Consider the following 113,009-nt stretch of genomic DNA (forward strand, 5'->3'; position numbering starts at 1 on the left):
GCGTCACGGTGTTCGGGCTCGGCCCCATCGGCCAGATGTGCTGCCGCATCGCCGCGCACCGCGGCGCCGGCACCGTGATCGGCGTCGACCTCGTGCCCGAGCGGCTGGCGCTGGCCGAACGCCACGGGGTCACCACCATCGACGCCCGCGCGGAGAAGGACGTGCCGGGCGCGGTGCGGGAGATGACCGCGGGCCGCGGCTCCGACTCGGTGATCGACGCGGTCGGCATGGAGGCCCACGGCGCACCGCTGGGCAAACTCGCCCACCAGATGGTCGGGCTGCTGCCGGACCAGGTCGCCGGGCCGCTGATGGAGAAGGGCGGCGTGGACCGGCTCGCGGTGCTGCACCAGGCCATCGCCACCGTGCGCCGCGGCGGCACGATCTCACTGTCCGGCGTGTACGGCGGCATGCTCGACCCGCTGCCCATGATGGACCTGTTCGACAAGCAGATCCAGCTGCGGATGGGCCAGGCCAACGTGCGGCGGTGGATGGACGACGTGCTGCCGCTGGTGTCCGGCGACGGTGACCCGCTCGGTGTGGAGGGCCTCGCGACGCACCGGCTGCCCCTGGCGGACGCGCCCCGCGCCTACCGCATGTTCCAGCAGAAGCAGGACGGCGCGATCAAGATCCTCCTGCAGCCGTCCGCATGATCGGCCGGCCACCTGTCCCGGTTCTGGCGCGATCGGCGCTACCGGTGGACGTGTAAGCGGCCGGCCCCGAGGTACCCGGACAACGATCGGGTGAAAGGAGAAATGCCGAAATGAGCACGATCACCGAATCCGTCGACGTGGACGTCGACGTGCACACCGCGTACAACCAGTGGACCCAGTTCGAGTCCTTCCCGGAGTTCATGGAGGGCGTGGAGGAGATCCGGCAGGTCGACGACACCCACACGCACTGGGTGACCAAGATCGGTGGGGTGACCCGCGAATTCGACGCGACCATCACCGAGCAGCACCCCGACGAGCGGGTGGCGTGGCGGGCCGACTCCGGTCCCAGCCACGCCGGGGTCATCACCTTCCACCGGCTGGGGGACAACCAGACCCGCGTCACGGCGCAAATGGACATCGACCCGGACGGGTTCGTCGAGAAGGCGGCCGACAAGCTGGGCATCCTGGACCGCCGGGTGCACGGGGACATGGAGCGGTTCAAGGCGTTCATCGAAAAGCGTGGCGGTCAGGAGACCGGCGCGTGGCGGGGTGACGTGGACCGCCCGGGCAGCTGATGGCCACCAGTACCCGACGCGACGCCGCCGAGTTCGTGCCGGACAGCCGCTCGCTGGACCGGCTCCGCTCGGCGGCGCTGCGCTGCCAGGGGTGCGACCTCCACCGGGACGCGACGCAGACGGTGTTCGGGGACGGCCCGGCGCCGGCGAAGGTCCTGATGCTCGGGGAACAGCCGGGGGACAAGGAGGACGTCGCGGGGGAGCCCTTCGTCGGGCCCGCGGGCCGGCTGCTGGACCGGGCGCTCGACGAAGCCGGCGTCGACCGCTCGCAGGTGTATGTGACCAACGCGGTGAAGCACTTCAAGTTCGTCCGCGGTGAGCGGGGCAAGCAGCGGATCCACAAGAAGCCGTCGCGCGGGGAGATCGTCGCGTGCCGGCCGTGGCTGGTGGCCGAGCTCGAGGCCGTGCAGCCGTCGGTGGTGGTTCTGCTCGGGGCCACCGCCGCGTCGTCGCTGATGGGGCCGTCGTTCCGGGTGACCGCTCACCGGGGTGAGCTGCTGCCCGCGCCGGAGGAGTTCGCCGGGCGGCCGGAGCGGGTCCTGGCCACCGTGCACCCGTCCTCGGTGCTGCGGGCACCGGACCGCGACGAGGCCTACGCCGCGCTGGTGGCCGACCTGCGCTCGGTACCCGAGATGATGTGACCCCGACCGCCCAACACCCCACCCGGAGCAGCAAACACGCCGCCCGGACCGGCAAACACGCCGCCCGGACCGGCAAACACGCGGCGTGTTTGCCCTAGCGGGCCGCGTGTTTGCCGCTGGGCGCCGCGTGTTTGCGCTAGCGGGCGGTGTGTTGGCTGGTGCGCGCGGTGTGTTGGCTGATGGCCGCCGGGCGGTGGGCCGTGGCCGCCGGGGGTGGGGCCGGAAACCGCTCGCGGGAATGGCGGAGCCCCTCGCCGGGAGGGCGAGGGGCTCCGCAACGGCGAGGGGTTCCGGCAGGTTCAGGTGTTGCGCTTGGAGAGCCGGTCGCGGATCTTGTCGATCAGGCCGGCGCCCGGGTCGAGGATCAGGTTCAGCGGCGGGCGGTCCGGGGCGCTGGGGTGCGGGCGCGTCGGGGCCATCTTCTTGGCCCGCTCCACCTTGTCGCCCAGGTCCTGCAGTTCCTCGGCCGAGCAGGCCGCCTGCAGCTTGGGCAGCAGGTCCTGCTCCTCGTCCTCGATGTGGTGCCGGATGTCCTGCATGAGCTGCCGCATCAGCTCGTCGAAGCGCGGGTCGGTCGCCGGCACGTCCTCGAGCTGCTTCATGACCTCCTCGGCCTCGGCGTGCTCCTCCAGTTCGTGGTCGGCGAGCTGGTCGCCGTTCTCCAGGTACTTGCGGGCCGCCGGGTACATGAACTGCTCCTCGGCGACCGAGTGCCGCACCAGCTCGGCGATCACGTGGTCGGCGAGGTCGCGGCGGTGCTCGGGGGTGCCGGTGCCCGCCTCCAGCTCGGTGAAGACGCGCTCGACGTGCCGGTGGTCGGAGATGATCACCGAGATCAGGTCCGGTTTGTCCGTGGCGGTCATCGTGGCTCCGTTTCGGTCCGTTCGAAGATTCCACCCGACCGGTACCCACCCGATCCGGGCCTAACCTCACGGGTGAGCCGTCAGGCGCAACGAAAAGTTGTCGAACGTGGCCGGCAGCGGACGGCCCGGCGCGGGTTTCGGTGCGGAGTCCACTGTGTAGTCCCGGTCCTTGATCATCGTCGCGAGCACGGCCGATGTCGTGAACAGCACCAGGTTCTTCGCCGGGCACTCGCCCGGGCCGGCGCTGAACGGCACCAGTGACGGTTCCCGCTGCGCCCGCCCGTCCAGCCAGATCTCCGGCGTGAAACTGTGCGCGTAGGGCAACCGGGACTCGTCGCGGTGGAACAGCGGCGCGAAAATCAGCAGACCGGTGCCCGCGGGCACCCGGTGCCCGTCCCAGTCCAGCTCCTCGGTCGTGTCCCGCAGGATCGCCGGCGTGGTCGGCCACAGCCGCACCGTGTCCAGCACGCACGCTCGCAGGTAACCCCGCGCGGCTCCGGAGGCGAGGTCCTGGCGGGCCTGCTGCCGCTGCGCGGGATGCGTGGCCAGCAGGGCCAGCGTCCGGAACGTGACCATCCCGGCCGCGTCGAACGCGAACAGCCAGTGCGCGACCTGGCTCGCCGCCTCGTCGTCGGCAGCCGCCGACGCCCCGGCCAGGCTGTCCCCGTCGGCGTGGGCCAGCAGCGCGCGCACCCGGCCGAGGAACTCGTCCCGCAGCCGGCGCCGCCGCGGCAGCAGGTACGACCAGTTCGCTGCCAGGCGCAACCGTCCCAGCAGGTCGGTCGTCACCTGGTCGTCGCGTGCGTGGTCGCCGAACACGATCCGGCGCACCAGCCGCCACCACACCGGGGCGAACGTGTCCCAGTCCAGTGGTCCCGGTCCCAGCGCGCCGAACTCGCCGGCGACCTTCGCCTCCACCGACGGCGCCAGGTGGTGCACCGGCCGGCCGGTCTCCAGGGCGCGTTCGTTCCACTCCCGGCGGCGTGCGCGGTCCGGCCCGCCGGAGATCAGCACGCCGTGCGGCTGGAACTGCGACAGCGCCGCGCGTTTCTCCAGGTTCGCCGGGGTGAACGGCTCGGGCGACCGGGCCAGCACGCGCCCCACATCGTCGGCGGACAGCACCAGCGCGAACGACCGGCCGGGCACCGCCAGGCGCACCAGCCCGGGGCCGTGTCGCGCCCGCAGCTTCCGCAGGGTGCGCACGGCGGAGGCGTCGGCCTGGATCTTCTCCAGAGCCGTGATCACGCGGGGGCGGCGTTTGATCACCCCGCCGGCGAGCGGCGGGCCGAGGACGGTGGCGAGCACCTGCACCGTCTCGGGCACCGAGGCCGCCGGCAGCCCGCTCACCGCGTCACCAGCTCCGCGATCCGGTCCAGGGCGTGTTTCGCTTCCGGGATGTTCGCGATCATCCACGCGTGGAACATCCCGCTGTACTCCCAGTACTCCAGTGGCACGCCCTGGGCGGCCGCCTTGTGGTACAGGTTGCGCGCGTCGGCGAGCAGCACGTCCCGCGTCCCGATGAAGCAGCTCAGCGCGCCCAGCCCGCGCAGATCGCCGTGCAGGGGGCTGACGAGTTCGTCGGCCGGGTCCAGCGCGCCGGCGTAGAGGCGGCCGGCCTCCCGCAGCCCGGTGATGCCCAGGTACGGGTCGTGCCGGTCGTACCCGGGCTGCGCCGGGTCGGTCATCGTGATGTCCAGCCACGGTGAGAGCAGCACGATCTCCTTCGGCTGCGGCCGGCCCTCGTCGCGCAGTGCCCGGGCGAGCGTCAGGGACAGGCCACCGCCGGCCGAGTCGCCCATCAGGATCTGCTCCCCGGGCGCCACACCGCCCAGCACTTCCTTGTAGGTGGCCTGGATCATCGACAGCGTTTCGTCGTAGTGGCTGCCGGGTGCCAGCGGGTACAGCGGCGCGGTGACGGTGCAGCCGGTTCGCCCGATCAGCCGGGCGAAGAACTTCCAGTGGTCGCCCTGGATCTGGTGCACGTACGCCCCGCCGTGGAAGTACACGACGTGCCGCGGGGCGGCGTTCGCCCTGGGCCGCAGCGTGTACACCGGATGCCCGTGCACCTCGGTGCGGTCGATGTCGACCTGGGCGCGCACCGCGGGCGGGGGCACCGCGTTCTCCCGTTGCTGCCGTGGTCCCATGCTCTTGTGCAGGGCGTCCACATCGGTGAACGTGCGCTTGCGCGCGGTGAGCAGCATCTGGGCGATCAGCAGTTTCGCGTGCAGGCTGGTCTTCCCGATCACCGGCGGCGGTTACCCCTGCTCCGCGGCGGCGAAACTCAGACCAGGTCGCGCGGGAACCGCCGCTGCCAGTTGCGGGAGAACACCCGTTGCGCCCCCTCGTACCCGTCGAGCGTCGCGTGCAGCACGAACTCGGTGGGCGTGCAGGCCAGCACCGTGTGCGTCTCCGTGCGGGCTTCCCAGTCCCCGCGCGCGAACGTCATACTCCACTTCGTCTCGCCGCGTACCGAGGCGAAATCGTCGGCGACCGAGCTGTAGCGCTCGTAGGCGCGGCGGGACACCTCGAGGTCGATGTCGTCCAGCCGCACGGTGCCCGAGTCCTTGACGATCTCCAGCGCGGACCGGTAGTCGACCAGGTCGCGCGACACCGTCCACCGCTGTTCCCCGGGGCGCAGCACGGTCGAGGTCATCGGTGGCGAGCCCTCCGGCTCGCCGAACACCGGCCCGGTCACCTCGTCGGACTCCCGGATCGGCCGGACCGGCAGCGTCAGGCTGCTGCCCTTCGGGTGAACGGTCAGCCGGGCCGGTTCCGGCGCCGGCCACGCCAGCGGCCAGTACGAAGTGGACAGCGACAGGCGGATCCGGTGGCCGGGCGGGAAAGCCTGCGCAACGCCGTTGAGCTCGAGCTCGACCTGGTAGCGCTTGCCGGGTTCCAGCGGCTGGGGGTCGTGGTGGCTGTCCCGGTGGGTGAGGTTGAGCATCCCGTAGGTGACGCGCGTGGCGCGCCCGTCGGGGTGCACATCGGACAGCCGGGCCGCGACCATCGCCACGGGTTTGTCCACCGACAGCTCCAGCCGGACCTTCGGCGCGCCGAGGATCTCACACGTCTCGGTCAGCTCGTCGCCGTCGAACACGAGCGACCCGCCGTCCTCCTCGCGCTGGTCGTAGGGCAGGTCCGGCGGTGCGTTGTAGGAGGCCCACTTGCCCGCGAACTGGCCGACCGACAACGGGGACTCCACCGGCAGCGGGGTGTCCGCCACCTCCTCGTCCCGGCGCGCGATGCGGTGCGGCGCCAGGGGGTAGGTGCGCCAGTCGATGTGCGGCGAGGGCCACTGCGGCTCACCGACCCACCGGCCGGGACGCTCCTGGTAGGACGTGGAGGGCGGCACGCTGTCCTGCATCCAGGTCAGCAGCATCGGCCCGTCCATCACGCCGTTGTCGCGGTCCTTGAGCCAGTGGTCCCACCAGCGCACGACCTCCTGCAGGTACCCGATCGCCGGGCCGGGCTCGCCCAGGTGCGGGTACTTGTGCGACCACGGGCCGATCAGGCCCTTGCGCGGCACGGACAGGTTCGCCAGCAGCCGGGTGACCGCGTTGGAGTAGCCGTCGGCCCAGCCGCTGGAGGCCAGCACCGGCACCTGGACGTCGCTGTAGCTCTCGCACACCGAGGCGTGGCACCAGTACTCGTCGCGGCGCTGGTGCTCCAGCCACGTGTCCACCCACGGCCCGACGCCCTCGATCCGCTCGCGCCACATGTCGCGCCAGCGCTCGCCGACCAGGGCCGGGTCCGGCGGCAGCGTGCTGTAGGCGAACATGGTGCCGGCCTCGCCGAGGTTGTCCGACAGCATGCAGCCGCCCATGTAGTGGAAGTCGTCGGAGTAGCGGTCGTCGGTGAACGACGAGATGACGATCGCCCGCAGGGTCGGCGGTTTCCGCGCCGCGACCTGCAACGCGGCGAACGCGCCCCAGGAGATGCCCATCATGCCGGTGCGGCCGTCGCACCACGGCTGCGCCGCGATCCAGGCCAGCACGTCCTCGGCGTCGCGCTGCTCCTGCTCGACGTACTCGTCGGTCAGGACACCCTCCGACTCGCCGGTGCCCCGCAGATCCACCCGGACGCACGCGTAGCCGTGCCCGGCCAGGTACGGGTGGTGCACCGAGTCCCGGACCGCGGTCAGGTCCCGCTTGCGGTACGGGATGTACTCGCAGATCCCGGGCACGGGTTCGTGGTCGGCGGACACCGGCCGCCAGATCTTCGCGGCCAGCCGCGTGCCGTCCGACACCGGTATCCAGACGTGTTCTTCCACAGTGATCTCGTACGGCAGGGAGCGGACCTCCCGCATGGCCGATCAGACCTCCTCGAACTCGAAGTGCAGCGAGTCGATGGTGCGCTGGTACTTGTCCTTCAGCTCGTCCTCGCTGTCCGCGCCGACGTAGACGAAGGCCAGCTCGTAGCTGTAGCTGTCCTGGGCGTCCATATCGGACAGACGTTGTCCCTCCGCCGGCACGATGTCCACCTCGACGCCGGGGATCTCGGCCCGCAGCCGCTCCAGTTCGGCGGCGGTGGGGATGCGCTTGACGATGCCGTCTTCGAACCGGCGGTGGTACCACTTCGCCGCGATCCGGTACTCGCCGCGGTCGCGCGGCATCCGCGGGCGCCGGCCCAGGCCGAGCTCGATCATGTTGTAGTGGTCGGGCACACCGTCGACGTTCTCGAACATCTCCGCGTGCGACTGCGAGTGCCGCGGGTTGATCTCCAGCAGCTTCACCTCACCGGTCTCCGGCCGGCAGAAGAACTCGATGGAGAACGTGGAGTTGTTCAGGCCGATCTGCTCGATGACCTTCGTGGACACGTCGCGCATCTTCTGCACGACCGGCGCGGGCAGCTGCGACGGGTACTGGTGGCGCAGGAACGACGAGCTGTCCGGGTAGTTCAGCGAGTCCAGCGCACCGTAGACGACGACTTCGCCGTCGTACACGAAACCCTCGGTGGCCGCCTGCTGACCGGTCATCTCCTCCTCGGCCAGCGCGGCGAGCGCGCCCGCCTCGGCCACCTCGGGCGGGATGTCCACATCGGTCACCTGGTCCAGGATGTACTGGAACGGCTTGCCGACGCGGCCGATCCCGGCGCGGATCTCCCGCACGGCCTGGGCGAAGTCCTGTTCGTCCTTGACGTGGAAGGCCAGTTCGGACGAGAACGACTTGACCGGCTTGAGCCACATCGGGAACGACAGGTCCGCCGGCGGCTCCGGGTCGCCGTCGAGGTCGACGAGCGCGAACTTCGGGTGCGCGTCGGTGACCTTCTGCTGTTCCAGGCGGCTCCAGTACTTGTGCTCGCACTTGAGCACGCCTTCCAGGTTCGGCGTCGGCAGTCCGTAGCGGCGGCCGAGGATGGGCACCATGGTGGTCACCGGGAAGTCCCAGTAGCCGACGACGGCGCCGATCTTCCCGTCGAAGGCGTCCAGTTCCGCCACGGCCCGGTCGATCAGGCCGGCGATGTCGATGTCGCCTTCCTGCACGTCCGCCTGCGACAGCAGCCCGTGGTAGCGGTAGTTCTCCGCTCCCGGTATGCGTCGCAGGGTGCGCATGTTCGCGTCGTCGAGTCCCAGCACGAAAATGTCGGTTTCACTCACCCCGAGTTGATCCCCGTTGTCGCTCAACGGTAAACACCGGCGGGTGACGGGTACCGTCGCCCACGTGCCCGATCTCGGCGAGTACCGGCGGAAACGCGATCCGGAGCGGACAGCGGAACCGATGCCGGGGTGAGCGGGCGCCGGTCCGGGAGGAGGGCCGCGGCCGGGAACGCGGCGCCGGCCGGCACGCGGTCCGGAAGTGACGGGCCCGTGACCGGGTGCGCGGCGTTTCGATCCCGCCCCGCCAGGGCAATCTGGGCCGTGACCGTCAAGCTGCCCGCCCCGCGTTCGCTCTGGGTGGAGACCGCTCCGGCGCCGGACCGGGCCGGGCGGGAGCTGCCCGCCGAGGCCGACGTGGTGGTCATCGGCGCCGGGATCGCCGGCCTGACCACCGCCTTCGGCCTGGCGCGCGCCGGGAAGTCGGTGCTGGTGCTCGAGGCAGCGGAGGTGGCCTCCGGTGTCTCCGGTCACACCACGGCCAAGCTGTCCGCCCAGCACGCGCTCAAGTACGCCGCGCTGGTCTCCCGCAAGGGCGCGGACGCCGCCGCCCAGTACGGGCGCACCCAGCTGGACGCGGTCGAGTGGGTGGCGGCCACCGCGAGCGAACTGGGCATCGAGTGCGGGTTCACCCGCCGGGACAGCTTCGTCTACTCGACCGACGCCGCCCAGCTCGGCCGGTTGCAGGAGGAGGCCGACGCCGCGGCCGAGGCCGGCCTGCCCGCGGACTTCGTCGAGCACGTCGACCTGCCGATCGCCACGGTCGGTGCGGTGCGGTTCATCGATCAGGCCCAGTTCCACCCGCGACGCTGGCTGCTCGGCCTGGCCGAGCACGTCGAGCGGCTCGGCGGGCGGATCGTCGAGCGTGTGCGGGCGCGCCAGCTCGACGAGCGGCCCTCGCCGGTCGTGCACACCGACCGCGGCCGGGTCAAGGCCCGCGACGTCGTGGTGACCACCCACTACCCGGTCTTCGACCGGGGCCTGTACTGGGCGCGCCTGGACATCACCCGTGACCTCGTCGTCGCCGGGTACGGGCAGGCGCCGCCGGGGATGTACCTCGACGCGGTCACGCACCGGTCGATCCGCGGGCACACCGAGGGCGACCGCCACTACGTGATCGTCGGCGGCGAGCACTACCGCACGGGCGAACCGGTCGACGTCGAGGCCCGTTACCAGCGGCTCGCCGGGGCCGCCGCGACCTTCGGCGTCACCGGGGTCACGCACCGCTGGTCGGCGCACGACATGAGCACGCTGGACGACGTGCCCTACGTCGGCCGCTACCACCCGGCCACCGCGCACGTGTGGGTCGCCACCGGCTTCGGCCAGTGGGGCATGTCCGGTGGCACCGCCGCCGGGCTCCTGCTCACGGACCTGATCAGCGGCGCCGGTCACCCCGCCGCCGGCTTGTTCGACCCCAACCGCTTCGACCTGCGGTCCTCGATCACCCTCGCCGAGGACGGTGTCAAGGTCGGCAGGCACTACGTGACCGGATACACCCGTGCGCTCACCGCCACAGTGGACGAGCTCGCTCCGGGCACCGCGCAGGTGGCGCGCCGGGGCACCGATCTCGTCGCGTCCTACCGGGGCGAGGACGGGCGGCTGCGGGAGGTCAGCGCCCGCTGCACGCACCTGGGGTGCGTGGTCGCGTTCAACAACGCCGAGAAGACCTGGGACTGCGCATGCCACGGATCGCGATTCGGCACGGATGGCTCGGTGATCCAGGGCCCGGCGACCCGGCCCCTGCCGCCGGCCTGACCATCGGGGTCGAGGAGGAGTTCCTGCTGCTCGACCCGGCCACCGGGGCGACCCTCCCGCGCGCCGCGGCGATCCTCGCCGCCGACCCGCCGCTGCCGCCCGGCGCCCGGTTGCACCGGGAACTGCGGCCCACCCAGGTGGAGGCTTCGACGGGGGTGTGCACCTCGGCGCGGCAGGTGCGCGAGCAGCTCGTCGGCAACCGCGCGGCGCTCGCCGGCGTGGCCCGGGTGCACGGTGCGGTCATCGCCTCGTGCGGCACGCCGGTCCTGTCCGGACCGTCCACATCGGACGGTCAGGACGGCCGGTTCGGCGACATCGACCGGATCTACCGGGGGGTGGTCGGTGACTACGAGGCGTGCGGGTGCCACGTGCACGTCGGCGTGCCGGATCCGGGGACGGCGGTCGGGGTGATGAACCACCTGCGCCCGTGGTTGCCGTCCCTGCTGGCCCTATCGGTGAACTCGCCGTTCGACCGCGGCCGGGACACCGGCTACGGCAGCTGGCGGATGGTGCAGCAGTCACGGTTCCCCGGTGCCGGGATCCCGCCGTACTTCCCGGACCTCGAGTCCTACCAGGCCGAGGTCGGGCGGCTGGTGGCGTGCGGTGCGCTGGTGGACGAGTCGATGTCGTTCTGGCTCGTCCGGCCCTCGGCGGCGTTCCCCACCGTGGAGTTCCGCGTCGCCGACGCGGTGTCTACTGTGGACGAGGCGGTGCTGCAGGCGGTGCTGTCCCGGGCGCTGGTGCGCCGTGCCCTGCACGACGTGGCCGACGGGGCCGCGCCGCCGGAGTTCTCCGGCCAGGTGGGTGCGGCCGCGCTGTGGGCCGCCGCGCGGGACGGGATCGACGGCGAGGGCGTGCACCCGCTGGAGGCGCGCCGGGTACCGGCCTGGCAGCTCGTCGGCGAGCTGGTCCGGCACGTCGCACCCGCTCTGGACGAGACCGGGGACCGCGACCTGGTGGCGGCGGTGCTGGAGCGGCTGCGGCACGAGGGCAGCGGCGCGCGCCGGCAGCGCAAGGCGGCCGCGGCCGGCCTGCCCGCGCTCCTCGCCACGATCACCCACCAGGGTTGACGCCCGACCGCCGCGGGTATCCGCCGCCCGTGACGACCGCCATGACGCTTTCGGCTGCCCTCCCGGCGGCCCGGGGACCGCTGTCCGAAGCCGTGATCGAGGCGCTGGGCCGCGACGAGCGCGGGGAGTTCCCGGAGCTGCCGGTGACCGCGGCCGCCGACCCGTTCGGCGAGGACCTGCAGCTGGCCCTGCACGTCTGCTACGAGCTGCACTACCAGGGCTTCACCGGGGTCGACCCGGACTGGGAGTGGGACCCCGACCTGCTGCGGCTGCGTGCCGCGATGGAGCGCGTCTTCCTGGCCGAGCTGCGGGCCCACACCGCCGGCGGGGACGACGTCGAGGAGGCACTGGCGCCCCTGCTGGTGGAACCGGTGCACGGCACCGGCCTGTCCCACTTCCTGGCGGCGGAGGGCACCTGGGACCAGATCCGGGAGTATTTCGCGTTGCGCTCGGTCTACCACCACAAGGAGGCCGACCCGCACGCGTGGGTCATCCCGCGGTTGCGCGGCAAACCGAAGGCGGCCCTGGTGGCCGTGGAGTTCGACGAGTACGGCGGCGGCCACCCCAGCCAGGTGCACGCCCAGCTCTACGCCGATCTGCTCGACGGCGCCGGGATGAACTCGGACTACCTGCACTACCTCGACCACGCCCCGGCCTGCATGCTCGCGGTGGTCAACATGATGTCCTTGTTCGGCCTGCACCGCCGCTTCCGCGCGGCGCTGGCCGGGCACTTCGCCGCCGCCGAGATCACCACCGCGCCCAGCGCGCAGCGCCTGGACAAGGCGTTGCGGCGGCTGGGCGCCGACGACCGGTGCCGCTACTTCTACACCGAGCACATCGAGGCGGACGCGGTGCACGAGCAGGTCATGCGCCGGGACGTGCTCGGCGGGCTGCTGGAGACCGAGCCGGACCTCGCTGGTGACATCGTGTTCGGCATCCAGGCCACCGACCTGGTGGAACAGCGCTTCGCCGACCACGTGCTGGGCGCGTGGCGCGCGGGCCGCAGCGCGTTGCGCAAACCGCTGTAGCGGCCACCGCGCGCAGGCGCGGGCCCGAGGACTGCGCCGTCCAAACCACCCGGGCGGGTCTTTGCGGGTGACGTGGGACATTAATCAACAGTATGCTTTGGTTGTCCGATGTTCACCTGAGGGAACGGATGTGTGCCAGATGCGCAGAATCAAGCAGCGGGCGGGGCTTGCCCTTGCCGTTGGGGGCCTGCTCGCCGGGTCGGTCGCCGTGAGCGTCCCGGCGGAGGCGGCATCACCGGCGGTGGCGTCACCGGCCGAGGCGTGCGGCAACAACTACCACGAGATCGATCACCACGACCTGGGCAGCATTGCGACGGTTCACCTGCTGTACAACGGGACCACGAACTGTGTCGTGACGACCAAGAAGGTCGACCGCGGAAAGCCCACCCATGTGCTCGCCGCGATCGCCAAAGTGCGACCCGATGGCTCGTACGGGTACATCGACGATCACGGCAAGCGCGCCTACTACGCCGGTCCGGTGCGGGTGGATGCCGCGCGCACGTGCATCAGCTGGGGAGGCGCGGCAGACCCGGGCTGGATCATGTGGTACTCCGAGCCCTCGCACTGCAAGTGATGCCGCCGAGGTGAGCTGATCGAGGAGGCGGCTCCGTGATCACCTCGGTGTTCACGGAGCCGTCGGGCCTCACTCGTTCCGCACCCGCTTGCGGTGGCTGGTGTCGCAGAAGGGGTACCGCTTGCTGTACTTCTGCACCGATCACATCGAGGCCGACGCGGTGCACGAACAGGTCATGCGCCGGGACGTGCTCGGCGGGCTGCTGGGCACCGAACGCGTTGCGCGAACCGCTGTAGCTCGTGCAGGCGCGTCCCAGGACCGTGCCCTCCACGACCCGGGCGGCGTTCTTGAAGGTCACGTGGGACATTAACCAGCAGTATGCTTCCGTTGTCTAATGTTCACCTGAGGCAGAATCAAGCAGCGGGCGGGGCTTGCCCTTGCCGTTGGGGGCCTGCTCGCCGGGTCGGTCGCCGTGAGCGTCCCGGCGGAGGCGGCATCACCGGCGGTGGCGTCACCGGCCGAGGCGTGCGGCAACAACTACCACGAGATCGATCACCACGACCTGGGCAGCATTGCGACGGTTCACCTGCTGTACAACGGGACCACGAACTGTGTCGTGACGACCAAGAAGGTCGACCGCGGAAAGCCCACCCAGGTGCTCGCCTGGCTCAACAGCATCAGCCCCGATGGTGTCGGGAAAACAGTAGGAGATATCAGCGACTACGCCTACTACGCCGGTCCGGTGAGGATGACGGCCGCGCACACGTGCATCAGCTGGGGAGGTGGCGCAAATCCTGGCTGGGTCTCCTGGTACTCCAAGCCCTCGCACTGCAAGTGATGCCGCCGAGAGCTGATCGAGGCCGCCGTCAGGGGGCTGGTCGATCACGGGGTCGACCAGCCTCAGGCTCCGCCACCCGCAGTGCCACTTCCCGTCTGGTTCTCGTTCCGCACCCGCTTGCGGTGGCTGGTGTCGCAGAAGGGGTACCGCTTGCTGCGGCGGCACGCGCACAGCGCCACCAGGAACCGGTCCGAGCGGGCCACCGTGCCGTCCGGCAGCTCCAGCTCGACCGGGCCCTCCACCAGCACGGGCCCGCCCTCGACGAGCGTCACCTTGCGGGGTTCAGCGTTCCGTCCGGTCGGCACGGATCACCACCAGTTCCTCGTGTCGTTGTCCGGGCGCGATGAGGCCGGAGCGTTCCAGGAAGCCGATGCGGCTGCGCAGCACCGGGCCGAACGGCTCGATCGCCCGGGCGACCACCGACGTCTTCAGGCCGTTGTCCCGCAGCATCTCCACCGTCTGCCGGATGCCGCACAGTGACGAGTGGACCACCAGCATCGTCCCGCCGGGGGTGAGCAGGTCGTGGGCCTTGTCGCACAGGCAGTCCAGGTGCTTGCGCCCGTCCGCACCGGCGTCCCAGGCCAGCGCCGCCCCGTCCGGGTCCCCGGCCGACTCGCACGGCACGTACGGCGGGTTGGCCAGGACCACGTCGAACGGTGCGCCTTCGATGCTCCCGGACAGGTCGCCGTGCCGGACCTCCACGGGAAGCCCGCGCACGCGGGTGTTGAACCGGGCGCTCAGCACCGCGGGCAGGTACCGGTCCACGGCGGTCACGCTCGCCGCGCCGTGGCGGACCGCGGCGATCGCCAGCGCGCCGGTGCCGGTGCACACCTCGAGCACCCGCGCACCGGCCGGGATGCGGGCCTCCCGCATCGCGCGCATCAGCAGCCAGGTGTCCGCCTGCGGGCGGTACACCCCGGGGAGTCTCAGCAGTTTCACCTGTTGCAGGTACCACCGGGAACGCCGGTCAAACGCCGCCGAGCAGCCGGACGACGGCGCGCTCGAGCACCTCCCGGTCCGCGTCGCTGCGAACGCCGCCCGCGCCGATGCGCCGCAGCGCGTTCTGGATCGTCCTGCCCTTGCTGTGCGCCTCCACGATCCGCGGGTCCACATAGGACTTGCGGCAGACCGCCGGCGTGTTGCCGAGCTCCTCGGACACCTGGCGCATCACCGCGGCCTGGGTGCGTTTGAGCCCGCGCTGCGAGCTGACCGGTTCGGCGGCGGCGAACGCGGCGGCGGCGAGCACGGTCGCGTTCCACGTCCGCAGGTCCTTCACGGTGAACTCGTCACCGACCATTTCCTTGAAGTGCTCGTTGATCTCGTCGGCGTGCACCTGGTGCCAGCCGTTGGGTGTGCGGTAGACGAACAGCCGGTCGCTGCCCGACCGCGTCCGGCGCAGCGCCTTGACGGTGGCCGCGAGGTCCGGGTCGGTCAGCGTGATGTTGCGTTCGATCCCGCCCTTGGCGGGGTAGCAGAACGTGAGTTCGTCCCGTTTGACCGTCACGTGCTCGCGCAGCAGGGTGGCTGCGCCGTAGGTGCCGTTGTTCTCGGCGTACTCCTCGCTGCCGACGCGGAACACGCCGCGGTCGATCATCCGCAGCGCGGCCGCCAGCACGCGTTCGCATCCCAGGCCCGGCTGCACGAGGTCCTCGGCGATCCGCAGGCGCCACTTCGGCAGGCGGCGGGCCAGTTCCACCACGCGCTCGTGCTTCTCCTCGTCCCGTTCCTGCCGCCAGCGGTCGTGGTAGCGGTACTGCCGGCGCCCGGCGTCGTCGGTGCCGACGGCCTGGATGTGGCCGTTGGGGTAGGGGCAGATCCACACGTCGCGCCACGCGGGTGGCACGGCCAGGCTCTTGATCCGCTGCAGGGTCTCCTCGTCGCGCAGCGGCTCGCCCTCCGGGGTGAAGTACCGGAATCCGCGTCCGCTGCGCTGCCGCCTGATACCGGGCTGGCCGAGTTTGCTCTTGCGCAGCCGCTGGGTCGTCGCGGTCGTCACCGTCGTCACCGTCGTCCCACTCGTCAGGTGATTTCGGAGCAGGCACTGGTCACGGCGTCGAGGTCGGGGTAGGTGGAGTCCGGGATCGCGCCCAGGTGTCCCAGGACGCTGTCGTCGGCACCGTTGGCCGTGGCCCGGCGGATCAGCTCCGCCCTGCCGCACGGGAAGTCCACATCGGACAGCAATGCGTGCAGCCGGTCGGGATCCGGGATGGTCATGCCGGCCGGATACCCCGCGTCCACCCGGGCAAACGGGTGGCGTGGCCGGGGCGAGCCGGCCCGGCGCCGGGAGGACCGGAAATAAGACCGAACCCGCGGCCGTTGTGACCGGCATGACAACAGAGGGTCGTGGCCGGGTCCGGACCGAGCCGGGCACCAAGCGCGTACGGGCGGTCTTCGGCGGGCAGGTCGTCGCCGACACGCTCCGCCCGCTCCTGGTGTGGGAGGTGCCCTACTACCCGGCCTACTACGTCCCGCGCGAGGACGTGCGGGACGACTACCTGGTCGCCACCGGCGAGACGGCGCATTCGCCGAGCCGGGGCGACGCCGACGTGTTCACCGTGCGGGTGGGTGATCGCGAGGCCCCCGCCGCCGCGCTGGACTACACCGACTCGCCGCTGGACGGGCTGGCGGGGCACGTGCGGCTCGACTTCGCCGTGATGGACTCGTGGTTCGAGGAGGACGAGGAGATCTTCGTCCACCCGCGCGACCCGCACACCCGGGTCGACATCCTCGCCAGTTCCCGGCACGTGCGGATCGAGATCGACGGGGTGACCGTCGCCGAATCGCGCAGCCCCCGGTTGCTGTTCGAGACCGGTCTGCCGACCCGTTACTACCTGCCCAAGACCGACGTGCGGCTGGATCTGCTCGAGCCCAGCGACACCATCACCCGCTGCCCCTACAAGGGCGAGGCCGGGTACTACTCGGTGCGCGTGGGGGACACGCTGCACGAGGACGTGGTCTGGTACTACCGCGCGCCGCTGCCGGAGAGCCAGAAGGTGCAGGGGCTCGTCGCGTTCTACGACGAGAAGGTCGACGTCTACCTCGACGGTGTCCGGCAGGAGCGGCCCCGCACGATGTTCGCCTGACCGCTTGCCCAGGTAACCTCCGCGCAGACAGTCTCTGCGGAGACTAAATCGCGGAGGGCGACGTGTGGCAGTACGAGCAGACGGCCGAGACGACGGCGAGCCGGGACGCGGTGTGGCAGTGCTGGTCGGACGTGCGGGCGTGGCCGGAGTGGAACCCGGGCCTCGCGAGCATCGCGATCGACGGACCGTTCCAGCCCGGCACGGCGTTCACCATGACCGCACTGGACGGGGACGACGTGCGGTTGCGGCTGGTGGACGTGGTGCCCGGCGAGCTGTTCGTCGACGAGCACCGGGTGCAGCCGCTGGCCGGCGGCCGCACCCGGGTGCGCTACCGCACCGAGATCACCGGGCCGGCCGCCGACGCGGCCGGCCCTGAGCTGGGGCCGGCGATCACCGGCGACTTCCCCGCGGTGCTCGCCGCGCTCGTCCGGCGCGCGGAGGGCTGAGCGGTGCCGCTCGACCCCGGCGCGAGTCCCGGTTTCCTGCTCTGGCACGTCACGCTGCGGTGGCAGCGGGAGATCACCGCCGCGCTGGCGCCGCTCGGTCTCACGCACGTGCAGTTCGTCCTGCTCGCCACCACGTGGTGGATGAACACCCACGGCGAGGCGCCCAACCAGCTCACCCTGGCCGGCCGGGCGGGTACCGACGTGAAGATGGCCTCGCAGGTCCTGCGCAAACTCGAGGACAAGGACCTGATCCGGCGCGAGGTGGACCGCGCCGACACACGGGCCAAGCGGCTGCGCACCACCGCACGCGGCGCCGAGCTGGCCCGCGAAGCGATCGAGCGGGTGGAGGGGGTGGACGCGGCGTTCTTCCGGTCCGTGCCCGACCGCGGTGCCCTGATCGGGATGCTGCGCACCCTCGCCACCCCCGGGCCCGGCTAGTCTTCGGGCATGTCCGACGAGCGCCTGTACTTCCGCCAGCTGCTGTCCGGCCGCGACTTCGCGGTGGGCAATCCGGTGGCCAGGCAGATGGCCAACTTCGCCTACCTGATCGGCGACCGGGAGACGCGGGAGGCCGTGATCGTCGACCCGGCCTACGCCGTGGGCGACCTGCTGGACGTGCTCGCCGCCGACGACATGCGGCTGGCCGGGGTGCTGGCCACCCACCACCACCCCGACCACGTCGGCGGCACCATGATGGGCTTCACCCTGGCCGGCCTGCCGGAGCTGCTGGCGCGCGAGAGCGTGCCGGTGCACGTCAACCGCAACGAGACGGACTGGGTCCAGCGGGTCACCGGCGTGTCCGCCACCGACCTGACCGGGCACGACCACGACGACGTGGTCGAGGTGGGCGCCATCGGCATCCGGCTGCTGCACACCCCCGGCCACACCCCGGGCAGCCAGTGCTTCCTGGTCGGCGACCGGCTCGTCGCGGGGGACACGTTGTTCCTCGAGGGGTGCGGCCGGACGGACTTCCCCGGCGGCGACGCCGAGGCGATGTACCACAGCCTGCGCTGGCTGGCCGGCCTGCCGGGCGACCCGGTGGTCTACCCCGGGCACCAGTACTCGCCCGCCCCGTCGGCGCCGCTGTCGACGGTCAAGGAGAACAACTTCGTCTACCGGCCGCGCAACCTCGACGAGTGGAAGACGATGTTCGGTGGTTAGAGGAACTCCCGGGCGACCCGCTCGCCGAGCTGCGTCAGCAGGGGAGCGGGTTCGCTGAGGCAGCGCCGCAGGTCCGGCTCGATGTCGGTCAGCGCGTACGCCGCGGTGAAACCCGCTGCAGTCAGCGCGTCCGGTGCCAGCGTGGTGCGCCCGGCCAGCGCCACCACCGGGATGCCGCGCTCGGCCGCGGCCGCGGCGATGCCGGCCGGGCCCTTGCCGCGCAGGGTCTGCTCGTCCAGCGAACCCTCGCCGGTGATCACCAGGTCCGCGCCCGGCAGCTTCTCCGCCAGTCCGGTCAGTTCCAGCACCACGTCGATGCCCGGGCGGAAGGACGCGCCGAGCAGCGCCAGCGCGAACCCGGTGCCGCCGGCCGCCCCGGCACCCGGCACGTTCGCCACGTCGGCGCCGTGAGCCCGCACGACCTCCGCCAGGCGGTGCAGCGCGGACTCCAGCAGCTCGACGTCCTCCGGGGCAGCACCCTTCTGCGGCCCGTACACCGCCGCCGCGCCGTGCTCGCCCAGCAGCGGGTTGTCCACGTCGCTCGCGACCAGCAGCTCCACGTCCCGCACCCGCGCGTCCAGACCGTCCAGGTCGACGCGCGCCAGCCGCCGCAGCGCGGCCCCGCCCAGGGGCAGCTCGTCGCCGTTCTCGTCCAGCAGGCGCGCGCCCAGCGCCCGCAGCAGCCCGGTACCGCCGTCGGTGCTCGAACTGCCACCCAGCCCCAGGACCAGCCGGGTCGCGCCGGCGTCCAGGGCGGCGCGCATCAGCTCGCCGACGCCGAGCGTGGTCGCGGTCAGCGGGGCCGGCTCGTCCAGCAGCGCCAGCCCGGACACCGCCGCCAGCTCGATCACCGCGGTCCCGCCCCGGCGCGCGTAGCCGGTCCCGACCGGCTCGCCGACCGGTCCGCTCGCCCGCGCCGGCACGAACTCGAACCCGGCGGCCACGGCGGCGGCCACCGTGCCGTCGCCGCCGTCGGCGATCGGGCACTCCACCACGTCGGCGTCGCCGCGGCCGCGCCGGAGCCCGGCCGCGATCGCGGCCGCCACCTGGTCGGCCGGCAGGGTGCCCTTGAACTTGTCCGGAGCCACGATCACCCGGGGACCGCTCACACCTGCGCCCCGTCGCCGTCCGTCGGACCCTGCTTGACCCGCAGCAGCAGCAGTGCGATCGCGACCGCCAGCGCCAGGATGCCCAGTGGTGTCGCGACGGTGGTGCTCACACCCACCACGCCGGGCGCGATCAGCAGCAACAGCCCGGCCAGGAAGAACAGCAGCACGACGAACGCGCCCTTGCCCGGCCGTGGCAGCGGCGGCGGCTCCGGCGGCACGTAGTGCTCCTCGTCGATGGAGCCGGCCGGGTCGTCGCCCAGCACGGTGTCCTCCCACGCGGTGCCGCCGGTGCGCCAGTTGGCCTCGGCGGCCGGCTTCTCCGGCTCCGCGGGCTTGTCCGGCTTGTCCGGCTCCGAACGCGCGGGGGCGCGCTCGGTCTCGATGTCGTCGACCAGGCCGACCCCTTCGGCCCGCAGGTCCGCGACGATCGCGGCGAACGTGGCGTCGACGTCGTCCGGGTCGGGTACGCGTGAGTTCATCGGGCCCCCACCTGTCCCGGATCGCGGACCGCTTCCACGAAATCGACACTACGCCGGAAGACCAGTGGCGCGTCGTGATCCAGAGTCGCCACGTGAAAACTCTTCTCCAGCACCACTTCCGTCACGTCGCGGCTGCGGACGCCGTCGAGCACGATCCGCGCGTTCTCGGGCTCCACCACGTGGTCGACGAGCGAGTGCAGCAGCAGAAGCGGTTGCGTCACCTTCGGCAGATCGGCCCGCACGAGCTTCCACAGCCGCGCCAGGCTCGCCGCCGCCCGCACCGGCACCCGGTCGTAGGCCAGCTCGGTGACGCCCGGCTTGGCGATGTCGTTCGCGACGCCGCGCGACCAGGGCACCACCCGCGACAGCACCGGCAGCAGCTTGGTGTCCCAGCTCAGCCGGGTGACCGACGGGTTGACCAGCACCAGGCCGGCGACCGCGTCCCCGTGCTGCTGGGCGATCCGCAGCGCGAGGGTGCCCCCCATCGACTGGCCGAACACGAACACCGACGCGCACCGCTCGCGCAGCTCCAGGAACTCGCGCTCGACCGTCCCGTACCACTCGGGCCAGCCGGTCTTGTTCATCTCCTGCCAGGTCGTGCCGTGCCCGGGCAGGCGGGGCAGCCGCACCGTGAAGTCGTGTGCGGCCAGGTGCTCGGCCCAGCCGCGCAGGCTCTGCGGGGTGCCGGTGAAGCCGTGGCACAGCAGCACGCCGACCTCGGCCGAACCGGTGTGCGCGAACGGTTCCGCACCGGCGAGCACAGGCATGGCATCCGCCCCTTCCCTCGAACGCGGCCCCATCGTCGCACGCCCGGGCCCGCTCGGGGAGCCGCCCGTGCCCGCCGTCCTCCTGCTGTGACCTCCCGCCCAGTGCGGAGGGGGCCGTTGTGCGGTTGGACGGTGTTTCCTACCCTGGACCCGGCAGGGAGTCGGGGCAGGTAGGAGGGCGTGCCGAGTGGTGTACCGGTTGCTGAAGTACGTGCTGCTCGGGCCGTTGCTCAAGCTCCTGTGGCCCACCAAGGTGACCGGGGCGGAGAACGTCCCCGACACCGGCGGCGCCATCCTGGCCAGCAACCACCTCGCCGTCGCCGACTCGTTCTTCATGCCGCTGCGGGTCAAGCGCCGCGTCACCTTCCCGGCGAAGCAGGAGTACTTCACCGAGAAGGGGATCAAGGGCACCCTCAAGAAGTGGTTCTTCACCGGCGCCGGCCAGATCCCGATCGACCGGTCCGGCGGCTCGGCCGCGCAGGCCGCGCTCGACACCGCGATCCGCCTGCTGCGCGAGGGCAACCTGCTGGGCATCTACCCGGAGGGCACCCGCTCGCCCGACGGCCGCCTCTACAAGGGCAAGACCGGCGTCGCCCGCGTCGCGCTGGAGGCCGGTGTCCCGGTCGTCCCGGTCGCGATGATCGGCACCGACAAGGTCAACCCGATCGGGTCGAAGATGTGGCGTCCCCGCCGCCTGGAGATCCGGTTCGGCAAGCCGCTCGACTTCTCCCGGTACGCGGGGCTGTCCGGGGACCGGTTCGTCGAGCGGTCCATCACCGACGAGATCATGTACGCCCTGATGGAGCTCTCCGGCCAGGAGTACGTCGACATCTACGCCGCCAAGGCCAAGGAACTGATGGCCGCCGAGGCCGCCGGGGTGCGTCCCGTGGTGCCCGCGCAGACCGGCGCGCCGGAGGCCGACCGGGTACCGGAGACCAAAGCCGGTTGAGCGTCTGACTAAGGTGCTCCGGTGCGGTTCTTCTACGACACCGAGTTCATCGAGGACGGCGTGACGATCGATCTGGTCTCGATCGGTGTCGTGGACGAACGGGGACGCGAGTTCTACGCGGTGTCCACCGACTTCGACCCCGCCAAGGCCGGCCCGTGGGTGCGCGAGAACGTCCTGCCGAAGCTGCCCTCCCCGGGCGACAAGGCGTGGCGCAGCCGGGCGCAGATCCGGGCCGACCTGCTGGAGTTCTTCGGGCGGCCGCACGGCGGGATCGAGCTGTGGGCCTGGTACGCCGCCTACGACCACGTCGCGCTGGCCCAGCTGTGGGGCACGATGCCCGAGCTGCCCCGCCAGCTGCCCCGCTTCACCCGGGATCTGCGGCAGCGGTGGGAGGACGTCGGCAAACCGAAACTGCCCCTGCCGCCGGCGAACGCGCACGACGCGCTGGCCGACGCCCGGTTCAACCTGGAGCGGTGGCGGATCATCGACGAGGTGCGGCGGCGCAAGGGCTTCCCGCTCTGAGTCCGCACGCACCTCGCCGGGGAGCCCGCGGTCAGCGCCGCGCGGCCACCGCCGCCGCGAGCCGGTCCAGCAGCCCGGCCGTGCTCGGCCAGTCCAGGCAGGCGTCGGTGATGGACTGCCCGTAGGTCAGGTCCCCGGCGCGCCCCAGCACCAGGTCCTGCCGCCCGGCTTCCAGGAAGCTCTCCAGCATGATCCCGGCGATCCCGCGTTCCCCGGCGGCGATGCGGTCCGCGATCTCCCCGGCCACCACGCCCTGCCGCACGTGGTCCTTGCCGCTGTTGCCGTGGCTCGCGTCGATGATCACCCGTTCCGGCAGCCCGGCCTTCGCCTGCCGGGCCAGGGTGTCGGCGACCGTCGCCGCGTCGTAGTTCGGTCCGGCCGATCCGCCACGCAGGATCACGTGGCAGTCCGGGTTGCCGGCGGTGGTGAACAGCGCGGCCAGGCCGTCGTCGTTGATCCCGGCGAACACGTGGCTCGCCGCGGCGGCCCGCGTCGCGTCGACCGCCACCTGCACGTCGCCCTCGGTGGAGTTCTTGATGCCGACCGGCATGGACAGCGCGCTGCACAGCTGCCGGTGCACCTGGCTCGCCGCGGTCCGGGCGCCGATCGAGCCCCAGCTCACCGTGTCGGCGATGAACTGCGGCGTGATCGGGTCGAGGAACTCGCACCCGACCGGCAGGCCCAGCGCGGAGATGTCGAGCAGCAGCTTGCGCGCGAGGCGCAGGCCCTTGTTGACCGAGTAGGTGCCGTCCAGGTCCGGGTCGTTGATCAGGCCCTTCCAGCCCAGCGTGGTGCGCGGCTTCTCGAAGTACACACGCATGATCACGTGCAGTTCGTCGCGCAGCTCCGCGGTGTGCGCGGCGAGCCGGTGCGCGTAGTCGAGCGCGGCCGCCGGGTCGTGCACCGAGCACGGCCCGACGACGACGATCAGCCGGTCGTCGGCGCCGTCGAGGATGCCGGTGGTGGCGGCCCGGCCCTGCGCGACCGTTTTGGCGACCGCCGCGTCCACCGGCAGCTCCTGCCGGAGCAGGGCGGGGGAGATCAGCGGGCTGACGCCGAGCGTGCGCTGGTTGTCGAGGGCCGCGCTGGTGTCCGCGGGGCCTGCGCTGAGTGTCGTGGCGCGGGAGGTCGTGGCGCGGGGTGTCATTGCGGGGGGTGTCCTTTCGGTGCCCGGCCCGCGGGAGTCCCTGACGAGCCGGTCGGTCATCCGGCTCCAGGGTGGAAGGTCAGCGCGCAGCGAGGCCGCCGGCTGGCCCACCCAGGGCCGGCCCGCTAAACCAGAAATACCGCTGCACGCCGGCCACCTTAGCAGCTGCCCCGACCCCTTTACCGATCAAGGGTGGTGGCCGCTACGCTGGCGGAGGTCAGGTGTGACCAGCACTACTTTTCGGAGGTCTGATCAGATGCGTGTCGGCGTGCTGACCGGTGGCGGCGACTGCCCGGGGCTCAACGCGGTGATCCGCGCGGTCGTCCGCAAGGGCATCGAGACGCACGGCTGGGAGATCGTGGGCTTCCGCTCCGGCTGGCGCGGCCCGCTGACCGGGGACAGCCGCCCGCTCGGTCTGGCCGACGTCGAGGAGATCCTCAGCCGCGGCGGCACCATCCTCGGGTCCTCGCGCACGAACCCGTACCGCGAGGAGGGCGGCGTCGAGCGGATCAAATCCGTGCTGGCCGAGCAGGGCGTGGACGCGCTCGTCGCGATCGGCGGCGAGGACACGCTGGGGGTGGCGAAGAAGCTGACCGACGACGGCATCGGTGTGGTGGGCGTGCCCAAGACCATCGACAACGACCTCGCCGCCACCGACTACACGTTCGGCTTCGACACCGCGGTGCACATCGCCACCGAGGCCATCGACCGGCTGCGCACCACCGCCGAGTCGCACTACCGCGCGATGGTCGTCGAGGTCATGGGGCGGCACGCGGGCTGGATCGCGCTGCACGCCGGCCTCGCCGGCGGCGCCAACGTGATCCTCGTACCGGAGCGGCCGTTCTCCGTCGAGCAGGTCGTCGAGTGGGTCGAGCGGCGCTTCGAGAAGATGTACGCGCCGATCATCGTGGTCGCCGAGGGCGCGGTGCCGGAGGGTGGCGCCGAGGTGCTCAAGACCGGGGCGACGGACGCGTTCGGGCACGTCCAGCTCGGCGGGGTGGGCACCTGGCTCGCGGACGAGATCGCGGCCCGCACCGGCAAGGAGTCGCGTGCGGTGGTGCTCGGCCACACGCAGCGGGGCGGCACCCCGACGGCCTACGACCGGGTGCTCGCCACCCGGTTCGGCCTGCACGCCGTGGACGCGGTCGCCGACGGCGACTTCGGCACGATGGTCGCGTTGCGCGGCACCGACATCGTGCGGGTCAAGCTCGCCGAGGCGACCGCGGAGCTGAAGACCGTGCCGCCGGAGCGGTACCAGGAGGCCGAGGTCTTCTTCGGCTGATCCGGTGGATCGTCCCGGGGGCGCGACGGCTTCGGCCGTCGCGCCCCCGGTTCTTCGCCGCCCCGCCCGCGCTTATCGTGGCGCGGTGACGAAGTTCGCCGGATTCGGAGAGCACGCCGTCGAGTTCTACGACGGCCTGACCGCGGACAACTCGAAGGCGTACTGGACCGACCACGTCGAGGTCTACCGGTCGGACGTGCGGGGCCCGATGGAGGCGCTGATCGCCGAGCTGACGCCCGAGTTCGGTCCCGGCTTCGGCGAGGGCAAGGTGTTCCGCCCCTACCGCGACGTGCGGTTCGCCCGGGACAAGACCCCGTACAAGACCCACTGCGGCGGCGTGGTCGAGCCGGGCCGTGGCGGCGGTGCGTACTACGTGGAGGTGTCCTCGGCCGGGTTGCGGGTCGGCGGCGGGTGCTTCCACCTCCAGTCCGACCAGCTGGCCCGCTTCCGGCAGGCGGTCGGCACCGAGATCCACGGAGCCGAGCTCGCCGGCATCCTCGCCGGCCTGCGCCGCGCCGGCTGGACCATCACCGGGGACGTGCTGAAGACGAAACCCCGCGGCTACCCCGACGACCATCCGCGCCTGGACCTGCTCAAGCACCGCTCGCTGTACGCCGTCCGCTCCTGGGAACCGGACGACACCCTGCACGAACGCGCCTGCCTGGAGCGGGTACGCAAGGCGTGGCGGCAGCTGCGGCCGTTCAACGAGTGGGCCCGCGACCACGTCGGGGTGAGCGCGAAGCCGCGTCGCTGACCGCGTCCCCCGAACGAGTTAAATCCGGTCCGGCGCCCGTCGCCCGGCCCCTGAGCAGCCGTGATGCCGCTCACTGGTGAACGTTTGCTGAACCGTTCGAGAGATCGGTACAGACGTGCGGCGGGTAAGGGACTACGCTATGGGAACGTGAGCCGACGCGCGAAGATCGTATGCACGATGGGACCCGCCACCGCGACCGCGGAGAAGGTGCGTGCCCTAGTCGACGCCGGAATGGACGTGGCACGCCTGAACTTCAGCCACGGCAGCCACGGCGACCACAAGCAGGTGTACGACCTGATCCGGGAGGCGGCGGCCGAGACCGGGCGCGCGGTCGGCGTCCTCGCCGACCTGCAGGGCCCGAAGATCCGGCTCGGCACCTTCGCCGGTGGCCCCGTGGAGTGGCGCACCGGGGACGTCGTGCGCATCACCGTGGAGGACGTCGCCGGTACCCACGACCGGGTCTCCACCACCTACAAGGGCCTGGCCAGGGACGCCAAGCCGGGTGACCGCCTGCTGGTCGACGACGGCAAGGTGGGCCTGGTCGTCCGGGGCGTCGAGGGGCCGGACGTGGTGTGCGAGGTCACCGAGGGCGGCCCGGTCAGCAACAACAAGGGCGTGTCGCTGCCCGGCATGGACGTCTCGGTGCCGGCGCTGTCCGACAAGGACGTCGAGGACCTGGAGTTCGCGCTCGAGCTGGGCGCCGACTTCATCGCGTTGTCCTTCGTCCGCTCGCCCGCCGACATCGACCTGGTGCACCAGGTGATGGACCGCGTGGGCAAGGGGCGCCGCCCGGTCATCGCGAAGCTGGAGAAGCCCGAGGCGGTCTACAACCTCGAGGCCATCGTGCTCGCCTTCGACGGCGTCATGGTCGCCCGCGGCGACCTGGGCGTGGAGCTCCCGCTGGAGCAGGTGCCGCTGGTGCAGAAGCGGGCCATCCAGATCGCCCGGGAGAACGCCAAGCCGGTCATCGTGGCGACCCAGATGCTCGACTCGATGATCAACAACTCGCGGCCGACCCGCGCCGAGGCCTCCGACGTGGCCAACGCGGTGCTCGACGGCGCGGACGCGGTCATGCTGTCCGGCGAGACCAGCGTGGGCCGCTACCCGATCGAGACGGTGCAGACCATGTCCCGGATCGTGGAGGCGGTCGAGGCCGACACCCCGGCCGTGCCGCCGCTGTCGCACGTGCCGCGCACCAAGCGGGGCGTGATCTCCTACGCGGCCAAGGACATCGGCGAGCGGCTCAATGCGAAGGCACTGGTCGCGTTCACCCAGTCCGGTGACACGGTCCGCCGGCTGGCCCGGCTGCACACGCGGCTGCCGCTGCTGGCGTTCACACCCGAGGAGAGCGTGCGCAGCCAGCTGTCACTGACCTGGGGCACCTACACCGAGCTGGTGCCGTCGGTGGACTCGACCGACCGGATGATCAAGCAGGTGGACCGCGCGATGCTGGAGACCGGCCGCTACCAGCCGGGCGACCTGGTCGTCATCGTGGCCGGCTCCCCGCCGGGAACCGTCGGTTCGACCAACCTGATCCGGGTGCACAAGCTGGGTGAGGACGACCACGCCTGACACGTCGGTCCCGGCCGCGCCCCGTAGGCTTTCGGCATGACTGAGCTGGCGCGGGACGCGGCCGCCGGACTGGACGCCCAGGAGGGCGCCGGCGGGCAGGCGGTGCTCGACAACCTCGTCGCGCTGCTGGACCTCGAGCGCATCGAGGAGGACATCTTCCGCGGGGTCAGCCCGCCGCATTCACCGGTGCGCGTCTTCGGCGGCCAGGTCGCCGGGCAGGCCCTGGTCGCCGCCGGGCGCACGGTGCCGCCGGAGCGGAAGGTGCACTCGCTGCACGCGTACTTCATCCGCGGCGGGGACCCGCGGGTGCCGATCGTCTACGAGGTCGACCGCATCCGGGACGGCCGGTCGTTCACCACCCGCCGGGTGGTGGCGGTCCAGCACGGCAAGGCGATCTTCGCGTTGTCCGCGTCGTTCCAGAAGTCCGAGCCGGGCCTGGAGCACGCGGCCGCGATGCCGGACGTGCCGGACCCGGAGTCCCTGCCGACCTACGCCGAGCGGGTCCGCGCGGTCCCGCAGGCGCTGCCGGACTTCCGCGAGCGCCCCCGGCCGATCGACATCCGCTACGTCAACGACCCGCCGTGGGTGACGCGGCAGACCGGGGAGCGGCCGGACCGCAACCAGGTGTGGATGCGGGCGGACGGGGTGCTCCCGGACGATCCGCTGCTGCACGTGTGCGTGCTGACCTACGCCTCGGACATGACTCTGCTCGACTCGCCGCTGGCCCGGCACGGCGTGTACTGGGACCTGGACCGGGTGCTCGGCGCGAGCCTGGACCACGCGCTGTGGTTCCACCGGCCGTTCCGCGCGGACGAATGGTTCCTGTACGACACCGAGTCGCCCTCGGCGTCCGGCGGGCGCGGGCTGGCGACCGGCCGGTTCTTCAGCCGCGACGGGCAGTTGCTGGCGACCGTGGTGCAGGAGGGGCTGCTGCGCGTGCTGCCACCGGACGGACAGCCGGGCTGACGGGTCAGGCCAGCGGGCTCAGCGACCTCGGCGACCTCGGCGACCTCGAGGGTGCTGTGCGGTGCCGGTGCTTGGTCCGCGGCCGCACCACGTCCTCGATCGCCGGCCCCAGGCTGAGCTGCGCCGCCAGGTAGGCCCGGCACGGTGTGCGCCCGCGGCGCCGGAAGAACAGCCGCGACACGCGGCCGCGGCACACCGGGCAGTGACCGCGTGCGTCGGGGGCGTGCGTGGCGAGGGTGGCGCGCAGCGCCTCCACCAGGCGGGGGATCTCCCGGGCGGCGAGCTCGGCTGCCCCGTCGCGGTCGGCGAGGCCGGCCGACCGGCGGAGATCGTCCAGCTTGCGGTGCACGGACGTCTGGAGTGGACCGGCGATGGTGTCGCGGTCGAGCACGCCGCCTCCTGGAAGTTGGTTACGCGGAGGCGAGGTTACCGGGGCGTTCTGCAAGTTGCAGCGCGCTGTTCGCGGAACATACCCCGCGGGGGTGAGGAAGGCGGACGGACTTTCCCCATTCGGCTGGTTAGATGGAACGCGTTGTCCACGAGCCAGCAGGAACGCGCGCGGGCCGGAGTGGAGGAGCGCACATGAGCCGGGGTCAGGGTCCCACGATCCGCAGACGACGGCTGGCGAGCGAACTGCGCCGGTTGCGGGAGACCGCGGACTTCACCATCGACGAGGTCGCGGAGAAACTCGAATGCTCCGCGTCGAAGATCAGCCGCATCGAGACCGGGCACGTCGGGGTGACGCCCCGTGACGCGCGCGACATGCTGGAGCTGTACGGCATTGTCGGCGACGAGCGGGAAGCGCTCGTCCAGCTCGCCCGCGAGGCCCGCAAACCGGGCTGGTGGCAGGCGTACAAGGAGGTCTTCACCGGCACCTTCGTCGGGCTGGAGGCCGACGCCAGCTCGCTGCGGGCGTTCCAGGCGCTGCTCGTGCCCGGGCTGCTGCAGACCGAGGCGTACGCGCGCACCGTCATCCGCGCCATGCGCCCGGACGCCGACGAGTCCGACATCCAGCGCCGCGTCGCCGCGCGCACCGCGCGCCAGCAGCTGCTGACCGACGAGAACCCGCCGGAGTACTGGGCGGTCATCGACGAGGCGGTGCTGCACCGCGTGGTCGGGGGCCCCGAGGTGATGGCGCACCAGGCCCACCGGCTGCTGGCCGTCGCGCAGTTGCCGCACGTCACCATCCAGGTGGTCCCGTTCGGCGCCGGCGCGCACCCGGGCATGGAGGGACCGTTCCTCATCCTCGGCTTCCCGGAGCAGGCCGACCCCGACGTGGTGTACCTGGACAGCACCTCCGGTGGCTTCTTCCTCGAACTACCCCCCGATGTTCGCCGATACATCCTCATGTTCGATCATCTTCGTGCGGCGGCACTCAAACCGGACGACTCGACCGAGGTGATCGCCGCGGCGGTCGAACGCTTTTCCGGATGACCGCGGCCGGGGAGTCGCCCGGGCGTTGCCCGGGAAGTGAGGAGCGGGGAAAGAAATGTCCCATGTGGATCGGAGCGCCCCGGTGTGGCGCAAGAGCAGCCACAGCGGCGGCGGGAACGACTGCGTCGAGGTCGCGATGATCGCCGGGGGCGTCGGCGTGCGTGACTCCAAGAACCCGGACGCCGGCGAGCTGCACGTGTCCGCCGAGAGCTGGCGCGGCCTGCTCCGCGCGGTGGGTGCGCTCGACCGCGCCCGGGTGAACTGACCGGACGACCCCTTACCCCGCCGTACGGAGGACACGGCTGGGGTAAGGGGTCGTTTCGCGTCCAGGACGAGGTGATCGTCCGATGCCGGGGGGCCGCCCTCAGGACGACTCTGAGGTTCGCCAGGGGAATCGACGAACCGGAAGAGGGACTCCCGATGCGCACCGAGTTGATGTTCGACGCCGTGATGGCCGAGGTCGCCTACCGTCGCGAGCAGCTGGAGAAGGCGGGCCGGCCGGGCCGGCCGTGGTTCCGGCGCGCCCGGACCCGGGTGCAGGTACCCGAGCAGCGCCGCCCGAGCGCGCTCGAGCTCGTCCGGGCCCGGTAAGGCCCACCGGGGTGAATCGCCCGGCGGGCCGAAAAGGATACCGGTTCTGTCGGTGGGGTGCGTCAGAATGATGGTCGTGCCCCGCCTAGGTTCCGGAATCCCGCTGGTCGCCCGTGCTGACGAGATGCGACGGCTGCGTGCTGCCTTCGCCGCCGCCGACCGGGGTGAGGGCGGCGCGGTGCTCGTGTCCGGTGACGCCGGGGTGGGCAAGACGCGCCTGCTGACCGAGCTGTCCGAGCACGCCGCCTCCCGCGGCGCGCTCGTGCTCACCGGGCGGTGCCTGGACGTGCGGGAGGGCGGTCTGCCGTACCTGCCCTTCGCCGAGGCGCTGTCCCCGCTGAGCACGGACGAGGATCCGGTGGTGGCCGAGGCGGTGCGGCTCCGGCCGGCGCTGGCGCGGCTGCTGCCCCAGGGGGCGATGCCGCCGGCGCCGGGCGGTGAGTACCTGGTGCCGGACACGTCGGGGGAGCGGGACGTGCCGTACCGGGTCCGGCAGGAGCAGGACCTCGGACAGCTCCAGCTGTTCGACGCCGTGTTCGGGGTGCTGACCCGGATCGCCGAGCACCGGCCCGTCGTGCTGGTGCTGGAGGACCTGCACTGGGCCGACTCGTCCAGCCGGAACCTGCTGTCGTTCCTGCTCAACCGCCTGCGTGGGCATCGGTTGCTGGTCGTCGGCAGCTACCGGGAGGAGGACGTGCACCGGCGGCACCCGTTGCGGGCGCTGCTGGTCGAGCTGGTCCGCCTGCCCGTGGTGTCGCGGATCGACCTGCGGCCGTTCGGCGCCGCGGAGGCGCGGGTGTTCGTCGAGGCCCTGGCCGACGGGCCGGTGTCGCCGGAGGTGCTGACGGACATCGCCGAGCGGTCGGAGGGCAACCCGTTCTTCGCCGAGGAGCTGATGGCCGCCGGCCTGGACTGCGAGGACCTGCCGGCCGGGCTCGCGGAGGTGCTGCTGTCGCGTCTGGAACGGCTGTCGCCGCAGGCGCGGCGCGTGGTGCGCACCGTCTCGGCGGCGGGTGACTCGGTCGCGCACGCCGCGCTGGCCGAGGTCAGCGGGCTGGACGAGCTCGAGCTGGACGAGGCGCTGCGCGAGGCGGTGCAGCACCACGTGCTGGTCATCGAGCGCGGCGCCTACACGTTCCGGCACGCGTTGCTGCAGGAGGCGGTGTACGCGGACCTGTTGCCGGGGGAGCGGGTGCGCCTGCACGCGGCGTACGCCGGGCGCATCCGCCGCACCCCGCAGGGCCGTGGCCACGACGCGAAGCTCGCGTACCACAGCCTCCGCAGCAGGGACCTGACCGCGGCGCTGCCGGCGCTGGCGCGCGCGGCGGAGGAGGCCGAGCGGCTGGGCGCGCCGGGTGCGGCGCTGCGGCAGATCGAACAGGCGCTGGAGATCTGGGACGCGGTTCCGGAGGCCGACCGGCCCGCCGACATCACCGAGCTGGACCTGCTGCAGGAGGCGTCCTACTTCGCCGGCACGTCCGGTGAGCCGGAGCGGGCCATCGCCTACGCCCGCTCCTCGGTGCAGGCGCTGGGGCCGGACGTGCCGCCGGAGACGGCGGCCAAGACGTGGCGGCGCCTCGCCGAGGCGCTGCTCAACGCCGAGGGCACCCTGGACGAGGCGCTCGGCGCCATCAACCGTGCGTGGGAGCTGGTCGCCGAGCGCGAGCCGAGCAAGACCCGCGCGTGGGTGCTGGCCACCCGCGCCTCGATCCTGCGCAGTGCGGGTGAGTTCGAGGCGGCCAGCTGGAACGCGCACACGGCGGCCGCCGACGCGCAGGCCGTCGGCACGGCCGGCGGGGAGGCCGCCGCCCTGGTCACGCTGGGCGCGCTGGCGGACTGGGCGGGTGAACCGGTGGAGGCACGCAAGCGGCTGCGCGAGGCCGAGCGCAAAGCCGTCGAATCCGATTCGCTGAACGTCGAGCTGCGGGCGATCTGCTACCAGGCGTTCAGCCACGAGGACCTGGGCGAGTACGCCGAGGCGATGGAGATCTACCGGCGCGGTATCGCGCGGGCCGAGCAGACCGGACTGACGTGGAGCATCTTCGGGCTGGAGATGCGCGCCCGGTACGTGACGCTGCGCTACCTCACCGGGGACTGGCCGGAGATGCCGGGCACGAACGCGCCCGCCCGGGGCGTGTCGAGCGTGCTGGCGGCGCGGATGACCTCGTCGTGGCTGCCGTTCGAGGTCGCGCGCGGCCGGGTGGCGACGGCCGAGAAGCTCCTGGAGGAGTTGCGGCCGCACTGGCGTGCCGAACCCGCGACCGCGATCGTGAGCGGGGCGACCGGGGCCGAACTCGCCTACTGGCAGGGTGACTACGAGCAGGCGGTGGAGCGGGCGCGGAAGGTCATCGACTTCCTCCTGGCGTCCGACGAGAACTACCTGCTCGCCACCGTCCGCCTGGGCGCGCTCGCGGTCGAGGCAGCCGCGGCGTGGGCGGGGAGCGCCCGCCCGCACGGCGATCAGGAGCGGGCCGAGCATGCGGCCGCGGTGGGCCGGGAGACGATCGAGCACGTGCGGTACGCGGTGGCAAACGGCCGGCCGCGGGCCCAGCAGGTCGGTCCGGAGGCGCGGGCCTGGCTGGCGCGGGCCGAGGCGTCGGCGAGCGGCCTGGAGGGCCCGGCCGATCCGTCGCTGTGGGCCGCGGCGGTCGCCGCGTTCGACTACGGCGCGGTCTACGAGCAGGCGATCTGCCGCTGGCACCACGCCGAAGCGCTCCTGGCCGGACCGGGCGACGCCGGTCCGGCGGCGAAGGAGCTGCTGGCCGCGCACGAGGTCGCCGACCGCCTGGGAGCAGGCCCGCTGCGCACCGCGATCCGCGAACTGGCCCGCCGGGCGCGCATCGAGATCCCCGGGACGGAGCCGAAAGCCGCCCCCCGCACCACGATCGACCCGCTGACCGGACGCGAACGCGCCGTGCTCGAACGGGTGGCACTCGGCCGGACGAACAAGCAGGTGGGCGAGGAGCTGTACATCAGCGAGAAGACGGTGAGCGTGCACCTGTCCCGGGTGATGGCGAAACTCGGCGCGAGCCGGCGCGCGGAGGCGGTGGCGATCGCCTACGACCGGGGCCTGCTGACCTGACCGGGCCTCCTGCCGGTGCGCGTCCGGCGGGACGTTTCGGGTGTCAGTGGCGTCCGGGCGGGACAGAACGCCCTCGACCCCGGCGGCTGGACGGCGGGGGCGCAGCCTGCGGATTCGCCGGACGGCGTGCCGGCGCCGCCGGTCCGGGCGCTCACCGGCCCGGGAGTTTGCCCAGCAGCCGCAACCCGGCGGTCATCCCCTTGGCCCAGGCGCTGCCCGGCACGAGCCGCGGCGGCCGTAGCCGCACGCCGCGCTGGACGGCGATCGACTGGACCTCGGTGTACTTCAGCAAACCGTCCCGGCCGTTGCGCCGTCCCACACCGCTGGCCTTCATGCCACCCATGGGCAGCCCGACGCTGCCGAAAGTCGCCGCGTAACCCTCGTTCACGTTGACCGTTCCCGCCCGCAACCGGGACGCCACCGCCCAGCCCGCCGCGCCGCTGCCGGACCACACGCTCGCGTTGAGCCCGTACTCGGTGTCGTTCGCCCGCTCGATCGCGTCGTCCAGATCCGTGTAACCGTAGATCGCCACGACCGGGCCGAACGTCTCCTCGCGGAACAGGGCCACGTCCTCGGTCACGTCCGTCACGATCGTGGGCTCGTAGAACAGCGGGCCGAGATCCGGGCGGGCCCGGCCGCCGGTCAGGATCGCCGCGCCCTTGGCCCGCGCGTCCTCGACGTGCGCGCTCACCGCCGCCAGCTGGGCCGTGCTGGTCAGCGACCCCATGTCGGCGCCGAACCCGAGCTCGGCGCCCAGCCGCAGCGCCTGCGTCTTCGTCACGAACGCCCGGGTGAACTCCTCGCGGACGTTCTCGTGCACGTAGATCCGCTCGACCGACACGCACAGCTGCCCCGCTGACGAGAAGCACGCGGTGACGGCGCCCGCCGCGGCCTTGGCGACGTTCGCGTCCGGCAGGACGATCATCGGGTTCTTGCCGCCCAGCTCCAGCGAGTACCCGGTCAGCCGCTTCGCGATCTTCTCCGCCAGCACCTTGCCCGTCGGCGTCGACCCGGTGAAGCACAGGTAGTCCGACTCCTCGGCGATCGCGTCGCCGATCCGGGAGCCCCGGCCGAGCACGATGCGCCACACCCCCGCGGGCAGCCCGGCCTCCTCGGCCAGCTCGTGCAGCCACAGCGCGGACAGCGCCGTCTGGTTGTCGGGTTTCTGCACGACCGCGTTGCCGGCGGCGAGCGCGGGCAGCACGTCCATGGCGGTCAGCGCGAGGGGGTAGTTCCACGGCGAGATCACCGCGACGACGCCCTTCGGGTGACGGATCTCGCCCGCCTTCGTCGCCACCGGGATGACCCCCGCCGCCCGGCGCGCACCGAGGAACTTCGCGCTGTGCCTGCCGTAGTAGCCCGCCACCAGAGCGGTGGCGCTGACCTCGTCGAACGCGTCGATGCGGGCCTTGCCGGCCTCGACCTGCACCAGGTTCAGGATCTCTTCCTGGCGGCCGAGGATGAGTTCGCCCAGCCGCCGGAGCACCCGCTGCCGTTCGGTCACCGGGCGCGCCGACCACGCCCGCTGCGCGGCACGCGCGCGGGCGAACACCGCGCGGACGTCGGGATCGGTGGCCTGCGGCAACGTCACTGTTGGCAGCCCGGTGAACGGCGCGGTCACCTCGACCGGGGCGGAGTCCTGCCCGCCTTCGGCGCGGCGGGCGAGCTGCGCGGCCCGGGCGGCGGTGGGTGCGCCGGCGATCCCGCCGACCGTGGCCGGCCCTGTCGAAGCCTCGCCCGTGCTCGCCGTGGTGCTGGTCATCGGCCCTCCTGACGCTGGTCGGCAACGTTACCGGCGAGTACAGCATACCGGCGGTATGGCCGTCTGCCATTCCCGTTCGCAAACGTCATGGCCGGTAGCTGCCCCCGTCTCCCTGGAGAGTGGCCGGCCCGGGCGAGGGCCGGACCGGCCACTCGGCCCCCCGCACCCGACCACCGACCTCACCGCCCGGACCAGCCAACTCACCGCCCCAACCAGCGAACACGCCGCCCGGACCGGCGAACACGCCGCCCGGACCGGCCAACACGCCGGACGCTGGCGTGTTGGCCGCTCGGCGCGCCGTGTTTGCTGTTGTGGGCGGCGTGTATGCCGCTCGTGGTGGCGTGTTTGCCGCTTGAGGTGGTGTGTTGGCCGGTCGGGTGCGGGAGGGGGCGCTCCCGCGGGGCGGTGAGGGGTTGCGTCCGCTCACGCGCCCCGGTAGGCGGCCAGCGCCAGCCGCTTCCACTCCTCGAGCAGCTGCTTGCGCCGCGCGGGTGCGCCGCCCAGTTCGGCGTCCAGCGCCAGCCCGCGGGTGAAGTTCACCGTCAGCCAGAACAGCGTCTCCAGCCGTTCGCGGGGCAGCTCCGGCGCGAGCGTGCGGATCTGCGTGAGCGTCTCCCGCCCCAGCGCCCGGTCGACGGGGCGGATGGCGGCGCGCAGTGCGGGGTCGGTGCGGGCGGCGATCCACAGCTCCGTCGCCGCCGTCGCCAGCGTTCCGGAGTATCCCGCCCACAACAGGTCGATCGCCGTGGGGATGGCCGCCTCACCCCGCGGCAGATCCGCGAACGACGCCGACAGCGCCGCCATCCGCCGTGTCGTCAGGTGGGCCACGGCGGAGGCCATCAGGTCGGCCTTGTCGGCGAAGTGGTGCTGCGCCGCGCCCTTCGACACTCCGGCCCTGGCGCAGATCTCCTGCACCGACGTGCGCGCGTAGCCCAGTTCGACCAGGCACTCGATGGTCGCGTCGAGCAGGGCCGTCCGGGTCTGCTCCCGGCGCTCGGCCTGGGTGCGGTGCCGCCGCGCAGTCACGTTGCCTCCCTTTACCGGCGAACCCGCCGGATGTACATTCCAGTGATAACTTACATTCCGAACGTCATGTTTTTCGGCTGGAGGTCACCGATGCCGCTGCCCGCACCGAGGAGTTCCTGGGCGCAGGACCTGGGCGAGTTCCGCGAGCTGGCTCGCGCGTTCTGCCAGAAGGAGCTCGCGCCGAACCAGGAGCGGTGGGCCGAGGACAAGCACGTCGACCGCGAGCTGTGGACCAAGGCCGGTGAGGTCGGCCTGCTCGCGATCTCCATCCCCGAGGAGTACGGCGGCGGTGGCGGCACCTTCGCCCACGAGGCGGTCCTCTACGAGGAGCAGGCCCGCAGTGGCGACGGCGCTTGGGGCGTGTCCGTGCACAACGGGATTGTGGCGCACTACCTGCTCAACTACGCCACCGAGGAGAAGAAGAAGGAGTGGCTGCCCAAGCTCGCCAGCGGCGAGTGGGTCGGCGCGATCGGCATGACCGAGCCGGGCACCGGCTCCGACCTCCAGGGCATCAAGACCCGCGCGGTGCGCGAGGGCGACGAGTACGTCATCAACGGCGCCAAGACGTTCATCAGCAACGGCGGCATGGCCGACCTCGTCGTGCTGGCCTGCAAGACCGATCCGGACGCGGGCGCGGCCGGTGTGTCGCTGATCGTCGTGGAGACGCACCGCGCGGGCTTCCGCCGCGGCCGGGTGCTGGACAAGGTCGGCCTCAAGGGCCAGGACACCGCCGAGCTGTTCTTCGACGACGTCCGCGTGCCCGCGGCGAACCTGCTCGGCGAGGAGGGGCAGGGCTTCATCCAGATGATGGAGCAGCTCCCGCAGGAGCGGCTGATCATCGCCGTCACCGCGGTCGCCGGGATGGAGGCCGCGATCGACCTGACCATCGAGTACACCAAGGGCCGCACTGCGTTCGGCCGCCCGGTCTACAACTTCCAGAACAGCAAGTTCAAGCTCGCGGATGCGGCCACCGAGGCGGTCGTCGCCCGCGCCTTCCTCGACCAGTGCATCGAACGGCACCTCAAGGGCGAGCTGGACGTGCAGGGCGCGGCCATGGTCAAGCTGTGGGCCACCGAGCGCGCGAACAAGGTGGTGGACGACTGCGTCCAGCTGCACGGCGGCTACGGCTACATGACCGAGTACCCGATCGCCCGGGCGTGGACGGATCTGCGCGTCTCCCGCATCTTCGGCGGGACCAGCGAGATCATGCGCGAAGTCATTTCCCGGACGCTGTGATGGCGGGACCACTCGCCGGACTGGCGGTCGTCGAGCTCGCCGGGCTGGCTCCGGCGCCGTTCGCCGGCACGCTGCTGGCCGACCTCGGTGCCGAGGTGGTGCGCGTCGACCGGGCCAGGCCGGGCGCTGATGTGCTGGGCGTGCCGAACGACCCGCTGACGCGTGGGCGCCGGACCATCGGGGTGGACACCAAGACCGCCGAGGGCGTCGAGGTGGTGCTGCGGCTCGCCGAGCGGTCCGACGTGTTCATCGAGGGTTTCCGGCCGGGCGTGGCCGAGCGCATGGGGCTCGGCCCGGAGCAGGTCCAGGCTCGCAATCCGCGCATCGTCTACGGCCGGGTGACCGGCTGGGGCCAGGACGGGCCGCTCGCCTCCGCGGCCGGGCACGACATCAACTACCTCAGCCTCGCCGGTGCGCTCGAACCGGTCGGGCGCGCGGGGGAGCGGCCGGTGCCGCCGCTCAACCTGGTCGGCGACTTCGCCGGCGGCGGCATGCTGCTGGCGCTGGGTGTCCTGGCTGCGCTGCATGAGCGCACCACTTCCGGGCGCGGGCAGGTCGTGGACGCGGCGATGGTCGACGGCGCGGCGCTGCTGATGACCCAGCTGTTCGGGATGCGCGCGGCCGGGTTGTGGCCGAACGAGCGGGGCGGCAACCTCCTCGACGGCGGCGCACCGTTCTATGACACGTACGAGACCGCGGACGGCAAGTACGTGGCCGTCGGCGCGATCGAGATGCGCTTCTGGGGTGATCTGGTGCGGGTGCTCGAGCTGGATCCGGCCGAGCTGCCCGCGCACCTGGACGGGAACCAGTGGCCGCGGCTGCGGGAAATCCTGGCGGCGGCGATCGCCAGGTACACCCGGGACGAGCTGGTGGCCCGGGCCGAGGGCACGGACGCCTGCCTGACCCCGGTGCTCAGTCCGTGGGAGGCGGCCGGGCACCCGCACAACGCGGCACGCGGCACGTTCGTCGAGATCGGCGGGGTCGTGCAGCCGGCGCCGGCGCCGCGGTTCGACCGCACCCCGCCCGGCACCCCGGAACCGCCGCACGAGAAAGGTGCCGACACCGCGGATGTCCTGGCCGAACTCGGGTATGACTCCGACGCCCTCGCGGCGCTGCGCGCGGCGGGGGTGATCGCCTCCTGACGCGGAGCGGACGGATCGTTTAGAGTGGTCATCGGCCCGGGCTGGGCACGCAGGGTCACCACGTTCCGCCGTTCGTGTGAAGGGGTGTCGAAAACGTCCCGGTGACGGCAGGATTGCCGGTGATCCGGGGGCGCACGAGCCTGCGGCACGACGCGGGCGCAGCGGAGCGAGGGGAAGGCGTAAGCCATGTCGGCGAACACCAAGAAGATCGTCATCGTGGCCGTCGTCGCGCTCGTGCTCTTCTTCCTGATCTCGCGTCCGACGCAGTCCGCCGAGGTCGTGCGCAGCGCACTGGGCTGGCTGCGCGACGGCGCGGAAGCGATCGTGACGTTCGTCCGCAGCCTCTTCTCCTGACCCCATCCGGCCACGGCCGGCACCGTCGTGTGCGGTGCCGGCCGTGGCTGTGCGCGCGTTCGCGAGCGCTACCGAGAGTCACGAAGATTGGCATCAGAGGGCATTGTTCGACCATCCGGGTGGATTGGTGTGATTAACGTGCTGGTCGCTGAATTCCTTGCCCCGAACCTCTGGCGCGGCAGGCCGGATTCGCCCTACGGTGCTCACATTGCGTGACCAGCCGGTTCTTCCCGGCGAAACGGTCAATCGCTTCGATCATCGCCGTTCGACGGTGGCTTTCAGTGGGGCACGAGGAGGCAGGGATGACCGGAGATCCCGGAGTGGATGCGGTGATTGCGCAGTGGGCGGCCGAGCTCGAGCGCACGCCCGAGGAGATGGAGGCCGACCGGATCGCCTCCGCCTGGCTCGCCGAACTGCCCCAGCAACCACCAGGGATCCCCGGCCAGCGCGCTCGCACCGGCACGCGCACCTGGAAGCCGGTCGAGTCGGCCGACCCGGACTACCTCGACGCCATGCGGGAGCGCCTGCCCGGGGTGCCGCTGGACCTGCTGGTCGCCGCCGCGGGGTGGTGGCAGATGGTCGGTGACATCGCGGAGGCGAAGGCGTGGTGGGACGCCGGCATCAGCCCGCTGGACCAGCGCGCGCTCGACTACCGGTCCGCCGGGCTCACCCCCTCCGACCTGTCCCGCCGCCTGGGCCCGATGACGGTCCTGCAGCACCTGCGCCGCGGCAGCGCCCCGGCCTGGTGCGTGGCGCGGCTCGCCCGGCAGCAGCGCGCCGGCTGACCGTCGCGTAACGTCGGCGACCGCCGCCTCGTTGGTCAGGCAGGGCTTCGCGCCCGCTTGACACCGGCGCACCTATCGTCGGCGCGGCGGGGCGGGCGCACGTCGCTGGGAGGCAAGGTTCTTGGACACGGGGCAGATCGAGCACGACCCTGCGGACGTGTCCACCGAGGACGACGGCATCGCGGGGGACACGCGGCCCGCCCGGCGGCGGGCCGTCCCGCCGGTGCTCGGCCGGGTCGCGGTCGTGGTGGTGGTGCTGGCCGCGGCGGTCGGCGGGATCTGGGCGACCAGCACGGTCACCCGCCCCGGCCACACGCCGACCACCACCGAGATCCCGGACCTGGACAACCTCGCGGCCTCGGTCGAACCCGGCACGGCGGTCCCGGTCAACGCGACCGTCGAGGGCACGCCGGTGGCGGAGACACGGCCGCCCCAGCAGGCGCAGCAGCAACAGCACAGCGCCGGCGGGCCGGACCTGCTGTCGCGGTGGGCGGACAAGGTCGCCGACGTCACCGGTGTCCCGGCCCGCGCGCTCGTCGCGTACGGCAACGCCGAACTGGAGATGCGGGCCACCCAGCCGAAATGCCGGCTGTCCTGGGCCACGCTCGCCGGGATCGGCCGGATCGAGTCCAACCACGGCCAGTACGGCGGTGCCGTCTTGCAGGCCAGTGGGCTGCCGTCGAAGCCGATCGTCGGCGTGCCGCTGGACGGCTCGCCGGGTGTCCGGGCCATCGGCGACACCGACGGCGGCCGGTTCGACGGCGACCCGGTCTACGACCGGGCGGTCGGGCCGATGCAGTTCCTGCCCGGCACGTGGGCGCGCTACGGCGGCGGGTACAACCCGCAGCAGATCGACGCGGCCGCGCTCGCCGCCGCGAAGTACCTGTGCGCCGGCGGCCGGGACATGGCCACCGCGAGCGGCTGGTGGTCGGGAATCCTGTCCTACAACAACTCCGTGGACTACGGGCAGAAGGTGTTCGCCCTGGCCGACGCCTACGCCAAGGCCGCCCAGGTCGTCAAGGTCTCCTGACCCGCGGGTGCTAGCGTCGTGGTGTGCCCACGAAGCTGTTCACGCCCCGGCGGATCGCGATCGGCGCGCTGTGCGTCGCCGCGTTCGCGGTGTGCTGTGGACTGGCGTGGTGGCAGTGGAACCGGTTCGAGTCGGCGAGCGGTACCTTCCAGAACCTGGGTTACGTGTTGCAGTGGCCGCTGTTCGGGGTGTTCCCGGCGTTCATGGTGTGGCGGATCATGCGGCTGCGCCGCGAGGCCGCCGAGCAGGACGCGGCGCAGCCGGAGCAGGCCCGCGCCGAGCGGGGTCCCGCGGCCGCGGTGCCGGCGGCTCGGGTGCCCGTGATGCGGCAGGCCGTGCCCGACGAGCCCGACGACGAGCTCGCCGCCTACAACCGGTACCTGGCCGAGCTGCACGCTCGGGACCAGCGCGAGAGTTAGGAAGGCAGACTGCGATGGTGGACACGGACGAACGCGCCGGCGCCCCGGCCGCGAAGGCCGGCCCGGCGCTGCGGGGGCCGCTGCTGCGGTACCGCGTGCTGGCCTACGCCACCGGCGTGGCGCTGCTGCTGCTGACGGCGGCGTTCATCCTCAAGTACGGGTTCGACTCGGCCGGCATGATGAGCTGGGCCGGCGTCACCCACGGCGTGTTCTACATGGTCTACCTGGTGCTGGCGGTCGACCTGGCGCTCAAGGCGCGGTGGTCGATCAAGGGGACGGTCCTCGTGCTGCTGGCGGGCACCATCCCGTTCCTGTCCTTCGTCGCCGAGCGCGCCGTCACGCACCGCGTGCAGGCGGGCCGCAAGCTCTGACGCCGAGCGGCCAGCCCACCGCCCGGAGCGGCCGACACGCTACCCGGAGCGGCCGACACGCTGCCGGGAGCGGTGAACACGCCGCCGGGAGTGGCCAACACGCCGGCCGCTCAGCGGCGGGCGCGGAGGCTGAACGGCACCACCGTCGAGCCGCGCAGGGTCTCCGCGTCCAAGGTGGCGGGAGTGAACCCGCCCAGCCGGGAGATCATCGCCCCCACCGGGTCGGCCACCTGGTCCACCCGGCCGGACAGGAACGCCCATTCGTGCTCGTCCGAGCCGAAGTACACCGGGGTCGCGAACACCTCGGTGAACCGGGCCCACGCGGTGCGCAGCGTGTCGTTGCGCCACAGCGTCGGGCAGCCGCCCTGGCAGCTCACCACGCCGCCGGGCGCGAGCAGCGCCGCGCACCGGCGCAGGAAATCCGCCCCGTACAACCGGTTGTGCTGGGCACCGGCGTCGGTGTTTTCGTCCGGCAGGTCGATCACCACCACGTCGTAGCCCCCCTCGGATGCGTCGACGAACGAGAAACCGTCCGCGTAGTGCATCCGCACCGGCCCCTCCCCGCGCTCGGCCGCCTCCAGTTCCTCGACCGTGTAGCCGTAGGGGAGCAGCTCCGCGCACGCGCGCACCACCACCCGGTCGAGGTCCACGTGGTCCACCAGCGACGCACCGAACTCGACTGCCAGCCGGCTCGCCACCCCCTCGCTCGAGCCGATGATCAGCACCCGCCGCACCGCGTCCGCGAGCAGCATCGCCGGCACCATCAGCGCCTCGTGGTAGACGAGCTGGCTCGCCTCCGTGCTCTGCCGCTCGTCGTCGCAGAACAGCGACACGCCCTGCGCGGTGCGGCCGATCAGCACCTGCTGGTACCCGGTGTGCTCGTCGAACAGCACCTCCGAGACGTCCCACACCCGGGACAGACCCGGACCGAGGGACTCAACGAGCTGCCGCGACATCCTTCTCTCCACGGTCGACAACCGACATGTGCACCGCGGTGGTACCCAGTGCCGCGGCGAGCAGCCGGACCGCCAGCACCGGGTCGGCCTGGTGCCCGCAGGTGAACACATCCGCGAACAGGGCCCCGACCTCCGGGTAGGTGTGCACCGAGGCGTGCGACTCCGACAGCAGCGCCAGCACGGTCACGCCCTGGGGCTCGAACCGGTGGTCGACGACCTCGCGCACCGACGCGCCGGCCTCGGTCACCGCCACCCGCAGCGCCGCGCGCAGGAACGCCGGATCGTCCAGCAGCGCGGGATCGATGCTCCTCAGCTCGGCCAGGACGTGCCGCCCGGCGAACGCGCCGATCTCAGATGTCATGGGTGGTCGTGTCTCCTTCAAGGCAGTAGGTGGGCAGTGGCGGGATTCCGTTGAACGCCACCGACGAGTAGCTCGCCGTGTAGGCGCCGGCGTCGAGGATGTCCAGCCGGTCGCCGGCGCGCAGCGACAACGGCAGTTCGTACGGCGTGCGCTGGTACACCACGTCGTCCCCGTCGCAGGTCGGTCCGGCGATCACGACGGGCCCGCGCGGACCGTACCGGTCCGGTGGATCCAGCCGGTAGGGGATGGCCTCGTTCTCGGTCTCGGCCAGCCCGTTGTAGCGCCCGACGTCGAGGTAGACCCAGCGCCGGCCGAACCTGGTGGACACCAGCACCACCTCCGTGCGGATCAGGCCGGCCTCCGCCACGACGGCGCGACCGGGCTCGAGCAGGACCTCCGGTTCCCGGGGGAAGTGCGCCCGCACCGCGGCGCGGATCGTCCGCGCGTAGGACTCCAGCGGGGGCACCGCCTCCCGGTAAGTGACGCCGAAGCCACCGCCGAGGTTCAGCCGCCGCAGCTGTACACCGGCGGCGGCGCACTCGGCGAAGATCTTCGCCGCGGCCGCGACCCCCGTCTCCCACGCCTGCGGGTCCGGTTGCTGCGAACCGACGTGGAACGCGACCCCGGCGGGGTCCAGCCCCAGCCGGACGGCCGCGACCAGCAGTTCGGCCGCGCGGTCCGGTTCGCAGCCGAACTTCTGCCCGAACGGGGTCGCCGAAGCCGGGCCGTCGACGAGGATCCGCACCGACACCGACGCGCCCGGCGCGTGCTCCGCGAGCGCCGCCAGGTCACCCTCGGAGTCGGTGGTGAAGTCCCGCACGCCCCGGGCGTGCGCGAAGGCGATGTCGGTGGCCTTCTTGATCGTGTTGCCGTAGGACAGCGCGGCCGGCTCGGCACCGGCGGCCAGGCACGCGTCGATCTCGGCGGGGCTCGCGACGTCGAACCCGCCGCCCGCGGCCAGGACGGCCCGGAGCACGGCCGGCTCCGGGTTCGCCTTGACCGCATAGCACAGCCGGGAACGCGGGAACTCCCGGCCGAACTGCCGGACCCGGGCGGCGACGGCGCCGGTGTCCACCACCAGGCACGGCGCGGGCGGGTCGTGCTCGCGCAGGAACCGGCGGATCCGTTCCAGGGTTGCTGGTGTCACCGCCGAAGGGTCTCAGGAGCCGATGCCGGTCAGCGCACGGACCTCCATCTCGGCGTGCTTGCGCACGTCGGCCCTGTCCCGGCCGGCCAGCGTGCCCACGAAACCGCACAGGAACGAGAACGGGATCGACACCAGCCCCGGGTTCTTCAGCGGGAACCAGTGGAAGTCAACGCCCTTGACGATCGACTCCGGTGCCCCGGACACGACCGGCGAGAAGACCACCAGGACCAGGCAGGCGGCCAGGCCGCCGTAGATCGCCCACAGCGTGCCGGTGGTGTTGAAGCGCTTCCAGAACAGCGAGTACAGCAGTGTCGACAGGTTCGCCGACGCCGCGACCGCGAACGCCAGCGCGACCAGGAACGCGATGTTCTGCCCGTTGGCGAGGATCCCGCCGATGATCGCCAGCACACCGACCACGATCGCGGTCAGCCGCGCCACCCGCACCTCGTCGGCCGGGTCGGCCTGCCCGCGCTTGACGATGTTCGCGTAGACGTCGTGCGCGAAGGAGGCCGACGCGGTCAGCGTCAGGCCCGCCACGACCGCGAGGATCGTCGCGAACGCGACCGCCGCGATGATGCCCAGCAGCAGGGTGCCGCCGATGTGCAGGGCCAGCAGCGGCGCCGCGGAGTTCTCGCCGCCCGGTGCGGCCTTGATCTCGCCGCTGCCGACCAGCGCGGCGGCGCCGAAGCCGATCACCAGGGTGCACAGGTAGAACACGAACATGCAGGCGGTGGCCCACACCACCGAGCGGCGCGCCTCCTGCGCGTTTGGCACCGTGTAGAAGCGCATCAGGATGTGCGGCAGCGCGGCCGCGCCCAGGATCAGCGCCACGGCCAGCGACACGAAGTCCAGCTTCGTGGTGCCGTTGGCGCCGTACTGGCCGCCCGGCTCGAGCAGCTTCTCGCCCATCGGGCTGCGGTAGGCGGCCTGCGAGAGCAGGTTCGACAGGCTGAACCCGAACTTGCCGAACAGGAACACCGTCATCAGCACCGCGGCCAGGATCAGGATGCTGGCCTTGATGATCTGCACGTAGGTGGTGCCCTTCATGCCGCCGACCAGCACGTACACCACCATCACAAGGCCCACCACGGCGATGACCAGCGCCTGCCCGAAACCGCCGCGGATGTCCAGCAGCAGCGCGATCAGGCCGCCGGCGCCGGACATCTGGGCCAGCATGTAGAACAGCGAGATCACCAGCGTCGACGTCGCGGCGGCGGCCCGCACCGGGCGCTGCTTCATCCGGAAACTCAGCACGTCGCCCATGGTGAAGCGGCCGGTGTTGCGCAGCAGCTCCGCGATGAGCAGCAGGTCCACCAGCCAGGCGACCAGGAAGCCGATGGAGTAGAGGAAGCCGTCGTAGCCGTGCACCGCGATGGCGCCGGCGATGCCGAGGAACGAGGCGGCGGACAGGAAGTCGCCGGACAGTGCGATCCCGTTCTGCCTGCCGGTGAACACGCCGTCCGCGGCGTAGTAGTCGGAGCGGGAGGAGTGCCTGCTGCTCACGCGGTACACCACGTACAGCGTGATGACGACGAACAGGGCGAACACGGCGATGTTCAGGATCGGGCTGCTGTCCGCGGCGAGAAGGTGGCTCATCGGATCACTGCACTCCTGCCTGCTGGCGGACCTCGTCCACGCCGGGGTCGATCCGGCGCCGCGCGAACCGCAGGTATCCGGCGGTGATCGCGGCCGTCGACACGAACTGGAGGACCCCGAGCACGATCGCGACGTTGATCTCGCCGTACACCTTCGTGCTCATGAAGTCGTGGGCGTACGCGGCGAGCAGCACGTAGGCGAGGTACCAGAGCACGAACGCCAGGCTCATCGGGAACACGAACCGCCGGAAGCGGCCGCGCAACTCGGTGAACTCGGGGCTGCGCTGGATGGCGACGAAGTCGGGGCCGGCCGGCGGGCGCGGCTGCGGTGCCTGGTCCGCGGGAGCGCCGAACAGCGGCCGCGGTTCTCCGGGGTCCTCCACGGGGTTGGGCGCCGCAGGGGTGGGGGCGACGTCCTGCATTTCTGCCTCCCGGCAAGCGAGCGAACTCGGTGGAATTCTTTCGGTGGGCGCACATGCTAGCCACGCCGACCTGGGCCGCTGTCGGCGGAGGACCTCTTCAGAGTGAAGCGATGCTGCGCCACCCGGATGGGTTAATCCGCTGTTCGGGGGAAAGGCGTGTGCCATTCCGCGCAAGCACGTGACGCGCAGTTATGTGACGCGGGGTGCCGTACGTTGAAGGGGTGAGGCGCGGTGGAATGCGCAACACCGCGCCGATGGTGGGAAAGTGCTGGCCAACGGCGGTGACCCGGCAGAAATCCACATCGCCGCGAATGCCACAAGATCGGGGGGTATTGGGTGTATCGCGCCGCGCTGTTCGTACAGCCCGTGCGGATTTTCCCGCTTTACCCCCGCCCGCTTTGGGCTATGTGGGTGACGCTCCCCGCTCCCGGCGTGTCCTCGCGTAACCGGAAGCACGAGCCGGAGTGCCCTGACGAGGGATTTTCCGGTCAACCCCTGGTCACGGCCGGTGTTTCCGCAGGTCAGCCGCGCTGGCTTCGGCGGAGTTCCGGTCAGCCCGTTTGGTGTACGCTTCCGGGGCCACGCTGACTCGCTGTGACCGAGCGTAAACCGGTGTTGTGCACCGCATTGTGCACACCGCATGATGCACGGCACCGCCGCCGTGATCCGGTCCGGCGGGACGGCGGGCGGCCGGGACAGCGCCGTCGGCTGGGGCTGCACGAGAAGCGACGAGTTCTACCCGTGACGAGGAGAGCCATGCGGTTGACGCCACACGGTGCCGCCGCCATGTGCCCCGGCACGGGTCCGGCCCACCGACGCGAACACGAAACGCCGGACAGGGAGTCACCTTCGTGACCGTTGCAGGACAGGGCCAGGTGCCGGTGGGGCAGCTCCTCGGCCAGCAGCCCAAGGAGCCGTCGAAGTGGGCCGCGTTCACGCGGTGGCGTGACTGGCGGCTGTCCGCCAAGCTCGCCGCCGTGTCGCTGGTGCCCATCGTGGTCGCCCTGGTGCTGGGCGGGATCACCATCGGCAACCAGGTCGAGCGCTCCGGCAACTACGAGCGGATGAACCGGCTGGTCGAACTGGGCGGCACGGTCCGCACGCTGGTGGACGCGCTGGAGCGGGAACGCACCGAGACCGCGGCGCTGCTCACCCAGGGCACCGTCGGCAGCTCGCCCCAGCTGGACGCGGCCCGGCAGCAGGTGGACGCCACGACCGGCCCGGTCGGCAACGCCATCGCCCACGCCGCCGACGCCGACGGGAGCGTCCGCGCACCCGGCACGGCAGCCACCACGGCGGTCGGGCGCCTGGCCGAGGTCCGCCGCCAGGTCGCCGAGGGCCGCCTGGACGCGGTGCAGGCCCTGACCGCCTACAGCGACATGACCGACGCGCTGCTCGGGCTGGACACGGCAGTGGTCGCCGGCATCGGCGACGACGCCATCGGCGGCACCCCGAGCGCGCTGCACGACCTGATGGTCGTCAAGGAGGAGGTGTCCACCTCCCAGGCGCTGCTCGGTTACGGCATAGCCCGCGGGAACCTGACCCCGAGCCAGCTCAACGACCTGCGCACCGCCGAGCTGCGCGTGACCGACCGGCTCGCCGACTTCCGCGCCGCGGCCTCCGCCGCCCAGGAAACCCAGTTCGACCACGCGGTCGTCGGTGCGGACTTCAACACCCGCGCCCGGCTGGTCAACGGGGTGCTCGCCGCCGAGGGCGCCTCGGTGACCAGCGCGCTGCACGGGATCTCCGCGCCGCAGTGGACGTCGGTGTCGGCGTCCGTGCTCGCCGCGCTCACCACGGTCAGCGACAGCCTGGGCAACGAGCTCACGGCCACCGCCACCGGCCTCGCCGACAGCGCAGGCACCCACGCGGGCCTGCTCGCGGTGCTGCTGTTCCTCGCGCTGGTGCTCACCGCCGCGGTCGTCATCCTGATCACCCGCCACCTGCTGCGTTCGCTGCGGGTGCTCCGGGCGGGTGCCCACGACATCGCCGACCGGCAGCTGCCCGCGGCGGTGCGCAACATCCAGGAGGGCCGCGAGCAGACCACCGACGTCCAGCCGGTCCCGGTGGACAGCAAGGACGAGATCGGCGAGGTGGCCAGGGCGTTCGACGCGGTGCACAGCCAGGCGCTGCGGCTGGCGGTCGAGCAGGCCAACATGCGCGCCGGCTACAGCAGCGTGTTCGTCAACCTGTCCCGCCGCAGCCAGAGCCTCGTGCAGCGGCAGCTGCAGCTGATCGAGCGGCTGGAGCGGGACGAGGAGGACGCCGACCAGCTGGCGACCCTGTTCCAGCTCGACCACCTCGCCACCCGGATGCGGCGCAACAACGAGAACCTGATGGTGCTCTCCGGTGCAGAGCCGGGCCGCCGTTCCGGCCAGCCGGTCACCACCTCCGACGTGCTGCGGGCCGCGGTGTCGGAGATCGAGCACTACCAGCGGGTCGTGGTGCAGCCGCCGCCGGACGCGCGGATCGTCGGGTTCGCCGCCAGTGACCTGATGCGCCTGGTCGCGGAGCTGCTGGACAACGCGACGGCGTTCTCCGCGCCGGAAACCCAGGTGACGGTGACGACCCGGGTGTCCGACGCCGGCGGGCTGGTCGTCGACATCATCGACCAGGGCATCGGCATGAACGAGGCCGAGGTCGCCGAGGCCAACGCGCGGCTGCGCGAGGCCGGCACGATCGACCTCGCGACGTCCCGGCGGATGGGCCTGTTCGTGGTCGGCCGCCTCGCCGGGCGGCACGACATCGGCGTGGTCCTGCACGGCGGCAAGGACATCGTCGGGGTGCGGGCGACGGTGACGGTGCCCCCGGACCTGGTGATGGACCTGCCCGCGCCGGCACCGGTCCGGCAGCAGGCGCCGGACGCGGCGGCCGCGTTGCCGCGGCGGCGCACGGTCAACGGGGCCGGGCGGCCGGAGGCGCTGGCGAACTTCGGCCAGAGCGAGGGCGGGCACAACGGGCACACCGGGGTGCTGCCCTCGCGGCCGCCGTCGGACCTGGAGATCTCCGGCACCGCGCTCTTCACCCCGATTCCCGCCGAGCAGGGCGGCCAGCCACCCGCGCCGCAGGCGGCGCCGCCCGCCGAGCCGGAGCCGGCGTCCGACGAGCTGCCCAGTGGCAAGGCGCTGTTCGCGGCGAACAGCAGCCCGTTGTCGGAGTGGTGGAGCTCGGCCGCGAACGAGCCGAAGCCGGTCACGCCGCCGCCGACACGCCGCGAAACGACGCCGATCTTCGACGAGACGCTGTCCGCGTGGTTCCGCAGCGACGATCCGCCGGCCGCCAAGGAGTCCACTGGGGACGAGCCGGCGAGCCCCAAGTCGGCCAGCAGCTGGGACTTCGCGGTCGACGAGAACTGGCGCGCCGTGCAGGCGGCGTCCCAGGTGGAGCCGAAGACCTTCACCGACGCCGGCTTGCCCAAGCGGCGGCGCGGCGAGCAGCTGCTGCCGGGCAGTGCGACCGGCGAGGCTCCCGCGGCCGCTCCGCAGCTGCCGGCCCGCGACCCGGCCGACGTGCGCGGGCGGCTGAGCAGCTTCCAGCACGGGGTCAACCGGGCGCGTCACGTCAAGCGGGACCAGTCCACCGAGGACAGTGGGCAGGCCACCGGTGCGGACCAGGCGGACGGGACGGCGCAGGGGTCGCCGGTGCAGCCCGCCGGGCGTTCTGCCACCGAGCCCTCCGGCGCGCCGGAGAACGGCGCGGGCACCGCCGGCAGCGACCTGCCCCGCCGGAAACCGCGGCCGTCCCCGGACAGCGCTGTCACGCCCCAGCTGGACAGCGCTGTCACGCCCCAGCGGCGCCCGGCACCGGACGGCACGGACGACCCGGCGCCGCGGCCGACGGCCACGCAAGCCGAGTCCGCCACGCCCAGCCCTCAGCCCGGGTCGCCGGGCGCCGCGGAACCGGCTCCGGCCCAGAACGACGACGGCACCGAGGCCGACACCGCCGAGGCCGACACCGCCCGGACCGACACCGCCCAGGCCGACACCGCCGAGGCCGGCGCCACCCGGGCCGGGACCGGCTTGCCCCGCCGGGAGACCAAGGCGGACAAAGGCGCCCCGCCGCAGTCGACGGCGGGCGTGACCGCGAGCGGGCAGCCGGCGGAGCCTGGGGCGGACGGGCAGCCGGCCGGTGCGGCCGACCAGGCCGACGGTGGTTCGGCCCAGGCGGACCGGTCCGGCACCGCGCTCCCGCAGCGGCAGTCGACGTCCGGGAGCGGGCTGCCCCGGCGCCAGCCAGGTGGGCCTGCGGAGCACGGCACCGCCGGACCCGCCCAGCCGGCCGGCGAGGGCACCGGCCTCTTCCAGCCCGTCACCGGTGAGGGCACCGGACTGTTCCAGCGGCCGGAGCCGGCCCAGACCGCCCCAGCCGCCCAGGACGAGGGGGCCGGCACGCCGGTCCCACCACGCGAGCCGGCCGGGGCCGGGCCCCAGCGGCCGGCGAGCGGAACGGGCTCCTGGTCGTTCGCGACCGACGAGAGCTGGGCTGCGGTCCAGGCGGTCTCCTCGGCGTCCGCGTCGGCACCGTCGAGTTTCACCGCCGCGGGACTGCCCAAGCGGCGCCGCGGCGAACAGCTTCTGCCCGGCAGCGCCCTCTCCCCGGGCGCGGCCACACCGGCGGCGCCGCGGACTCGCCGCGACCCGCAGGATGTGCGTGGCAGGCTGAGCAGTTTCCAGCAAGGTGTTCAGCGTGGAAGGCACCGGACCGCTCAGTCCGCCGACCCCGATCAAGGAACCATGGAGGGTGAATGACCACGCCGCAGCCACAGAACCAGTTCGGATGGCTGGTCAATGATTTCGCCGAGCGTGTGCCTGGCGTGGCGCACGCGGTGGTCGTTTCGGCCGACGGCCTGTTGCTGACCGCCTCGAACCGGTTGCCGCTCGACCGCGCCGACCAGCTCGCCGCGGTGGCCTCCGGGCTCATCAGCCTGACGCAGGGCGCGGCGCGGTGCTTCGAGGCGGGCGCGGTCAACGAGACCGTCGTGGAGATGGAGCTCGGGATCATGATCCTGATGTCCATCAGCGACGGCTCGTGCCTGGCTGTCCTGGCCGCTCCGAACTGCGACATCGGCCAGGTCGCCTACGAAATGACCATGCTCGTCGACCGGGTGGGCCAGATCCTCACCCCCGAACTGCGCGCCCAGCTGCAGGGTGCCGGCGGGCCCCTGATCGGCGAACCGGTGGGATGATGCCGACATGACCACGGGATCCGAGAATGGCTCCCCCTCCGGCGGCGAACCACAACCCACGTTCGCCGACGTGATGAACAGCTTCAGCCTGGACTCCGGTCGGGGCCGCCGGAAGCGCAAGAAGCAGCGCGACCCGCAGCCCGAGCCGGACCGGGCGGTCGCCCCCGGGGCACCGCGGGCCGAGCAGGCGCCGCCCGCACCGGCGCCGCAGCCCTCGCCGTCACCGCATCCGGCACCCGCGCCGGACAAGCCGGCGCCGCCGGCGAGCCCGTTCGGCTCGGCGCCGGGCACCGGGTTCTTCGAGCCCGTGCGGCCCGTCCAGCACGCGGAGCCGGCGCGGCCGGTTCAGCCGTCCCGGGACGTGCCCGTGTGGCCGGAGGAGCCGGAGATCCACCCCGCCGAGGAGACCGCCGTGGTGCGCCCGTACGCGCTCACCGGCGGCCGCACCAAGGCCCGGGTCGCACTGGAGCTGGAGACCCTGGTCTCCGTCCAGGACGCCGTCCTCGCCCGGCTGGACGCCGGGACGCTGACGGTGCAGTTCGAGCACCGCTCGATCATGGAAGAATGTCGCACACCTCGGTCGGTCGCGGAGATCGCAGCGCTGCTGCGGGTCCCGATCGGCGTGGCCAGAGTCCTCATCAGCGACGCCGCCGATGCTGGTCTGGTCACCGTGCACCGCACGGTGTCGACCAACGACGACGCCGAGGCGCATCTCATGTTGATGGAAAGGGTGTTGAGTGGACTCCGTCGGCTTTAAGGCACCGCGGCAGACCGCGCCGCAGACCATGACCTCGGCGAAGATCGTCGTCGCCGGTGGGTTCGGTGCCGGTAAGACCACCTTCGTCGGCTCGGTTTCGGAGATCGTGCCGCTCACCACCGAGGCGATGATGACCGATGCCAGCCGTGGCATCGACAACCTCGACCAGACACCCAACAAGTCGACCACCACCGTGGCCATGGACTTCGGCCGCGTGTCGCTGGACACCGACCTGATCCTGTACCTGTTCGGTACGCCGGGTCAGCAGCGGTTCTGGTTCATGTGGGACGACCTGGTGCGGGGTGCGATCGGCGCGGTGGTGCTGGCGGACACCCGGCGGCTGGCGGACTCGTTCGCGCCGGTCGACTTCTTCGAGGACCGCGGGCTGCCCTACATCATCGGGGTCAACACCTTCGACGGGCAGCTGCACCACGAGCTGAGCGACGTGCGCGAGGCGCTGGCGATCGACGAGAGCATCCCGATCGTGCGGTGCGACGCCCGCGACCGCGAATCGACCAAGCAGACGCTGATCACGCTGGTCGAGTACGCGATGCGGCAGTGGATCGCGATGCGCGCGGGCACGCGCTGACACAGGCGGGACAGGCGCAACGGGGTGCCGGGCGGCGGCCCGGCACGAATCCGTCCAGCGCCGGCTTCGTGCTGCCCGTCTGCTGAATCGTTACCGTACCGCGTGGGATGTCGCGGCGGTCACGCTTGGGTTTGCGATAGTAGGAAGTCCAAGTATTTTTGAGGCATGAACGCCTCACTTCACCGGCCCGTGCACCCGGTGCGGTTCGTCACCGCCTCGAGTCTGTTCGACGGGCACGACGCTTCGATCAACATCATGCGGCGCATCCTGCAGTCGCAGGGTGCGGAGGTCGTCCACCTCGGGCACAACCGGTCGGTGGACGAGGTCGTCCGCGCCGCGATCAGCGAGGACGCCCAGGGTGTCGCGATCAGCGCCTACCAGGGCGGGCACGTCGAATACTTCAGCTACCTGGTGGAGCTGCTGAACGAGCGCGGCGCCGGGCACATCAAGGTGTACGGCGGCGGTGGCGGCGTCATCGTGCGCGAGGAGATCGAGCTGCTGCACTCCCGCGGCGTCGCGCGGATCTTCTCCCCGGACGACGGGCTCCAGCTCGGGCTGCCGGGGATGGTCAACCTGATGATCAAGGAGTGCGACTACGACCTCGCGGAGGTGCCCGCGGGGCCGGACGACGACCTCCTGGCCGGTGACGTGCCGACCCTGGCGCGCTTCATCACCCAGCTGCAGGCCGGCCGCGTGGACGACAACCGGCTGGCGCGCATCGCGGAGGCGGCCCGGAGGCGGCCGGTGCCGGTCCTCGGCATCACCGGCACCGGTGGGTCCGGCAAGTCGTCGCTGACCGACGAGCTGATCCGGCGGTTCCGGCTGGACCAGGAGGACAAGCTGCGGATCGCGGTGCTGGCGGTCGACCCGACCCGGCGCCGCGGCGGGGGCGCGCTGCTGGGCGACCGGATCCGGATGAACGGGCTGGACAGCTCGCAGATCTACTTCCGTTCGCTGGCCACCCGGCAGGCCGGCGGCGAGGTGCCGGAAGGGCTGGACGAGGCCGTGCTGGCGTGCAAGGCCGCCGGCTACGACCTGGTGATCGTCGAGACGCCGGGCATCGGGCAGGGCGATGCCGGCATCGTCGACCACGTCGACTACTCGCTGTACGTGATGACGCCGGAGTTCGGCGCCGCCTCGCAGCTGGAGAAGATCGACATGCTCGACTTCGCCGACGTGGTGGCGATCAACAAGTTCGAGCGCCGCGGCGCCGAGGACGCCCGCCGGGACGTGGCGCGCCAGCTGGTGCGCAACCGCGAGGCGTTCGGCGCCTCGCCCGAGGACATGCCGGTGTTCGGCACCAGCGCCGCGCGCTTCAACGACGACGGTGTGACCGCGCTGTACCAGTACCTGCGGGACGCGCTGGCCGAGCGGGGCCTGTCGGTATCGGCGGGGCAGCTGCCCAAGGCCGGGACCAAGGTGTCCACCGGAGCCTCGGTGATCATCCCGCCGGCGCGCGAGCGCTACCTCGCCGACATCGCCGCCACCGTGCGCGGCTACCACGAGCAGACGCGGGAACAGGTCGCGTCGGTCCGCAAGGTCGACCACCTGCGCGCGGCGAAGGACGCGCTGGCCGCGGACAACGCGGACACCGAGGCCATCGAACGGCTCCTGGCGAAGGCGGAGTCCGAAGTCGACTCGTCCGTCGCCGGGCTGCTGGAGCGCTGGGACGAGCTGTCCGAGTCCTACCGGGCCGAGGAGCTGGTCGTCCACATCCGGGACAAGGAGCTGCGCACCCAGCTGTGGCGGGAAACGCTGTCCGGCAACCGGGTCCCGCGGGTGGCGCTGCCCCGCTACACCGACCGTGGCGAACTGGTGTCGTTCCTGCGCCGGGAGAACCTGCCCGGCTACTTCCCGTTCACCGCGGGCGTGTTCCCGTTCAAACGCGAGGGTGAGGACCCGGCACGCATGTTCGCCGGCGAGGGCGACGCGTTCCGCACCAACCGCCGGTTCAAGTACCTCTCCGCCGATTCCGAGGCCAAGCGGTTGTCGACCGCGTTCGACTCGGTGACGCTGTACGGGCACGACCCGGACACCCGCCCGGACATCTACGGCAAGATCGGCACGTCCGGCGTGTCCATCGCGACGCTGGACGACATGAAGGCGCTGTACGACGGGTTCGACCTGACCGCGCCGAACACATCGGTGTCGATGACCATCAACGGGCCCGCGCCGACGATCCTGGCGTTCTTCCTCAACACGGCCATCGACCAGCGGATGGACGCCTTCCGCGCCGAGCACGGCCGTGAACCCACCGCGGAGGAGGCCGCCGAGCTGCGGGAGTGGACGCTGCGCAACGTGCGCGGCACGGTGCAGGCCGACATCCTCAAGGAGGACCAGGGGCAGAACACCTGCATCTTCTCCACCGAGTTCTCGCTGCGGATGATGGCGGACATCCAGGAGTGGTTCATCGAGCACGGCGTCCGCAACTTCTACTCGGTGTCGATCTCCGGCTACCACATCGCCGAAGCCGGGGCGAACCCCATTTCGCAGCTCGCGTTCACCCTGGCCAACGGGTTCACCTACGTCGAGTCCTACCTGGCGCGCGGCATGCACGTCGACGACTTCGCGCCGAACCTGTCGTTCTTCTTCTCCAACGGGATGGACGCGGAGTACTCGGTGCTGGGCCGCGTCGCCCGCCGGATCTGGGCGATCGCGATGAAGGAGCGCTACGGCGCGAACGAGCGTTCGCAGAAGCTCAAGTACCACGTGCAGACCTCCGGACGGTCGCTGCACGCACAGGAGATGAGCTTCAACGACATCCGCACCACGCTGCAGGCGTTGTGCGCGTTGTACGACAACGCCAACTCGTTGCACACCAACGCCTACGACGAGGCCATCACCACTCCGACGGAGAGCTCGGTGCGCCGCGCCATGGCGATCCAGATGATCATCAACAAGGAGTGGGGCCTGGCGAAGAACGAAAACCCGTTGCAGGGTTCGTTCATCATCGACGAGCTGACCGACCTGGTCGAGGAAGCGGTGCTGGCCGAGTTCGACCGGATGGCCGAGCGCGGCGGCGTGCTGGGCGCGATGGAGACCGGTTACCAGCGCGGCAAGATCCAGGACGAGTCGATGCTGTACGAGCGGCTCAAGCACGAGGGCTCGCTGCCGATCGTCGGGGTCAACACGTTCCGCAACCCGCACCCCGAGGACGACGAGGTCGAGGTCGAGCTGGCCCGCGCCACGGAGGAGGAGAAGCAGTCCCAGCTGACGCGGCTGGCCGGCTTCCAGCAGCGGCACGGCCAGGAGGCCCAGGAGGCGCTGCAGGCGCTCCGGGACGCCGCCACGCGGGGTGAGAACGTCTTCGGTGTGCTGATGGACGCCGCACGGGTGTGCTCGCTGGGGCAGATCACGGAGGCGTTCTTCGAGGTCGGTGGCCAGTACCGGCGCAACATCTGACACCCGCGGCCCGGGCCGGGGATCCCGGCGGGAATAGCCCGCCGGGGTTCCGCGGTTGCCGGAGGACATGAAGTTCGGGATCTCCACCTTCGTGACCGACGAAGGAATCCGTCCGGGCGCGCTGGGCCGCGCGCTGGAGGAACGCGGGTTCGACTCGCTGCTGCTCGCCGAGCATTCGCACATCCCGGTCAGCCGGGAGAGCCCCTACCGCGGCGGCGGTGAGCTGCCGCGGGTCTACTACCGCACCCTCGACCCGTTCGTCGCGCTGACCGCGGCCGCGGTCGAGACCACCGACCTGCTCCTGTTCACCGGTGTCGCCCTGCTGGTCCAGCGCGACGTGATCCACACCGCCAAGGAGGTCGCGAGCCTCGACCTCCTCTCCGGCGGCCGGGTCGCGTTCGGGGTGGGCGTGGGCTGGAACCGCGAGGAGATGCGCAACCACGGCACCGAACCACGCACCCGCGGCGCCTTGATCGACGAGCAGATCCAGGCGCTCAAGGCGATCTGGACCGCCGACGAGGCCGAGTTCCACGGCGAGTATGTCGACTTCGACCCGATCTGGCAGTGGCCCAAGCCCGTGCAGCGCCCGCACCCGCCGATCTACGTCGGCGGCGAGAGCGAGGCAGCGCTCACCCGGCTCGCCAAGCACGCCGACGGGTGGCTGCCCCGCGCGCACACCTCGCCGGAGGAGATCAAGCGGGTCCGCGCGTGGCTGGCCGAGCAGGGCCGCCCGGACGTCCCGTTCACGGTGTTCGGCGCCGGGCGCAACGAGGAGGCGCTGGCCGGGTTCGCCGAGGCCGGTGTCGAGCGCGTGACGTTCCTGCTGGGTACCCGTCCCGAGTCGGAGACGCTGACCGAGCTGGACGAGCTCGCCGCACTCGCGGAGGGCTACCGGTGAAGCTGGGCATCTCGACGTTCGTCACGGACGAGAGCGCGCGCCCGGACGTGCTCGCCAAGGCGGTCGAGGAGCGCGGGTTCGACGCGCTGTTCATCGCGGAGCACTCGCACATCCCGGTCAGCCGCGAGTCCCCGTACCCGCCGGGTGGCGAGATGGCGCGCCACTACTACCGCGCGCTCGACCCGTTCGTCGTGCTGACCGCGGCCGCCGCCGCGACCACGGCGCTCACCCTGGGCACCGGCATCGCGCTGCTGATCCAGCGGGACGTGCTGCACACCGCGAAGTCCGTCGCGAGCCTGGACCTGCTGTCCGGCGGCCGGTTCCTGTTCGGCGTCGGCGCCGGCTGGAACCGCGAGGAGATGCGCAACCACGGCACCGACCCGCGCACCCGCGGCGCGCTGCTGGACGAGCAGATCCAGGCGCTGCGGACACTGTGGACGAACGACGAGGCGGAGTTCCACGGCGTGCACGTGGACTTCGACCCGGTGTTCCAGTGGCCCAAGCCGGCTCGCGAGGTGCCCGTCTACATCGGCGGCACCAGCGCGGCGGCCCTGGACCGTGCGAAGCGGCTCGGCGCGGGGTGGCTGCCCAGCGCGGTGCGCGACCCGGAAGCGGCGACCGCGCAGCTGGCGCACGCGGGCTCGGTGCCGGTGACGGCGACGTCCGCGCCCCCGGACCCAGGGCTGCTCGACGCCTACGCCGAGGCCGGGGCCGAGCGGGTCACGCTCGCCCTGCCCGCGTCGTCGGCGGGCAGCACGATGCGCCGCCTCGACGCGCTCGCCGCGCTGGTTCCCCGGTTCAGCTGAGCAGCGGCCGCAGGGCGGCGGTGCCGGCGGTCAGGGCCGGCGGGAGCGCGTGGAAGGACTTGACCGGCGCGCTGCTCAGCACGACCACCACGTGTCGCGCGTCGGCGCCGAGCAGACCCGTCGTGTGGTAAAAGGCGCGCCCTTCGCTGGTGCCCCAGCCCTGTTTGATCGCCCACGTCGTGCCGGGCAGCGCGTCCGGGATGCCGAAGTACTGGTCCGTGCCGTCCGCAGCCGCCGCCGGTGCGTGGTACATGGCGCGGTAGAGCAGGTCGCGCGCCGGCCGGGGCAGGCTTTCCTCGATGTAGCGGTACACCGTGACGACGTCTTCGGCGGTGATCCAGGTGGAGCCCCACTGGCCGGGCCTGTCCGGCGGCTGGGTGCCGTGCAGTCCCAGCAGGTGCGCCATGCGGGTCACCAGCGCGCCGCCACCCTGCTGCACCCAATAGGCACTGGCGATGGCGTCGTCACTGGCGCTGATCATCCGGGTGAGCTGGGCCTGCGTGTGCACGTCGGGCACCTGCCAGTGGCCGGCGCGCAACACGTCCAGCGCGATCAGCAGCTTGACCACGGACATCGACGCGAACTGCCAGTCGGCGTTCAGCTGCGTCAGCACGGTGCCGGTGCGGCGGTCGAACACCTCGACCGCGACCTGGGCGGCGGGCAGTGCCGATCGCACCCGCTCCTGCACCTGCGTCGCGATGGCCGCGTCCACCAGGGGAACCGCGGAGTGCGTGGCGGTCACCGGGGCGACGGTGCTCGCCAGGGAGGCCCGGGGCGGGTGCCCGATGGTGAGGATCAGGGCTGTGACGGCGGCGAACACGGCAGCGGGAAGCACGACCCTGGTGGCCGTTCTGCGTCTCATGCCCACCAGACGCGGGCATGATCACGACTCGTTGCGGCGCCGGTATCCCGATTCCCGGCGAATCTGCGTCAGCGCGTGTCGTCCAGCAGCAGGTGCACCGACAGCTCCAGCCGGTTCGCGACGTCGGCGGCCGAGGCGCGCCGCGTCACCCAGGCCACCAGGTTCGCCATCCACACGTCGGCGATGAGGTGGAACACCGCGCGGTCGTGCTCGGTCGGCTCCTCGATGCCCATGGCACGGGCGAACATGCTCTCCAGCAGCCGCCCGACCTGCTCGACCTCGGCCGCGGCCGTGGTGTCGGCGAACATGAACGCGCGCACCATCGCCTCGGTCAGGTGCGGATCGCGCTGCATCAGCCGGGTGTTGCGGCTGAGCACGAAGATGAGGCGTTCGGTCGGGGTGTCGCCGGGGATGCTGCTGCGCTGCAGCTTCTCGTGCGCGCGCTCGAACTCCCGTGCCAGGCCGGACACCAGCAGGTGGATCTTGGACGGGAAGTAGCGGTAGAGGGTGCCGAGTGCGACGTCGGCCTTCTCGGCGACGGCCCGCATCTGGACGGCGTCGTACCCGCCCTTGGACGCCAGTGCCAGCGTCGCGTCGATGATGCGCCTGCGCCGGTCCCGCTGCGCGGCGGAACCGAGCTCGTCGGTGGACAACGCGCCCATCCCGTTCTTCGGCTGGGCGGACGTCTTCGCTTTGGCGGCCATCGGTACCTGCTCCGGAACTTGTTTCAGTTTCGCTCGACAGTCTACCGGCCGGTCTGCTGATCTCGCGCAGTGAGTGGATCTGGCGGCAAAACTGAAACACGTTCTATAGTGAGTCGCATGTCCGTTCGCACCGCGGAGCAGCGCGCCCTCGCCGACACGATCCGCTCCGGCGGCCGCACCCGGGCAGACCTGGTGGCGGCCGGGGTGTTCGGCATCGGCGTGCCCGAGGAGCTGGGCGGCGCCGGCGGCACGGTGGCCGACGCCGCGGTGGCCGTCGAGGAGGCGGCGGCCGCGCTGGTGCCCGGCCCGGTGACCGGCACGGTGCTGGCGGCACTGGTGCTGGCCCGGCACGGCGACTCGCCGCCGGCCAAGGAGCTGCTCCCGGCGTTCGCGGACGGCTCGGCGAGCGCGGGCGTGGCCCTGACTCCGGACGGCCCGGTGCTGGACGCCGACGCCACGCACGTCCTGGTGGCCGACGGCGGCAGCTGGAGCGTGCGGGAATCCGGCGCCGACGCCGTGGAGTCGTTCGACCTGTCCCGTGCCTTCGGGCGGGTCCGCGCGGGCACGGGGGTGGTGTTCGCGGGCGGCGAACCGCGGACCTTCGCCGCCACCCTGGCCGCGGCCGAGGCGGCCGGGATCGCGCGCTGGTGCGTGACCACGGCGGCGGAGTACGCGAAGGTGCGCGAGCAGTTCGGCCGGCCGATCGGGTCGTTCCAGGCGGTCAAGCACCTGTGCGCCGGGATGCTGTGCCGGGCCGAACTGGCCGAGGCGCTGGCCTGGGACGCCGCGCGTGCGGCGGACGAGTCGCCGGAGCAGCACGCGTTCGCCGCGGCGGTCGCCGCCGCGGCGGCCCTGGATGCGGCGGTGGACACCGCGAAGGACTGCATCCAGGTGCTCGGCGGGATCGGGTTCACCTGGGAGCACGACGCGCACCGGTACCTGCGGCGCACGGTCGCGTTGCGACAGTGGCTCGGCGGTTCCGCGCTGTGGCGGCGCGCGGCGGCGTCGCTCGCGCTGGGCGGCGTCCGCCGGGAGCTGGGGGTCGACCTCTCGGAGCACTTCGACCCGCGGGTGCGGGCGACCGCCGAGGAGATCGCCGCCCTGCCCGAGGGTGACCGCCGGGAGCGGCTGGCCGCGACGGGGTACCTGATGCCGCACTGGCCGGAGCCCTACGGGGTGGCCGCGAGCCCGGCGCAGCAGCTGGTGATCGACGCGGAGCTGGCCCGCGCCGGCGTGACGCGACCCGATCTGGTGATTGGCGCGTGGGCGGTGCCCACCCTGCTGGAGCACGGCACCGAGGAGCAGCGGCGACGGTTCGTGATGCCGACGCTGCGCGGTGAGCTGACCTGGTGCCAGCTGTTCAGCGAACCGGGTGCCGGCTCGGACCTGGCGTCGCTGCGCACCCGGGCGCGGCGAGTGGACGGCGGGTTCGTGCTGTCCGGGCAGAAGGTCTGGACCTCGCTCGCACATGAGGCCGACTGGGGCATCTGCCTCGCCCGGACCGATCCGGACGCGCCGAAGCACCGGGGCATCACCTACTTCCTGGTCGACATGTCGGCACCGGGCATCGATGTGCGGCCGCTGCGGGAGATCACCGGGGCCGAGCGGTTCAACGAGGTCTTCCTGGACGAGGTGTTCGTCCCGGCGGCGAACGTGGTGGGCGAGGTGGACGACGGCTGGCGGCTGGCCCGCACGACGCTGGCCAACGAGCGGGTCGCGATGGCGGGCGGGTCGTCGGTCGGGGAGGCCGCCGAGGAACTGCTGGCGGCGGTGACGGATCCCGATCCGGCGGTGCTGGAACGGCTTGGCGCCCTGGTGGCCGAGGGCACCGCCTGCGCGCTGCTCGACCTGCGGTCCACGCTGCGGCGGTTGGCCGGACAGGACCCGGGGCCGGAGTCGAGCGTGCGCAAGCTGATCGGCGTGCGGCACCGGCAGGCGGCGGCCGAGACGGCGCTGGAGCTGCTGGGCCCGTCGGGCGTCCTGGTGACCGCGCAGACCTCCGGCCCGCAGCACGAGTTCCTGCTGTCGCGCTGCCTGAGCATCGCGGGCGGAACCACGCAGATCCTGTCGTCCGTGGCGGCGGAACAGCTGCTGGGGATGCCACGCGGCTGAACTGTCGGTGGTTCCGCCTAGGGTGACCGGCGTGGACTGGAGCGGGACGACGAGGGCGATCTTCGTGCCCTCCGAGCCGCCCCGCGACGGTGTGCTGGCCGTGTGGGGGGACGAGCCGGGGCCGACGCCGGTCGAGCTCGTGCTGCCCGGGGCGGGGAGATCCGTTCACCGCACCAGGGTCGAGGCGCACGTCCTCCCGCTTGCCGACGCCCTGCCGCGGTTGCTCGCCGCCGGTGACGGCAGCCCGGGCCTGCGCGCGTGGTCGGCGGCGGTGGCGGCGGGAGCGGACCTGGTCTCCCGCGGCCGGGTGCGGCCGGTGCCGGGCCCGGGCGAGGTGGCGGCCTGGCGGGCCGGGCCGCTCGACCGGGCGGACGAGGAACTGCTGCGCGACCTGGCCGCGGCCCTGCCGCCCGAGGCCCACGCCCTGCCGCTGTCCGGCCTCAAGCGGATCCGCCTGCACTCGCCGGAGACCCTGGTGCGCGCGCTCTGGGATGCCACCGCCGACGTGCTCGCCGGCGGGGGCGCCGCGGACGGGGCGCAGCTCCAGCTCCGCGTCGAGGTCCGGGAGACCGGCGACGGCTTCGCCTTCGCCGGTGTTCTCGCGCTGCGCAGCCGCGCCGATCCGAGCCTGGTGGTGGACGCCGCCGCGCTGCCGGCCGCGCCGGCGGCGGTGCGGTCCCGGTTCGGCGGCCAGGTGCAGGCCCAGCTGCTCGTCGCGGTGCGGCGCGCCGCTCGTGCCTGGGCGCCGCTGGGCCGCCTGCTCGGCGCCGCCGCGCCGGCCGAGCTGTCCCTGGACGACACCGAGGTCGTCGAGCTGCTCGACGACGGCCGGGGCGCGCTGGCCGCGGCCGGTGTCGAGGTGCTGTGGCCAAGCGGCCTGGCCGCCGAGCCGGTCCGGGTCCGGGCGAGCGTCACGCCGTCGCCGGGCGGCGAGGGCGTGTTCCGCCTGAGCGAGCTGTTGCGCTTCCGCTGGCAGCTGAGTGTGGGCGAGCAGACCCTGACCGACGCCGAGGTCACCGCGCTCGCCGAGGCCAAGCGCCCGCTGGTGCGGCTGCGCGGGCGATGGGTGCGGGTGGACGACGCTCTGCTGTCCCGCCTGCGCGGGACACGCCGGGCGGTCACCGGTGCGCGGGCGCTCGCCGCGGCGCTGACCGGCGAACTCGAGCTCGGCGACGAGCACGTGGACTTCGCCGCCCCGCCGGCGCTCGCCGGGCTCGTCGCCCGGCTGCGCGTACCGGGGGAGCCGGTCGAACCGGATGCCGGCCTGCAGGCCACCCTGCGGCCCTACCAGCGCGCCGGGGTGTCGTGGCTGGCGCGCATGACCGAGCTGGGGCTCGGCGGCGTCCTCGCCGACGACATGGGCCTGGGCAAGACGATCCAGCTGATCGCGCTGCACCTGCACCGGCGCGCGCTCGGCGCTGGTCCGACGCTGGTGCTGTGCCCGATGTCGTTGCTGGGCAACTGGGAACGCGAGGTGGCGCGGTTCGCGCCGACGGTACCGGTGCGGCGTTTCCACGGCGGCGGGCGGCACCTGACGGGCGTGAAGCCGGACGAGATCGTGCTCGCCACGTACGGGGTGCTGCGCCGCGACGGCGCCGCGCTGTCCGAAGTGGACTGGGGGCTGGTGGCGGCGGACGAGGCCCAGCACGTGAAGAACCCGCAGTCGGTGACGGCCGGACAGCTGCGGCGTGTCCCCGCCGCGGCGCGCGTCGCGCTCACCGGCACGCCGGTGGAGAACCGGCTCACCGACCTGTGGTCCATTCTGGACTGGACCACCCCGGGCCTGCTCGGCACCCTGGAGCACTTCCGCTGCACCACCGTGCGCCCGGTCGAGCGCCACCGGGACGCAGCCGCCGCCGACCGGCTGGCGGCGACGGTGCGGCCGTTCCTGTTGCGGCGCCGCAAGACCGACCCGGACATCGCGCCGGAGCTGCCGCGCAAGACCGAGACCGACCGGTACGTGCCGCTGACCGCGGAGCAGGCCACCCTGTACGAGGCCGTGGTGCGGGAGAACCTGGCGGTGATCCGGGAGTCCCGTGGCGTGCGGCGGCGCGGTCAGGTGCTCAAGCTGCTCACCGAGCTGAAGCAGATCTGCAACCACCCGGCGCAGTACCTGAAGGAGACCGGGCCGCTGCCCGGGCGGTCGGGCAAGCTGGCCGCGTTCGAGGAGCTGCTGGACGTGATCCTCGACGAGGGCGAGAGCGTGCTGGTGTTCAGCCAGTACGTGCGCCTGTGCCGGTTGCTGGCGGCGCGGCTGGGCGAACGCGGGGTGCCGGTGCAGCTGCTGTCCGGTGCTGATCGCGCGGGGGAGCGGGAGGTGAAGGTGGCGCGGTTCCAGCGGGGTGACGTGCCGGTGTTCCTGTTGTCGCTCAAGGCCGGCGGCGTCGGGTTGAACCTGACCCGCGCGACGCACGTGATCCACTACGACCGCTGGTGGAATCCCGCGGTGGAGGACCAGGCGACCGACCGGGCCCACCGGATCGGCCAGGACCGCCCGGTGCAGGTGCACCGGCTCGTCGCGGAGGGCACGGTCGAGGAGCGGGTGGCCGCGGTGCTCGCCGGGAAGCGCCGGCTGGCGGAGGGCGTGGTCGGCTCCGGGGAGGACTGGATCACCGACCTGTCCGACGAGGAGCTGACCACGCTGGTCCGTCTGGGTGAGCCGGGCCGGGCGCCGGCTCAGGTGCGCCCGCGGAGCCAGCGCAGGTAGGTCCACTCCAGGAAGCGTTCCACGCCACGCACCACGTGGGCGCTGCGGATGGACGGGAAGACGTCGAACGCGTGCTGCGCGCCGGGCAGTTCCGCGTACGCCACCGGCTGTCCGGAGGTCTCCCGCAGGCGCCGGACGAACTCGCGCGCCTCCCGGACCGGCACCAGCGAGTCGTGTGCGCCGTGGATCACGAAGAACGGCGGCGCCTTGCCGGTGATCCGGTCCAGCGGTGACGCGGCGCGGTACTCGTCCAGGTGCTGCGCCGGGTCCTTGCCCACCACGTACCGGGCCAGCAGCGCGTGCAACCGCACCGTGCTGGCCCGCGAACCGCTCGACGCGGCGAAGTCGTACACCCCGTAGTGCGGCACGCACGCCTGCACGCGGGTATCGGCGCCGGCGAAACCGGGTTGCAGTCCCGCGTCGTCCGCGGTGAGCGCCAGCAGCGCGGCCAGGTGACCGCCGGCCGAACCGCCCGTGGCGGCCAGGAACGCCGGATCGCCGCCGTACTCGCCGATGTGCTCGCGGATCCACGCCACCGCGCGCTTGACACCGACGATGTGGTCCGGCCAGTGCGCCTTCGGCGACAGCGGGTAGTTCACCGCGACGCACACCCAGCCGCGCTGCGCCATGTGCAGCATCAGCGGAATGCCCTGGTGGTCCTTGCTGTCCACCATCCAGGCGCCGCCGTGGATCTGCAGCAGCACCGGGCGCCCCCGCACCGGTTCACGCGGCCGGTAGATGTCCATCAGGAACCGCTTGCCCCCCGGCGCGTAGGCGAGGTTCCGGTCGCGCCGCACGTCGGGGTTGCGCATCCGGAACGGCAGCACCAGCTGCCCCCACGGCGTCGCCAGGTCCCGCGGGTCCGGCGGGCGTTCCAGATCCGCCGCGTACCGCGGCCCGAGCGCCTCCGCCAGCGCCTGCTCCACCGCACCCTTCGCCCGCTGCGACGTCACGATCAGCGACCCCAGCCCGGCCACCGATGCCGCGGCGAGCCCCAGGCCGGCCCGGTCCGCCCGCGTGCGCAACCCGTACCGCGCCAGGTGCGCGGCGGTGTCGGCGACCGTGAGCGCGAGCAGGTGCGGCGCGAGCTCCCCGGTCAGCCAGCCGGCGAAGAACGCGGGTACCGAGGCGCGCACCCCGGGCACCGGGCGCAGCGCGTTCGCCGTCAGGGCGAGCTGCAGGGCCCGCCGGGTGCGGAATCGGGGTCGCATGTCCCATGATCGTAGTCGCTTTCCCTTACCCTTACCGGGTGCGACCGCTCAGTGGACTCGACGCCAGTTTCCTGTACCTGGAAACGTCTTCCCAGGTGCTGCACGTGTGCGGGCTGCTCACCCTGGACGGGTCGAGCATTCCGGGTGGTTACCGCTTCGCGGAGTTCAAGCGCACGCTCGCCGGGCGCATCTGCGCGATTCCGGAGTTCCGCCGGAAGCTGCACAACTCCCCGCTGAACTTCCTGCACCCGGTGTGGGTCGAGGACGACGCGTTCGACATCGACCACCACGTGCACCGCGTCGCCGTGCCCGCGCCGGCCGACCGGGAGACGCTGGCCGAGCTGTGCGCCCACTTCGCCGGTCAGCCGCTCAACCGGGAGCGGCCGCTGTGGGAGATGTACGTGATCGAGGGCCTGCCCGGCGACCACGTCGCGGTGTTGTTCAAGATGCACCACGCGACGGTCGACGGGGTCGGCGGCGCCAACCTGATCGCCTACCTGGCGGGCACCGAACCGGGTGAACTTCCGCCGCTGCCGGACCCGGAGCCCAACCTCGAGCCGCCCTCGCACCTCCAGCTGCTGCGCGCGAGCGTCCAGGAGCTGGCGCGGCGCCCGGTGGAGGTGGCCAAGCTGCTGCCCGGTCTCGCCGGCATGGCGCCGCGCTGGCTCGGCCGCGCGCTGCGCCGCCAGGGCATGCCGGTCCCGTTCACCGCGCCGCGCACCTCGTTCAACTCCACGATCACCGGCGTGCGCAGCATCGCCTACGGCACCGTGGACCTGGACGACGTCAAGACGGTGAAGAACGCCTTCGGCGTGAAGGTGAACGACGTGGTCCTGGCGCTGTGCGCGGGCGCGCTGCGCCGGTACCTGGACGCGCGCGGCGAACTGCCGCCGGATCCGCTGGTCGCGACCGTCCCGGTGTCCACGCTGGGCCGCACCGGCCAGGAGGGCGACAGCAGCAACAAGGTGTCCGCCTTCTTCGCGACCCTGCCCACGCACCTGCCGGAGGCCGCCGCGCGGATCTACGCGGCCGCGGAGGGCAACCGGCAGGCGAAGGAGCACCACCACGAGATCGACGCCGACATGCTGCAGAACTGGGCGCAGTTCGCCGCGCCCGGCCTGTTCGGGCTCGCCGTGCGGGCGTATGCGGCGCTGCGCCTGGCGGACAAGCACCCGGTGGTGCACAACCTGGTCGTCTCCAACGTGCCCGGCCCGCCGATGCCGCTGTACTTCGTCGGTGCGCGGGTCACCGCGTTCTACCCGCTCGGCCCGGTGTTCCACGGCGCCGGGCTGAACGTGACCGTGCTGTCCTACGCCGGCAAGATGGACATCGGCCTGCTCGCCGCGCGAGAACTGGTTCCAGATGTGTGGGTGCTCGTCGAGGCGATGCGGGACGAGATGCGGGAACTACTCGCGGCGGCCGCGGCTCTTGCCTGAACTCGTCTCCTCGGCTAAGACTAGAACAGGTTTCAGTCTTGTTGCCGAGGAGCCGGTGTGGACTTCACCCTGGATGCGACCCAGGCCGACATCGCCGCGCTGACCGCGGACGTCCTGGCACGGGAGCCGGCGGACGCCTGGCCGGCGCTGGCCAAAGCGGGCCTGCTCGCGCTCGCCCTGCCCGCCGAACTGGGCGGGGACGGGCTGGGTCCGGCCGAGGTCGCCGTGGTGCTCACCGAGGTCGGCCGGGCAGCCGCGGACGTGCCGGCGCTGGCTGCCCTCGCGCTCGGGGTGCTGCCGCTGGACCGGCTGGGCAGCCCGGAGCAGCGGGCGCGCTGGCTGCCCGCGATCGCGTCGGGCGAGGCGGTGGTCACGGCCGCGCCGCACGAACCGTCGGCCCCGTTCGTCACCGCGCCGTCCACCGAAGCCGTGCCGGCCGGCGGGGGATGGGCGCTGACCGGTACGAAGACGCTCGTGCCGTCGCTGCCGGAGGCGCGGTGCGTGCTCGTGCCGGCCACCCTGCCGTGGGGCACCGGGGTCTTCCTGGTCGATCCGTGCGCACCGGGCGCGCAGGTCTGCGGCACCACCCTGCGGCTGACCGGCGTACGGGCCGGGGAGGCGGACCTGCTGCCCGCGGGCGCACTGGCCGACCTGCACCGGTTCGCGCTCGCCGGTGCGGCCGCGCTGGGCGACGGCGCCGTGGCCGGAGCGCTCGCGCTGACCACCGGGCACGTGCGGCGGCGCGAGCAGTTCGGTCGTCCACTCGCGACGTTCCAGGCGGTGGCCCAGCAGATCGCGGACGTCTACATCACCTCCCGCACGTTGCACCTGGCGGCGCTGTCGGCGGTGTGGCGGCTCGCCGAAGGTCTGGACCCGGACGAGGACCTGGCGGTCGCGGCGTACTGGCTGGCCGAGGAGGCCCCCCGGGCGCTGGCGCTGTGCCACCACCTGCACGGTGGTCTCGGCGTCGACGTCACCTACCCGCTGCACCGCCACTACGGGCTGGTCAAGGAGCTCGCCGCGGTCGTCGGGGGCGCGGCGGAGCGGCTGGACCGGCTCGGCGACCTGGTGGAGAGCTGATGCACATCGAACTGACCGCGGCGCAACGGAAACTGCGGGACGAGCTGCGCGAGTACTTCGCCGGGCTGGTCACGCCGGAGGAGCGGCGGGCGCTGCTGCGCGAGCGGCACGGCGAGGTCTACCGCCGCATCGTGCGGCGCATGGGCGCCGACGGGCGGCTGGGCGTGGGCTGGCCGGCGGAGTACGGCGGTGGCGGGTTCGGCGACCTCGAGCAGCACCTGTTCGCGGACGAGGCCGCCCGCGCCGACGTGCAGCTGCCGTCGGTGACCCTGCAGACGGTCGGCCCGACGCTCCAGGAGTACGGCACCCCGGAGCAGAAGGCGTTCTTCCTGCCGAAGATCCTCGCCGGTGAGGTGCACTTCGCGATCGGCTACACCGAACCGGACGCCGGCACGGACCTCGCGTCGCTGCGCACCACCGCGGTGCGGGACGGCGAGTCCTATGTGGTCGACGGACAGAAGATCTTCACCACGGGCGCGCACGACGCCGACTACATCTGGCTCGCGGCGCGCACCGACCCGGATGCGCCCCGGCACCGGGGCATCTCGATCCTCATCGTCGACACCCGCGACCCCGGTTACTCCTGGACCCCGATCATCACCTGCGACGGCGCGCACCACGTCAACGCCACCTACTACTCCGGGGTCCGGGTGCCGGTGGCGATGCGGGTCGGCGCGGAGAACCAGGGCTGGCGCCTGATCACCACGCAGCTCAACCACGAGCGGGTCATGCTCGGCCCGGCCGGCCGGGTCGGCGGTCTCTACGACCGGGTGCGCGCCTGGGCAGCGGAGCGCGGCCTGCTGGACCGGCCGGACGTGCGGCGGGCGCTGGGCGAGACGCGGGCGGTGATGCGCATCAACGAGCTGCTGAACTGGCAGGTGGCGGGTGCGGCCCTGGATGTCGCGGACGCGTCGGCGACGAAGGTGTTCGGCTCCGACCGCATCCAGCGGGTGGCACGGCTGATGGAGGAGATCGTGACCCGTCACGGTGACCTGTCCGATCCGGACACCGCCGAACTGGCGGAGTGGCTCGACGTGCTGGCGCGGCGCAACCTCGTGCTCACCTTCGGCGGCGGTGTCAACGAGATCCAGCGCGAGCTGATCGCCACCGCCGGGCTGGGGCTGCCGAGGGTGCCGCGATGAGCATCGAAGCAGCCGCGGCGCGCATCGCCGCCCAGGGCGAGTCGTCCCGGCGGCTCGCGCGGGATCCGGTGAACCAGGCGATGATCAACAACTGGCTGGAGGCCATCGGCGACACCGACCCGCGCTACACCCGGGGGGTCGCGCCACCGGCGATGGTGCAGGTGTGGACGATGCCGGGCCTGCACGGGCAGCGCGCCGCGGACGACCCGCTGGGCGCGATGATGAGGGTGCTCGACGAGGCCGGCTACACCTCGGTGGTCGCGACCAACTCCGAGCAGACCTACCACCGCTACCTGCGCGTCGGCGAGCACGTCTCGGCGTCCACGGCGCTGGAGTCGGTGGTGGGGCCGAAGCGGACCGCGCTCGGCGAGGGCTGGTTCGTCACCACGCGCACGTCCTTCTACGTCGGCGGGGAACTGGTCGCCGACATGCTGTTCCGGGTGCTCAAGTTCGCGCCACCACCGGCGCAGCCGGCGCAATCGGTGCAGTCGGCGCCGGGTGTGCTGCGGCCGGTGATCAGCCGGGACACCGAGTTCTTCTGGGCGGGCACGAAGGCCGGTGAGCTGCGGATCCAGCGGTGGGGCGACACCCTGCGGCACCCGCCCGGTCCGATGCCGCCGGACGGCGACCTCGGCGCGGAACCCGGCTGGGTCGTGGCGAGCGGCCGCGGCACCGTGCACAGCTACGTCGTGCACCACCGGCCGGCGGTGCCGGGCCGGGAGCCGCCGTTCGTGATCGCGCTGGTCGAACTGGAGGAGGGAGTCCGCATGCTGGGTGAACTGGTCGGCGCCGATCCGGCGGATGTCCACATCGGACTACCGGTGACCGTCACCTTCGTGACCGTGGACGACGACCTGACCCTGCCGGCCTGGCGGGTGGCGCGGTGATCGCCGCCGGCACCGAGCTGCCCGAACTGGCCTTCGACGTCACGCCGACGTTCGTGATCAGCACCGCGCTGGCCACCCGGGACTTCCAGGACGTGCACCACGACCGGGACGCGGCCGTCGCACGCGGCTCGGCGGACATCTTCCTCAACATCCTCACCGACACCGGGCTGGTGCAGCGGTTCGTCGCCGGGTGGGCCGGGCCGGACGCGCTGGTGCGGTCGATCAGGATCAAGCTGGGGGTGCCGTGTTACGCGGGGGACCGGCTGGTGTTCACCGGCCGGGTCCGTTCGGTCGAGGGCCGCGTGGCGGTCGTCGAGGTGACCGGGACCGGGAAACTGGGGGCGCACGTGAGCGGGACGGTGACCGTGGAGCTGGACTCATGAGCCTGGCGGGCAAGGCCGCGATCGCCGGCATCGGCGCGACCGAGTTCTCCAAGGACTCCGGGCGCAGCGAGTTGCGGCTGGCGGCCGAGGCGGTACGCGCCGCGCTGGACGACGCCGGGCTCCGTCCATCCGATGTGGACGGTCTGGTGTCGTTCACCATGGACGGCAACGCCGAGATCGCGGTGGCGCGGGAGCTGGGCATCCCGGAGCTGACGTTCTTCAGCCGCGTCCACTACGGCGGCGGCGCGGCGGCCGCGACCGTTCAGCAGGCAGCGATGGCGGTCGCGACCGGCGTGGCCGAGGTGGTGGTCGCCTACCGGGCGTTCAACGAGCGCTCCGGGCACCGGTTCGGGCAGGTGTCGGCGGCCGCCGCGGGGCAGGTCAACTCCTCCGGCCTGGACAACGCGTTCCACTACCCGATGGGGCTGGCTACCCCGGCGGCCACGGTGGCGATGGTGGCGCAGCGGTACCTGCACGAATACCGCGCCTCGACCGAGGACTTCGGCCGCATCGCCGTGCTGGACCGCAAGCACGCGGCGACGAACCCCGCCGCGTGGTTCCACGGCAAGCCCATCACGCTCGAGGACCACCAGGCGTCGAAGTGGATCGCCGAGCCGCTGCGGCTGCTCGACTGCTGCCAGGAGTCCGACGGCGGGGTCGCCCTGGTGATCACGAGCGTGGCGCGGGCGCGAGACCTGCGGCGGAAACCGGCGGTGATCGCGGCGGCGGCGCAGGGCAGCGGTCCGGACCAGTACGTCATGACCAGCTACTACCGGGACGAGCTCACGGAACTGCCCGAGATGGGCGTGGTGGCGCGGCAGCTGTGGGCGCAGGCCGGGGTGGGGCCCGCGGACGTGGACGTGGCCGTGCTCTACGACCACTTCACGCCGTACGTGCTGATGCAGCTGGAGGCGCTGGGCTTCTGCGGGCGGGGCGAGGCTGCCGGTTTCGTGGCGTCCGGCGCACTGGAGCTGGACGGTTCGCTGCCGCTCAACCCGCACGGCGGTCAGCTCGGCGAGGCCTACATCCACGGGATGAACGGCATCGCCGAGGGCGTCCGGCAGATCCGCGGTGAGTCGTGCAACCAGGTGGCGTCGGTAGAGCACGTGCTCGTCACGGCCGGTACCGGGGTGCCGACGAGCGGGCTGGTGCTGGCTCAGTCGTAGCCGCGGACGAGGTGGCTCTCGTCGTCCGCGGGCAGCGTTTCGGGCGTGCCGGGTGCCGGGTCGAGGGCGCCGCTGTCGAGGTCGGGTGCGGGGTCGGTGATCGGTTCGGTGACGGTCATCGTCTGTTGTCCTTCCTGACTTCGCCTCCCTGGTGTGGTTCCCGTCACACCTGCGGTGAAACACCAGTGCTGTCAGCGCATGGGGGGAACCGTCACCGGCTGCGTCGTCTCATGGTGTGGAATTCACCGGGTTGACCGCTAGCGCGCCGGCCGGGCCGTGCGCGAACTTGGGGGCATGCACATCCCGGCCGCCCTCGCGTGGAGTTTGACCGTGGCGTTCGCGCTGCTGGCCGTGCCCAGCCTGGCGCGGCTGGTCCGCCGGGACGCGCTGACCACGACCCCGGACACCCGTCAGATGGACCTCGCCGAGCTGCTGATGGTCCTGGCGATGCTCGCGATGGTCTCGCCGCTCGGCGGGCCCATCCCGGCGGCCGGGTGGCAGGCGATCCTCGTGCTCACCGCGGGCTGGTTCCTGGTCGCCGCGCTGCGCGGGCGGCGTTGCTGCGCCCTGCACCACCTGGTGTCCGCCGCCGCGATGCTCTACATGATCACGGCGATGCCCGGCCACCACGAGCACGGGCCGTGGCTGTCCATGGCGGGCCATCCGGTCAAGCTCGCCTGGCCGGTGCTCGCCCTCGCCGCGATCGCCTACTTCGCGGTGGACAGCGTGCGCGCCGGGCTGCTGGGCGTGCGCTGGGCGCGCACCGAGAGCCTGCGCGACCACCGCGCGTCCCGCCAGGTCTGCCGGGCGCTGATGGGCGCCGGCATGGCCTACATGCTGGTCACCGGCCTGTAGGCACCAGCAGCCGGTCCAGCGGACCGCGCAGGACGAGCGCACGCGGGTGACGCCGGTATTCCGGCTGGGCGAGTGTATCGAGGGTCTCCTACTCGTAGCTGACCGAGACCTCGTCGGTCAACGGCACCGACTGGCAGGCCAGCACGATGCCGTCGGCGATGTCCTCGGCATCCAGGACCTCGTTGTTCAGCATCTTCACCTCGCCGGACACGATGCGGCAGGCACACGCGCTGCACTGCCCCTCCCGGCAGGAGTACGGCGCGTCCAGCCCGCGGGCCAGCAGGACGTCGAGCAGTTTCTGCTGCCGGGGCCAGGAGAGCGAGTGCTGCGCCCCGTCCAGATCGACCGACAGCGCGGTCGTCCCGCCCGCTGCCGGCGCGGTCGCCGCGGCCTTGTCCTCGAAGGGATTGCCGCCCAGCGACACGAACCGTTCCAGGTGGATCCGCCGGCGCGGCAGGCCGAGGTCCTGGAGCGCCTGCCGGCCGGCCGTCATGAACGCCTCGGGACCGCACAGGAACGCCTCGAACTCCGCGTACGGCCGGGCCAGCTCGCGCAACTGGGTCACCGACGGCAGCCCCTGCACGCTCTCCAGCCAGTGCACCAGAACCAGCCGATCCGGGTGCTCCCGCGCCAGCGCGGCCAGCTCCTGGGCGAAGATCACCGACGATTCGTCCCGGTTGGCGTAGACCAGCACGATCCGGCCACCGCCGGAGGCCAGCGCCGACTTCAGGATCGACATCACCGGGGTGATCCCGCTGCCACCGGCCAGCAGCAGCAGGTCGGCGTCCAGCGACTCCGGGGTGAACACCCCCGCCGGTGGCAGGACGTCCACAGTGGAACCGGCACGCACGTTGTCGCACAACCAGTTCGAGCCGTACCCGCCGGCGGTGCGCTTCACGGTCACCTTCAGCCGGGAGCCCTCGTGCGGGGCGCTGGACAACGAGTAGCACCGCGCCGCCGCACCGGCCCGCAGCGTCAGGAACTGTCCCGGCCGGTACCGGAACTCCGCGGCGTGCTCGGCAGGCACGTCGAACACGATCGAGGACGCCTGTGCCGTTTCGGCGATCACCTCGGCGACGGTCAGCGGATAGCTATCCGGCATCGAGAACCCCGAACTCCCCGTCCCGCACCGCCGCCCCGATGCTGTCCACCAGCTTCGGGCAGGTGTCCAGCAGCGCGGTGGGCGCACCGCCCGCGGCGTGCTCGGCGAACACCGGGCAGCTGCCGGCGTCGGTGGTCCACTGGATGCTGGTGTGCTTGAGGCTGTTCTTCTTCACCAGCACCCGCGTGCCGCACGACGCGCAGGCGTGCGGCCGCATCCCGCCGGCGAGGAACTCGGTGCGCTCGGCCGTCGTCATCCGGCGATCCCCGCCTCCTGCTGCCGGGCCAGGTTCTCGGCCACCTCCCGCGCCCACACCTCGTTGGCCTTGGTGGTGTCCACCTCGAACTCGAACCGGCGCGTCATGTCCTCGGTGACGTCCTCCACGTCCACGTAGAACTGCTCGTACCAGCGGCGCAGCTGGTAGACCGGGCCGTCCTCCTCGCACAGCAGCGGGTTGTCGATGCGGGTCTTGTTCTTCCAGATCTCCACGTCCTGCAGGAACCCCACGCCGATGCTCCGGGCGAACTTGCCGGCGATCTTGTCCGCCTGCTCGTCCGAGACGCCCGGCAGCTTCTTCACGCTCACACCCCACTGCAGGACGAAGGAGTCCGGCGTGACCGGGTAGTGGCAGTTGATCAGCACGTTCTCGATCTCGAAGCCCCGGTAGGTGTTGAGCAGCTTGTTGATCATGTACGACGGCCCGAAGTAGCTCGCCTCGGAGCGCAGCAGGTTGTCCTCACCGCCGTAGTTGGACGCCATCCCGACGTCCGGGCGGCCCTTGGTGTTGAGGTACTGCGTCGCGATGTGGCCCTCGAACACGTTCTTGAAGTAGGTCGGGAACGCGTAGTGGATGTAGAAGAAGTGGGCCATGTCCACCATGTTGTCGATGATCTCGCGGCAGTTGGAGCCCTCGATCAGCACCGAGTCCCAGGTCCAGTTGCTCCACTCGCCGGTGAAGACGCCCTCGATCCGCGGGATCACCACATCCGGCGGCGGCGGGTTGCCCTGCGGGTCGTGCCACACGAACAGCTGCTTGTTCTCCTCCAGCGTGAGCCACGACCGGGTGCGGGCACGCAGCGGAACCCGTTTGGCGTAGGGGATCGACACGCACTTGCCGTTGCCGCCCCAGCGCCAGTCGTGGAAGGGGCAGGCCACCTCGTTGCCCTTGACGCTGCCCTGGCTCAGGTCACCGCCCATGTGACGGCAGTAGGCGTCCAGGACGTGGAGCGTCCCGTCCGCACCGGCGAACACCACGAGCTTGGTGCCGAACGCGGTGACGGCGTGCGGTTTCCCGTCCCGGAACGTCTCGGCCAGCCCCAGGCAGTGCCAGCCACGCGCGAACCGCGCCGGCGGCGCACCCGCGTCGATCGTGCGGACTTCAGTCATCATCGACCTCCAGTGCGATTCTGGGTGGCCAGGTGCCGCGCGGCAAGGAACCCGAAGACCATCGCCGGCCCGATGGTGGCGCCGGGGCCGGCGTAGGTGTGTCCCATGACCGCGGCGCTGGTGTTCCCGGCCGCGTACAACCCGGGGATCACCGACCCGTCCTCGCGCAGCACGCGGGCATGCGTGTCGGTGCACAGCCCGCCCTTGGTGCCCAGGTCGCCGGGCACGATCTCGACCGCGTAGAACGGGGCCTTCTCGAGCGGGCCGAGGCTGGGGCTGGGTTTCTGGCGCGGATCGCCGTAGTAGTGGTCGTAGGCGCTGCGCCCGCGGCCGAAGTCCTCGTCCACGCCGCGCCGGGCGAAGCCGTTGAAGCGCTGCACGGTCGCGGTCAGCGCGCCGGGCGGGACCTCGATGCGGGCGGCGAGTTCGGCGAGGGTGGGCGCGGTGACCACGACGCGGTGTCTGAACCAGCGGCCGGGGAGCTTCTGCCGTGGGCCGATCCCGGTGAACATGTACCGGTCGCGGTAGCGCTGATCGAAGATCAGCCAGGCCGGGATGTTCACCGCGGGGCCCTCGCCCGGGCCGTACATCGCGTGGACCGCCTCGACGTAGGGCGCCGACTCGTTGACGAACCGTTCGCCGCGCGCGTTGACCATGATGCTGCCCGGGCGGGAGCGCTCGGCCAGGGCGAACCACGGCCCGCCGGGCAGCGGGATCGTCGGGCCCCACCACGCGTCGTCCATCAGCGCGACCGCGGCGCCGAGCTTGAGCCCGGCCGTGATCGCGTCGCCGGTGTTGGCCTTCGCGCCGACAGTCCACCGGGTGCCGATCGGGCTGCGCTGGTACTTCGCGCGCATCTCCTCGTTGTGCTCGAACCCGCCCGCGGCGAGCACGACCCCCAGCCGCGCTCGCAGGATCTCCTCCCGGCCGTCCCGCCGGACCACCACACCGGTGACCCGGTCGTCCTCGGTGACCAGGTCGAGCAGGGGAGTGTCCAGCCACACCGGCACGTCCGCCCGCAGCAGGCCGGCGCGCAGCCCGGCGGCCAGCGCCTGGCCCATCGACAGCAGCCGCTGCCCGCGCGCCACCCCGGCCAGCCACCGCGCGCCGATGCGCAGCACGCGCAGCACCCCCTTCGGGTGCCTCGCGAGCAGGCTCAGCCAGCGGTAATCCGCCTGCGTGATCGGCACGCCGAGCGGCGCCCCGCTGTAGGGCGGTTCCAGCCGGGCCAGCTCGGCACCGAGCACCTTGCCGTTCAGCGGGACCGGCTCGACCGACCGCCCGCCGGCCCGTCCACCGGGTGCCTCCGGGTGGTAGTCGGAGTAGCCGGGCACCCAGCGCAGGCGCAGCGGGGTCGTGCGGTGCACGAACGACACCACCTCCGGCCCGTGGTCGAGGAAGGCCTGGCGCAGCCCGGCCGGCACGACGTCGCCGACGATCGCGTCGAGGTAGGCGCGCGCCTGTCCGGGGCTGTCCACGACGCCGGCCGCGTGCAGCGCCTCGTTGCCGGGGAGCCACACCCCGCCACCGGAGCGGGCGGTGGAACCGCCGAACTTCGCCGCCTTCTCGATCACCACGACGGACAGGCCGGCGTCGGCGGCCGCGAGCGCGGCGGTCATGCCGGCCGCGCCGCTGCCGGCCACCACGACGTCGAACTCGTCGGTCATGCCACCTCCGCTGCAACCTGTTCCAGTTTGATTCCAGCCTGTTCGTCGTCCCGTTGGTCACGATAGACGAGAACGTGTTTCAGTTCTAGGGTGGGGCGGGTGACACACACGGCGGATGTCATCGTGATCGGGTTCGGGGCGGCCGGCGCCTGTGCGGCGATCGAGGCCGCCGACGCCGGTGCCGACGTGCTGGTGGTCGACCGGTTCGGCGGCGGCGGAGCGACCGCGCTCAGCGGCGGGATCGTCTACGCGGGCGGGGGCACCGCGCAGCAGCGCGCGGCCGGGGTCGACGACTCGGCCGACGCCATGTACGACTACTTGCGGCTCGAGGCCGGCGACGTGGTGTCGGAGGAGACGCTGCGCCGCTTCTGCGCGGAGAGCCCGGCCATGATCGAGTGGCTGGAGCGCAACGGGGTGCCGTTCGACGGCAGCCTGTGCCCGTACAAGACCTCCTACCCCAACGACGACTACTACCTCTACTACTCGGGCAGCGAATCCGCGGGCGGGTTCCGCGACCTGGCCAAACCGGCGGCGCGCGGGCACCGCGCGAAGGGGCCGGGCACCTCGGGGAAGGTGCTGTTCGCCCGGCTGGCCGAGGCGGCCCGGCGGCGTGGCGTGCGGGTGCTGCCCGGTACCCGGGCCGAATCGCTGATCGTCTCCGGCGGTGTGGTGACCGGCGTGCGCGTGCGGACCCTGCGCGACGCGCCCGCGCGGGTGCGTGCCGCGCACGCCCGGATGGCGCGGTACGCGGCCAAACCCGGCATCTACGTGCCGGCCGTGCGCAACGCCCTGCGGCGCCGGATCGAGCGGCTGGAGCGCCGGTACGCCCGCGAAGTGGATCTGACGGCGCGGCGCGGGGTGGTGATCGCGGCCGGCGGGTTCATCACCGACCGGGAGCTCGTGCGCGAGCACGCTCCGGCCTACCGCGGCGGGCTGCCGCTGGGCACGATCGCCGACGACGGATCGGGCATCGGCCTCGGCACCGCGGTCGGGGCCGCGACCGCCGAGATGCACCGGATCTCGGCCTGGCGGTTCATCACCCCGCCGAGCGCGTTGCTCACGGGCGTACTGGTCGACGCCGCCGGCCGGCGGATCATCGACGAGTCCCGCTACGGCGCAGCCATCGGCGAGGTGCTGATCGGCGAGCACGACGGCAGGGGCTGGCTGCTCGCCGACGCCGGGACCATCGCCGAGGCGCGCCGCACCGCGCGGCGGGAAAGCCAGTGGTTCCAGTGGTTGCAGGCCCGGTACCTGCTGCGGCGCGGCCGGGTGTCCGCGCACTCGCTGGAGGAGGTGGCCCGGCGCGCGGGGGTGGACGCCCAGGGGCTGAGGGCGACCGTCGAGGCGTACAACGCGGCCGCGGAGACCGGGGCGGCCGATCCGGCGGGCAAGCCCGCCGAGTACGTGCGGCCGGTGCGCACGCCGCCGTTCTCGCTCATCGACGTCTCCATCAAGCCCAGCCTCGGTTTCCCGTGCCCGATGCTGACCCTCGGTGGCCTGGTGGTGGACGAGTCGACCGGCCAGGTGCGTGCCGGGGACGGCACCGGGATCGCGGGCCTGTATGCCGCGGGCCGCTCCGCGGTGGGAATCTGTTCCAGGTCCTACGTGAGCGGTCTGTCTCTTGCCGACTGTGTGTTCTCCGGCCGCAGGGCGGGAATATCCGCAGCTCGACGGCTGGACGGATGACAAAAACGAGAACGTGTTCTAGTCTGAGTGGCGACAACAGCGGGACATGACGGACGGGGCGTGCAGATGACCGATCAGGATGGTCGCGGGGTGCTGGCCGGGGTCCGGGAGCTGCTTCCCGTCCTGCGGGAGCGGGCCCAGGAGACCGAGGACGCACGGCGCATCCCGGAGGAGACGATCAAGGCGCTGCAGGAAACCGGGTTCTTCAAGCTGCTCCAGCCGAAGACCTTCGGCGGCTACGAGGCCGACCCGGTGACCTTCTACACCGCGGTGAAGCTGCTGGCGAGCGCGTGCGGATCGACCGGGTGGGTCGCCTCGATCCTCGGCGTGCACCCGTGGCACCTGGCGCTGTTCCCGCCGCAGGCGCAGCAGGACGTGTGGGGCGCCGACGTGGATGTGCGCATCTCGTCGTCCTACGCGCCGATGGGCAAGGCCCGCGTGGTCGACGGCGGGTACCGGCTGTCCGGGCGGTGGAGCTTTTCCTCCGGCTGCGACCACGCCACCTGGGTCTTCCTGGGCGCACCGGCCTTCGACGCGGAGGGCAAGCCGGTCGATTTCTGCACCTACCTGCTGCCGATCGGCGACTACGCGATCGAGGACGTGTGGGACACCGTGGGCCTGCGCGGCACCGGCAGCAACGACATCCTCGTCGAGGACGCGTTCGTCCCCGCCCACCGCGCGCTGAGCTTCCGCGACACCTCGACGTGCCGCACGCCGGGGCAGGAGATCAACGCGGGGCCGCTGTACCGGCTGCCGTACGGATCGGTGCACCCGTCGACGATCACCGCGCCGATCATCGGCATGGCCCAGGGTGCGTACGACGCGCACGTGGCGCACCAGCGCAACCGGGTGCGCGCCGCGTACCTCGGGGAGCAGTCCAAAGAGGACCCGTTCGCGAAGGTGCGGGTCGCCGAGGCGGCCAGTGAGATCGACGCGGCGTGGCTCCAGCTCACCCGCAACATCGACGAGCTGTACCAGCTGGCCTGCCGCGGGGAGAAGCTGCCGTTCGCCACCCGGCTGCGCGTCCGGCGGGACCAGGTGCGCGGCACCGAACGGGCGATCGCCGCCGTGGACCGGTTGTTCGAGAACTCCGGCGGCCGCGCGCTGCAACGCGGCACCCCGATCCAGCGGTTCTGGCGTGACGTGCACGCCGGCCGCGTGCACGCCGCCAACGACCCCGAGCGCGCCTACACCCTGTTCGGCAACGGCGAGTTCGGCCTCCCGGTCGAGAATGCGATGGTGTGAGATGACCGAGGGCAACTACGCCGACGTCGGCGGGGGCTTGCGGCTGCACTACCACGAAGCCGGCACCGAACACGCGGAAACCGTGGTACTGCTGCACGGCGGCGGCCCGGGCGCGTCGGCGTGGAGCAACTTCGCCCGCAACATCGAGGTGTTCGCCAAGTCGTTCCGGGTCGTCGCCGTCGACCAGCCCGGCTTCGGCCGGTCGGACAAACCGGCGCAGCACCCCCAGTACTTCACGCACAGCTCGGCCGCGGTCGTCGGCCTGCTCGACGCACTCGGCATCGGCACGGCCCACGTGGTCGGCAACTCGCTCGGCGGCGGCACCGCGGTGCGGCTCGCGCTGGACCACCCGGAACGCGCCGGGCGGCTCGTGCTGATGGGGCCGGGTGGGCTGAGCACCAACCTGTTCGCACCCGACCCGACCGAAGGCGTCCGCGCCCTCAGCCGGTTCGCCGCGCCACCCGGACCCAGCAAGGAGAAGCTCGCCGCGTTCCTGAGGCTGATGGTGTTCGACCCGTCGCTGATCACCGACGAGCTGATCGAGGAGCGCTACGCCGCCGCCAGCACGCCCGAGTCGCTGGCCGCGATGCGCGCGATGGGTGCCTCCTTCGCCGGACCGGACCACGAGCAGGGCATGCTCTGGCGCGACGCGTACCGGCTGCGGCAGCGCGTGCTGCTCGTCTGGGGCCGCGAGGACCGGGTCAACCCCCTCGACGGTGCGCTGGTGGCGCTCAAGACGATCCCGCGCGCCCAGCTGCACGTGTTCGGCCGTTGCGGGCACTGGGTGCAGCTGGAGCGTTTCGACGAGTTCAACCGGCTGGCCCTGGACTTCCTGCGAGGTGAATGAGATGGGCATCCGCTCGCTGGCCTACCTGCGCATCGCGGCCACCGACATGGCCGCCTGGCGCGAGTACGGGCTCAAGGTCCTCGGCATGGTCGAGGGCAAGGGCTCCCATCCGGAGGCGCTCTACCTGCGGATGGACGACTTCCCGGCGCGGCTGGTGATCGTGCCCGGCCAGACCGACCGGCTGGCCGTCGCCGGATGGGAGACCGCCGGAGCGGCCGATCTCGACGAGGTGCGGGCGCGGCTGGACGCGCACGGCGTGCCGTACAAGGAGGGCAGCGCCGAGGTGCTGGCCGAGCGCCGGGTCACCGAGCTGATCAGCTTCGACGACCCGTCCGGCAACACCCTGGAGGTGTTCCACGGCGTCGCGCTCGAGCACCGGCGGGTGGTGAGCCCGTACGGGCACCGGTTCGTGACCGGCGAACAGGGTCTCGGGCACGTGGTGCTGTCCACCCACGACGACGAGGCGGCCCTGCACTTCTACCGGGACGTGCTCGGGTTCCGGTTGCGCGACTCGATGCGCCTGCCGCCGCAGATGCTCGGCCGCCCGGCGGACGGCCCGCCGGCGTGGCTGCGGTTCTTCGGCTGCAACCCGCGCCACCACAGCCTGGCGTTCCTGCCGATGCCCACCCCGAGCGGGATCGTGCACCTCATGATCGAGGTGGAGCACACCGACGACGTCGGCCTGTGCCTGGACCGCGCGAAACGGCGGGGCGTGCCGATGTCGGCGACCCTGGGCAGGCACGTCAACGACCTGATGCTGTCGTTCTACATGAAGACCCCGGGCGGGTTCGACGTCGAGTTCGGGTGCGAGGGCCGCCAGGTCGACGACGAGTCCTGGATCGCGCGGGAGAGCACCGCGGTGAGCCTGTGGGGCCACGACTTCAGCGTCGGGATGCAGCCATGATCGAGGCCGCGATCGAGCCGGCCCGGTTCCGCCAGGTGCTCGGGCACTTCGCCACCGGCGTCACCGTCGTGACCACGATGGACGGTGCGGAGCCGGCCGGTTTCGCGTGCCAGTCGTTCGCGGCGCTGTCCCTGGACCCGCCGCTGGTGCTGTTCTGCCCGGGCCGGGCGTCGCGGACCTGGCCGGTGATCGAGCGCAGCGGCCGGTTCGCGGTCAACGTGCTGGCCGAGGGGCAGCACCACGTCAGCCAGGTGTTCGGCGCCCGCGGGGCGGACAAGTTCGCCGGGGTCGGCTGGCGCACCGCGCCGTCCGGGTCACCGGTCCTCCAGGACGCGCTGACCTGGGTCGACTGCGCGGTGGAGACGGTGTTCGAAGGCGGCGACCACTGGGTCGTGGTGGGCCGGGTGACCGCGCTGGGCGAGCCGTCGGGCGGGCGGCCCCTGCTGTTCTACCGCGGCCAGTACACCCGTGCGGCGCCGGTCCGGGCGGACGTGATCAGCTGGGCCGGCCCGGACGACTGGTTGTGACGGCGGACATCGGGCGGCCCCTGGCGGACGCTCGTCGTGAGCAGGACCACTGAGGCGGATCACCACGGGCACGACGGGTCCATGATCGGTACATTCGATCTTACCGGGCGGCGCCTGGCTCCTGCGTCCACAGTGGACAGAACCGGGATGGCGCACACCGTCGTCGACCCGGCAGGCCTGGCCAACCCCGTGCCCTACGGCTACAGCCACCTGACCCGTACGTCGAGCGGACTGGTCTTCGTGGCGGGGCAGTACGCGGCCGACGAAACCGGGCAGATCGTGCTCGGCCAGCAGATCGGCGGGATCTGGGGACAGCGGCCAACCCGCCCAGACCCTCGCCGGCGTGGCCCGGCTGGCGCTGCCCGGGATGCTCTTCGAGGTGGACGCGATCGCCGCGTGACCTGCCATCCGGCGCCGCGCGGCTCTAGAGTCGGGTAATGGATCTCAGGCAAGACGCGCAGGAGCTGTCCGGCGATCTCGTGGCACTGCGGCGCGCGCTCCACCAGGTTCCCGAACTCGGTCTCGACCTGCCCCGCACCCAGGAGACGGTCCTCGGCGCCCTCGACGGCCTGCCCCTGGAGATCAGCACCGGCACCGGCCTCTCGTCGGTCACCGCGGTGCTGCGCGGTGCCCGGGACGGCGGCGGTGGCCCGGTCGTGCTGCTGCGCGGCGACATGGACGCGCTGCCGGTCACCGAGGACACCGGCGCCGAGTTCAGCTCGCGGCACGAGGGCCGGATGCACGCGTGCGGTCACGACCTGCACACCGCGGGACTCGTCGGCGCCGCGAAGCTGCTGTCGGCACACCGGGACCGGCTCGCCGGGGACGTGGTGTTCATGTTCCAGCCCGGCGAGGAGGGCCACGACGGTGCCGGGCGCATGATCGCCGAGGGCGTGCTGGAGGCGGCCGGCCGTCCGGTCGCCGAAGCCTACGGGCTGCACGTGGTGTCCGCGATGATCCCGCGCGGGATGTTCGTCTCGCGGCCGGGGCCGCTGATGGCCGCCGCCGACGGCCTGTTCGTGCGGGTGCTCGGCGCCGGCGGTCACGGGTCGCGGCCGCACGCCGCGCTCGACCCGGTGCCGGCGGCGTGCGAGATGGTGACCGCGCTGCAGACGATGGTGACCCGCCGGTTCAGCGTGTTCGACCCGGTCGTGGTCACCGTCGGCACCTTCCACGCCGGCACCCAGCGCAACATCATCCCCCCGGACGCCCGCTTCGAGGCCACCATCCGCAGTTTCTCCCGGCAGGCGCGGGAGCGGGTGGCGGAGCTGGCCGTCCCGCTGTGCCGGGACATCGCCGCGGCGCACGGCCTCGAGGTGGAGATCCGGTACCAGGCCGAGTACCCGGTCACCGTCAACGACCCGGCCGGGCACGAGTTCGTCGCCGAGACCGTGCGGGAGGTGTTCGGCGAGGAGCGGTTCGCGGTGGCTCCGGATCCGGTCACCGGGTCCGAGGACTTCTCACGCGTGCTGGATCGCGTCCCGGGCGCGTTCGTGTTCCTCGGTGCGACCTTCGCCGACGACCCCGACTCGGCTCCCTACAACCATTCTCCGCAGGCATCGTTCGACGACAGCGTGCTCGCCGACGGCGCTGCGCTGCTCGCCGAACTGGCCGCGCGGCGCCTGCAGGGGGTGCCAGCATGACCCGGATCCTGTTCGCCGGCGGCCGCGTGTTCGACGGTACCGGCAGCGACCCGTTCGAGGCGGACGTGGTGGTCGAGGACGGGCGCATCGCCGGGATCGGCACCGGCCTGGACGGCGACGAGGTCGTCGACTGCGCCGGCACCACGCTGCTGCCCGGCCTGTTCGACTGCCACGTGCACGTCACGGTGTCCGACATCAGCCTGATCAAGCAGTTCCAGAAACCGTTTTCCTACCAGTTCTACGAGGCCGCGCGGAACCTGCGCAGCACCCTGGAGCTGGGCATCACGACGGTGCGGGACGCGGGCGGCGCCGATCTCGGCATCAAGAAGGCGCAGGCGGACGGACTGATCGCCGGTCCGCGGCTGGACATCTCGATCGGGATCATCAGCCAGACCGGCGGGCACGGCGACGACTGGATGCCCTCCGGGCACTGCGTCCCGCTGACGCTGCCGCATCCCGGCCGCCCGCGGACGGTGGTCGACGGGCCGGACGAGATGCGCAAGGTCGCCCGCACCCTGCTGCGCGCCGGGGCCGACGTGCTCAAGGTGTGCACGACCGGCGGTGTCCTCTCCCCGGGCGACGACCCGCGGCACACGCAGTTCTCGCCGGCCGAGCTCGACGTGCTCGTCGCCGAGGCGGCGATGCAGGGTAAGGCGGTGATGGCGCACGCACAGGGCACCGACGGCATCAAGAACGCGGTGCGGGCCGGGATCCGGTCCATCGAGCACGGGATCTACCTCGACGACGAGGCCATCGACCTGATGCTCGCGCACGGCACCTGGCTCGTGCCGACGCTGATCGCGCCGATCGCGGTGATCCGCGCGGCCCGGGCCGGCGCCGCCCTGACCGACGAGATGATCCGCAAGGCCGAGGACGTCGCCGAGGTGCACGCGGACTCGGTGCGCCGGGCGGTCGAAGCGGGGGTGAAGATCGCGACGGGCACCGACAGCGGTGTCGGCCCGCACGGCACGAACCTCGAGGAGCTGCCGTTGATGCTGGCGGCCGGGATGACGCCGGGTCAGGTGCTCGCGGCATCCACCTCGTCGGCCGCCGAGCTGCTCGGGTACGGCGACTCGCTGGGGCGGCTCGCACCCGGGTTCCGCGCGGACCTGGTGGTCGCCTCCGGCGACCCCTACGACCTGGCCGCGCTGCCCGGGCGCATCCGGGAGGTGTGGCAGGACGGCGTGCAGGTGGTGGCCCCGGGTGCAGCGAAGTGACCTTCGCGCGGGTGCTGCGCCCGCCGGCGGAGACCGGCACGTGAAAAGACCCCCGGGCCGCACCGAACTGGGGGAGGAGGGCACGGCCCGGGGGCCTACGCTCCAGCGCCCGAGGGGGAGGTAAGCGCCGGAGCTCCGGCCGGTGCGAAACTGGGGAGGATGACACCGGCCGTATGTCATCAGGATAGCGCGCGTTGTCCCGCCGGAAACGGTTTCTCAGGAACTCGGCAGGTTTCCGGCGGGAGCGGGTCAGAGCACCAGATCGGCGAGAACGACGTTCAGCGCCGCGGCGAAGGTTTTCGCGTCCCGTTGCGGGGCCAGGTGTGCCCCGGGCAGCTCGACGAACGGCAGTCCGAGTTCGAGGGCGAGCGCGCGAGCCGGCCGGTAGTGGTAGTAGCCGCGGCTGCCCTCGCCCGCGGTCAGCACGATCGGCACCGGGGTGCGGCGCAGCGCGTCCAGGTCCGGCAGGTAGCGGTAGATGCCGACGAGTTCGCGGTCGAACAGCACCTGCCACTCGTGTTCGTGCGGCAGGCGCACGGTCTTGAGCGGGGGCAGCCCGGCGCCCGCGATCGAGGCGAGGAAGGCCCGGAAGGCGCCGAAGACATCGCCGGAGGCGCTCCGCGCCGCCTGTTCCCGGGCGAAGGCGATCCAGTCCTCGGCGTCCGGCAGCAGGCCGACCGCCGGTGGCTCGTGCACGACCAGGCCACCCACCACCTCCGGGTGCCGGGCGGCCAGCTCCAGGCCGATCTGACCGCCCGCGCTGCTGCCGAACACGAGCGCCTTGCCGTAGCCGAAGTGCTCGACAACGGCCCGCGCGTCGTCGGCGTGGCGGGTGACGGTGAGCGGGCCGCCGGTGCGGCTCGCGCTGCCGAAGTGGCCGCGCCGGTCGTACCCGAGGACGGTGTAGTCCCGGGCGAGTTCGTCGGCGAGGGCGTGGTAGGCGGCCGCGGCGCCGGTGCCCCCGGCGACCAGGAGCAGGGCCGGACCCGATCCGCGCCGCTCGACGTGCAGTTGCCCGTCCGGCACCGGGCACGTACCGCTGTCCGAGATCATGTGCGCAGTCAAGCACAGCGCGGCGGCCCGCCCCGCCGCCAGGGCCGCGTCGGCGCCGCCCTCCACAGTGGATCGGGGCGGTCTCTGGCTAGGCCCGTTCGGCCAGGAACACGAGTTCCGCGCCGGGCCGGTCCGGCGCGTCCCGCACGTCCGCCACCCGGAACCCCTGGGCCGCCAGAGTTCCGGTGATCTCCGTGCGGTCCCGGAACCGCAGCGTCGAGTCCGAAGTGACCACCTCGCCGTCGTCGTGGAACCTGTAGGTGAACCGGAACGAGACGAGCGGCAGGCTGACGTCGGTCACCTCGAGCCGGCGGGTCACGGTGCCCACCCCGGGGACGTCGAGCACGAGCGGCTCACCGGCCGCCGCCCAGTCCTCCCAGGCGCGCCGGTCCGGGCGCCGCGTCTCGAACACGAACCAGCCGCCCGGCCGCACCGCGGCGTGGATGCCCGCGAGCGTGCGGCTCCAGTCCTCATCGGTGACGAAGACCTGCGCGACGTTGCCCGTCATGACCGCGAGATCGGCCCCGGCACGCGGCAGGTCGGTGGCGTCCCCGTGGATCCAGGTCACGTGACCGGCGGTGTCCTTCGCCCTGGCGATCTCCAGCGAGGCCGCGGCCGGGTCGACGCCGATGACGGTGCGGCCCCGCGCGGCGAGCAGCAGCGCCAGGCTGCCCGTCCCGCAGCCGACGTCGACGACCCGCTCCGCGCCGAGTTCGTCGGCGATCGCGAGGTAGTTACCGAGGTCGTCGCGGGGGCCGTCGAAGGTGTCGTAGACGGCGGCGAGACGGGGGTGGGCGAAGATCGCGTCCGGCATGCCCGCGACCGTATCCGCGGGTGCGGTGCGGCGCGACCGGTTTCCCCGGCCGCCCCGGCGTGTTCGCCGCCCCCGCGGGCGTGTTCGCCGCTCCGGCGGGCGTGTTGGCCGCCCACGGCAGCGTGTTGGCCGCTCCGGCGGGTGTGTTGGCCGCTCCGGCGGGTGTGTTCGCCGCCCACGGCAGCGTGTTGGCCGTTCCGGCGGGTGTGTTCGCTGCCCACGGCAGCGTGCTGGCTGCCCGCGGCGGCAATCGGCTCCCGCCGGCGTGTGGCGGGCGAGCCGGCCGGTGCCGCCTGCCACGAGCAAGGCGCGGAACCGTGCACCGGGACAGCCGGTTGGTGCTGCACGCGTTCCCGTCCGCCGACGGCGACGCGAAGCGCTCCGGTACGACCGTCGCGGCCACCGATCGCGGCCGGCGCACGTGCGCCTGGTGGGAGCGCGGTCGTCCGGGACCTACAGCCGCTCCAGGACGGTGGCCGTGGACAACGCACCGCCCGCGCACATGGTCACCAGCGCGGTGGTCCGGTCGCTCCGTTCCAGCTCGTGCAGCGCCGTGGTGAGCAGTCGCGCGCCCGTGCTGCCGACCGGGTGCCCGAGCGCGATCGCGCCGCCGTTGACGTTGACCCGCTCCGGGTCCGGCGCGTGCACCTGCTGCCAGGACAGCACCACGGACGCGAACGCCTCGTTGACCTCGAACAGGTCCACGTCGCCGATCGTCATGCCCGCGCGCTCCAGCACGCGGAAGGTCGCCTGGACCGGGCCGTCGAGGTGGTAGTACGGCTCGGCCCCGACCAGCGCCTGCGCGCGGATCCGGGCACGGGGCCGGAGTCCCAGCGCGGCTGCCCGGGCGGAGTCCATGATCAGCACGGCGGCGGCCCCGTCGGAGATCTGGGACGACGTGCCGGCCGTGTGGATGCCCCCGTCGAGCACCGGCGTGAGCCGGGCGAGGCCCTCCGGTGTCGTCTCGCGCAGGCCCTGGTCCCGCGCGACGAGCCGGGTCTCCCCGGTCGGCTGCCCGTCGGCGTCCAGCACCGGCGCCTTCACCGGCACCACCTCGCGGTCGAACCGGCCCTGCGCCCACGCCGTGGCCGCCTTCGCCTGTGAAGCCAGGCCGAACCGGTCCGCGTCGGCACGGGTGATGCCCCGCCGCCGGGCGATCCGCTCCGCCGCGCCGTACTGGTTGGGCATGTCGATCGACCACGAGCCGGGCTTCGGCGCGCCGGCGTCCACCCCGCGGTTCGCGCCGAGCGGGATCCGGCTCATCGCCTCCACGCCGCACGCGACACCCGCCTCGATCGCGCCTGCCGCGATCAACCCGGCGACCAGGTGCGCCGCCTGCTGGGCGGAGCCGCACTGCGCGTCGATGGTGGTGGCGCCGGTCGTCTCGGGGAGCCCTGCGTGCAGCCACGCCGTGCGCGTCACGTTGCCCGACTGCTCACCCGCCTGCGTCACGCACCCGCCGATAACCTGTTCCACGATCGCGGCGTCCAGCCCGGCCCGGTCCACCAGCGCCCGCTGCGCGGACCGCAGCAGCTCCGCGGCGTGCAACCCGGCCAGCCAGCCACGTCGCTTCCCGACCGGGGTCCGCACGGCCTCGACGACGACGGGTTCACCCACGACGGCACTCCCTTCTCCCGCACCACCATAAAAGTAGAACTTGTTTCAGTATTGGGCAAGTGTGATCCAGGTCAACCGCTATTCGGTGACGAATCGGACGATATGCGCCGACCAGGGATTTCAAGATCGAGTAAACAGGTATCACTCAAACGCTCGACTTGGTTAACACCGTATGCTCTAATCGTCTCTAGAACGTGTTCCACGACCACGTGAGGCACTGAGGCACCTCGGGAGGTAGCCGTGGCCACGCCCCTGATCCCCGCCGGCTTCGATTTCACCGACCCCGACCTGATCGCGCAGCGGCTGCCACTGGCGGAGTTCGCCGAGCTGCGCCGCACCGCACCGGTCTGGTGGAACGCGCAGCCGTACAACCGCGCGGGTTTCCGCGACGACGGCTTCTGGGTCGTCACCCGGCACGAGGACGTCAAGACCGTGTCGAAGGACAGCGAGCTGTTCTCCTCGCGGGAGAAGCTCGCGATCATCCGCTTCGACCAGACGATGACCGACGAGAGCCTCGACGCGAACCGGCTCGTCCTGCTGAACATGGACGCCCCGCAGCACACCAAGCTGCTCCGGATCGTGTCCAAGGGCTTCACGCCCCGCGCGATCTCCCGGCTGGAGGACACCCTGCGCGAACGCGCGGCCCGCATCGTGCACGAGGCGAAGCGGAAGGGGTCCGGCGACTTCGTCGAGGACGTCGCGTGCGAGCTGCCGCTGCAGGCGATCGCCGAGCTCATCGGCATCCCGCAGGAGGACCGGCGCAAGATCTTCGACTGGTCCAACCAGATGATCGGCTACGACGACCCGGAGTACGACGTCGAACCGATCGCGGCCTCGGCCGAGCTCGTCGGCTACGCCTGGAACATGGCCGAGCAGCGGCGCACGTGCCCGATGGACGACATCGTCACCAAGCTGGTCCAGGCCGATGTGGACGGTGAGTCGCTCAGCTCCGAGGAGTTCGGGTTCTTCGTCATCCTGCTGTCGGTGGCCGGCAACGAGACCACCCGCAACGCGATCACGCACGGCATGAAAGCCATGCTCGACCACCCGGAGCAGTGGGAGCTCTACCGTGAGCGGCGGCCGAAGACGGCGCCGGACGAGATCGTCCGCTGGGCGACACCGGTCATCGCCTTCCAGCGGACGGCGACCGCCGACACCGAACTGGGCGGGCAGCACATCCGCGCGGGCGACCGGGTCGGCATGTTCTACAGCTCGGCCAACTTCGACCCGGAGGTGTTCGACGAGCCCGAGCGCTTCGACGTGCTGCGCGACCCGAACCCGCACGTCGGCTTCGGCGGCACCGGCTCGCACTACTGCATCGGGGCGAATCTCGCACGGCTGGAGATCGACCTGATCTTCAACGCCATCGCCGACGAAATGCCTGGTATCCGCGAGGTCGCACCCCCGGAACGGCTGCGGTCCGGCTGGCTCAACGGCATCAAGCACTACCGGGTGGCCTACACGTAGGGGTTACGCTCGCACCTCCCAGGTGATCGTCTGCGGCCAGGAGGTGCCCGGTGCCCGTCGTCCCGCCCACCCCGGAAGAACTCGCCGAACTCGGCGCACGTTACCGCTTCCGCTTCAGTGAAGCCGATCTGAAATCCTTCACCGGTCTGGTGGAGGCCAACCTCGCCGCGCACAACGCCGTCGAGCGCCTGTACGCGCGTTCGGCGCCCAGCGCCCCGCACCGGGACTTCTCCTGGCCCGGGGACAACCCGCTCGGCGCCTGGTACGTGCGCACCCGGATCCCGCCGACCGGCGACGGTCCGCTGGCCGGCCGCGAGGTGGCGGTGAAGGACAACATCGCGGTCGCCGGTGTCCCGATGATGAACGGCTCCCGTGCGGTGGAAGGGTTCGTGCCGCGCCGTGATGCGACCGTCGTCAGCCGGGTGCTCGCGGCGGGCGGCACGATCGCCGGCAAGGCGGTGTGCGAGGACCTGTGCTACTCCGGGTCCAGCTTCACGTCGGCCACCGGCCCGGTCCGCAACCCCTGGGACCCCACCCGCCAGACCGGCGGCTCGTCGTCGGGCAACGCGGCCCTGCTCGCCGCGGGCGAGGTCGACTTCGCCATCGGCGGTGACCAGGGCGGTTCGGTGCGGATCCCGGCGGCGTTCTGCGGCGTGGTCGGGCACAAGCCGACGCACGGGCTGGTGCCCTACACCGGCGCGTTCCCGATCGAAACCACGATCGACCACCTCGGCCCGATGACCCGCACGGTGCGGGACGCGGCGTTGCTGCTGGCCGTCCTCGCCGGCGACGACGGCTACGACCCGCGCCAGTTCCGCACGCCCGAGCCGCAGGACTACCTGGCCGCCGTCGAGCAGGACATCCGTGGCCTGCGGGTCGGGGTGCTCACCGAGGGATTCGGGCTGCCCGTGTCCGAGCCGGGGGTCGACGACGCCGTGCGCGCCGCGGTCGACCGGCTCGCCGCCGCGGGCGCCGTGGTGTCCGAGGTGAGCGTGCCGTGGCACCGGGACGGGTTCGACGTGTGGACCGTGATCGGCACGGACGGCACCGCCCGTCAGATGATCGACGGCAACGGCTACGGCATGAACGTCTCCGGCCGGTACGACCCCGAGCTGGTGGTGCACTTCGCGCAGGGCAGGCGCGCGCACGGCGACGCCATGTCGGACATGCTCAAGACCGTGATCCTCGCCGGTGCCCACGCCGCGGAGCGCTACGACATGCGGCACTACGCGATGGCGCGCGAGCTGGCGTGGGAGCTGCGGGCGGCCTATGACGCGGCGCTGACCGAGGTGGACGTGCTGGTCCTGCCGACCGTGCCCTACGTGGCGAAGCCGCTGCCCGGGCCGGACGCCAGCCACGAGGAGCAGATGGCCAACGCGCTGGCCATGGTCGGCAACACCGCCCCGTTCGACGCGAGCGGTCACCCGGCGATCTCGGTGCCGGCCGCCCTGGTGGACGGCCTGCCGACCGGGTTGATGATCGCGGGCCGCCGCTTCGACGACGCGACGGTGCTGCGCGTGGCCGCGGCCTACGAGCGGGAGGTGGGTGGTTTCCCCGCACCGCGGTAGCACAGCAGCACCGCTTCGCCCTTCCGCCCGGCCGAGTGCAGCCGCAGCTCGGCGGGCGGAGTGCGGTCGGCGAACAGCCGCCGCCCGGTGCCGAGCACCGTCGGGAACACCAGCAGGCGGTATTCGCCGACCAGGCCGTGTCCGGCCAGCTCGTGCACCACGCTGAGGCTGCCGGTGACGATGACGTCCTGGACGGCCGTGCGCGCGCGGACGGCCGCGACGAGGTCGTCGCCGAGCACCGACGAGTTCTGCCACCCGCCGGCGGCGGCCAGGGTCCGTGACGCGACGAGCTTGGGGATGGCGTTCATCCGCGCGGAGAACTCGTCGGTGCGGCCGGGCCAGATCTTCGCGAACAGCTCCCAGGTGGTGCGGCCGAGCAGCATCACCCCGGTGTCGAGCACCGGCCCGAGCTCGAACTTGTCGCCGGCGACCGCCTCCGGGCCGTGCCGGAACGCCCAGCCGCCGCCCGGTGTGCCACCGGAACCGTCCGGGTCCTCGGCGACGCCGTCCAGCGTGACGAACTCGATGACGATGACCTTGCCCATGGTGTGCTCCTCGGTTGTCCGCGCCGGCCGGGTGGCTCGACGGGGGTACGTACCGGCGGGAGCGGTCATACTCATCGCGATGCCGATCGCCGATTTCGCCGCGCGCACCGAACCGCACCGCCCGGAGCTGCTCGCGTACTGCTACCGGATGCTCGGATCCGTCCACGAGGCCGAGGACCTGGTGCAGGAAACGATGCTGCGGGCGTGGCGGGCGCGCGGGCGCTACGACGAGCGCAAGGCGTCGATCCGGACGTGGCTGTACCGCATCGCGACGAACGTGTGCCTGACCGCGCTGGAGGGCAGGGCGCGCCGCCCGCTCCCGTCCGGGCTCGGCCCGCCGAGCACGGACCCCGGGACGCCGCTGCGGCCGGCCTTCGACGTGCCGTGGTTGCAGCCCTTCCCGGACGCCCGGCTGGACGACCCCGCCACGCGCGCGGTGCACCGGGACAGCATGCGGCTGGCCCTGGTCGCCGCGATGCAGCTGCTGCCGCCACGGCAGCGCGCCGTGTGGGTGCTGCGTGAGGTGCTGGAGTTCAGCGCAGCGGAGGTGGCCGGCCTGCTCGGCACGTCGGCCGCCGCGGTGAACAGCGCGCTGCAACGGGCGCGGGCGGGGCTGGGCGGCGCCGTCCTCGACGACATCACCCGCCCCACCGACCCGGCCGCCCGCCGGACGGTGGAGGCCTACGTCCGCGCCTTCGAAGCGGGCGATGTCGGTGCGCTGGTCGAGCTGCTCACCGACGACGCCGTGCTGGAGATGCCGCCGGTGCCGCTGTGGTACCGCGGCCGCGACGACTACGCCGCGTTCATCCGGCGGGTGTTCGCGATGCGCGGGACCGGCTGGCGGATGGTCCCGATCGCGGCCAACGGGCAGCCGGCCGTGGCCGCCTACGCGCCGGAACCGGGGAGCGGGCACCGGCTGCACACGGTGCAGCTGTTCACCGTGACCGGTGGGAAGATCGCCCGCACCGTCGTGTTCGGAGACCCGGCGGTCTTCGCGGCCTTCGGCCTGCCGCCGGTCCGTCAGGGTTTGCCCGCGCCCACCACCCACATCGCGAAGTACTGCGATCCACCGCCGTAGGCGTGCCCGAGACCGCGCCGGGCGCCGTCGACCTGGTAGTCACCGGCCCGGCCCATCACCTGTTTGGCGGCCTCGGCGAAGCGGAGCATGCCGGACGCACCGATCGGGTTCGACGACAGCACCCCGCCGGAGGGGTTGACCGGCAGCCGCCCGCCCAGTGCGGTTTCGCCGGCCTCGGTCAGCCGCCACCCCTCGCCCTCGGGCGTGAAGCCCAGGTTTTCCAGCCACATCGGTTCGAACCAGGAGAACGGCACGTAGATCTCGGCCGCGTCGATTTCGGACAGCGGATCGGTGATCCCCGCCTCCCGCCACAGCGCGGCGGCCGCATCCCGGCCCGCCCGCGGGTTCACCTGGTCCCGCCCGGCGAACGTGGTCGGTTCGGTGCGCATCGCGGTCGCGTGCACCCAGGCCACGCCGCTTCCGGCCGCGTCACCGGCGGTCTCGTCACCGATCACCATCGCGCACGCGCCGTCCGACGACGGGCAGGTCTCGTCGTAGCGGATCGGGTCCCAGAGCACCTGCGAGGCGCGCACCTTCTCCACCGTGATGTCCGGCTGCCGCAGGTGCGCGTACGGGTTGAGCGCCCCGTTGCGCCGGTCCTTCGCCGCGACGATCGCGCCGACGTGTTCGGGCGCGCCGGACCGCCGGATGTAGGACCGCACGTGCGGCGCGAAGTACCCGCCGGCACCGGCCCCGACCGGCATGGTGAACGGCGGCGCGATCGACAGCGCCCACATCGCGTTCGACTCGGACTGCTTCTCGAACGCCACCGTGAGCACCCGGCGGTGGATGCCGGACTGCACCAGGCTCGTCGCGACCAGCGCCGTCGACCCGCCCACGGAACCCGCGGTGTGCACGCGCAGCAACGGTTTCCCGGTCGCGCCGAGCGCGTCGGCCAGGAAGAGCTCGGGCATCATCACGCCCTCGAACAGGTCCGGTGCCTTGCCGACGACGACCGCGTCGATGTCCGGCCACGCCACCCGCGCATCGGCCATCGCCCGGTCGATCGCCTCCCGCAGCAGACCGGGCATGGACACGTCGGTCCGTTTGGCGCGGTGGTGGGTCTGCCCGGTGCCGAGCACCGCGGCGAGCTGTTTCGCCATTCATGCCTCCAGGACCGCGACGAGGTTCTGCTGCAGGGCCGGCCCGCTCGTGGCGTGCGCGAGCACCTTCGAGGCCTGCCCGGTGAGGATCCGGGTGGCGGCCTCGCCGATGCGGGCGAGCCCGGCCGCGAACATCGGGTTGCCGGTGAGCACCCCGCCCGAGGGGTTGACGCGGACGTCGTCGCCGAGCCCGAGCGCGGTCCGCAGGATCAGCTCCTGGTGGGTGAACGGCGCGTGCAGCTCGGCGATCTCCACGCCGCTGGTGCCCACGGCCCGGCCGGCTGCCTCCGTCGACGGTGACCGGGTCAGGTCGCGGGCGCCGAGCACGGGCGTGTCCACCCGGTGTTCGATGCCCGTGATGACCGCCGGGCGCTCGGCGAACTCGGGTGCCCGGTCGGCGGCGGCCAGGACGATCACCGCCGCGCCGTCGGTGACCGGCGCGATGTCGTGTGCGCGCAACGGGTCCGCGAGGTAGGGCGCGTCCAGCAATTCGGTGACCTCGGTGATCCCGGAGACCTGGGCGAAGGGGTTGCGGGTGGCGTCGGCGCGGCTGCGGGCGGCGACCGCGGCCAGGTCCTTCTCGCTCCACAGTCCGGCGTCCAGCCCGAGCCGGGCCTGCAGGGCGGCGATGCTCACCGAGTCCGGCCACAGCGGCGCGACGGTGTAGGGGTCGAGCTGCAACGCCAGCACCCGGCGCAGCTGCCCGGCCGAGGACTTGCCGAATCCGTACACCAGCGCGGTGTCCGCCTCGCCGGTGCGGATCTTCAGCCACGCCTCGTACAGCGCCCACGCCGCGTCCATCTCGACGTGCGACTCGTGGATCGGCGGGAACGCGCCGATCGCGTCGATGGCGGAGATGAACGAGAACGCCCGGCCCGCCAGGTAGTCCGACGAGCCCGAGCACCAGAACCCGATGTCCTGATTGGACAGTCCGGTTTGCTCGTAGACCTGGGCGAGGATGGGCACGAGCATCTCCACGCCGTTGGTGGTGCCCGGGGTGGAGCGCACGTTCGGGGCCTGGGCGAACCCGACCACCGCGACGTCCCGCATGGCAGTTCCCCTCTACAGGTGGTGGGCGAAGGACTCGTAGGGCGCGTCCGGCTCGCCGGTCGGCTCGAAGTGGCTGATGTTCTCCAGGCTGGTCCACCACTCGTCCCGCGGTTTCCAGGCCGCGCGCACCCGCATGCCCATCCGGACCTGCGCGGCGTCGCAGCCGAGGACCAGGTGCAGGAACGCGATGTCGGCGCCGTCGAGCAGGATGTAGGCCGCCACGTACGGCGGCGGGATGCGCTGGCCGAGGAACGGCACGTTGACGATGCAGAAGGTGGTGACGATCCCGGTGTCGGGCAGCTCCACTTCGTCCACTGTGGGCACGCCGTCGGTGGGGCACGCGCCGCGCGGCGGGATGTAGACCTTCCCGCAGGCGGGGCAGCGCTGCCCGGTCAGCTTGCCCTCCGCGAGCCCGCGCAGGTAGCGGCTTTCCTCCGGCGAGGCCGAATGCCGGTAGTGCAGCTGGATCGGCGTGACCATGACACCGTCCTGCGCGGACCCCGGCGGCCGCGCGGTGCCAGGCCCGTCCGGGGCGCCGACGGGCAGGAAGTAGCAGATGTCCCGGATGTGCCCCACCGGCTCGTCGGCCCAGCGGACCCGCACTCGCAGCCCCGTGCTCATCTCGGCGGGGCCGGGGACGTGCACGGCGTGCAGCATCGCGGTGTCGGCGCCGTCCAGGCGGATCAGCGCCCAGGCGAACGGCGTGGTGAGCGGCTGGCCCGCCAGCGGTTCAGCCATCCACGACCAGGACAGCACCGTGCCCTCGTCGGACACCGGGACGAACTCGGTGAGCGCCGCGGCGGTGACCGGGTCGTACTCGACCGGGGGCACGTGCACGCGGCCGTCCGCGCCGCGCACGCCCTCGATGCGGCGCTCCCGCAGTCCGGCGGCGAACCGGCCGAGCACGGGCCCGAGGGAGCGGGTGTAGTCGAATGCCAGATCCAGCGGTGCGGACAGCGGTGTGCTCACGACTCGAAGTGAAACACGTTCTCGATCTGACGGCAAGACGCTCTGCCCGCGGCTTGCGCGTCAACTGGAACAGGTTCTAGATTCGGGGTTATGACCACCACACTGGAGACCATCGGCCTGTGGCGGATCGCGGCCGGGCACCCGGACCGGACGGCCGTCGTGAACCCCGACGGCGGCGAGATCGGCTACGGCGCGCTCGCCGGCAAGGCCGACGCCTACGCGCGTGGCCTGCGCGAGCTGGGCCTGGAGACCGGCGACGTGGTGGTGGTGCTGCAACCCAACGGCGCCGAGCTGCTCGCGGCCTACTTCGCCGCGCTGCAGACCGGGCTGTACGTGGTGATGGTCAACTGGCACCTGGTCGGTCCGGAGGTCGCCTACATCCTGTCCGACTCCGGTGCGAAGGCGTTCCTCGCGCACGAGCGGTTCGCCGGGGTGGCCACGGCGGCGGCGGACGAGGCCGGGATCCCGGCCGGCGCCCGGTTCGCCGTCGGCCACATCGACGGGTTCCGCGACGTGGCCGAGCTCGGCGCCGGGGGGAGCGGCCGCCCGGAGGTGCGGACGGCCGGGTCGCCGATGCTCTACACGTCGGGCACGACCGGGCGGCCCAAGGGCGTGCGCCGGCCGCTCAGCGGCGCCGATCCGGACACCGTGCCGGCCGCGTCCACGTGGTTCTTCGGCATCTTCGGTCTCGAACCGTTCGACGGGCACGTCCACCTGTGCGGTTCGCCGCTCTACCACACCGCGGTGCTGAACTTCGCGTCGATCTCGATCCAGCTCGGGCACCCGGTCGTGCTGATGGACCGGTGGGATCCGGAGGAGATGCTGCGGCTGATCGAGCGGTACCGGGTCACGCACAGCCACCTGGTGCCGACGCAGTTCCGCCGCCTGCTGGCGCTGCCGGAGGAGGTGCGGTCGCGGTACGACCTGTCGTCGCTGCGGAACATGATCCACGGCGCTGCGCCGTGCCCGCCGGAGGTCAAGCGGCGGATGCTGGAGTGGTGGGGTCCGGTGGTGACCGACTACTACGCCGCGACCGAGGGCGGCGGCACGATGATCACGGGTGAGGAGTGGCTGCGCAAGCCCGGCTCGGTGGGGCGGCCGTGGCCCGGGTCGGTGGTCAAGATCCTCGACGACGACGGCAACGAGCTGCCGCCGGGCCGGCCCGGCGCGGTGTACATGCGGATGGGGTCCTCGACGTTCGAGTACCACCGGGACGCCGAGAAGACGCGCAAGGCGCGGACCGGGGACCTGTTCACCCTCGGCGACGTGGGGTACCTGGACGAGGACGGCTACCTGTTCCTGCACGACCGCAAGAACGACATGATCATCTCCGGCGGGGTGAACATCTACCCGGCGGAGATCGAGAACGAGTTGGTCGTGCACCCGAAGGTCGCCGACGTCGCGGTGTTCGGCATCCCGCACGAGGAGTGGGGCGAGGAGATCAAGGCGGTCGTGCAGCCCGCGCCCGGCGTGGCGCCCGGGCCGGAACTGGCCGCCGAGTTGCTGGAGTGGGTGCGCGGGCGGCTGGCGAAGTTCAAGCTGCCCCGCAGCGTGGACTTCACCGAAGAACTGCCACGCGATCCCAACGGGAAGCTGTACAAGCGGAAGCTGCGCGATCCGTATTGGACGGACCGGCAGATCTGACCGCACAGTCCCGGCACAGCTTCCGCACAGCGCACGAAGAGCCACGCGGCGCAGGGCCGGGTCATGAGCGCAGGCACCCGGCTCACTGGTGCCGCCTGCCCGCGCGGTCCGGGCAGCTCGTCCGCTTCGCGGTGGTCCTGGGTGTTCCGCGTTGCGCACCCGCGCCGGGGTGGACGCCGCTGGTGGCGGCGGCGCCCACCGCGGCCACCGGCGTCAGCGGCCCTCGAACCGGGGTGTGCGCTTCTCCGTGAACGCCCGCGGGCCCTCCTTGGCGTCCGCGGACCGGAAGACCGCCAGCCCGTACCGGGCTTCCAGCTCGAACGCCTCCTCCTCGGCCATCCCCTCGGTGTCGCGGATCGTGCGCAGGATCGCCTGTACCGCGAGCGGGCCGTTGGCCGCGATCAGGTCCGCCAGCTCCAGTGCGCGGTCGAGTGCGGTCCCGTCCGGCACCACGCTGCCGATCAGCCCGATCTCCTTGGCCTCGGCCGCGGTGAGGTGCCGTCCGGTCAGTAGGATCTCCGCGGCCATCGTGTACGGGATCTGCCGCGGCAGCCGGACCGCCGAACCGCCCATCGGGAACAGGCCCCAGCGGGCCTCCGAGACACCGAAGCGCGCGCTTTCCCCGGCCACCCGGATGTCGGTGGCCTGCAGGATCTCGGTGCCGCCGGCGATGGCCGGGCCCTCCACGGCCGCGATCAGCGGCTTCGTGAGCCGGCGCCCCTTGAGGAGGCCCTCGATGCGAGCCGGGTCGAACGTGCCGCGCTCGTAGGAGTCGGCGGGGGAGTTGCGGCTCATCGACTTCAGGTCCGCGCCCGCGCAGAACGCCCCGCCCGCCCCCGTGAGCACACAGCACCGGATGTCCGGATCGCGGTCCACCCGGTCCCAGGCGCCGGTCAGGATCGCCATCATCTCGCCGCTGATCGCGTTGCGGACCTCCGGCCGGTTCAGCGTCACCACGAGCGTGTGCGCGCGTTGTTCAACCAGGGCGTGCGGCTGTGCCATGGGTACCTCCCCGCTCGGCGCCATTGCCCAAAACGATAACATGTTCTAGTTTGACTGAGTGGCTTACAACATCGCGGATCTGCTCGAGCACGCCGTCGACGCCGTGCCGGATCGCCCCGCGGTCATCTGCGGCGGGCGGCAGGTGACCTACGCCCAGCTGGACGAGCGGGCCAACCGGCTCGCGCACCACCTCGCCGCACAGGGCATCGGCCCCGGCGCGCACATAGGCGTCTATTCCCGGAACTCCGTCGAGATGATCGAGGCGATGTTCGCCGCCTACAAGCTGCGCGCCATCGCGATCAACGTCAACTACCGCTACGTGCAGGGCGAACTGGAGTACCTGTTCACCAACGCCGACCTGGTCGCGCTGGTGCACGAGCGGCAGTACGCCGACCGGGTCGCCGCGGTGCTGCCCGCCGCGCCAAAACTGAAACACGTACTAGTGATCGACGACGACAGTGACGCGGACTTCACCGGCTACGGCGGCGTCGACTACGAGACCGCGCTGGCCGCGCAGCCGCCCCACCGCGACTTCGGCGAACGCAGTTCCGACGACCTCTACATCCTCTACACCGGTGGCACCACCGGATATCCCAAGGGCGTGATGTGGCGCCACGAGGACGTCTGGCGCGCCCTCGGCGGTGGCATCGACTTCGTCACCGGCCAGTACGTCCCGGACGAGTGGGCGATGGCCGAACAGGGCAAGCAGGGCGGCATGGTCCGGCTGCCCGCCGCGCCGCTCATCCACGGCGCCGCCCAGTGGGCCGCGTTCGGCGCGATGTTCAGCGGTGGCACGGTCGTGTTCGTGCCGCAGTTCGACCCGCACCTCATCTGGCGCGAGGTCGCCCGGCACCGGGTCCAGGTGCTCACGATCGTGGGGGACGCGATGGCGCGCCCGCTGATCGAGGCCTACCACCAGGGCAGGTACGACGCGTCCTCGCTCGTGGCGGTGTCCAGCCACGCCGCACTGTTCTCCCAGCCGGTCAAGCAGGAGTACCTGCGGACCTTTCCGAACCTGGTGCTCACCGACGCCATCGGCTCGTCGGAGAGCGGTTTCACCGGCATCGGGATGGTCGCCAGGGACGCCGACCACTCCGCCGGCCCGCGGGTGAACTTCGGCAAGGACGCGGTCCTGATCGACGAGGACGACCGCGTGGTGCCCCGGGTTCCCGGTGCGACCGGCCGGATCGCGCGGCGCGGGCACGTCCCGCTGGGCTACTACAAGGACCCCGCCAAGACCGCGACGATCTTCGTCGACATCGACGGCCACCGTTACGTCGTGCCCGGCGACTACGCCCGCTACGAGTCCGACGGCACCGTCACCCTGCTCGGCCGTGGCTCGCAGTGCGTCAACACCGGTGGCGAGAAGGTGTTCCCGGAGGAGGTCGAGGGCGCGCTGAAGTCCCATCCGGACGTGTTCGACGCGCTCGTCATCGGCGTGCCGGACGGCCGGCTCGGCCAGCGGGTCGCCGCGATCGTCCAGCCGCGGCCCGGCACCGGTCTCGATCTGGGTGCCCTCGAGGCGCACGTGCGGACGAAGATCGCCGGGTACAAGGTGCCGCGCAGCGTATGGATCGTCGACGAGATCGGCCGGCTACCCAGCGGCAAGCCGGACTACCCGTGGGCGCAGCGGCACGCCGCCGGGAACCCGCCCGCCCAGCCGCAGAACGCCTGAAGGAGACCGTATGCGCACCCCGTTGTGCGAGAGGTTCGGCATCCGGTACCCGATCATCGGGTTCACCCCGTCCGAGCACGTGGCCGCCGCGATCAGCAAGGCCGGCGGCCTCGGCGTGCTCGGCTGCGTGCGCTTCAACGACGCGGACGAGCTCGACCGGGTGCTGGACTGGATGGACGCCAACACCGACGGCCGGCCCTACGGGGTGGACGTCGTCATGCCCGCGAAGATCCCCGCCGAGGGCGCCGCGGTCGACCTCGCCAGGCTGATCCCGGACGAGCACCGCGCGTTCGTCGAGCGGACCCTGCGCGAGCTGGGGGTGCCGGCCCTGCCGGAGGACACCGAGGAGCGCGCTGGCGTGCTCGGCTGGCTGCATTCGGTGGCCCGCTCGCACGTCGAGGTCGCGCTCCGGCACCCGATCAAGCTGATCGCCAACGCGCTCGGTTCCCCGCCGGCCGACGTAATCGAGCAGGCCCACGCGCACGGGGTGCCGGTCGCGGCGCTGGCCGGGAAGGCCGGGCACGCGGTGCGGCACGTGGACAACGGCGTGGACTTCGTGGTGGCGCAGGGCTACGAGGCCGGCGGGCACACCGGCGAGATCGGGTCGATGGTGCTGCTGCCGGAGATCGTCGACGCGGTCGGCGACCGGGTACCGGTGCTCGCGGCGGGCGGCATCGGCTCGGGGCGGCAGGTGGCGGCGGCACTGGCGCTCGGCGCGTCGGGCGCGTGGACCGGGTCGATCTGGCTCGCCACCGAGGAGTACCTGCGGACCATGCCCGAGTCGGCGGCCATGCAGACCGCGCTGGTCGGGGCGACCTCGTCGGACACCGTGCGGACGCGCATCTACACCGGCAAGCCCGCGCGACTGCTCAAGACGCGCTGGACGGAGGCGTGGGCGGCGCCGGACGCACCCGAACCGCTGCCGATGCCGCTGCAGAACCTGCTGGTCAGCCCCGCGCACAACCGCATCCACGCCGCAGGCGACCCGACGGTGGTGTCGATGCCGGCCGGCCAGATCATTGGCCGGATCGACCGGGTGCGCCCGGTGGCCGAGATCGTCGCCGACCTGGTCAGCGGCTACGCGGAAACCCTCACCCGCCTCGACCGGACCCGGTGACCCGCACCCACCCCCAGCGCCGTGTTCGCCGCCCGGCGCGCTGTGTTTGCCGCTGCGGGCGGTGAGTTGGCCGGTCAGCGCCCGGTGCGGTGGCGCGAGGTGACGAACCACGCCACCACACCGACCGCCAGCACCACGACGCCGCTGATCACCGACGCGACCGGCAGGCTGAACGCGAGCACCACGCACCCGGCCAGGCCCACCGCCGGCACCACCCGCCGCTTGCGCAGCGTCCACGCGCTCGCGTTCGCGATGGCGTAGTAGGTCAGCACCGCGAACGAGGAGAACCCGATCGCGCCGCGCAGGTCGGTCACCAGCACCAGCGCGGCCACCACCACGCCGATCGTCACCTCCGCCCGGTGCGGCACGGCGAAGCGCGGGTGCACGGCCGCCAGGGGAGCGGGCAGGTGCCCGTCCCGGGCCATCGCGAACGTCGTCCGGGACACGCCGAGCACCAGCGCCAGCAGCGAGCCCAGCGCGGCCAGCGCCGCCCCGGCCCGGACCACCGGCGTCAGGGCCGCCCACGACGTGCCCGCGAGCGCGGCCGCGATCGGGTCCGGAGTGGACGCCAGGCGCGCCGGTCCGAGTTGCCGCAGCAGGAAAACGGCCACCACCGCGTACACGACGAGCGTGATGCCGAGCGCGATCGGGACGGCCCGCGGGATGGTGCGTGCCGGGTCCCGCACCTCTTCGCCGAGCGTGGCGATGCGGGCGTACCCGGCGAACGCGAAGAACAGCAGTCCGGCGGACTGGAGCACCCCGCCGGCGGGCGCCGCCGGGGTCAGTGGCGCCGCCGCGGGGGCACCGGCGACCGCCATCGCCAGCACCGACCCGGCCAGCACGACGAGCGTGATCGTCACGATGACCTTGGTGACCGTCACCGACCGCTGCACTCCGCGGTAGTTGAGCGCGGTCAGCGCCAGGACGGCGGCTGCCGCGATCAGCGACTGCGCCGGCCGCCCCGCGCCGGGTGCGACGTAGGACGCGACCGTCAGGGCCATCGCCGCACAGCTCGCCGTCTTGCCGACGACGAAACCCCATCCGGCGAGGTAGCCCCAGAACGCGCCGAGCCGTTCCCGCCCGTAGACGTAGGTCCCGCCGGACGTGGGGTACCGCGCGGCCAGCCGGGCCGAGGAGGTGGCGTTGCAGTAGGCGACCACCGCGGCCAGCGCGAGCCCGAGAAGCAAGCCGGTGCCCGCGGCGCGCGCGGCCGGCGCGAAGGCCGCGAACACCCCGGCCCCGATCATCGAGCCGAGCCCGATCACCACCGCATCGCCGGTGCCGAGGCGTCGCTCCAGTCGTGTCACGGGGCGACCGTAACCGACCGGCGCCCCACGGGGCCGGTTCGTCACCGGATGTTCGGCGGCCGTTCGAGCCCGGCCAGCTTGCGCCGCAGCACCTCCCGTTCCCGGTCGTTGCCGCACAGCTCCACGGCTCGCGCCAGCTCGGCTCGCGCCTCCCCGGGCCGGCCCAGCCGGGTGAGCAGCTCCCCGCGCACCGTCGGCAGCAGGTGCGATCCGCGCAGCGCGCCCGCTGCCGCCAGCGAGTCCACGATCGGCAGTGCCGCCGCCGGCCCGCGCGCCATCGACACCGCCACCGCGCGGTTGACCTCCACCACCGGTGACGGCGCGAGCCGCCCGAGCGCCTCGTACAGGAGCACCACCCGCTCCCAGTTCGTCTCGGCGACCGACGGCGCGACCGCGTGGCACTCGGCGATCGCCGCCTGCAGGCCGTACGCCCCCAGCCCGCGGCCCGCCGCCCCGGCCCGGGCCAGTGCCGCCCGGCCGCGCTGGATCGCCGAGCGGTCCCAGCGGCGGCGGTCCTGGTCCTCCAGCAGCACCGGCTCGCCGTCCGGTCCGGTGCGCGCCGGGAACCGCGCCGCGGTCAGCTCCAGCAACGCCAGCAACCCGTGCACCTCGGGCTCGCCGGGCACCAGGCGCGACAGCACGCGGGCGAGGCGCTGGGCCTCTCCGGCGAGGTCGAACCGGATCAGGTCGCTGCCCGAGCTGGCCGACGAGCCCTCGGTGAAGATCAGGTAGATCACGTTGAGCACCGAGCCGAGCCGCTCGGCCCGTTCCTGCGGCGGCGGGACCTCGAACGGCACCTGCGCCGCGGCGAGGGCCTTCTTCGCCCGGGTGATCCGGGCCTGCACGGTGGCGGTCGGCGTCAGGACCGCCCGCGCGATCTCGTCGCTGGTCAGCCCGCCCACCACGCGCAGGGTCAGCGTCAGCCGGGCCTCCCGCGACAGCACCGGGTGGCACGCGACGAACATCAGCGCGAGCACGTCGTCGTCGATCTGGTCCGGGTCCCAGTCGCCGGTGACGGCGTCCTCCCGCAGGTCGTTCGCGAGGACGGCGTACTTGGCGTCCAGCGCGGCGCGGCGGCGGAACACGTCCACGGCGCGGCGCCGGCCCACGGTGTGCAGCCACCCGGCGGGATTGCGGGGGACGCCTTCCCGCGGCCAGGTCACGAGTGCCTCGGCCAGCGCCTCCTGCGCGAGGTCCTCGGCCAGCGCGAAATCGCCGGTGTAGCGCGCGAGCGCACCGACGATCCGCGCCGACTCGATCCGCCAGATGGCGGCCACCGCATCCCGCTCGGTCATCTCAGAGCTGGCCGGTCGCCTCGCGCCACGCACGCTCCTTCTGGATCCACTCGTTGTCCTGCGGGAACTCGTCGATCGTGGTCACGCGCCGGATCTCGGTCTTGAAGCCCTTGCCCTTGATCGGCGAGCGCTTGGCCCATTCGATCGCTTCCTCCTTCGAGGCCACGTTGAGGATGTAGAAGCCGCCGAACAGCTCCTTCGTCTCCCCGTACGGGCCGTCCGTCACCACCGGCGGCTCGGTGGAGAAGTCGACCACCACGCCCTCGTTCGCGTCGTCGAGCCCTTCGGCGGCCACCAGCACCCCGGCCCGGATCAGCTCCTGGTTGTACCGGCCGGTGAGCTCGAGCATCTCGGTGAAGTCGACGTTGCCCAGGTTCGCGAACGCCTCGTCGGTGGCCCGCCAGATGAGCATGAACTTCATGGTGGTTCTCCCTCGATGTCCGGGTTCGGTCGAACCCTCTCACCCCTGAGTCGAACGGGGAAAGGACCGGATCGACATCGCCCGCGGAAATTTTCGTGCAACCGGACCGCCGGGTCGTTCCGTCTGGGCAGGCATGAGGTGGCGCGCGACGACGTGCGGGCTTGGGCTGGTCCTCCTGGTGGCCGCGGCCTGCGGCGGGCAGACCGGCACCGGCGGCCCGGCCGGCAGCCCGCCCGGTGGCGGGGCCACATCCACCGCGCCGGTGGCGCCGTCCGCACCGGCCACCCGCGTGCCACCGGCGCTGCCCGGCGGCCCGCGCGAGATGCAACCACCCGCCGGGGTCACCCCGGTGCCGGCCGGCCGGGTGGACGCTTCGGCGCTGCCCGCGGACTTCCCCCGCGAGGTGTACGTCAGCGCCGACGGCAGGCAGCTGTTCGTCCGCGCCGAGGAGGGCGGGTGCGGGCGTGCCGCCGCGGAGCTGACCGGGCAGGACGCGCAGCGGGTGGTGGTCACCCTGGTGGAGAGCAAGAGCAACCTGGCCGGCCAGATGTGCACGATGGACCTGCGGTACCCGGTGGTCTCGGTGACCCTGTCCGCTCCGCTGAACGAGCGGACCGTCGTGCTCAAGAGCGCCAAGCGAGGTTACTGACCGGTAGGATGCGCGGCATGACGCAACGCCAGGTCGCGGCCACCCGCACGGTCGCGGCGCCCCCGGAGAAGATCTTCGAGCTGCTCACCGACCCGTCGAAGCACCCGCTGATCGACGGATCCGGCACGGTGCTCGCAGCGCGGCACGACGGGCCGGAGCGGCTCACGCTCGGCTCCCGGTTCGGCATGGACATGAAGATGGGCGCGAGCTACCGCATCCGGAACACGGTCGTCGAGTTCGAGGAGAACCGGCTGATCGCCTGGCGGCACTTCAACGGGCACCGCTGGCGGTGGCGGCTCGACCCCCGTCCGGACGGGGCCACCGACGTCACCGAGACCTTCGACTGGTCCACGGCGCGCCTTCCGCTGCTGATCGACCTCAGCTTCTTCCCGCGCAAGAACCGGCAGGCGATCGAGAAGACCCTGGACCGGCTGGTGCGGATGTTCGAGGCCTGAGCGCGGGGGTGTGGCCTACTTCGCGGCCCGCGGTGCGTAGCGCGCACCACACCAGAGCGTGGGGGAGCACGCGCAGGCGGTAACGTCAAGGGCCCGAATTGCCTGCGAGGGAGCCCGAGTGACCACCACCACCTTCCAGTACACCGACGTGCTGCCGCTGGGTCCGGACCACGAGACCGAATACCGGCTCGTGACGGCCGAGGGCGTCCGGGTAGTCGAGGCCGCCGGTCGGAAGTTCCTGGAAGTCGACCCCGGCGCGCTGACGAAGCTCGCCCGGACCGCGATCACCGACATCCAGCACCTGCTGCGCTCGTCGCACCTGGCGCAGCTGCGGGCGATCGTCGACGACCCCGAAGCCAGCGGCAACGACCGCTTCGTCGCGATGGACCTGCTGCGCAACGCGGCCATCTCGGCCGGCGGGGTGCTGCCGATGTGCCAGGACACCGGCACGGCGATCGTCATCGGCAAGCGCAGCCAGGGGGTGCTCACCGGCGGCAACGACGAGCAGGCCCTGGCGCGCGGCATCTTCGACGCCTACCAGGAGCTGAACCTGCGCTACTCGCAGATGGCGCCGGTCTCCTTCTGGGAGGAGAAGAACACCGGGACGAACCTGCCCGCGCAGATCGAGCTGTACCACAAGGACGGCGCGGGCGACCCGAGCTACGAGTTCCTGTTCATGGCCAAAGGCGGCGGCTCGGCCAACAAGACCTTCCTCTACCAGGAGACCAAGGCCGTCCTGAACCCCAAGCGGCTGGCGAAGTTCCTGGACGAGAAGCTGCGCAGCCTCGGGACCGCGGCCTGCCCGCCGTACCACCTGGCGATCGTGGTCGGCGGCATGTCGGCCGAGTACAACCTCAAGGTCGCCAAGCTCGCCTCGGCCCGCTATCTGGACAACCTGCCGCGCGAGGGCTCGCCACTGGGCCACGGCTTCCGGGACACCGACCTGGAGCAGCAGGTGCTGGAAATGACCCGGCAGTTCGGCATCGGCGCCCAGTTCGGCGGCAAGTACTTCTGCCACGACGTGCGGGTCATCCGGCTGCCCCGGCACGGCGCATCCTGCCCGGTCGGCATCGCGGTGTCCTGCTCCGCCGACCGGCAGGCCAAGGCGAAGATCACCGCGGACGGCGTGTTCATCGAGCAGCTCGAACGCGACCCGGCGCGTTTCCTGCCGGACGTCACCACCGAGGACCTGTCCGACGAGGTGGTGCAGGTCGACCTGAACCGCCCGATGGACGAGATCCGCGCGCAGCTGTCGTCGCTGCCGGTCAAGACCCGGCTGTCGCTGACCGGTCCGCTCGTGGTGGCGCGGGACATCGCGCACGCGAAGATCGCGGAGCGTCTGGAGGCAGGCGAGGAGATGCCGCAGTACCTGCGCGACCACCCGGTCTACTACGCCGGCCCGGCGAAGACTCCGGACGGGTACGCGTCCGGCTCGTTCGGCCCGACCACCGCGGGCCGCATGGATTCCTACGTGGAGCAGTTCCAGGCGGCCGGCGGGTCGATGGTCATGCTCGCCAAGGGCAACCGGTCCAAGCAGGTCACCGCCTCCTGCCAGCGGCACGGCGGGTTCTACCTGGGTTCGATCGGCGGCCCGGCGGCGCGGCTGGCGCAGGACTGCATCAAGAAGGTCGAGGTGCTGGAGTACCCGGAGCTGGGCATGGAAGCCGTGTGGAAGATCGAGGTCGAGGACTTCCCGGCGTTCATCGTCATCGACGACAAGGGCAACGACTTCTTCGCCGAGACGTCGGAGCCCGTGCTGCAGATCAGCTTCCGCTCCTAGCGCCGGTGTGCCCCGGAAAAGTCGGAAGGCCGGGCCCACCCCGACGGACCCGACCTTCCGGGGCAAGCGGCCGGGAGCGCAGGGCACCCCGCCGCGAAGTTCTACCGAACACAGGACGTGGCGAAGCCGCGACACGTTGCTTCCACGGTGACGTGACCTGTGTCATAGGTCAACGCTGCCGATCGGGTAGTCCGTGGAGCACCGGGACCACGCCGCGTGGCGGAGTGGCCCCGGTGTACCGGGCACGGTCAGCTGGCGTAGGCGCGCAGCCGCTCGGCGCGCTCGCCCTGGCGCAGCTTCGACATGACCTCGCGCTCGATCTGGCGGACCCGCTCGCGGGACAACCCGAAGTGCTTGCCGATCTGGTCGAGGGTGCGCGGCTGGCCGTCGTCGAGGCCGTAGCGCATCCGGATCACCTGCTGCTCCCGCTCGTCGAGGGTGGCCAGCACCCGGCGCAGGTCGTCCTGCAGCAGGCCGGAGATGACGGCGCTCTCGGCGTCGGTGGCCTCGGAGTCCTCGATGAAGTCGCCCAGCGGGGCGTCCTCGTCGGTGCCGACCGGCATGTCCAGGCTCACCGGGTCACGCGCGTGGTCGAGCAGGTCGGCCACCTTGTCCACCGGGATCCCGGACTCGGCGGCCAGCTCCTCGTTGGTGGCCTCCCGGCCGAGCTGCTGGTGCAGGTCGCGCTTGATCCGGGCCAGCTTGTTGACCTGCTCCACCAGGTGCACCGGCAGCCGGATGGTGCGGCCCTGGTCGGCCATCCCGCGGGTGATGGCCTGGCGGATCCACCACGTCGCGTAGGTCGAGAACTTGAACCCCTTGGAGTAGTCGAACTTCTCCACCGCGCGGATCAGACCCAGGTTCCCCTCCTGGATCAGGTCGAGCAGCGGCATCCCCCGGCCGGTGTAGCGCTTGGCCAGCGACACGACCAGTCGCAGGTTGGCCTCCAGCAGGTGGTTCTTCGCCTGGTGGCCGTCGCGCACCAGCGCCTCGAGCTCCTTGCGGCGCTGCGCGCTCAGCTTCGGCGCGGTGTCGAGCATGTGCTGCGCGAACACCCCCGCCTCGATGCGCTTGGCGAGCTCGACCTCGTCGGCGGCCGACAGCAGCGCGGTCTTGCCGATCCCGTTGAGGTACACCCGCACGAGGTCCGCGGCCGGGCCCTGGGCGTCGAGATCCGCGTCGAGGTTCGGCGAAGGGCGTACGCTGGACTCGACGGGCTCGATTTCGGGCTCGGGGACCTCACGAGTCGGGCGCTCGAGAGTTTGTACTGACATGTTCTGCCTCCCCGGTCACGGGCGGACACGTTCGGTGCGTCACACCGGCTCCTGCGCCGCGTGGGTGAATCCTGTGGAGTGCTCCACCCCCGCGTGCCCAGCTCGTCGGCTGGACATTGGTTCCAACGCCGGTCGTTGCCGAAACGTTCCCGCCTCCTCCACTTCGAAGACGGCGGGACACCGGGCCGGGTTGCTCGACCAAAGCTGAGGTTTTGCTGAGAGACCCGTTGGCGGGCAGTGGTTCAGACCTCTACGAGCACCGTGAACGGCCCGTCGTTCACGCTGTGCACCGCCATCATCGCGCCGAATTTCCCCGTGGCGACACGGGCTCCGCGCTCCCGTAGCTCCGCGACGACGCGGTCGAACAGGGCCAGCGCGGCCTCCGGGCGGGCCGCTTGCGTCCACGATGGACGGCGTCCCTTGCGGGTGTCGCCGTAGAGCGTGAATTGGCTCACCACGAGCAGCGGGGCCCCGGCCGTGGCACAGGACTGCTCGTCCCGCAGGATGCGCAGCTCGTGCAGCTTGCGTGCCATCGTGACCGCTTTGTCTGTGCTGTCCGAAACGTGCACCCCGAGCAGGACCAGCAGACCGGGCTCCCCGATGGCGCCGACGACCTCGCCCTCGACCGTGACTCGCGCCTCCGTCACGCGGGCCGCGACCGCCCTCACACCGCCTCCAGGAACCCGTGCCGCACCAGCTCCCGCACCAGCGGCAGCGCCGCGCCGGCCAGCTCGTCCTCGTCCAGGCCGTGACCGGCGGCGAGCAAGGACAACAGGTCCGACAGCGGCAGCGCGCCGCGGCAGCCGGCCAGCAGCGCCGCCACCGGCTCGTCGACCTCGTGCTGCCAGCCCGGCCCGTCGGAGCGGTGCAGCCGCAGCACCGTGGTGTCCCAGCCCTCGTCACCGGGCGCCGACACCCGCTCCAGCAGCACCGTGTCCGGCACCCGGAACCGCGATTCGAGCAGGTCGTGCCCGTGTTCGCGCAGCCAGCTGACCCGGTCCAGCCAGGCGCCCGCCTCCGGCCCCAGCGGGTCGTCGTAGGCCTGCCGCAGGTCCTCGCACACCACGGTGGGGTGTGCCGCGTCCGTGCGGCGCAGGGTCACGAACCCGAACCCGACACCACGCACGTCGTGCTCCGCGAACCAGTCGAGCCAGTCCGCCGCCTTCGCCCGGCCGCGATCGGAGCGGGGATCGATGCCCGCGTCCCGCAGCCAGGTGCCCACGTACAGACCCGGATCGGCGACATCGCGCTGCACGAACCACGCGTCGGTGCCCGGCGGGAGCCACCGGCTCACCCGATCGGCCCAGTCCTCGCCCTCGACGTGCAGCCAGGAGGCGAGCAGCTGCCCGGTGCCACCCTCGGTCAGGAACCCGGGCAGCTGGCGGACGACCAGCGCGCTCGCGTCGTCACCGCCCAGACCGGAGTCGCGGTAGGTGTAGTCGACCCGCGGCGGTCCCACCACGAACGGCGGATTGCACACGATCTGGTCGAACCGGCGGCGCGCCACCGGGGCGAACCACTCGCCCCGCACCAGCTCCACGTCCAGCTCGTTGAGCCGGAACGTCGCGTCCGCCAGCGCCAGCGCGCGCTCCGACACGTCGGTGGCGGTGACCCGCCGGGCGTGCCGCGTCGCGTGCAGCGCCTGCACCCCGTTGCCGGTGCCCAGGTCCAGCAGGGTGTCCACCGGGCGGCGCGTGGTGGCGCGGATCAAGCTCAGCGACGCGTGCCCGACGCCGAGCACGTGGTCGGCAGGCACCTCCCCGCCCAGCGCGTCCGAGTCCAGGTCCGACAGCACCCACCAGGACCCCTGCTCGTCGCCGTGCGGGCGCACGTCGAGGCCGGCGCGCAGGCGCTCCGCGCTGCCCCGGAGCAGTCCGGCGGCGATGGCCTCGTCGAGCGGGACCGGCGCCAGCGCCGCACGCACCGCCGCTTCCGGCTCCGCCGAGCCCAGCAGGAACAGCCGGATGAGCGTGCCGAGCTCACCGGCGTCCCCGCTGGCGCGGAAGGCGAGCTCGGGCTCGCCGCGGCCCAGCGCCGCGTGCGCCGCACCGCCGAGGGCACCGACCACGCCGTCGGCGTCGTAACCGCTGCGGTGGAACGCTTCGCGCAGCCGGGCCAGGAAGTCGTGGGAGAACCGCGGAATGCTCACGGTGGGTGATCCTCCCACGCGGGCCGTCCCGGCTGTGCTGTGATGGCCGGATGACGACCACGGACCGCGCAGGTCTGCTCGCGGGGCTCGACGAGCTCCTGCCGGGCCTGGAGGAGCTGTACGTCGACCTGCACCGCCACCCGGAGCTGTCTTTCGCCGAGCACCGCACCGCCGGCAAGCTCGCGTCCCGGCTGCGCGACGCCGGGTACGAGGTGCACACCGGCATCGGCGGCACGGGGGTGGCCGGGGTGCTGCGCAACGGCGAGGGCCCGGTGGTGATGCTGCGCGCGGACATCGACGCGCTGCCGGTTGCCGAGAAGACCGGTCTGCCCTACGCCAGCGAGGTGCGTGCGCCGGGACCCGGCGGGGACGAGGTCCCGGTCATGCACGCGTGCGGTCACGACATGCACGCGACCTGGCTGGACGGCGCGGCACGGCTGCTCGCCGCGGGCCGGGACGGCTGGCGGGGCACGCTCGTCGTGGTGTACCAGCCGGGCGAGGAGGCGGGCGAGGGCGCCGCGGCGATGGTGCGCGACGGGCTGTTCGACCGGACCGGCACCCCTGCGGTGGTGCTCGGGCAGCACGTCGTGCCCGGCCCCGCCGGCTGGGTGCTGACCCGGCCGGGAGTGCTGATGGCGGCGACCGATTCGCTGCGGATCGTGCTGCACGGCCGCGGCGGGCACGGGTCGCGCCCGGAAACCACGGTCGACCCGGCGGTGCTGGCCGCGTCGGTCGTGATGCGGCTGCAGACGGTCGTGTCGCGCGAGATCGCGGCGACCGAGCAGGCCGTGGTGACCGTCGGGTCGATCCGCGTCGGCAGCGCGCCCAACATCATCGCTGACGAGGCGGTGCTGGAGGTCAACGTCCGCACCTTCGACGGGCAGGTCCGCAGCCGGGTGCTCGCCGCGGTCGAGCGCATCGTGCAGGGTGAGGCAGCGGCGGCGGGCGCGCCCCGGCCGCCGGAGATCACGCCCATCGCGACCTTCCCGGTCACCACCAACGACGAGGGCGCGAACCGCACCCTGACCGAGGCGTTCACCGCCCACTTCGGCGCCGACCGCACCATCGAGGCGCCCCTGGTCACCGGCAGCGAGGACTTCGGCGAGTTCGGCCGGGCCGCCGGGGTGCCCTCGGTGTTCTGGCTGGTCGGCGGGCTGGACGCGGACCTCGTGCTCAAGGCGATGGGCGAGGGCCGGTTCGAGCAGGACGTGCCGTCCAACCACTCGCCGCGGTTCGCGCCCGTCCTGCACCCGACGCTGCGAACCGGCGTGGAGACGCTGGTCGTCGCCGCGCTCACGTTTTTGTCGGTGGGTGCTGGCAGGCTCGGGGCATGACCGCAGGCTCCCCGATCCCCGCCGCCAACTTCGCCCAGTTGTGGGCCGACGACACCCGCCCGCCCCTGCCCAGGACCGGTGACGAGCGGGAGATCCTCACCGCCTACCTCGACTGGCACCGGCAGACGTTCGAACTCAAGTGCGCCGGCGTGCCGCCGGACCGGCTGTCCGAGAAGCTGATCCCGCCCTCCGGCCTGACCCTGCACGGTCTGCTGCGCCACCTCGCCGGCGTCGAGCGCTGGTGGTTCCGCATCCAGTTCCGCGGTGAGGACGTCCCGCTCCTCTACTACTCCGACGACGATCCGGAGCAGGACTTCGAGCGCCTGGAGGGCGATCCGGCGCAGGCGCTCGCGGTGTGGCGCGCCGAGTGCGAGCAGTCCCGGCGGATCGTCGCCGACGCGCCGTCGCTGGACGTCACGGGCGTGCACGCGGCTTCCGGTGAGCCGATCTCGTTGCGCCGGATCGTCGTGCACGTGCTCGCGGAGTACGCGCGGCACAACGGTCACGCCGACCTGCTGCGCGAGCGGATCGACGGCAGCACCGGCTACTGAGGAGGAGGGAACGTGACAGACGCACTCGCTCTCACCCGCGCGCTGACCGCGGTCGACACGGTGGGCCACGCGGAGAGCGCGGCGCTGGAGGTCGTGGCGCCGCTGCTGGCGGAGGCGGGCTTCCGCACCGAGGTGTTCGAGCACGAACCCGGCCGGGGCACGCTGGTCGCCGAGTGGGAGACCGGCCACGACACGCCCCCGTTGTGCCTGTCCGGGCACGTGGACACGGTGCCCCTGGGTGGCGCGCCGTGGCGGCGCGACCCGTTCGCCGGCGAGACCGACGGCGACCGCCTCTACGGGCGCGGGGTGAGCGACATGAAGGCCGGGGTCGCGGCCATCGTGACGGCGGCGGTGTCGGTGGCCCGGTCCCGTCCCCGGCGGGCCGGGTTGCGTCTCGTGCTGACCGCGGCGGAGGAGACGGGCTCGCAGGGTGCGCGGTTCGTCGCGGACCGGCTCGGGCGCAGCGGTCCGCTGGTCATCACCGAGCCGACCGCGAACGCGGCGTTCCACGGGCACAAGGGCGCGCTGTGGCTGGAGGCACTGGCCACCGGGGTGACGGCGCACGGGTCGATGCCGCACCTGGGGGACAACGCGGTGGTCAAGCTCGCGGCGGCGGTGACCCGGCTGGCCGGGCACCGGTTCGGGGTGGAGCCGCATCCGGTGATGGGGCCGCCGACGCTCAACGTGGGCACGTTCACCGGCGGCCTGAACACGAACTCGGTGCCGGACCGGGCGGTGGCGACGGTGGACGTGCGGACGGTGGCGGGCCAGGACCACGCCCGGGTGCTGGAGTCGCTGGCCGCGGTCGCCGGCGAGGGGGTGGTGCTCACGCCGCTGGTCGACCTGCCGCCGGTGTGGACCGATCCGGGTGACGAGTGGGCGGCCTCGGCGGCGGCGATCGTGCACGAGGTCACCGGCGCGGGCAGCGAGGTGGCGACGGCGACGTACTTCACCGACGCTTCCGTGCTCACCCCGGCGCTGGGCGGCGTACCCACACTCATCTGCGGTCCGGGCGAGCCGGAGCAGGCGCACGTCACGGACGAGTGGTGCTCGGTCACCCGGCTCGCCGAATCGGTGGAGATCCTGAAGCGGATCTGCGCCGGGTGGTGCGGAATCTGACCCGACCCGAGTGTCGCCGGGCCGGGCGGAGTGGCAGCATGGAGGTGTCAGGAGGTGGTCGCGTGAACAGGTCCCCCCGCGGTACCGGCG

At 72.3% G+C, this 113,009-nt stretch carries 107 protein-coding genes and 1 pseudogene (2 of these 108 only partly in view); 65 read left to right on the forward strand and 43 right to left on the reverse strand.

What is annotated here, in order from left to right; translation table 11 throughout:
- The 3 genes from FHX46_RS09960 to FHX46_RS09970 all read left to right on the forward strand — a co-directional run.
- A protein-coding gene (locus FHX46_RS09960; RefSeq protein WP_167112681.1) for a zinc-dependent alcohol dehydrogenase crosses the window boundary here: on the forward strand, nt 1-650 show its 3' portion. 541 nt of this gene lie to the left of the window's left edge; the window shows 650 of its 1,191 coding nt (coding positions 542-1,191); its start codon lies beyond the left edge, outside the window; it ends in the stop codon at nt 648-650.
- Nucleotides 651-760: 110 nt separating this feature from the next.
- On the forward strand, nt 761-1,225 hold the full coding sequence (locus FHX46_RS09965) for an SRPBCC family protein (RefSeq protein WP_167112683.1): 465 nt from the start codon (nt 761-763) through the stop codon (nt 1,223-1,225).
- Nucleotides 1,225-1,866: a UdgX family uracil-DNA binding protein gene (locus tag FHX46_RS09970; RefSeq protein WP_167112685.1), complete on the forward strand. Its 642-nt coding sequence runs from the start codon at nt 1,225-1,227 to the stop codon at nt 1,864-1,866. Before FHX46_RS09965 ends, FHX46_RS09970 begins: the two co-directional genes overlap by 1 nt.
- 299 nt (nt 1,867-2,165) lie before the next feature.
- Here FHX46_RS09970 and FHX46_RS09975 read toward each other — a convergent pair whose 3' ends face one another.
- The 5 genes from FHX46_RS09975 to FHX46_RS09995 all read right to left on the reverse strand — a co-directional run bounded on the left by FHX46_RS09975 (nt 2,166) and on the right by FHX46_RS09995 (nt 8,325).
- Nucleotides 2,166-2,729, reverse strand: coding sequence for a hemerythrin domain-containing protein (locus FHX46_RS09975; protein ID WP_167112686.1), 564 nt, complete (start codon nt 2,727-2,729; stop codon nt 2,166-2,168).
- Nucleotides 2,730-2,795: 66 nt separating this feature from the next.
- Nucleotides 2,796-4,076, reverse strand: a complete 1,281-nt coding sequence (locus FHX46_RS09980; protein WP_167112688.1) for a cytochrome P450 — start codon at nt 4,074-4,076, stop codon at nt 2,796-2,798.
- Entirely contained in the window at nt 4,073-4,975 is a 903-nt protein-coding gene (locus tag FHX46_RS09985) for an alpha/beta hydrolase fold domain-containing protein (RefSeq protein ID WP_167112691.1), read from the reverse strand. Before FHX46_RS09985 ends, FHX46_RS09980 begins: the two co-directional genes overlap by 4 nt.
- A gap of 35 nt (nt 4,976-5,010) precedes the next feature.
- Nucleotides 5,011-7,035 carry a CocE/NonD family hydrolase gene (locus FHX46_RS09990; RefSeq protein WP_167112693.1) on the reverse strand — a complete coding sequence of 675 codons (2,025 nt, stop codon included), beginning with the start codon at nt 7,033-7,035 and terminating at the stop codon, nt 5,011-5,013.
- Between the two features lie 6 nt (nt 7,036-7,041).
- On the reverse strand, nt 7,042-8,325 hold the full coding sequence (locus FHX46_RS09995) for an ATP-grasp domain-containing protein (protein WP_313886076.1): 1,284 nt from the start codon (nt 8,323-8,325) through the stop codon (nt 7,042-7,044).
- 261 nt (nt 8,326-8,586) lie between these two features.
- Here FHX46_RS09995 and FHX46_RS10000 point away from each other — a divergent pair, with 261 nt between their 5' ends.
- From FHX46_RS10000 to FHX46_RS10020, 5 genes are all read left to right on the forward strand, one after another.
- Nucleotides 8,587-10,077 (forward strand): FAD-dependent oxidoreductase, encoded by a 1,491-nt coding sequence (locus tag FHX46_RS10000; RefSeq protein ID WP_167112695.1) that lies wholly within the window; start codon nt 8,587-8,589, stop codon nt 10,075-10,077.
- A complete protein-coding gene (locus FHX46_RS10005; RefSeq protein WP_167112697.1) occupies nt 10,002-11,147 on the forward strand; it encodes a carboxylate-amine ligase in 1,146 nt (381 codons plus the stop codon). The genes FHX46_RS10000 and FHX46_RS10005 overlap by 76 nt, the downstream gene beginning before the upstream one ends.
- 41 nt (nt 11,148-11,188) lie before the next feature.
- Entirely contained in the window at nt 11,189-12,175 is a 987-nt protein-coding gene (locus tag FHX46_RS10010; protein WP_167121330.1) for an iron-containing redox enzyme family protein, read from the forward strand.
- 130 nt (nt 12,176-12,305) lie between these two features.
- Nucleotides 12,306-12,749 (forward strand): hypothetical protein, encoded by a 444-nt coding sequence (locus FHX46_RS10015; protein WP_167112699.1) that lies wholly within the window; start codon nt 12,306-12,308, stop codon nt 12,747-12,749.
- A gap of 412 nt (nt 12,750-13,161) precedes the next feature.
- Nucleotides 13,162-13,527 (forward strand): hypothetical protein, encoded by a 366-nt coding sequence (locus FHX46_RS10020; protein ID WP_167112701.1) that lies wholly within the window; start codon nt 13,162-13,164, stop codon nt 13,525-13,527.
- Nucleotides 13,528-13,589: 62 nt separating this feature from the next.
- Here FHX46_RS10020 and FHX46_RS10025 read toward each other — a convergent pair whose 3' ends face one another.
- The 4 genes from FHX46_RS10025 to FHX46_RS10040 are packed head-to-tail and all read right to left on the reverse strand — an operon-like array spanning nt 13,590 to nt 15,741.
- Entirely contained in the window at nt 13,590-13,832 is a 243-nt protein-coding gene (locus tag FHX46_RS10025) for a CDGSH iron-sulfur domain-containing protein (RefSeq protein WP_167112703.1), read from the reverse strand.
- The gene (locus FHX46_RS10030; protein ID WP_167112705.1) at nt 13,810-14,466 is read right to left on the reverse strand and encodes a HemK2/MTQ2 family protein methyltransferase; all 657 of its coding nucleotides are present in this window, start codon (nt 14,464-14,466) and stop codon (nt 13,810-13,812) included. The genes FHX46_RS10025 and FHX46_RS10030 overlap by 23 nt, the downstream gene beginning before the upstream one ends.
- A gap of 28 nt (nt 14,467-14,494) precedes the next feature.
- Nucleotides 14,495-15,523: a DNA topoisomerase IB gene (locus tag FHX46_RS10035; RefSeq protein WP_167112707.1), complete on the reverse strand. Its 1,029-nt coding sequence runs from the start codon at nt 15,521-15,523 to the stop codon at nt 14,495-14,497.
- A gap of 23 nt (nt 15,524-15,546) precedes the next feature.
- On the reverse strand, nt 15,547-15,741 hold the full coding sequence (locus tag FHX46_RS10040) for a DUF2795 domain-containing protein (RefSeq protein ID WP_208400085.1): 195 nt from the start codon (nt 15,739-15,741) through the stop codon (nt 15,547-15,549).
- A 113-nt stretch (nt 15,742-15,854) separates the two neighbouring features.
- Between FHX46_RS10040 and FHX46_RS10045 the strand changes: the two genes are divergently transcribed.
- The 4 genes from FHX46_RS10045 (at nt 15,855) to FHX46_RS10060 (ending at nt 18,217) form a co-directional block, all read left to right on the forward strand.
- Nucleotides 15,855-16,610, forward strand: coding sequence for a DUF427 domain-containing protein (locus FHX46_RS10045; RefSeq protein ID WP_167112709.1), 756 nt, complete (start codon nt 15,855-15,857; stop codon nt 16,608-16,610).
- A 62-nt stretch (nt 16,611-16,672) separates the two neighbouring features.
- Entirely contained in the window at nt 16,673-17,056 is a 384-nt protein-coding gene (locus tag FHX46_RS10050) for an SRPBCC family protein (RefSeq protein ID WP_167112711.1), read from the forward strand.
- A gap of 3 nt (nt 17,057-17,059) precedes the next feature.
- On the forward strand, nt 17,060-17,494 hold the full coding sequence (locus tag FHX46_RS10055) for a MarR family winged helix-turn-helix transcriptional regulator (RefSeq protein ID WP_167112713.1): 435 nt from the start codon (nt 17,060-17,062) through the stop codon (nt 17,492-17,494).
- Between the two features lie 9 nt (nt 17,495-17,503).
- Complete coding sequence (locus FHX46_RS10060; protein ID WP_167112715.1) at nt 17,504-18,217, forward strand: MBL fold metallo-hydrolase; 714 nt, start codon at nt 17,504-17,506, stop codon at nt 18,215-18,217.
- Here the strand turns inward: FHX46_RS10060 and FHX46_RS10065 are convergent.
- Genes FHX46_RS10065 through FHX46_RS10075 form a run of 3 tightly spaced genes read right to left on the reverse strand, consistent with a single transcriptional unit; the run spans nt 18,214 to nt 20,572 of the window.
- Nucleotides 18,214-19,326 (reverse strand): glycerate kinase, encoded by a 1,113-nt coding sequence (locus FHX46_RS10065; protein WP_313886078.1) that lies wholly within the window; start codon nt 19,324-19,326, stop codon nt 18,214-18,216. The two genes, FHX46_RS10060 and FHX46_RS10065, sit on opposite strands and share 4 nt — an antisense overlap.
- Nucleotides 19,323-19,805, reverse strand: coding sequence for a hypothetical protein (locus tag FHX46_RS10070; protein WP_167112717.1), 483 nt, complete (start codon nt 19,803-19,805; stop codon nt 19,323-19,325). The genes FHX46_RS10065 and FHX46_RS10070 overlap by 4 nt, the downstream gene beginning before the upstream one ends.
- Entirely contained in the window at nt 19,802-20,572 is a 771-nt protein-coding gene (locus tag FHX46_RS10075) for an alpha/beta hydrolase (protein ID WP_167112719.1), read from the reverse strand. The genes FHX46_RS10070 and FHX46_RS10075 overlap by 4 nt, the downstream gene beginning before the upstream one ends.
- A 187-nt stretch (nt 20,573-20,759) precedes the next feature.
- Here FHX46_RS10075 and FHX46_RS10080 point away from each other — a divergent pair, with 187 nt between their 5' ends.
- Nucleotides 20,760-21,521 carry a lysophospholipid acyltransferase family protein gene (locus FHX46_RS10080; RefSeq protein WP_167112721.1) on the forward strand — a complete coding sequence of 254 codons (762 nt, stop codon included), beginning with the start codon at nt 20,760-20,762 and terminating at the stop codon, nt 21,519-21,521.
- 21 nt (nt 21,522-21,542) lie between these two features.
- A complete protein-coding gene (locus tag FHX46_RS10085; protein ID WP_167112723.1) occupies nt 21,543-22,043 on the forward strand; it encodes a polyadenylate-specific 3'-exoribonuclease AS in 501 nt (166 codons plus the stop codon).
- Between the two features lie 31 nt (nt 22,044-22,074).
- On the opposite strand, the gene FHX46_RS10090 is transcribed toward FHX46_RS10085, so the two are convergent.
- Entirely contained in the window at nt 22,075-23,190 is a 1,116-nt protein-coding gene (locus FHX46_RS10090) for a 3-deoxy-7-phosphoheptulonate synthase (RefSeq protein WP_167112724.1), read from the reverse strand.
- A 256-nt stretch (nt 23,191-23,446) separates the two neighbouring features.
- Between FHX46_RS10090 and FHX46_RS10095 the strand changes: the two genes are divergently transcribed.
- The 4 genes from FHX46_RS10095 (at nt 23,447) to tesB (ending at nt 27,764) form a co-directional block, all read left to right on the forward strand.
- Nucleotides 23,447-24,472: a 6-phosphofructokinase gene (locus FHX46_RS10095; protein ID WP_167112726.1), complete on the forward strand. Its 1,026-nt coding sequence runs from the start codon at nt 23,447-23,449 to the stop codon at nt 24,470-24,472.
- An 85-nt stretch (nt 24,473-24,557) separates the two neighbouring features.
- Nucleotides 24,558-25,226, forward strand: a complete 669-nt coding sequence (locus FHX46_RS10100) for a DUF2461 domain-containing protein (protein ID WP_167112728.1) — start codon at nt 24,558-24,560, stop codon at nt 25,224-25,226.
- Nucleotides 25,227-25,373: 147 nt separating this feature from the next.
- Nucleotides 25,374-26,798, forward strand: a complete 1,425-nt coding sequence (pyk, locus tag FHX46_RS10105; protein ID WP_167112730.1) for a pyruvate kinase — start codon at nt 25,374-25,376, stop codon at nt 26,796-26,798.
- Between the two features lie 36 nt (nt 26,799-26,834).
- Nucleotides 26,835-27,764: an acyl-CoA thioesterase II gene (tesB, locus tag FHX46_RS10110; protein ID WP_167112732.1), complete on the forward strand. Its 930-nt coding sequence runs from the start codon at nt 26,835-26,837 to the stop codon at nt 27,762-27,764.
- Nucleotides 27,765-27,768: 4 nt separating this feature from the next.
- Here the strand turns inward: tesB and FHX46_RS10115 are convergent, their stop codons facing one another.
- The gene (locus tag FHX46_RS10115) at nt 27,769-28,155 is read right to left on the reverse strand and encodes a hypothetical protein (protein WP_313886079.1); all 387 of its coding nucleotides are present in this window, start codon (nt 28,153-28,155) and stop codon (nt 27,769-27,771) included.
- Nucleotides 28,156-28,346: 191 nt separating this feature from the next.
- On the opposite strand from FHX46_RS10115, the gene FHX46_RS10120 reads away from it, so the two are divergent.
- The 4 genes from FHX46_RS10120 to FHX46_RS10135 all read left to right on the forward strand — a co-directional run bounded on the left by FHX46_RS10120 (nt 28,347) and on the right by FHX46_RS10135 (nt 32,871).
- A complete protein-coding gene (locus FHX46_RS10120; RefSeq protein ID WP_167112734.1) occupies nt 28,347-29,198 on the forward strand; it encodes a helix-turn-helix domain-containing protein in 852 nt (283 codons plus the stop codon).
- A gap of 55 nt (nt 29,199-29,253) precedes the next feature.
- A complete protein-coding gene (locus FHX46_RS10125) occupies nt 29,254-29,463 on the forward strand; it encodes a DUF397 domain-containing protein (protein WP_167112736.1) in 210 nt (69 codons plus the stop codon).
- Between the two features lie 155 nt (nt 29,464-29,618).
- On the forward strand, nt 29,619-29,789 hold the full coding sequence (locus FHX46_RS10130) for a hypothetical protein (RefSeq protein ID WP_167112738.1): 171 nt from the start codon (nt 29,619-29,621) through the stop codon (nt 29,787-29,789).
- A 67-nt stretch (nt 29,790-29,856) separates the two neighbouring features.
- Entirely contained in the window at nt 29,857-32,871 is a 3,015-nt protein-coding gene (locus FHX46_RS10135; RefSeq protein ID WP_167112740.1) for a helix-turn-helix transcriptional regulator, read from the forward strand.
- A 151-nt stretch (nt 32,872-33,022) separates the two neighbouring features.
- Here the strand turns inward: FHX46_RS10135 and FHX46_RS10140 are convergent, their stop codons facing one another.
- Both FHX46_RS10140 and FHX46_RS10145 read right to left on the reverse strand, forming a co-directional pair.
- Nucleotides 33,023-34,633 (reverse strand): succinic semialdehyde dehydrogenase, encoded by a 1,611-nt coding sequence (locus FHX46_RS10140; RefSeq protein ID WP_167112742.1) that lies wholly within the window; start codon nt 34,631-34,633, stop codon nt 33,023-33,025.
- Between the two features lie 423 nt (nt 34,634-35,056).
- On the reverse strand, nt 35,057-35,659 hold the full coding sequence (locus tag FHX46_RS10145; protein ID WP_167112744.1) for a TetR/AcrR family transcriptional regulator: 603 nt from the start codon (nt 35,657-35,659) through the stop codon (nt 35,057-35,059).
- Between the two features lie 90 nt (nt 35,660-35,749).
- Here FHX46_RS10145 and FHX46_RS10150 point away from each other — a divergent pair, with 90 nt between their 5' ends.
- From FHX46_RS10150 to FHX46_RS10180, 7 genes are all read left to right on the forward strand, one after another.
- The gene (locus FHX46_RS10150) at nt 35,750-36,895 is read left to right on the forward strand and encodes an acyl-CoA dehydrogenase family protein (protein WP_167112745.1); all 1,146 of its coding nucleotides are present in this window, start codon (nt 35,750-35,752) and stop codon (nt 36,893-36,895) included.
- Complete coding sequence (locus FHX46_RS10155; RefSeq protein ID WP_208400087.1) at nt 36,895-38,037, forward strand: CaiB/BaiF CoA transferase family protein; 1,143 nt, start codon at nt 36,895-36,897, stop codon at nt 38,035-38,037. The genes FHX46_RS10150 and FHX46_RS10155 overlap by 1 nt, the downstream gene beginning before the upstream one ends.
- 186 nt (nt 38,038-38,223) lie before the next feature.
- Nucleotides 38,224-38,391 (forward strand): hypothetical protein, encoded by a 168-nt coding sequence (locus FHX46_RS10160; protein WP_167106735.1) that lies wholly within the window; start codon nt 38,224-38,226, stop codon nt 38,389-38,391.
- Nucleotides 38,392-38,693: 302 nt separating this feature from the next.
- The gene (locus tag FHX46_RS10165) at nt 38,694-39,176 is read left to right on the forward strand and encodes a helix-turn-helix transcriptional regulator (protein WP_167112749.1); all 483 of its coding nucleotides are present in this window, start codon (nt 38,694-38,696) and stop codon (nt 39,174-39,176) included.
- Between the two features lie 121 nt (nt 39,177-39,297).
- Nucleotides 39,298-40,206, forward strand: a complete 909-nt coding sequence (locus tag FHX46_RS10170; protein WP_167112751.1) for a murein transglycosylase — start codon at nt 39,298-39,300, stop codon at nt 40,204-40,206.
- A 23-nt stretch (nt 40,207-40,229) separates the two neighbouring features.
- The gene (locus tag FHX46_RS10175; protein WP_167112753.1) at nt 40,230-40,625 is read left to right on the forward strand and encodes a hypothetical protein; all 396 of its coding nucleotides are present in this window, start codon (nt 40,230-40,232) and stop codon (nt 40,623-40,625) included.
- A 14-nt stretch (nt 40,626-40,639) separates the two neighbouring features.
- The gene (locus tag FHX46_RS10180; protein ID WP_167112755.1) at nt 40,640-40,996 is read left to right on the forward strand and encodes a DUF3817 domain-containing protein; all 357 of its coding nucleotides are present in this window, start codon (nt 40,640-40,642) and stop codon (nt 40,994-40,996) included.
- A gap of 110 nt (nt 40,997-41,106) precedes the next feature.
- Here the strand turns inward: FHX46_RS10180 and FHX46_RS10185 are convergent, their stop codons facing one another.
- From FHX46_RS10185 to FHX46_RS10205, 5 genes are read right to left on the reverse strand one after another with little or no spacing between them, the layout of a single operon-like run.
- Entirely contained in the window at nt 41,107-41,952 is an 846-nt protein-coding gene (locus tag FHX46_RS10185; RefSeq protein WP_167112757.1) for a spermidine synthase, read from the reverse strand.
- Nucleotides 41,933-42,313 carry an adenosylmethionine decarboxylase gene (gene speD, locus FHX46_RS10190; RefSeq protein WP_167112759.1) on the reverse strand — a complete coding sequence of 127 codons (381 nt, stop codon included), beginning with the start codon at nt 42,311-42,313 and terminating at the stop codon, nt 41,933-41,935. Before speD ends, FHX46_RS10185 begins: the two co-directional genes overlap by 20 nt.
- Nucleotides 42,303-43,460, reverse strand: coding sequence for a type III PLP-dependent enzyme (locus FHX46_RS10195; RefSeq protein ID WP_167112761.1), 1,158 nt, complete (start codon nt 43,458-43,460; stop codon nt 42,303-42,305). Before FHX46_RS10195 ends, speD begins: the two co-directional genes overlap by 11 nt.
- Nucleotides 43,461-43,472: 12 nt before the next feature.
- Nucleotides 43,473-45,056, reverse strand: coding sequence for a solute symporter family protein (locus tag FHX46_RS10200; protein WP_167112763.1), 1,584 nt, complete (start codon nt 45,054-45,056; stop codon nt 43,473-43,475).
- A gap of 4 nt (nt 45,057-45,060) precedes the next feature.
- Nucleotides 45,061-45,477, reverse strand: coding sequence for a DUF485 domain-containing protein (locus tag FHX46_RS10205; protein ID WP_167112765.1), 417 nt, complete (start codon nt 45,475-45,477; stop codon nt 45,061-45,063).
- An 851-nt stretch (nt 45,478-46,328) separates the two neighbouring features.
- Between FHX46_RS10205 and FHX46_RS10210 the strand changes: the two genes are divergently transcribed.
- The 7 genes from FHX46_RS10210 (at nt 46,329) to FHX46_RS10240 (ending at nt 57,114) form a co-directional block, all read left to right on the forward strand.
- Nucleotides 46,329-50,225: a nitrate- and nitrite sensing domain-containing protein gene (locus FHX46_RS10210; RefSeq protein WP_449224094.1), complete on the forward strand. Its 3,897-nt coding sequence runs from the start codon at nt 46,329-46,331 to the stop codon at nt 50,223-50,225.
- Nucleotides 50,222-50,662: a roadblock/LC7 domain-containing protein gene (locus tag FHX46_RS10215; RefSeq protein ID WP_167112767.1), complete on the forward strand. Its 441-nt coding sequence runs from the start codon at nt 50,222-50,224 to the stop codon at nt 50,660-50,662. The genes FHX46_RS10210 and FHX46_RS10215 overlap by 4 nt, the downstream gene beginning before the upstream one ends.
- Before the next feature lie 7 nt (nt 50,663-50,669).
- A complete protein-coding gene (locus FHX46_RS28240) occupies nt 50,670-51,419 on the forward strand; it encodes a DUF742 domain-containing protein (protein ID WP_208400088.1) in 750 nt (249 codons plus the stop codon).
- The gene (locus FHX46_RS10225; protein ID WP_167112769.1) at nt 51,400-52,008 is read left to right on the forward strand and encodes a GTP-binding protein; all 609 of its coding nucleotides are present in this window, start codon (nt 51,400-51,402) and stop codon (nt 52,006-52,008) included. Before FHX46_RS28240 ends, FHX46_RS10225 begins: the two co-directional genes overlap by 20 nt.
- A 165-nt stretch (nt 52,009-52,173) precedes the next feature.
- On the forward strand, nt 52,174-55,410 hold the full coding sequence (icmF, locus tag FHX46_RS10230) for a fused isobutyryl-CoA mutase/GTPase IcmF (RefSeq protein ID WP_167112771.1): 3,237 nt from the start codon (nt 52,174-52,176) through the stop codon (nt 55,408-55,410).
- A 67-nt stretch (nt 55,411-55,477) separates the two neighbouring features.
- Entirely contained in the window at nt 55,478-56,308 is an 831-nt protein-coding gene (locus tag FHX46_RS10235) for an LLM class F420-dependent oxidoreductase (protein WP_167112773.1), read from the forward strand.
- On the forward strand, nt 56,305-57,114 hold the full coding sequence (locus FHX46_RS10240) for an LLM class F420-dependent oxidoreductase (protein WP_167112775.1): 810 nt from the start codon (nt 56,305-56,307) through the stop codon (nt 57,112-57,114). Before FHX46_RS10235 ends, FHX46_RS10240 begins: the two co-directional genes overlap by 4 nt.
- Here FHX46_RS10240 and FHX46_RS10245 read toward each other — a convergent pair.
- Nucleotides 57,107-57,976 carry a hypothetical protein gene (locus tag FHX46_RS10245; protein WP_208400089.1) on the reverse strand — a complete coding sequence of 290 codons (870 nt, stop codon included), beginning with the start codon at nt 57,974-57,976 and terminating at the stop codon, nt 57,107-57,109. The genes FHX46_RS10240 and FHX46_RS10245 overlap by 8 nt on opposite strands.
- A 68-nt stretch (nt 57,977-58,044) precedes the next feature.
- The gene (gene kstR, locus FHX46_RS10250; protein ID WP_167112777.1) at nt 58,045-58,680 is read right to left on the reverse strand and encodes a cholesterol catabolism transcriptional regulator KstR; all 636 of its coding nucleotides are present in this window, start codon (nt 58,678-58,680) and stop codon (nt 58,045-58,047) included.
- Between the two features lie 117 nt (nt 58,681-58,797).
- Between kstR and FHX46_RS10255 the strand changes: the two genes are divergently transcribed.
- Both FHX46_RS10255 and FHX46_RS10260 read left to right on the forward strand, forming a co-directional pair.
- Nucleotides 58,798-60,792 (forward strand): acyl-CoA dehydrogenase, encoded by a 1,995-nt coding sequence (locus tag FHX46_RS10255; RefSeq protein WP_167112779.1) that lies wholly within the window; start codon nt 58,798-58,800, stop codon nt 60,790-60,792.
- Between the two features lie 31 nt (nt 60,793-60,823).
- On the forward strand, nt 60,824-63,499 hold the full coding sequence (locus FHX46_RS10260; RefSeq protein WP_167112781.1) for a DEAD/DEAH box helicase: 2,676 nt from the start codon (nt 60,824-60,826) through the stop codon (nt 63,497-63,499).
- Here FHX46_RS10260 and FHX46_RS10265 read toward each other — a convergent pair.
- The gene (locus FHX46_RS10265; RefSeq protein WP_167112783.1) at nt 63,469-64,710 is read right to left on the reverse strand and encodes an alpha/beta hydrolase; all 1,242 of its coding nucleotides are present in this window, start codon (nt 64,708-64,710) and stop codon (nt 63,469-63,471) included. The two genes, FHX46_RS10260 and FHX46_RS10265, sit on opposite strands and share 31 nt — an antisense overlap.
- Before the next feature lie 38 nt (nt 64,711-64,748).
- Here FHX46_RS10265 and FHX46_RS10270 point away from each other — a divergent pair, with 38 nt between their 5' ends.
- Genes FHX46_RS10270 through FHX46_RS10295 form a run of 6 tightly spaced genes read left to right on the forward strand, consistent with a single transcriptional unit; the run spans nt 64,749 to nt 70,804 of the window.
- Nucleotides 64,749-66,146 (forward strand): WS/DGAT/MGAT family O-acyltransferase, encoded by a 1,398-nt coding sequence (locus FHX46_RS10270; RefSeq protein ID WP_167112785.1) that lies wholly within the window; start codon nt 64,749-64,751, stop codon nt 66,144-66,146.
- Between the two features lie 57 nt (nt 66,147-66,203).
- Nucleotides 66,204-67,226 carry an acyl-CoA dehydrogenase family protein gene (locus tag FHX46_RS10275; RefSeq protein ID WP_167112786.1) on the forward strand — a complete coding sequence of 341 codons (1,023 nt, stop codon included), beginning with the start codon at nt 66,204-66,206 and terminating at the stop codon, nt 67,224-67,226.
- Nucleotides 67,226-68,368 (forward strand): acyl-CoA dehydrogenase family protein, encoded by a 1,143-nt coding sequence (locus tag FHX46_RS10280; RefSeq protein WP_167112788.1) that lies wholly within the window; start codon nt 67,226-67,228, stop codon nt 68,366-68,368. The genes FHX46_RS10275 and FHX46_RS10280 overlap by 1 nt, the downstream gene beginning before the upstream one ends.
- Nucleotides 68,365-69,255, forward strand: a complete 891-nt coding sequence (locus tag FHX46_RS10285) for a bifunctional MaoC family dehydratase N-terminal/OB-fold nucleic acid binding domain-containing protein (RefSeq protein WP_167112790.1) — start codon at nt 68,365-68,367, stop codon at nt 69,253-69,255. The genes FHX46_RS10280 and FHX46_RS10285 overlap by 4 nt, the downstream gene beginning before the upstream one ends.
- Nucleotides 69,252-69,638, forward strand: coding sequence for an acyl dehydratase (locus tag FHX46_RS10290; RefSeq protein ID WP_167112791.1), 387 nt, complete (start codon nt 69,252-69,254; stop codon nt 69,636-69,638). Before FHX46_RS10285 ends, FHX46_RS10290 begins: the two co-directional genes overlap by 4 nt.
- Nucleotides 69,635-70,804, forward strand: coding sequence for a lipid-transfer protein (locus FHX46_RS10295; RefSeq protein ID WP_167112793.1), 1,170 nt, complete (start codon nt 69,635-69,637; stop codon nt 70,802-70,804). The genes FHX46_RS10290 and FHX46_RS10295 overlap by 4 nt, the downstream gene beginning before the upstream one ends.
- Here the strand turns inward: FHX46_RS10295 and FHX46_RS28790 are convergent.
- Nucleotides 70,795-70,923 (reverse strand): hypothetical protein, encoded by a 129-nt coding sequence (locus tag FHX46_RS28790; protein WP_279589445.1) that lies wholly within the window; start codon nt 70,921-70,923, stop codon nt 70,795-70,797. The genes FHX46_RS10295 and FHX46_RS28790 overlap by 10 nt on opposite strands.
- Before the next feature lie 175 nt (nt 70,924-71,098).
- Here FHX46_RS28790 and FHX46_RS10300 point away from each other — a divergent pair, with 175 nt between their 5' ends.
- A complete protein-coding gene (locus FHX46_RS10300; RefSeq protein ID WP_208400091.1) occupies nt 71,099-71,659 on the forward strand; it encodes a DUF5134 domain-containing protein in 561 nt (186 codons plus the stop codon).
- An 88-nt stretch (nt 71,660-71,747) separates the two neighbouring features.
- On the opposite strand, the gene FHX46_RS10305 is transcribed toward FHX46_RS10300, so the two are convergent.
- From FHX46_RS10305 to kstD, 4 genes are read right to left on the reverse strand one after another with little or no spacing between them, the layout of a single operon-like run.
- The gene (locus tag FHX46_RS10305; protein ID WP_167112797.1) at nt 71,748-72,761 is read right to left on the reverse strand and encodes a ferredoxin--NADP reductase; all 1,014 of its coding nucleotides are present in this window, start codon (nt 72,759-72,761) and stop codon (nt 71,748-71,750) included.
- Nucleotides 72,751-73,017, reverse strand: coding sequence for a hypothetical protein (locus FHX46_RS10310; RefSeq protein WP_167112799.1), 267 nt, complete (start codon nt 73,015-73,017; stop codon nt 72,751-72,753). Before FHX46_RS10310 ends, FHX46_RS10305 begins: the two co-directional genes overlap by 11 nt.
- Nucleotides 73,014-74,150, reverse strand: coding sequence for a Rieske 2Fe-2S domain-containing protein (locus FHX46_RS10315; protein WP_390622601.1), 1,137 nt, complete (start codon nt 74,148-74,150; stop codon nt 73,014-73,016). Before FHX46_RS10315 ends, FHX46_RS10310 begins: the two co-directional genes overlap by 4 nt.
- Nucleotides 74,147-75,814 carry a 3-oxosteroid 1-dehydrogenase gene (kstD, locus tag FHX46_RS10320; RefSeq protein ID WP_167112801.1) on the reverse strand — a complete coding sequence of 556 codons (1,668 nt, stop codon included), beginning with the start codon at nt 75,812-75,814 and terminating at the stop codon, nt 74,147-74,149. The genes FHX46_RS10315 and kstD overlap by 4 nt, the downstream gene beginning before the upstream one ends.
- Nucleotides 75,815-75,913: 99 nt before the next feature.
- Between kstD and FHX46_RS10325 the strand changes: the two are divergent.
- The 7 genes and pseudogenes from FHX46_RS10325 (at nt 75,914) to FHX46_RS10360 (ending at nt 83,883) form a co-directional block, all read left to right on the forward strand.
- Nucleotides 75,914-77,522, forward strand: a pseudogene (locus FHX46_RS10325) (FAD-binding protein).
- A gap of 44 nt (nt 77,523-77,566) precedes the next feature.
- On the forward strand, nt 77,567-78,745 hold the full coding sequence (gene hsaA / locus FHX46_RS10330; protein ID WP_167112805.1) for a 3-hydroxy-9,10-secoandrosta-1,3,5(10)-triene-9,17-dione monooxygenase oxygenase subunit: 1,179 nt from the start codon (nt 77,567-77,569) through the stop codon (nt 78,743-78,745).
- A 1-nt stretch (nt 78,746) separates the two neighbouring features.
- Complete coding sequence (gene hsaD, locus FHX46_RS10335; RefSeq protein ID WP_167112809.1) at nt 78,747-79,592, forward strand: 4,5:9,10-diseco-3-hydroxy-5,9,17-trioxoandrosta-1(10),2-diene-4-oate hydrolase; 846 nt, start codon at nt 78,747-78,749, stop codon at nt 79,590-79,592.
- 1 nt (nt 79,593) lies between these two features.
- Entirely contained in the window at nt 79,594-80,496 is a 903-nt protein-coding gene (hsaC, locus tag FHX46_RS10340) for an iron-dependent extradiol dioxygenase HsaC (protein ID WP_167112811.1), read from the forward strand.
- Nucleotides 80,493-81,023 (forward strand): 3-hydroxy-9,10-secoandrosta-1,3,5(10)-triene-9,17-dione monooxygenase reductase subunit, encoded by a 531-nt coding sequence (gene hsaB, locus FHX46_RS10345; RefSeq protein ID WP_167112813.1) that lies wholly within the window; start codon nt 80,493-80,495, stop codon nt 81,021-81,023. The genes hsaC and hsaB overlap by 4 nt, the downstream gene beginning before the upstream one ends.
- 437 nt (nt 81,024-81,460) lie before the next feature.
- Complete coding sequence (locus FHX46_RS10355; RefSeq protein ID WP_167112814.1) at nt 81,461-82,666, forward strand: M20 metallopeptidase family protein; 1,206 nt, start codon at nt 81,461-81,463, stop codon at nt 82,664-82,666.
- Complete coding sequence (locus FHX46_RS10360) at nt 82,663-83,883, forward strand: metal-dependent hydrolase family protein (protein WP_167112816.1); 1,221 nt, start codon at nt 82,663-82,665, stop codon at nt 83,881-83,883. Before FHX46_RS10355 ends, FHX46_RS10360 begins: the two co-directional genes overlap by 4 nt.
- Nucleotides 83,884-84,132: 249 nt before the next feature.
- Here the strand turns inward: FHX46_RS10360 and FHX46_RS10365 are convergent, their stop codons facing one another.
- From FHX46_RS10365 to FHX46_RS10375, 3 genes are all read right to left on the reverse strand, one after another.
- Nucleotides 84,133-84,936: an alpha/beta fold hydrolase gene (locus FHX46_RS10365; protein WP_167112818.1), complete on the reverse strand. Its 804-nt coding sequence runs from the start codon at nt 84,934-84,936 to the stop codon at nt 84,133-84,135.
- An 88-nt stretch (nt 84,937-85,024) separates the two neighbouring features.
- On the reverse strand, nt 85,025-85,750 hold the full coding sequence (locus tag FHX46_RS10370; RefSeq protein WP_167112820.1) for a class I SAM-dependent DNA methyltransferase: 726 nt from the start codon (nt 85,748-85,750) through the stop codon (nt 85,025-85,027).
- 453 nt (nt 85,751-86,203) lie between these two features.
- A complete protein-coding gene (locus FHX46_RS10375; protein ID WP_167112822.1) occupies nt 86,204-87,367 on the reverse strand; it encodes a steroid 3-ketoacyl-CoA thiolase in 1,164 nt (387 codons plus the stop codon).
- 240 nt (nt 87,368-87,607) lie between these two features.
- Between FHX46_RS10375 and FHX46_RS10380 the strand changes: the two genes are divergently transcribed.
- Both FHX46_RS10380 and FHX46_RS10385 read left to right on the forward strand, forming a co-directional pair.
- Nucleotides 87,608-88,834 carry a cytochrome P450 gene (locus FHX46_RS10380; protein ID WP_167112824.1) on the forward strand — a complete coding sequence of 409 codons (1,227 nt, stop codon included), beginning with the start codon at nt 87,608-87,610 and terminating at the stop codon, nt 88,832-88,834.
- 50 nt (nt 88,835-88,884) lie between these two features.
- Entirely contained in the window at nt 88,885-90,402 is a 1,518-nt protein-coding gene (locus FHX46_RS10385) for an amidase (RefSeq protein WP_167112826.1), read from the forward strand.
- On the opposite strand, the gene FHX46_RS10390 is transcribed toward FHX46_RS10385, so the two are convergent.
- A complete protein-coding gene (locus FHX46_RS10390; protein WP_167112828.1) occupies nt 90,363-90,947 on the reverse strand; it encodes a dihydrofolate reductase family protein in 585 nt (194 codons plus the stop codon). The genes FHX46_RS10385 and FHX46_RS10390 overlap by 40 nt on opposite strands.
- A gap of 79 nt (nt 90,948-91,026) precedes the next feature.
- On the opposite strand from FHX46_RS10390, the gene FHX46_RS10395 reads away from it, so the two are divergent.
- Nucleotides 91,027-92,025: a sigma-70 family RNA polymerase sigma factor gene (locus FHX46_RS10395; RefSeq protein ID WP_208400092.1), complete on the forward strand. Its 999-nt coding sequence runs from the start codon at nt 91,027-91,029 to the stop codon at nt 92,023-92,025.
- On the opposite strand, the gene FHX46_RS10400 is transcribed toward FHX46_RS10395, so the two are convergent.
- From FHX46_RS10400 to FHX46_RS10410, 3 genes are read right to left on the reverse strand one after another with little or no spacing between them, the layout of a single operon-like run.
- Entirely contained in the window at nt 91,968-93,128 is a 1,161-nt protein-coding gene (locus FHX46_RS10400) for a thiolase domain-containing protein (protein WP_167112829.1), read from the reverse strand. The genes FHX46_RS10395 and FHX46_RS10400 overlap by 58 nt on opposite strands.
- Nucleotides 93,129-94,178, reverse strand: coding sequence for a thiolase domain-containing protein (locus FHX46_RS10405; protein WP_167112831.1), 1,050 nt, complete (start codon nt 94,176-94,178; stop codon nt 93,129-93,131). It abuts the gene before it with no gap.
- Between the two features lie 12 nt (nt 94,179-94,190).
- Nucleotides 94,191-95,147, reverse strand: coding sequence for a Zn-ribbon domain-containing OB-fold protein (locus FHX46_RS10410; RefSeq protein WP_167112833.1), 957 nt, complete (start codon nt 95,145-95,147; stop codon nt 94,191-94,193).
- Nucleotides 95,148-95,237: 90 nt separating this feature from the next.
- Between FHX46_RS10410 and FHX46_RS10415 the strand changes: the two genes are divergently transcribed.
- Nucleotides 95,238-96,791, forward strand: a complete 1,554-nt coding sequence (locus FHX46_RS10415; protein WP_167112835.1) for an acyl-CoA synthetase — start codon at nt 95,238-95,240, stop codon at nt 96,789-96,791.
- Nucleotides 96,792-97,004: 213 nt separating this feature from the next.
- On the opposite strand, the gene FHX46_RS10420 is transcribed toward FHX46_RS10415, so the two are convergent.
- The gene (locus FHX46_RS10420) at nt 97,005-97,793 is read right to left on the reverse strand and encodes a crotonase/enoyl-CoA hydratase family protein (RefSeq protein WP_167112837.1); all 789 of its coding nucleotides are present in this window, start codon (nt 97,791-97,793) and stop codon (nt 97,005-97,007) included.
- 58 nt (nt 97,794-97,851) lie between these two features.
- On the opposite strand from FHX46_RS10420, the gene FHX46_RS10425 reads away from it, so the two are divergent.
- On the forward strand, nt 97,852-99,468 hold the full coding sequence (locus FHX46_RS10425; RefSeq protein WP_167112839.1) for an acyl-CoA synthetase: 1,617 nt from the start codon (nt 97,852-97,854) through the stop codon (nt 99,466-99,468).
- 10 nt (nt 99,469-99,478) lie between these two features.
- A complete protein-coding gene (locus FHX46_RS10430) occupies nt 99,479-100,585 on the forward strand; it encodes an NAD(P)H-dependent flavin oxidoreductase (protein ID WP_167112841.1) in 1,107 nt (368 codons plus the stop codon).
- A gap of 74 nt (nt 100,586-100,659) precedes the next feature.
- Here FHX46_RS10430 and FHX46_RS10435 read toward each other — a convergent pair whose 3' ends face one another.
- The 3 genes from FHX46_RS10435 to FHX46_RS10445 are packed head-to-tail and all read right to left on the reverse strand — an operon-like array spanning nt 100,660 to nt 103,608.
- A complete protein-coding gene (locus tag FHX46_RS10435) occupies nt 100,660-101,883 on the reverse strand; it encodes an APC family permease (RefSeq protein WP_208401073.1) in 1,224 nt (407 codons plus the stop codon).
- Between the two features lie 50 nt (nt 101,884-101,933).
- Nucleotides 101,934-103,187, reverse strand: coding sequence for an RNA polymerase sigma factor (locus FHX46_RS10440; RefSeq protein WP_167112845.1), 1,254 nt, complete (start codon nt 103,185-103,187; stop codon nt 101,934-101,936).
- 1 nt (nt 103,188) lies between these two features.
- Nucleotides 103,189-103,608: a YciI family protein gene (locus FHX46_RS10445; protein ID WP_167112847.1), complete on the reverse strand. Its 420-nt coding sequence runs from the start codon at nt 103,606-103,608 to the stop codon at nt 103,189-103,191.
- A gap of 133 nt (nt 103,609-103,741) precedes the next feature.
- Between FHX46_RS10445 and FHX46_RS10450 the strand changes: the two genes are divergently transcribed.
- From FHX46_RS10450 to FHX46_RS10460, 3 genes are all read left to right on the forward strand, one after another.
- Nucleotides 103,742-104,257: a hypothetical protein gene (locus FHX46_RS10450; RefSeq protein WP_167112849.1), complete on the forward strand. Its 516-nt coding sequence runs from the start codon at nt 103,742-103,744 to the stop codon at nt 104,255-104,257.
- Between the two features lie 17 nt (nt 104,258-104,274).
- The gene (locus FHX46_RS10455) at nt 104,275-104,712 is read left to right on the forward strand and encodes an SRPBCC family protein (RefSeq protein ID WP_167112851.1); all 438 of its coding nucleotides are present in this window, start codon (nt 104,275-104,277) and stop codon (nt 104,710-104,712) included.
- Nucleotides 104,713-104,830: 118 nt separating this feature from the next.
- Nucleotides 104,831-106,492: a fumarate hydratase gene (locus tag FHX46_RS10460; RefSeq protein WP_167112853.1), complete on the forward strand. Its 1,662-nt coding sequence runs from the start codon at nt 104,831-104,833 to the stop codon at nt 106,490-106,492.
- 248 nt (nt 106,493-106,740) lie between these two features.
- On the opposite strand, the gene FHX46_RS10465 is transcribed toward FHX46_RS10460, so the two are convergent.
- From FHX46_RS10465 to FHX46_RS10475, 3 genes are all read right to left on the reverse strand, one after another.
- Nucleotides 106,741-107,766 (reverse strand): sigma-70 family RNA polymerase sigma factor, encoded by a 1,026-nt coding sequence (locus FHX46_RS10465; protein ID WP_167112854.1) that lies wholly within the window; start codon nt 107,764-107,766, stop codon nt 106,741-106,743.
- A gap of 242 nt (nt 107,767-108,008) precedes the next feature.
- Nucleotides 108,009-108,434 (reverse strand): D-aminoacyl-tRNA deacylase, encoded by a 426-nt coding sequence (gene dtd / locus FHX46_RS10470; RefSeq protein WP_167112856.1) that lies wholly within the window; start codon nt 108,432-108,434, stop codon nt 108,009-108,011.
- Entirely contained in the window at nt 108,431-109,915 is a 1,485-nt protein-coding gene (locus FHX46_RS10475; protein WP_167112858.1) for a DUF7782 domain-containing protein, read from the reverse strand. The genes dtd and FHX46_RS10475 overlap by 4 nt, the downstream gene beginning before the upstream one ends.
- 50 nt (nt 109,916-109,965) lie before the next feature.
- On the opposite strand from FHX46_RS10475, the gene FHX46_RS10480 reads away from it, so the two are divergent.
- The 4 genes in view from FHX46_RS10480 to FHX46_RS10495 are tightly spaced (at most 38 nt apart) and all read left to right on the forward strand, a layout consistent with a single transcriptional unit that may run on beyond the window.
- Nucleotides 109,966-111,249, forward strand: coding sequence for an amidohydrolase (locus tag FHX46_RS10480; protein WP_167112860.1), 1,284 nt, complete (start codon nt 109,966-109,968; stop codon nt 111,247-111,249).
- Nucleotides 111,246-111,800, forward strand: coding sequence for a DinB family protein (locus FHX46_RS10485; protein WP_167112862.1), 555 nt, complete (start codon nt 111,246-111,248; stop codon nt 111,798-111,800). Before FHX46_RS10480 ends, FHX46_RS10485 begins: the two co-directional genes overlap by 4 nt.
- 12 nt (nt 111,801-111,812) lie before the next feature.
- The gene (locus tag FHX46_RS10490) at nt 111,813-112,919 is read left to right on the forward strand and encodes a M20 family metallopeptidase (protein WP_167112864.1); all 1,107 of its coding nucleotides are present in this window, start codon (nt 111,813-111,815) and stop codon (nt 112,917-112,919) included.
- Between the two features lie 38 nt (nt 112,920-112,957).
- Nucleotides 112,958-113,009, forward strand: partial view of a DUF3099 domain-containing protein gene (locus tag FHX46_RS10495; RefSeq protein WP_167112865.1) — the start only. 302 nt of this gene lie beyond the right edge of the window; only the first 52 of its 354 coding nucleotides appear in the window; the start codon lies at nt 112,958-112,960; the stop codon falls past the right edge of the window.

Origin of the sequence: Amycolatopsis viridis (genome assembly GCF_011758765.1) — a bacterium.
Lineage (GTDB): Bacteria > Actinomycetota > Actinomycetes > Mycobacteriales > Pseudonocardiaceae > Amycolatopsis_E > Amycolatopsis_E viridis.

Bases quoted from the DNA above. Each gene is read 5' to 3' on its own strand.
- FHX46_RS09965 (WP_167112683.1), top strand. From the start codon at position 761: ATGAGCACGATCACCGAATCCGTCGACGTGGACGTCGACGTGCACACC.
- FHX46_RS09970 (WP_167112685.1), top strand. From the start codon at position 1,225: ATGGCCACCAGTACCCGACGCGACGCCGCCGAGTTCGTGCCGGACAGC.
- FHX46_RS09975 (WP_167112686.1), bottom strand. From the start codon at position 2,729: ATGACCGCCACGGACAAACCGGACCTGATCTCGGTGATCATCTCCGAC.
- FHX46_RS09990 (WP_167112693.1), bottom strand. From the start codon at position 7,035: ATGCGGGAGGTCCGCTCCCTGCCGTACGAGATCACTGTGGAAGAACAC.
- FHX46_RS10005 (WP_167112697.1), top strand. From the start codon at position 10,002: ATGCCACGGATCGCGATTCGGCACGGATGGCTCGGTGATCCAGGGCCC.
- FHX46_RS10010 (WP_167121330.1), top strand. From the start codon at position 11,189: ATGACGCTTTCGGCTGCCCTCCCGGCGGCCCGGGGACCGCTGTCCGAA.
- FHX46_RS10040 (WP_208400085.1), bottom strand. From the start codon at position 15,741: ATGACCATCCCGGATCCCGACCGGCTGCACGCATTGCTGTCCGATGTG.
- FHX46_RS10045 (WP_167112709.1), top strand. From the start codon at position 15,855: ATGACAACAGAGGGTCGTGGCCGGGTCCGGACCGAGCCGGGCACCAAG.
- FHX46_RS10060 (WP_167112715.1), top strand. From the start codon at position 17,504: ATGTCCGACGAGCGCCTGTACTTCCGCCAGCTGCTGTCCGGCCGCGAC.
- FHX46_RS10070 (WP_167112717.1), bottom strand. From the start codon at position 19,805: ATGAACTCACGCGTACCCGACCCGGACGACGTCGACGCCACGTTCGCC.
- FHX46_RS10075 (WP_167112719.1), bottom strand. From the start codon at position 20,572: ATGCCTGTGCTCGCCGGTGCGGAACCGTTCGCGCACACCGGTTCGGCC.
- FHX46_RS10090 (WP_167112724.1), bottom strand. From the start codon at position 23,190: ATGACACCCCGCGCCACGACCTCCCGCGCCACGACACTCAGCGCAGGC.
- FHX46_RS10095 (WP_167112726.1), top strand. From the start codon at position 23,447: ATGCGTGTCGGCGTGCTGACCGGTGGCGGCGACTGCCCGGGGCTCAAC.
- tesB (WP_167112732.1), top strand. From the start codon at position 26,835: ATGACTGAGCTGGCGCGGGACGCGGCCGCCGGACTGGACGCCCAGGAG.
- FHX46_RS10120 (WP_167112734.1), top strand. From the start codon at position 28,347: ATGAGCCGGGGTCAGGGTCCCACGATCCGCAGACGACGGCTGGCGAGC.
- FHX46_RS10125 (WP_167112736.1), top strand. From the start codon at position 29,254: ATGTCCCATGTGGATCGGAGCGCCCCGGTGTGGCGCAAGAGCAGCCAC.
- FHX46_RS10130 (WP_167112738.1), top strand. From the start codon at position 29,619: ATGCGCACCGAGTTGATGTTCGACGCCGTGATGGCCGAGGTCGCCTAC.
- FHX46_RS10135 (WP_167112740.1), top strand. From the start codon at position 29,857: ATGATGGTCGTGCCCCGCCTAGGTTCCGGAATCCCGCTGGTCGCCCGT.
- FHX46_RS10140 (WP_167112742.1), bottom strand. From the start codon at position 34,633: ATGACCAGCACCACGGCGAGCACGGGCGAGGCTTCGACAGGGCCGGCC.
- FHX46_RS10150 (WP_167112745.1), top strand. From the start codon at position 35,750: ATGCCGCTGCCCGCACCGAGGAGTTCCTGGGCGCAGGACCTGGGCGAG.
- FHX46_RS10155 (WP_208400087.1), top strand. From the start codon at position 36,895: ATGGCGGGACCACTCGCCGGACTGGCGGTCGTCGAGCTCGCCGGGCTG.
- FHX46_RS10160 (WP_167106735.1), top strand. From the start codon at position 38,224: ATGTCGGCGAACACCAAGAAGATCGTCATCGTGGCCGTCGTCGCGCTC.
- FHX46_RS10165 (WP_167112749.1), top strand. From the start codon at position 38,694: ATGACCGGAGATCCCGGAGTGGATGCGGTGATTGCGCAGTGGGCGGCC.
- FHX46_RS10180 (WP_167112755.1), top strand. From the start codon at position 40,640: ATGGTGGACACGGACGAACGCGCCGGCGCCCCGGCCGCGAAGGCCGGC.
- FHX46_RS10185 (WP_167112757.1), bottom strand. From the start codon at position 41,952: ATGTCGCGGCAGCTCGTTGAGTCCCTCGGTCCGGGTCTGTCCCGGGTG.
- speD (WP_167112759.1), bottom strand. From the start codon at position 42,313: ATGACATCTGAGATCGGCGCGTTCGCCGGGCGGCACGTCCTGGCCGAG.
- FHX46_RS10200 (WP_167112763.1), bottom strand. From the start codon at position 45,056: ATGAGCCACCTTCTCGCCGCGGACAGCAGCCCGATCCTGAACATCGCC.
- FHX46_RS10205 (WP_167112765.1), bottom strand. From the start codon at position 45,477: ATGCAGGACGTCGCCCCCACCCCTGCGGCGCCCAACCCCGTGGAGGAC.
- FHX46_RS10215 (WP_167112767.1), top strand. From the start codon at position 50,222: ATGACCACGCCGCAGCCACAGAACCAGTTCGGATGGCTGGTCAATGAT.
- FHX46_RS28240 (WP_208400088.1), top strand. From the start codon at position 50,670: ATGACCACGGGATCCGAGAATGGCTCCCCCTCCGGCGGCGAACCACAA.
- icmF (WP_167112771.1), top strand. From the start codon at position 52,174: ATGAACGCCTCACTTCACCGGCCCGTGCACCCGGTGCGGTTCGTCACC.
- FHX46_RS10235 (WP_167112773.1), top strand. From the start codon at position 55,478: ATGAAGTTCGGGATCTCCACCTTCGTGACCGACGAAGGAATCCGTCCG.
- FHX46_RS10245 (WP_208400089.1), bottom strand. From the start codon at position 57,976: ATGAGACGCAGAACGGCCACCAGGGTCGTGCTTCCCGCTGCCGTGTTC.
- kstR (WP_167112777.1), bottom strand. From the start codon at position 58,680: ATGGCCGCCAAAGCGAAGACGTCCGCCCAGCCGAAGAACGGGATGGGC.
- FHX46_RS10255 (WP_167112779.1), top strand. From the start codon at position 58,798: ATGTCCGTTCGCACCGCGGAGCAGCGCGCCCTCGCCGACACGATCCGC.
- FHX46_RS10265 (WP_167112783.1), bottom strand. From the start codon at position 64,710: ATGCGACCCCGATTCCGCACCCGGCGGGCCCTGCAGCTCGCCCTGACG.
- FHX46_RS10280 (WP_167112788.1), top strand. From the start codon at position 67,226: ATGCACATCGAACTGACCGCGGCGCAACGGAAACTGCGGGACGAGCTG.
- FHX46_RS10285 (WP_167112790.1), top strand. From the start codon at position 68,365: ATGAGCATCGAAGCAGCCGCGGCGCGCATCGCCGCCCAGGGCGAGTCG.
- FHX46_RS10295 (WP_167112793.1), top strand. From the start codon at position 69,635: ATGAGCCTGGCGGGCAAGGCCGCGATCGCCGGCATCGGCGCGACCGAG.
- FHX46_RS28790 (WP_279589445.1), bottom strand. From the start codon at position 70,923: ATGACCGTCACCGAACCGATCACCGACCCCGCACCCGACCTCGACAGC.
- FHX46_RS10300 (WP_208400091.1), top strand. From the start codon at position 71,099: ATGCACATCCCGGCCGCCCTCGCGTGGAGTTTGACCGTGGCGTTCGCG.
- FHX46_RS10305 (WP_167112797.1), bottom strand. From the start codon at position 72,761: ATGCCGGATAGCTATCCGCTGACCGTCGCCGAGGTGATCGCCGAAACG.
- FHX46_RS10310 (WP_167112799.1), bottom strand. From the start codon at position 73,017: ATGACGACGGCCGAGCGCACCGAGTTCCTCGCCGGCGGGATGCGGCCG.
- FHX46_RS10315 (WP_390622601.1), bottom strand. From the start codon at position 74,150: ATGATGACTGAAGTCCGCACGATCGACGCGGGTGCGCCGCCGGCGCGG.
- kstD (WP_167112801.1), bottom strand. From the start codon at position 75,814: ATGACCGACGAGTTCGACGTCGTGGTGGCCGGCAGCGGCGCGGCCGGC.
- hsaA (WP_167112805.1), top strand. From the start codon at position 77,567: ATGACCGATCAGGATGGTCGCGGGGTGCTGGCCGGGGTCCGGGAGCTG.
- hsaD (WP_167112809.1), top strand. From the start codon at position 78,747: ATGACCGAGGGCAACTACGCCGACGTCGGCGGGGGCTTGCGGCTGCAC.
- hsaC (WP_167112811.1), top strand. From the start codon at position 79,594: ATGGGCATCCGCTCGCTGGCCTACCTGCGCATCGCGGCCACCGACATG.
- hsaB (WP_167112813.1), top strand. From the start codon at position 80,493: ATGATCGAGGCCGCGATCGAGCCGGCCCGGTTCCGCCAGGTGCTCGGG.
- FHX46_RS10355 (WP_167112814.1), top strand. From the start codon at position 81,461: ATGGATCTCAGGCAAGACGCGCAGGAGCTGTCCGGCGATCTCGTGGCA.
- FHX46_RS10360 (WP_167112816.1), top strand. From the start codon at position 82,663: ATGACCCGGATCCTGTTCGCCGGCGGCCGCGTGTTCGACGGTACCGGC.
- FHX46_RS10365 (WP_167112818.1), bottom strand. From the start codon at position 84,936: ATGATCTCGGACAGCGGTACGTGCCCGGTGCCGGACGGGCAACTGCAC.
- FHX46_RS10370 (WP_167112820.1), bottom strand. From the start codon at position 85,750: ATGCCGGACGCGATCTTCGCCCACCCCCGTCTCGCCGCCGTCTACGAC.
- FHX46_RS10390 (WP_167112828.1), bottom strand. From the start codon at position 90,947: ATGGGCAAGGTCATCGTCATCGAGTTCGTCACGCTGGACGGCGTCGCC.
- FHX46_RS10395 (WP_208400092.1), top strand. From the start codon at position 91,027: ATGCCGATCGCCGATTTCGCCGCGCGCACCGAACCGCACCGCCCGGAG.
- FHX46_RS10400 (WP_167112829.1), bottom strand. From the start codon at position 93,128: ATGGCGAAACAGCTCGCCGCGGTGCTCGGCACCGGGCAGACCCACCAC.
- FHX46_RS10405 (WP_167112831.1), bottom strand. From the start codon at position 94,178: ATGCGGGACGTCGCGGTGGTCGGGTTCGCCCAGGCCCCGAACGTGCGC.
- FHX46_RS10415 (WP_167112835.1), top strand. From the start codon at position 95,238: ATGACCACCACACTGGAGACCATCGGCCTGTGGCGGATCGCGGCCGGG.
- FHX46_RS10420 (WP_167112837.1), bottom strand. From the start codon at position 97,793: ATGGCACAGCCGCACGCCCTGGTTGAACAACGCGCGCACACGCTCGTG.
- FHX46_RS10430 (WP_167112841.1), top strand. From the start codon at position 99,479: ATGCGCACCCCGTTGTGCGAGAGGTTCGGCATCCGGTACCCGATCATC.
- FHX46_RS10440 (WP_167112845.1), bottom strand. From the start codon at position 103,187: ATGACCGAGCGGGATGCGGTGGCCGCCATCTGGCGGATCGAGTCGGCG.
- FHX46_RS10445 (WP_167112847.1), bottom strand. From the start codon at position 103,608: ATGAAGTTCATGCTCATCTGGCGGGCCACCGACGAGGCGTTCGCGAAC.
- FHX46_RS10450 (WP_167112849.1), top strand. From the start codon at position 103,742: ATGAGGTGGCGCGCGACGACGTGCGGGCTTGGGCTGGTCCTCCTGGTG.
- FHX46_RS10455 (WP_167112851.1), top strand. From the start codon at position 104,275: ATGACGCAACGCCAGGTCGCGGCCACCCGCACGGTCGCGGCGCCCCCG.
- FHX46_RS10465 (WP_167112854.1), bottom strand. From the start codon at position 107,766: ATGTCAGTACAAACTCTCGAGCGCCCGACTCGTGAGGTCCCCGAGCCC.
- FHX46_RS10480 (WP_167112860.1), top strand. From the start codon at position 109,966: ATGACGACCACGGACCGCGCAGGTCTGCTCGCGGGGCTCGACGAGCTC.
- FHX46_RS10485 (WP_167112862.1), top strand. From the start codon at position 111,246: ATGACCGCAGGCTCCCCGATCCCCGCCGCCAACTTCGCCCAGTTGTGG.